Origin of the sequence: Vibrio sp. SCSIO 43133, from assembly GCF_023716845.1 — a bacterium.
GTDB lineage: Bacteria > Pseudomonadota > Gammaproteobacteria > Enterobacterales > Vibrionaceae > Vibrio > Vibrio mediterranei.
Genome location: NZ_CP068024.1, coordinates 3,229,607 through 3,344,949 on the forward strand (window position 1 = coordinate 3,229,607; position 115,343 = coordinate 3,344,949).

A 115,343-nucleotide genomic window follows, 5' to 3' on the forward strand; every position below is an offset into this window, starting at 1 on the left:
AGTCTAAGCATAGAAGTCCCTTTTCGATACTTTCACTTCTTGAATGATGCCCACTCGAATGACAAAGTCTCCAAAGGCTTCACCTGTTTCTCGTTGTTCGGCCCACTGACCAACTAACGAATCGATATCCTCTAGGATTTGCGCTTCGGTGATGTTCTCTTTATACATTTTAGGAACACGAGTACCTGCTTTGTTACCACCTAAATGCAAGTTGTAACGACCCGGCGCTTTACCCACCAGTCCAATTTCAGCCAACATTGCTCGTCCACAACCATTGGGACAACCTGTAACTCGCAAGATAATGCTCTCTTCTTTATTGATCTGATGTTTATCCAAGATAGATTCCACATCAGTAACAAAGCTAGGTAGAAAACGTTCGGCCTCTGCCATCGCAAGAGGACATGTAGGGAAAGCAACACACGCCATCGAGTTTTTACGCTGCTCTGATACTGTGTCATCCATCAAGCCGTGTTCACGAGCTATCTTTTCTATCTTGGCTTTGTTGGACTTAGATACTTTAGCCACAATAAGGTTTTGGTTGGCCGTCATTCGAAAATCGCCTTTATGAATTTCAGCGATCTTTGCGACACCGCTCTTTAAAGGTTTGTCCGGAGAATCTAGTAGACGTCCATTTTCAATAAAGAGCGTTAGATGGTGCTTACCATCAATACCTTCAACCCAACCAATCCTATCGCCACGCTCTGTGAACTCATATGGTTTACTTTGCTCAAACTTGATGCCAGCGCGCTTTTCTACTTCTGCTTTAAAGACATCAATACCTACACGATCCAACGTATATTTGGTTTTGGCATTTTTACGGTTAGAGCGGTTACCCCAATCTCTTTGTGTCGTCACTACTGCAGCAGCCACTTCAAGCGTTTTATCAAGCGGTACAAAACCGAAATCATCTGCTCTTCTTGGATAAGTACTGGTGTCACCATGTGTCATCGCTAATCCGCCACCCACCAGCACATTAAAGCCGACAAGCTTGCCCTCTTCTGCGATAGCAATAAAGTTCAAGTCATTAGCGTGAACATCTACATCATTTTGCGGTGGTATCACTACGGTGGTTTTAAACTTACGAGGTAAATAGTTCTTGCCTAGAATAGGTTCATCTTCTTGCGTTGTTTCTACTTTTTCACCGTTCAACCAGATCTCAGCATAGGCTTTGGTCTTGGGTAGTAAGTGTTCACTGATTTTAGTCGCCCACTCATATGCTTCTTGATGTAACTCAGACTCAACAGGGTTAGTCGTACACAAGACATTTCGGTTCACATCTCCAGCAGTGGCAATTGAATCAATACCGATGGAGTTCAGTGTTTGGTGCATCAACTTTATATTTGGCTTCAGTACACCATGGAATTGGAACGTTTGACGAGTAGTCAGACGGATGCTGCCATAAAGAGAATGCTCTGTTGCAAACTGATCAATGGCAAGCCACTGTTTCGGCGTTATTACTCCACCAGGCATTCTTGCTCGTAGCATGACATTATGTAGAGGTTCGAGCTTTTGCTTAGCTCGCTCATTCCGAATATCACGGTCATCTTGCTGATACATACCGTGGAATCGTATCAACTGGAAGTTGTCCGCTGTAAAGCCGCCCGTTATTTGATCTTGTAGATCTGTTTCGATCGTACCGCGAAGCAGATTACTTTCTCGTTTCAAGCGTTCGTTATCAGATAGTGGTCCTAACTCTTGACCTAATACTTCTTGAATAGTCACTGATTGCTTGCTCATTAGTACACATCCTTTTGATAACGTTTTGCTTTTCTTAATTCGCTGACAAATTCCTCAGCTTGTTCCGGTGATTTTCCACCATACACCTTAGTAATCTCTAACAGTGCATTGTGTACATCCTTAGCCATATGGTTCGCATCACCACACACATAGATATGTGCCCCCTCTTCAAGCCATTGCCACACTTGTTCACCTTGCTCTAGTAGGCGGTGTTGTACATAGACTTTCTCATGTTGATCTCGGCTAAATGCCACATCTAAACGGCTTAAGACACCCGACTTAAGGTATTTTTGCCATTCAACTTGATAAAGGAAATCTTGTGTGAAGGTACGGTCACCAAAAAACAGCCAGTTTTTACCACTATCACCTTGATTATCACGCTGTTGAATAAAGCTTCTGAATGGCGCAATACCAGTGCCTGGGCCGATCATAATAACTGGGGTATTTCCATTTTCTGGCAACTTAAAGTTGTTGTTGTGTTCTACAAATACTTTTACTTCAGCGCCTTCTTCTAGATCACGAGACAGGAAGTACGACGCACCACCGTAGCGACTCTCCTCACCAGTAGAATACTCCACCAGCCCAACTGTTAGATGTACTTCTTCATCCACTTCTTCTTGACTAGAAGCAATAGAGTAAAGGCGAGGAGTTAGACGGCGTAGCAATGACAGTAACTGTGATGCTTCAAGTTTGGTTTTCTTCTCTTTAAATACGTCTAATACCTGAGTACGTCCCGCGTACTCTCGCAGCTTATCTTTGTCTTCGGCTAACTTAAGCAGCTTTTTGCTGTTGGAGAGTTCAGCGTACTGGCTAACTAATTGAGGGTTCGCAGCGGTAATTTCATAGTGGCGAATCAGCGCAGAACGAAGGGATAGACTTTCACCGTCAACATCGACACTTTCGATGCCAGACAAACCAGCTTGAGCTAGAAGCGCGTCAACCAACTGGCTATTGTTTTCAAACCATACACCAAGAGCATCGCCTGGCTGGTAGGTGAGGCCTGAGCCTTCTAGATCTATTTCGATATGACGAACATCCTTGCCAGAATCACGTCCGGTGATTTTTTGACTAGTCAGTAACGTCGCAGTGTATGGGTTCTTTTTGGTATAGGTTACCGCAGCGGTATTATTAGCAACCGGCAGTGTTACAACCTCTGCAGCTTGAGATGCGAGGTCAGCTTTTATTTTTTCCAGAGCATTTGCACGCCACTCTTCAGCTGGCGCATCATAGTCGACATCACAGTCAATTCGGTCGATGAATGAGGTTGCCCCCAGCTTAGCTAAAAAAGAATCAAAGTCTTTACCTGTTTGGCAGAAGAACTCGTAACTTGAATCACCTAAACCAATCACACCATATTTTAAGTTTGGAAGTTTAGGGGCTTTTTTGGACTGCAGAAATTCATGCAGCTCAATAGCGTTGTCAGGCGCTTCACCTTCTCCATTAGTCGAAGCGACGATAATAACGTGCGTTTCTTTTGCTAGGTTTTTACCTTTGTAGTCACTCGCATCAAACAGCTCTGCATCGATACCTAAAGTACTTGCTTCTTCTTTCAACTCTTCCGCAACACCTTTCGCGTTACCAGTTTGTGAAGCAAAGATAATTGACAGTTTTCCAGCAGGTACAGAAGCCGTGGCTGTATTTACTGCACTGGCTACAGGGGTGAGTTGGGTAGGAGCTTGTGCTTGACTCAATCCCCAAAAGTATCCGCTCACCCAAGCAAGTTGGTTAGAAGATAAATTACTCGAAGCTTGTTGAAGTTGTGAGATCTGTTGGTCATTTAATGGTGCAGCTACATTAGGTAGCTCTTGTGGTTGTGTATTGCCATTTGATGACTGTTTTACATTTGAAGACATTGTCACGACATCCCTAATCATTGCGTGACGATAGATTAACCAACCACCTTAATAACAAGAAAGAATAGATATGAATGTTTTATAACTTTTTGGAAGAAGAGAGAGGATTACTTAGCTTCAATTCGAACCTCAGTAAAGCCAACGGCCAAGGCAGACTTAGACGCTTTATCAAGATCGTTATACTGACATTCAGCACCATGAATATCAGTTAACATAAGAAATCCGCCCTGCCTGTGGCGAAACTCAACAATCCAACCTTCATCAGAAGAAGACGGTTCTATGATCGCCTCAGCTAACAAGTTCTGATGGTATAGGTGCTTTAACTCAGTCATTGTCATGGTTCCCTCCAGAAATCTCGGCGTAGTTACTGTACCTAGTGCCATACACTAACTATAGCAATTACGCCTTAATCCGTAGGGATATTTGTTGCTATTTTGTTAACTTGATGGTGCTACTACTTTCTTATACAACCAAATCGCAATAAGGAAAGCGATAATATACGGGAGTAAATTGAAGACGATGCCGACCATTCCCAACATAAACATCACACCAAACGAAACAACCACAGCCAGCGTTACTGTCATCACTGTTACGCCTGTCATTACCAGTGTAGCCAAAAATACCAATACGAAAATCAGTTCAAACATAACACCTCCTACGTGCTTGTGACTTCATTAACGACTTAACTTTGGTATTGCAGGAACTGTTCCAACTATTATAAACATTAAAAATCATACACTTATAAAAGACAAAAACTCCTATTGGCACTGAGCACAATAGGAGTTGGTATTATTGACCAATAAGTTGGTATCTTACACGTCAAGTTCTGCAGGTATTTTCGCTAATGCAGTTTCGAGTACCTCAATGCCGGCACCCTTCTTATGAGCATTTTCACTAATGTAACGACGCCACTGCCTCGCACCAGGCATCGCCTGAAATAGACCAATCATATGACGAGAGATATGACCAAGATACGAACCGTTCGCTAACTGTCGTTCAATGTATGGATACATCTCTTCCACAACCTGCTTGCGCTTTTTCACTGGAGTATCAAGCCCAAAAATTAGTTGGTCAACTTGCGCAAGAATATAAGGGTTTTGATACGCTTCACGACCTATCATGACACCATCTAAATGCTTCAGGTGTTCGACAGACTCTTCAAGGGTCTTCACTCCACCATTCACTGCGATCTGTAAATGAGGGAAATCTTTCTTAATTTGATAAGCACGTGGGTAATCCAGTGGTGGAATCTCTCGGTTTTCTTTTGGACTCAAGCCGCTTAACCAAGCTTTACGCGCGTGAATAGTAAATTGTTCACATCCCGCCTTTTCTGAGACAAGAGAGACGAATCGAGTCAGGAACTCATAAGAATCCTGATCGTCAATGCCAATACGTGTTTTCACCGTTACTGGAACATCAACAACTTCTTTCATCGCCGCGACACACTCTGCCACCAGCTCTGGCTCCGCCATTAAACAAGCACCAAAACGACCGTTTTGAACACGATCCGAAGGACAGCCCACATTGAGGTTGATTTCATCATACCCACGTTCCGCGGCAAGCTTTGCGCACGTCGCTAAGTCCGCTGGATTAGACCCACCTAACTGTAACGCTACCGGATGTTCTTCTTCGTTATACGCAAGAAAATCACCTTTACCGTGGATAATCGCACCTGTCGTTACCATTTCGGTATACAACAGCGTTTGCGATGACAATAGACGATGGAAGTAACGGCAATGTCTATCTGTCCAATCGAGCATGGGCGCAACGGATAAGCGGTTCGCAGTGTATTTACTAGTTTCTTCAGGTTTCATAACGTGTTACTCGAAATCTTGATACTGTATATATATACAGGAACTTGCTAGAATTGCCCCCAATTGCACCTATCAGTACGCACATAGTACGCATGAAAGGAGTAGGACAAATGGCATCATTCAGCATTAAAAAACGCACACTAAAAAGCGGTGAAAATCGCTTCACTGTGGACGTGGTGGTCAAAAAGAATTCGGCGATTATACACAGAGAATCGAAAACATTCAGAAAAAAAGAATTCGCTCGCACATACGGCACGAAAAGGGTTCGTGAACTTGAGAATCCGGACTCAGAACAACAAAAATCCGTACCATTATACGTACTACTCGATAAGTTTATGGAAGAGCCTGATTTGTGGGATAAAACTGGCCGAACTAAGCAGTACGTAATCAAGATGCTTCGCGACTGTGATATTGCAAATGTAGAGAGTGATAAGTTGAGAACTAGCGATCTTATTACTCATTGCAAGAACCGAAAAGCAGCAGGTGCTGGCGGTGCGACTATTTATCACGATATAGCCTATCTTCGCTCTGCTATGAAAAAGGCTAAGCCCGTCTTTAATATTGCAGCTCATTTTCAGGTGTTTGAAGAAGCAGTGCCTGTGTTATCTGACATGGGGTTAATTTGTAAGAGTCAGAAGCGAACTCGTCGACCAACTGGGAAAGAGCTTGAGGCTTTAAAACAAGGATTGATTGAGCGCCAAAACGCCAGAGCTAATGGACAGGCTCGCATCCCGTTTGTCGATATCCTTGAGTTTAGTATTTTGACTTGCATGCGTATTGGTGAAGTGTGCAATCTGCGTTGGGAAGACTTGAATGAAGAGCATCGAACAATTTTGGTTAGAGATAGAAAAGATCCAAGAAAGAAGCAGGGAAATCATATGATAGTTCCTCTTCTATCAAACTCCTTTGAGATTGTAATCAAACAACCAAGAACTCAAAACCTTATCTTTCCATACAATTCGAGAAGTGTTACGGCAGGATTTCAGCGAGTTAGAAATAAGCTAGGAATTAGAGACCTGAGATATCACGATCTAAGAAGAGAAGGTGCCAGTAGGCTATTTGAGAAAGGGTACTCTATTGAGGAAGTCGCTCAAGTTACAGGTCACCGAAACCTAAACATTTTATGGCAAGTCTACACACAACTTTTCCCTCAAAATCTTCATCATAAAGACAAGCTACATTCGCAAAATGAATAGACATGATTTATATCAAACTAAGCTATAAGCAATTGAGGGAATATAAAGTTAACTGTATGATACATAACCAACACATTTTATGTGGAAAAGCTATAAGGAGTGATAGATGCGATTTAGTGAGTACTTTCAGTTAAGCAAGACTCAACCATATTTGGATTTTGTCGATATTCCTCTCGATACCGATGTTCCCGTATTTCTTGATCCTAGCTCTATTAGAGCGCTTGAGTCTACGTGGGGAAATGAGCTCTCATCACTACTTCAAACTTTTTTCCAATCTGTTTTAGATAACATCCGAAAAGGTGACCACGTTAAAGCAAAAGCACTGCTTGCATCGCTCAATGAGAGGAATGAGTTTCACCTTGGCTATTCGCATGGAAAATCACGAGGGCATGGCTTCGGTAAAGAATCAGCTAACTTGGTTTGGAATGCGCTAACGCAAAGCAAAGCCGCCAAAACAGGATTAATAAAAGACCTAGAAGATACTGCTTTAATGATCAATGGGATCGGTACTGACATGATATCAGATGCGGTCTGCAACATATTGAGAGGTCCACTGATCAAATACACTCAAGATGTCTGCAATTACTATGGCATCTCACTACAACATGACGTTCCATCGGGTCCAATATGGAACCCTGCAACTGAAATGTGGGAAGAAAGCTATGTCTCTCTACCCATGACTCCCGAAGGTAAAGTCATCTTGGTACCGAAAATTTTAGTTAGACACCGTTTAGGCTACGATGCAGGAGAGTACTACCGTCATTATATTTTGCCACAAATGCAATGGGAGCATATCCAAGCTAATTCTTCATTAGTACAAACTTTGAAGTCTGGTGAGAAAAAAGTAACTAAAAAGTCACTAATTGAAAAGTATGGTTCAGGAAAACTTGCTCTTGTAGAGCAGACTCTCCCTAGAAGACATGTCTTAGATGATTACCGAAGTGAAAAACAAAGACGACCTCCAGAGCCTCTATCTCATCGACACCTACTAGAACTAGAGGATATACCGTCTCCTGACTTTACAAAGTTAATATCCAAACTAGAGCAAGTCCCTACAGGCAGAGACGCCGCTTCAGAATATGAAAACGTTATTGAAGATATACTTTCCGTATTATTTTATCCATCTCTTTGCCACCCAACTAAACAAGACAAGATTCATGCTGGAAGAAAGAGAATTGACATTACATACACCAATGAAGCTCGTTCAGGGTTCTTTGCTTGGATAGCACAACATCATCCATGTGCTCACGTATTCGTAGAATGTAAAAATTATGGTAAAGAAGTAGGAAACCCAGAGGTAGATCAGATAGCCGGTCGATTTTCGCCATCTAGAGGAAAAGTAGGGATTCTAATTTGCCGGAAAATAGAAAACAAGGAGCTCTTGATGAAGCGCTGTCGAGATACGGCAGACGATCAAAGAGGCTTTATTTTACCTTTGGACGACGACGACTTAAAAGCTCTAATAAAGGAGCTAGTCCACTCAGATGAAGGCTTTCAAAACTTCAGTTTATTAAGAAAACTATGGGGACAGCTTGTCAAATAATAGCTATCCATTAGTGGTAAATCCTAGTAATAGCATAAAGTATGGAAGATTAAGGAGAAATATATGTCTTGGACATGTGATTCATGTGGAAGAGAAATTGAGTCTGTTGAAGATGGTTGGGTTGAATGGCGAAGCTATCTAAGCAAAGAGAGACAAGATGATGGTTTCCGTCTAGTTCATCATCGACGAATCGATAAGCAGTGTGCATATGATGAAGATAAGCTCTTTGCCGAAGGGGCAATTCTAGCGGATGGAGCCTTAGAGTGGTACCTAAGTACGAATGGTTTGATGATGCTATTGTCCTATATTCATGATGATTCGATAAAAAAAGATGAAGTTGTCGAGATGATTAAGAGACTACACATCGAAGGGTATGAACAGGCCAGACTCCACTTTAATGAAGCTATTCAAGAAGGAATCTTCGAACCAAATACTCCTCCTAACTTCTATTGGAAAGAGGATATTGACGCAACTTTGAGATACTTGGAGAAGAGAGTAAATGAATAATATCCCCCTCCAAGAGCTGGCTGACATAGTAAAAATTAAAGAGCTTCCATCCTACAAGACGGATGATATTAACAAATACCTAGACCATGGTTGGGTCATTTTAGGAAGGAACCAGAGCCAAACAGGCCCTAACGATATTAATTTATCATTTGTTCTAGGATGGTCTTCAATTAATGGTACTGACCATACTCCTCCCAAAAGTCAAACTGAATTAGACATAGATGCGTGGGCTCATAAGTCAGAACAATAGACTATTTTTATTACTAGCCCCCTCTTATGGCGGCTTATTCTTCGCACCAAACACATAATTAAGGGAACCCTCCCGCAGGATGCGGGTCCCTCCCTTATTTATGTATCTGGCGCTGTCGAGATACAAAATTTCTGTTAGTTGGCAGTGCTCTGCTCCTAAAACAAGGCTCATTAGCGCTGAGGGAGATTCCTACTACCAATTTACTCCGCACGGTCTCGGCCAGTTGAAAGCATCAAGACCTTAGACAAAAGAGATTGGCCTTATCGCTGCGCGAGAAAAGAAGTAACTTCTAGCGATATTCATAAAAAACTGTTTTTTATAATCACTGAAGGGTGTCAAAATTACACTTCGTGTAAAAACGTTATTTCTTTCAGTTGTCTCTAACAGCTTAGAATCGTGTGCTTTATTTCATATGAGTTTGGAGAAATCATGGCACTCACTCTTTCCCTCCTTGTTACGGTTGCTTTTGTGACTATTTTTCTAATACACAACAAACGTAACCAACAGGAAGAACAACAACACAAAACCGAGGCTCTATCGAGCAAACCTTCATTTGACTGTGAACGTATCGAAAATCTACTAACTAACGCAGAGCTGTCTTTTTATCACGCACTTAATCAAGCAGTGAGTGGGCACTACATAATAATGTCTAAAGTGAGGGTTGCTGATGCGCTTAAACCAGCTAGAGGGCTAAACAACTCTACTAGAATGAAGTGCTTTAACTTTCTCGCTAAGAAGCACTTCGACTTCGTATTGTGTCAACCAAACACTATGCAGATCGTAAAGGCCGTGGAGTTGAACGATAGAAGCCATCAAAGAGCCGATAGAAAAGCAAGAGACGAAAACCTAAAAGCAGCTTGTAATTCTGCGGGGTTACCTTTGTACTTCGTGGACTGTGCGCCATCCTATTCCATCATGGATATAAAAAGTCAGATTCTTTAGAAACCATACGCCCTCAGAACTAACAACTGAGGGCTCTCAAAATCATTGTCAAATACCTAATGCACTATCTACCGGATTGAAGCCTTCTAACGTTTTCTCCCCTTGAGACCTACAGGTAACCAATTGCTCAAAACCTTGAAACTGAATTCGAACGAAGCAATCGTTTATTGGCACTACTTGATAACCAAGTTCTCTAAGCTGACTGGTTGTCACGCTCATTTGATAGTCGCCCAGTACCAGTTGGAAGTAGTATTCGCGTAAAGACATTGATGGATCAATTTGTTTGTTCACATATACCAATGATTCAGCAAAGCCACTTATAGAAAAACTGAAGTCTCCTAAAGGGTGTTCATACAATTTTGGTTCTTCTTTCTCTATATACTCAGGCTGCTCACCAGTATCTATAGTTTGAACGACTTCAACAGGCGCAGCTGGTACACCCAGTAAATTATCTTTACTGAGTAAGTTAATTAACCCAATAATCGACAGGACAGTGAACGTGTATAACGCGTAGGCCATCTTGGAGCGCCAGATTGGACGCACATCTTTAGCTTGAGCCTCGGAAACAGCGGAGTTGGACGCAGTATGACTTTGATAGAGTTTGAAATATTGCTTCTCGTAGGTTCGCTGCTCCGTATTTACTACATCACCACGTAAGCCCATTTTCACCTTCTTGGTGTAAGTCTTATTCGAACCTAATGCAGTGTTTTTGATACATCGATATACAATCTCAATCATGTCGCGAATATCACGATGAAGCTTCCTATCAGATTGAGTTAGCAAAGTAATATCGATACCAAAATGCCGGTGCATCGAGTAGAACTCTAGAAGGTCTTTTTTGGCTTGATTACCAAGAATCATATGAGCTTCATCGATGATATACAGCGGCGCTTGTCCCCTAGCATTTCTCCATTCATCTTTGTAATCATCAGGACTAGAAAACGGTCTTTTGTCGTTACCATAGTCGTGTAAATCAAAAGATTTGACCTCTAGCAACTCGTTTACCGCCTCACCAAACACGGCAACAAGTGCCTCAATATTCAACGGTAAGTTAGTGATGACCTTGCGACCATCTTTAATGTTAGGCAGCACATGATAGACAACTGCTTCATAGCTTTTACCTCCACCCGGCCGCCCCATAATTAGATTAATCATGCTATGAACCTAACCTCACAAATGGAATAAGTTGAAGAAGGAAGCGCACCGATATGGCCGAAATGATCATTGTCATTGCTTGGGGAAAACCCACCAGCGACATAATATCGATAGCCTCAGTGGGTAGCATTTTGATATACGGTTTTAAATCGATTGGAGATAGCAACGAACCTAGACCATTAATCAACGAAACAACAAAAGTAAGGAGAACATCAACAGCCCCTAACCCTAAGTTCGTGAGCAAAACAACCAAGGAATTGACTAAGCGAGCGAGAAGCTCGATGAACGTATTAAAAAGAGATACAACCCAATCAAACATGACTTATCCTCCAAAGATAATTTTGCGACAGGCCATTACCGTGCCGAACAAAAGACACGCCCGCATGAAAGACCAAATGTAACTTGGTAAACTCACATCATGTTTCCCTAGCCCTTCACCTAAAAAGTCAACTTCTGATAAATCAATAATCCAAACTGGAGGCGTAACGTTTCCATTGCCATTAACTCGAAAATCATCAAGAAACTGAAGTAGCTTTGACGCTGAAATCTGAGTCTTAAAGTCATCGAGAAGCCCTTTCAAACCATCTTCATATTTGAGTTCTACAAAAGAAGGACACTTCAAGCCAACTAGACAACTCACTTCTCCAGCTTTATCTAAATCTGGGGCTTTAGCATTTGCCTTTAGTTGCTCTTTAATTGCTTTTAGTTCGTTAGCATTACTTGATTCAAGCGATTGAATTGCGTTAACAACAGGGGAAAGGTCAACATTATTATCAGGATTTGGATTAGTGCCTCCACTACTCCCATTAGCATTCTTATTCAAGACCGTTGAGTCATTTTGGGCAACAGTCTCAGCCAAGTAACGAGCGTCAGCCGCCTTGTCTTCTGGGACGGTTTTCCCTTGAGAATGATCAAGAGCAGATTGCCATAAAGGGTCACCAATTGGCGGAAGGGGGCGACCATCACTAAAGGTCGGTTCTGCTGTCGCCTCTGGTTGCCAATCCAAGTTAGCAAGCGAACCATCAGCATTCTGAAACAGAGCTTGTTTTTGCGTATTAGAAAGACTGGAGAACCTTGATGCCAGAGTGCCCGCAAATGCATCATCCGGAATAGTTTTATCAGCCTGACTAGGAACATAATCAGGAGCGCAGCTTTCTACCGTTGAAGTGGCGCTATCACATTTAAGATGAACCCAAGACCCAACATAACGCCAACCACTGTGTGTAGTAGCAACAAGAGTATTATCTTGAGCAACCTCGACTGTATCTATTGTTCCATAGTTCTGAGCATTTTCAGTAAACGTATTTTTAAGAGCCGTATGGATAGAAACACCATAACCAGTGTAACGCATCTGACTGAGTTGAACGGAGTATAGGCTTCCCTGTTTCGGCGCCCCACTAGAGTCTGAAGACCATTCCCAATTACCAGCCGACACCGCAAAACCAAGCGCGGCTAATACAGTTTTAACTGGCTCTTGAGTAGACATACTCTTAAGGAAACCTCCAAATGAAGACATTGACACGTTTGACGGTGTAACAAAGTACGGGCGAGATACAGGAGAGACAGCTTTCACAGCAGTTTCGACTTTTAACATTTGGGAGCCAAATTGAACCGCCCGCTCTCTGGCTAGCAAAGCCTCAGCAACTTGAAGCCTCGCTGATGCAACTGCATAGAACGAACTCAAAATGAGTCCGAGAATTAATAGTTTTCGCTTCATAAAATCCACCTATAAAAAAGGCGGCATCAGCCGCCCTTTAAGCCATGAATTGTGGCTAGAGCAATCATGCCACCTAGCAGAAACCAGATGGCAGTGACTAACTCGTGAAGCAAGAAGATCATGCTTTGTTAACTGCTTGCTTAGACTTACCGAACACTTTGAAGGCAATGGCAATACCAATACCAACAGGTGCTACAGCTAAGATTACCGTGGTAATGGCAGCGAGGCCGGAAAGCGCACCAACCACAGCATCTTTGATTTGATCAACTGGGCTAGTCGAAGCTTCTGCAAATGCCATTGGCGCGGCCAAAGAAACGGAAGCTAGTAGGACGGCTGTTTTAGCCTTAGACATTAGTTTTTTCATAAAATGTACCTTTTAAAGTTTGTTGATAAAGCGGACTACATAACCAGCTGGAGCAGCAAGTAAGTAACCCAAGATTACGAGCCCAAAGCCCGAGAATAGAAGCCCTGCAACATCACTCGATGACAACTCCAGAGCTCCTAAATAGGTGTGATATTCACTAGCGGATATCACGACAAGCGCGTCGCAATCAGAGAGTTTTTGACCACTAAGTTTTAAGACGTTTGTGCTTTTCTCAGCTACGACGCAATAAGGCATGTCACTTCACCAAACCTGCTTGAGGAAGACGGAACAAGTTGTTACTAGAACCTGTAACGGTCTGGCCATCAGGGCGAGTGAAACTAAATTCCTTCTGCTCAATCCAAAATTCACAGTCTTTGTCGACCAAGGCTTGAAAGCTCTTACCATTACTTGACTGCTTCCAATGTTCAGGACTTACCTTGATTTTGATTACCTGAGAGGGTTTCTTTACTGAGAGTAAGAACTCACCGCGAGCAATTAGCTCACCACTGTTTCTGTCCATAAATGAGGTTTGCTGAATATCGTCTAAATCTTGAATTCGACCTTTAATAATCATGTGTATGTTCCTTTTGTTTGTGCTTATTGGGTTGTTTTATGGTGTTTATTGGGTAACGACCTTTCCATGTTCCAAACGGATTTTGCAGTACTGGTCTATGGTGATAGTTGCCCCCTTGGATAGAGGTTTGATAAGACATTGAACTCCTTCCATGCTCCATCCGGTCGCGTCCATAAGAGCTTTAGAAAGAGTGGAGTTACAGTTATTTTCAGTGCTCCAAGGTGCGGCACTCCGTGCCTTTTGCACGCGATTCACATCTGTTTTTTTGACGATGGAGTAGCGTTCGCTTGCGGTTTCGATAAGTTGACCTAACCAAGAGAATCCAATGACCTTTTTATTGATTTCGCCATACTGGTTTTCTCGTTGCTCGTACTCCACCCTGGCACCATCGGCCAATTGACAAAACAGCGACCATTTAGCTGAGTCCGCCGCTTGTCTAAGCTCCTCAAGTTTGAGGTCAATTTGAGTTTGTTCTGGTTTGGTTCGACGAAGGTTGCGCCACAACGAAACTGGCTCTCCACCAAATTGTTGGAACTGTCGAATACGATGAGTTGAAGCCCATGCGCGAGCTCGATAAGCACACTCTTCCGCTTCGGTTTCTGGTAAATGGTTACCATTGATATTCTTGGAAACGTACTTAGCGATATAAGCAGTAGCGCCGCCTTTCTTTGGATCTGCTTCCTTGACATCAAAGCGAGGGGAAATGTCGTTCCCGAGCTCTGACCTATCTTCAGATATCGCACACCCTTTTAAGATGTTGATAATGGTTTGCTTGTCTTGAGGTGAACAAAAAAGGAAGTAGTGAGAATGGCTCGTCGCGTCCTTATGAGGTTCAGCAACACGAAAGCCAAAATACTCAATGTCTTCTTTTGCAATCAACGCTCGTGCAACGGCCCACTTCTGCATTAAAGCTTGATGGCCTTCTTTAACAGACGCACCATTCCACTTTCTAGATACTCGATGGTATTTACTTGGCAGCGTCCAAGTTACAAACAGCGCGGTATAGCCCAAGTCTTGAGCGAGTTCTTCAAACCCACGAGAGCGCACCATCATTTCAATGCGTCGATTCTCTGGGTTCGCCGTAGTCCTTTTGATCACATCTTCAAGCGCAAACGCTTCTCCTGTGTCATCATTCATTACGGCCATTGCTTCGACGAACTTCTTGGCTTCGCGTTGTTTTTGTTTCCAGTTGGAAAAGGAAATCGCGCTAATCATAGAAGCTTGATGCTTTCCTTCCCCTACTCGCTCCAATGCAATTTGTGAGTATTCGATGTACTGCTCTCGAAGATGGAGAAGCCGACCTTCAATCCATGATTCAGATTGCATCTTCAAAGCTGCAATTTCTAAATCACGCTCAAGTTCTTCTGGCTTCTTAGCTTCTTTCTTGAAGTTGATTCGAGGAGCATTGACATGGATTTCTTGTAAAGTCATCGCTTGAAGTTCATACACGTGCTTGAGCGCATCTAGGTAGCAACTGAAAACTTCAGGAAGTTGTTTATCTGTAAGCAGTTCAGCGCAATCTATCGCATAATCCTTAGCAAGCTGACGAATTGCATCATCACGCATAAGAATGTCGTGACTCAAAGGTTCTGCTTTGGCTCTTACACGACTATCTACAAACGAGAACTTATCCTCGATAAACCCTGCTCGCTTCAAACCAAACTTGACCGCATCCTCAGCAGCTTTGATTAGGTTTTCCCGAGTAGGGTTCTTACGCTCCATGCGTAGCTCAATCTTTCGCTTCACATCAGCCTTAACCAACTTAGGTAAGCGAGGAAAAAAGCGACGAGTGAAAGAGGAAAGGCGAAGCACCTCTCCCGAATGTGTGAAAGTCGTTATCTGACTCATGACTATGCCTCTACGCTTTCCATGAGTTCGATAGCTTCCACCAGCTGCATCTCAAAGTTAGCCATGAACTCGTCTTGTTCTCTACCGCAAGAACTTCCACGCTCTTTAACTAATGAGTGCAGTAATTTAGCTTCACTTGAGTGAGTGAAATCCAAGTTGATTCCGTGCATAGGGATATTCATAAAACCTTCCCATTGACTGATTGCCAGTCGGATTTAGCTGACTCATGACGCTTATCAATGTAAGTGGCCAAGTCTTCAACTTTGATTAAAGAAGGGCTGCGCTCTGAATCACGCAGTTTGAATGTAGGAACGGGGAAGTCACAGGCCTTCGCGCGCTGTTCCGCCGTCTTTGGAGTTATGCCAAAGAACTCTTGGCTAACTTGCTTGAGTTCCACTGTAGGGCTCTCAAAGCGTGCTAATAGAGCAAAGATTGTGTTCATAAATCACCTATGCAATCATGGTGAGTTAACTAAGAGCAATCAAAATTAACTCAAAAGTGTCTCAATCAATCCGAGAGACATTATTGAGCATCATTTTCTCTATTGCAACACCTTTGAGAAACATGGAGCCACAAATGAGCACTATAGACGAGCAAATTCTTAAGCTAAAGAAGTTAACAAAAACTTCAAAAAACACAGATTTATCAAAAGCTTTAGGCGTTTCACCTTCAACAATTCAAACGTGGAGAGCTAGAGGAAAGATTCCTGAAGATATTTTTATAAAAGCGAACGAGATCTCAAAAACAGGAGCGTTAGCACCAAGAGGGTATTTGGAACTCAAGTTCTTCGATATTGAAGTGAGTGCTGGTAATGGGACTCTCGTCGAGAAAGAAGAAGAATCGTGCGCTATGGTTTTCAGTGAGCGCTTTATCAGGCAGGAACTTGGTTTCAATCCTAACAATATTTTCCTCATGCCAGTTCGTGGAGATAGCATGACTCCAACGCTAAAAAACCAAAGCATAGTAATGGTAAATCGCTTAGATGGTTTCTCAAATGATGGGATTTATGTCTTTAGATATGATGGTCGTTTGATGGTAAAGAGACTTCAATTTTTGCCTAATGGAATCAAAGTAGTAAGCGATAATAATGCTTATGAACCATGGGAGCTTGGAAAAGAAGATATCAAGAGTGCCGACTTTGAAATCATCGGAGAGGTAGTATGGTCTGGACAAAGGATGTAGCCATATGATTGAAATACTCGCGAAGATGCAAAACTATGGATTGCTTACGCCTATTTCTACAGTACTTACAGCTGGGGCTGCGTTGCTCGTTGTCTTTATTAATAATAAATTTGTAAGAACTAACCTAACTAACCAGCTTAAAGCACACGCAAGTGAAAATGAAAAACAAAGAGTAGAAGAAGCTAGGATTAGAGCCAATAAGAATAAGCAAGCGAAAATTGAAGAGCTTTCCGAATACTTTGACCAGTATATGGATGAATTTGAGCAGTGCTGTTCTATCGTAGTCAGAATATCTACTGATTGGGAAACAACCTCAAGCAAAAGCATCAAAGAGATCCGTTCTTTAAGAGATCGCTACAGCCTTAGCCAAAAATACCTCCATAAGTCAGAGATTTTTGCGAACTCCTATACAGATAATATTTCTCTGGTTTTCGACACCATTCGTGGCTATGAGGTGACAATCCAAAAGCATCTAGAGTTTCTTCTGTTATTCGAATATCAATTAGGGGATAGAGACCACAGAACGGAGACAGAGCTAGAGCGGCTAGAAAGACGCCAACTAACGGAACAATGGCTTATTAGTCGAAGGAGCTATGACACTGCTTGTAAGGGTGTTAGACAGGAAGCAGTTAGTATTAGAAAGGCGATAATAAAAGAGTTAAGAAGTACTGTAATTTAACTTCAGTACGGACATGGTACGTATGATTCACATGTACACCAAGCTATAGCTTAAAAGTGAATCCAATCGAGCATGGGCGCAACGGATAAGCGGTTTGATTGGAATTTACTTGTGTTATCTGGCTTGGTCATTGTTTTACCTAATAATTTTACCCATCAAATCCGCTTTGAATATCGTGGAATTTTCCATGCTTCCCTGATAAAGCGGTTATCGTCATCAAGAAAAAGCAGCCAATCATACACAGAGAGCGGAAGAGTTTCAAAAAGAAAGCGAAGTAGCTAATCATCTAGCCAACACAGATATCGCCATGCCTAACGGCCAATAACGGCGCTTTAAAGACCACCAGCTACCTCGAGTTAGCTTGCGGGTTTTATTTCAAACCAACGACTGTTGTCCTTATCATTACAACGAAACGATTTTGTTATTGTGTTTCTATTTGATTGAGTGATTTGGATACAAATATGCAAATCACGATTGTCTCGTATCGGTGTACGTTCACTTTCTCCATGCTGATTCAGCACTCTAAAATGCTGCGTCTTACGATATTTGTCTAAGTTGTTTAGTGATATTTGAGTCTCGCAGTACACTGATATCGAATGTTTACTGAGTCTTTTGGCAACAGAGATACTCTCCGTTTTTTGCAAACACAGCTTAGATGATGTTTTATACGGGCTAAATTGAGACTGCATCCGAGTTTTGCGCTTACCAATGATTCGAAAACTTCCAGGTCGAATCAATTTATATCTTCGGTAGAAATTAAATTTGTTAAGCTGCTTGGTGATCTTTACTTTGAGAACTTCTTTGACAACATCACGCCCACCATAAAGCAAGCAGATCAATATAAGTAGACTCAAAGTCAAATGTCCATCCTGTTTCATCGAATGAACATTGAACATTAACACGACTGACATGGCGAGCATGCTGCTTAAAGCAATGGTTATCAGGTGGTTTACGGATGCACGGCGCTGAGTGCACAAGTGCTCATGCCGATAAGCTGGCCAACTAGAGGCAAACTCTTCGATTTCATCATGGTAGCCCGTTCCACGATATGCTTTCTTTCTCTGTTCGTATGGACGCCAGCCTGCAATATGGTTGCGTTCAAACAAAAGTCGAGAAAGACAGTTCAACACAGATTGCGATGACGACTCTGCGTGATTGTCTCTCAACCTTTCATAGAGTTTTAACAGCTCTTGGCATGCGATGACTAATAAACGTTGATGTGATGAGCGCGCCGATGGGCAACGCTCAAACAGAAGAGCAAACTTATAATTTACCCTCTCCACCTGCCAACACAAAGATGGCACGCCAGGGTATCCAGACTCACAACAAACCGAAAGACACTGTGCACGTATCGCAGTATGGAACGACGTTAGCCATTCCACTAGTCTACTTTCAGTTGCAGGACACCAGTGACCCATTTCCAGAGCGATGAACTCCAGTCGAGCTTCTTCAGTTAATAGACTATCGGTGTTGTGATAGAGGAATATCGAACGGTACAGATCATCCGTTGCTTCCTCACTGAACTCTGCAACTGAATAACGTTGGCCATCCATATAGATCTTGATATCTATGGTTCCAACCTCACCAACCCGTAGCATCTGGGACACCACTATAGCGTTGCTCGCTCTCCATTCTATATTCATGATGACAACTCCTACTCTGAGGTTAAGACAAACCTAGTAATCGAGTAGTACAGAAGAAATAGATTAGCAGCCCACCAATATCAACGATGGTGGTTATCGCTGGACTAGCGACAACGGCGGGATCAAGGTTGAGTCGTTTAGTCAACATAGGCAGCATAGCGCCAATAACGGTAGAAGAGACTATTTGGAAGAAGAGTGCTAAGCCAATTGCACAGCCCAACATGGTTAGTGTCAGATTCGCCGGCAACTCTACGCCATAAGACAGTAAGGTCACTTTCCCTAAGGAAATAACAGCCAGTGCACCACCAATAACAATGGCAATGCGTGTTTCCTTCCACAACACTGACAGCCAGTCACGCAGCTTGACGCTTCCTAACGCCAGAGAGCGCACCATCACAGTCGCAGACTGCGTACCAGCATTACCACCAGAGTCCGCTATCATAGGCATGTACAAGGCCAAAACCGTAAACGCTTCAATTGCATCTTCATAACTATGGATCACCATACCGGATAACAAACCCAATATGGCTAAGCCTATTACCCAGACAATACGCTTACTCACATGATCCATAACAGACAGGCTCATATAGTCGCCGACATGGCCATCTTGCTGAATGCCCATCAATCGTTCCATGTCTTCAGTTTGCTCTTCAGTAACGATATCTATCGCCGATTTGGCCGATAGCAAACCAACGGGTAGCCCCTGACTATTTAAGATTGGTACAACGTCAAAACGACTTTGTTTGAGTAGCGCCACCGCATGTTCTTGTGATGCGCTAAAATGACAGCTGATGGCATGCTGGACAATCTCAGACAGTTTTAAATTAGGTTGAGATTTAAACAAAATATCCAGCTTAATCAAGCCAACGAACCGTCCCAGATCGTCGACGATAGTAAGACAGGCAAACTCAACATACAGACTGTTCAATGCTTTTTTCGCCTGCTCTACGGACATATCATGATAGAGCACTGTCATTGCTGCGGAATTAACAGTATGGATAACGGGATGCCTTGCTTGAAGAAACCGCTCTATATCTTGCTGATAGTCGAACCCCTCTAGAGAATAAAGACGTTGAAGCGACTCTGCCGATAACTGCTGAGTAAAACAAAGCGTTTGCTGAATGTATTCAGCGTTAAAATGTTGGTTAAGCTTTTGTATCTCACGCATTTCAATCCAATGATTAAAAAGAGTGAAATCTACTTGAGTCGCGCCGGACTCGAAGCTAACGGTTTGGTGATGGTTGTATTCGTTTACGGTGTTAATAATGGTCATGATAACGCACCTTTTTATTAGATATGACGATCCCTTGCTCCATTCGAGCAATAGAAAAAACAATTCATTTTCAGGTGGTTACTAACAAGATAACGTTTGAGTTTCAGAGAAAGAAACCAACGTCATTTTAAGAGGGCGAGAAAAGTTGAAGGGGGGTAACAATGCTTAGTCCATATTACTCCAATAAGATCCGCGCTCTTGAGCTAGTAATCCACCTTCGACTGTCGTTTTCCATAATATTTCTCCTGTGAAAATATGGGCGCATGGTAGGTATCCGACTCCTCATAGTCAACAGTGCGAATATGCAACTTGGCAACTTTGATGTTGCAAAATATTTCATCCCTTTGTTCAGAGCCACTAGCAGAATAAAGTGACGAATCGGTCAATACGAAAATTCGAGTCAGCCTACTAACGATCTACGTGGGGAATTAGTATAAAATAGTCGGACTTCGCTAAGACAGGTGACCATGTGAATCAAAAGCTAATACAACAATTGGAAGATATCTGTTCCGCAAGAGGTGTGCGACTCACTCCTCAGCGCCGAACTGTTTATGAGCTTATTTGTGAAAATAAGAAGGCCTCTAGTGCTTATGAATTATTAGAACAGCTCAAAGTCAGTGAGCCAAAAGCTAAACCGCCTACCGTGTATCGCGCTCTAGACTTTCTTTTAGAACAAGGTTTTATTCACAGAGTTGAATCAACTAATAGCTTTATCTCATGCTGTTCATTTGGTGAGCATAAGCACTACTCTCATTTATTGATTTGTGATAAGTGCGGCAATGTCGTTGAACTACAAGATGATATTCTGATAGCCTTGTTGAATAGTAACGTTGAAAAACATGGCTTCCAGTTCTCCAATCACGTTATTGAATCTCATGGCATTTGTCAGACGTGTTCATCATTGGAAGTTGAAAATAAATAGAAGAAGTTATGCGCGCTGAATTTGTAAACCCGTTTTTAGCCTCCTTAATAAATGTGCTAAAAACCATGGCGACGATGGAAATCAAACCATTAAAACCAAGAATTAAGAAAGATGAGATTGCTCGCGGGGACGTATCTGGTCTTATCGGGATGGTAGGCAACCAAACTCGTGGTTCAATGTCGATCACATTTGAAGAGGGTCTTGCTCTCGAAATCATGCAGAACATGCTCGGCGAGAGACCACATGGTCTCAACGAAGAAGTAACCGATATGGTCGGTGAAATCACCAATATGGTCACTGGTGGTGCAAAACGAATTTTAGCTGAGAATGGCTTCGATTTTGATATGGCAACTCCAGTGGTTGTCTCGGGTAAAGGACATACCATCAGGCATAAATGCGATGGAGCGATCATCATCATGCCTTTTACCTCTGAATGGGGTGATGCATTTATCGAGATTTGCTTCGAGTAAACTCTCTTTCAGTTAGACAAAATAAAAAAGGCTCCGGTTGGAGCCTTTTTTATTATAGTTTTCTGCGCAGAAGCAACATGGCTATGGTTAAAAACACCAAACTAGGCCCTAAGGCACCAAACAACGGCGACATCCCATATACAAGGCTAACTGGCCCAAAGAATTCACTCGAAATGTAGAACGTAAAACCTGCGATGACACCAGAGAGAATACGCGCACCCATCGTTACACTTCTTAAAGGACCAAACACAAAAGACAGTGCCATTAACATCATTACCGCGACTGAAATTGGCTGTGTCGCTTTACGCCAAAATGCCAGTTCATAACGAGATGCATCCTGTTCAGAGTCTTTCAGGTATTGGGTATAATCCCACAATCCACTTAACGGCAACTCATTAAGATCCACAGTAACAATCGCTAGCTTGTCAGGCACCAGTGAAGTTTCCCAAACTTGCTTGTCGAGCGTCTCTTTTGATAATGCCTCATCGTTTTTCATGTCTGTAATTTGAATTCGGTGCATCTCCCAACGATTATCGCCTAGATAATCTGCTGATTCCGCAAACACCGTTTCTTTGAGCTGTTTATTCTCACCGAAGCGCCAAATATTCAATCCTTCAACAGACTCGCCATTGACCTTAGAGATAAAAATGAAGTCGTTCGCATCCCGAGCCCAGACACCGTTCCTAACTGATACAATGCTACCTCCGGATGTAGCTTGAAGGCGCAAATCGCGAGCCATTTGCTGAGTGGTTGGTGCCCCCCACTCCCCTAATGCCATCACTACCACCATCAAAGGCACTGCCGTCTTAAGTACTGAAAGACCAATACGTAGCTTCGAAATCCCGGCAGCTTGCATAACAACAAGCTCAGAGCTGCTCGCTAACATACCTAAGCCGACTAAGGAGCCAAGTAGCGCAGCCATAGAGAAGAACAGCTCAATATCACGCGGCATCCCTAATATCACAAAATACAATGCCGACAGCATGGTGTAGCTCCCCTCGCCAACTGAACGAAGCTGTTCGACAAATTTGATCACCGCAGATAAGCCAACGAAAACCGAGAGCACTAATATGATCGTGGTAATGATTGTCTTACCCACGTAGACGTCTAGTATTCTAAACACGATCTAAGCTACCTCTCGTCTTTGCATGCGCTTACGACGCAGTTTCTCTCTGAATTTCCTCACACCGACCGTATCCCAAGTATTGACACCGATAGCGGCAAGCAGCAATGCAAAGTTTACTGGCCATAATCCGATGTACGACGGAAAAGCCCCATCTTCTAGCGCCGATTTCATTGCACTGATCGCCATAAAATAAGCGAAGTAAGCCAAGATTGCTGGTCCCATTTTGGCAAACTTGCTTTGCCTTGGGTTTACCGCCGACAAAGGCACCACCAGCATGGTTAATAATGGAATACATACCACCAAGGAGATTCGCCAATGGAGCTCGGCTTGCGCTTTAGGATCAGGGTTACCCAATAACTCCATAGTGGGTATGGCCATCCAAGAGCGCCCACGCTGTTGGACTTCACGCTGCCCAATGACCCCTTCATAATCGGTAAACTCTGTAACCATATACTCAAGACGAGTCGGCACCCCTTCATAACGAACACCGTCATAGAGCGCAATCACTTGTCGACCATCACTTAACTCTTTTACATCACCAGATTTCGCCGATATCACACTAGGTAACACCGAATCTCTTGGATTTAACTGAGCAACGAAGACATTGGTTAGCTTTTTATCTTTTATGCTGTCAATAAAGACAACCGAAGAACCGTCAGGGGTTCGTTGGAAGCTACCCGTTTGCAAAAGCTCCACCGAGTTTTCCGATGCAAGCCGTTCACGAATCTGCACTTCTTGCTCTTGAGTCCAAGGGGCTAACCAGAATGCATTAAACGCAGCTAGAGAAGTGGTCAGTACCGCTAAATACATAGCCGCACGAATAAGAAACTTATTACCTATCCCGGTCGCATTCATTACCGTGATTTCACTTTCTGCGTATAAACGCCCGAAAGTAACTAGGATTCCGATATAAATACTCAATGGGAACATCAATAGTCCCATTGTCGGCATACTAATACCCGCTAAAGTCATAATCAGACCAGCAGGAATATCTCCATCGGAAGCATCAGCAAGCACTTGGATAAATTGACGACTGAAAAACACTAAAAAGAGCACTAAAAAGATGGCTAATTGGCTCTTAACTGTTTCTCTGATCAAATATCTAACAATAATCACAGTGAAAACACCTATACAAAACTTGTTTTTTTGATTGAATCGCTATAGTTTTCGGGTAAACCTTTTATTTTTTACTTTTTTGATCGATTCTTATCTTAAGATTATAGGCCGAAATGGCTCATAGGATTCAAGCATTAAGAATCGATTATCCAACATTTAGTTCTATTTGTCTTTAGGATGTAGGAGTACGCATGGAGTTTAGTGTTAAAAGTGGCAGTCCAGAGAAGCAGCGCAGTGCATGCATCGTCGTTGGCGTATTTGAGCCACGTCGTCTCTCTCCGGTTGCAGAGCAGCTTGATAAAATCAGCGATGGCTATATTAGCTCTTTGCTACGTCGTGGCGACCTAGAAGGTAAGCCAGGTCAAATGCTGCTACTGCATCAAGTACCTGGGGTGCTTTCAGAGCGCGTTCTGTTAGTTGGCTGTGGTAAAGAGCGAGAGCTTGGTGAACGCCAATATAAAGAAATCATTCAAAAAACCATCAGCACGTTGAACGAGACTGGTTCTATGGAAGCCGTATGTTTCCTAACAGAGCTGCACGTTAAAGGCCGCGATACATACTGGAAAGTACGTCAAGCTGTTGAAGCAACGAAAGATGGTCTTTATACCTTCGATCAATTCAAGAGTAGTAAACCAGAAACACGTCGTCCACTGCGTAAGCTAGTATTCAACGTACCTACACGTCGTGAGTTAAATCTTGGTGAAAAAGCGATTGCTCACGGTCTAGCGATTGCTTCAGGTGTTAAAGCGTCGAAAGATCTTGGCAACATGCCACCAAATATCGCAAACCCAGCTTATCTTGCTTCTCAAGCTCGTCGCTTGGCTGATGATTACGACACCATTTCAACCAAAATCATTGGTGAGCAAGAAATGGAAAAACTAGGTATGACGTCTTACCTAGCTGTCGGTCGTGGATCAAAGAATGAATCTATGATGTCTATCATGGAGTATAAGGGCAACCCGGATCCAGATGCGAAGCCAATTGTTTTAGTTGGTAAAGGCCTAACGTTCGATTCAGGCGGTATCTCACTAAAACCTGGCGAAGCCATGGATGAGATGAAATACGACATGTGTGGCGCAGCATCGGTATTCGGTACCATGAAAGCGCTGGCTAAGCTGAACCTACCAATCAACGTGGTTGCAGTACTAGCAGGCTGTGAAAACATGCCTGGCAGTAATGCCTATCGCCCAGGTGATATCCTCACAACTATGTCTGGCCTTACAGTTGAAGTATTAAATACGGACGCAGAAGGTCGCTTGGTTCTGTGTGACGCATTAACTTATGTCGAACGCTATGAGCCGGAATGTGTTGTTGATGTTGCCACTCTTACGGGGGCATGTGTGATTGCACTAGGTCATCATATCAGTGGTGTGATTTCAAACCACAACCCACTTTCACATGAACTTGTTAACGCCTCTGAGCAAGCTGGCGATCGCGCTTGGCGTCTACCAATGGCAGACGAATACCAAGAGCAACTAGCAAGCCCATTTGCTGATATGGCAAATATTGGTGGCCGCCCTGGCGGTACGATTACAGCTGGTTGTTTCTTATCTCGATTTGCTAAGAAATATCACTGGGCACACTTAGATATTGCTGGTACAGCATGGAAATCAGGCAAAGCGAAAGGCTCAACGGGTCGTCCTGTCTCGCTACTTGTCCAATTCTTGCTAAACCGCAGTGGCCAAGAGACTGAAGAGTAAACAGAAGGGCCGAAAGGCCCTTTTTTATTGCTTACCAATAACCAGAGCAAAGCGACATTTCACATGAATACGGCAACCTTCTACATCATTAATGAAGACTCTGAACAAGCCTCTCAACAGGGGTGGTTTGCCTATGTGCATTTTCTCTGTCGCCATTTTACAGCGCAAGGTGCCAAACTCTATATTAACTGCAGTGACAAAGCCGAAGCTGAGTTGTTGGCTGAGTATTTCTGGCAAGTGACTCCCGAACAATTTATTGCCCACAATCTCATTGGCGAAGGACCTAAAAATGGCACGCCGGTAGAGATTGGTCATGAGGGCCTTAAACCCAGTTGGAATAGGCAACTAGCAATAAATTTGGCGAATAGTCACGCAACCTTTGCGCAGTCCTTTGGTCAAGTGGTAGACTTCGTCCCTTGCGAAGAAAAAGCTAAGCAAACTGCGCGAGAAAGGTATAAAATTTACCGTCAAGCGGGCTATCAGCTTCAAACCATTGAGATTCAACATTCAGAATCCTAATCAAGGTCAATCCTTATAAGTAAGCGTTAATTTCCCTGCGTTTATTTATAAGGTTTGGCAAATTTCTTTCACAGATTAAAGTAAGTATCCAGAAAGCTATGGAAAAGACATATAACCCACAATCTATCGAACAAGCTCTGTATAAGACTTGGGAAGAGAAAGGCTACTTTAAGCCTCACGGTGACACGACTAAAGAATCATACAGCATCATGATCCCGCCACCGAACGTCACTGGTAGCCTACATATGGGTCATGCATTCCAAGACACCATCATGGATACGCTAATCCGTGCCGAGCGTATGAAGGGTAAAAACACCCTTTGGCAAGTAGGTACTGACCACGCTGGTATCGCAACTCAAATGGTCGTTGAGCGTAAGATTGCCGCTGAAGAAGGCAAGACTAAGCACGATTATGGCCGTGAAGCTTTCATCGACAAGATCTGGGAATGGAAAGGCGAGTCTGGCGGCACAATTACTAAACAGCTTCGCCGTCTAGGCGCATCTGTAGACTGGGATCGTGAGCGATTCACTATGGATGACGGCCTATCTAATGCCGTTCAAGAAGTCTTTGTTCGTCTATACGAAGATGATCTTATCTATCGTGGTAAGCGCCTAGTTAACTGGGATCCAAAGCTACACACAGCGATTTCTGATCTAGAAGTTGAAAACAAAGACAAGAAAGGCCACATGTGGCACTTCCGCTACCCTCTAGCTGATGGCGTAAAAACAGCAGAAGGTAAAGACTACATTGTTGTCGCAACTACTCGTCCAGAAACTATGCTGGGCGATACTGGTGTTGCGGTAAACCCTGAAGATCCTCGCTATAAAGATCTTATCGGCAAAGAAATCCTGCTTCCTATCGTAGACCGTCGTATTCCAATCGTAGGTGACGAGCATGCTGATATGGAAAAAGGCACGGGTTGTGTGAAGATCACACCTGCACACGACTTTAACGACTATGAAGTTGGTAAACGTCACCAGTTGCCAATGATCAACATCCTAACGTTCAATGCAGATATTCGTGACGCAGCAGAAGTATTCACCACAAATGGTGAAGCAAGCGATGCGTATTCAACAGAGCTTCCAGCTAAATATCATGGCATGGAGCGTTTCGCTGCTCGTAAAGCTATCGTTGCCGAGTTCGAAGAGCTTGGTCTTCTGGACGAAATCAAAGATCACGATCTGACCGTACCTTATGGCGACCGTGGTGGCGTGGTAATTGAGCCAATGCTAACTGACCAATGGTATGTTCGTACTGCACCTCTAGCAGAGACAGCAACCAAAGCAGTTGAAGATGGCGAAATCCAATTCGTGCCTAAGCAATATGAAAACATGTACTTCTCTTGGATGCGTGACATTCAAGACTGGTGTATCTCTCGCCAGCTATGGTGGGGTCACCGCATTCCAGCATGGTATGACAACGACGGTAACGTTTATGTAGGTCGTACCGAAGAGGAAGTGCGTGAGAACAATGGTCTAGCGCCAGTTGTTGTTCTGCGTCAAGACGACGACGTTCTTGATACTTGGTTCTCATCTGCACTGTGGACATTCGGTACTCAAGGCTGGCCAGAAAACACTGATGACCTGAAAACTTTCCACCCATCAGATGTACTAGTTACAGGTTTCGACATCATCTTCTTCTGGGTTGCTCGCATGATCATGATGACCATGCACTTCTGTAAAGATGAAAACGGCAAACCACAGGTACCATTCAAGACGGTATACGTTACGGGTCTAATCCGTGACGAAAACGGCGACAAGATGTCGAAGTCTAAAGGTAACGTTCTTGACCCAATCGATATGATTGATGGTATCGACCTTGAGTCTCTAGTAGAGAAGCGCACTGGCAACATGATGCAACCTCAACTAGCGAAGAAGATTGAAAAGAACACTCGTAAGACATTCGAAAATGGTATCGAACCTTATGGTACTGATGCACTTCGTTTCACTCTTGCAGCAATGGCATCTACTGGTCGTGATATCAACTGGGATATGAAGCGTCTAGAAGGTTACCGTAACTTCTGTAACAAGCTATGGAACGCAAGCCGTTACGTGCTTATGAACACAGAAGATCAAGATTGTGGTTTCAACGGTGGTGAGATTGAATATTCACTTGCAGACAAGTGGATCGAGTCTCAGTTTGAACTTGCTGCAAAAGAGTTCAACGGTCACATCGACAACTACCGTCTAGATATGGCTGCAAATACCATTTATGAGTTCATCTGGAACCAATTCTGTGACTGGTACTTAGAGCTGACTAAACCCGTTCTATGGAAAGGTAACGAAGCTCAGCAACGTGGTACGCGTCGCACGCTGATCACTGTATTAGAGAAGACACTGCGTCTAGCTCACCCAGTACTACCATACATCACTGAAACGATCTGGCAGAGCGTCAAACCTATTGTTGATGGTGTTGAAGGTGATACGATCATGCTTCAAGCGCTTCCTCAGTTTGAAGAAGCAAACTTCAACCAAGAAGCACTTGACGATATTGAGTGGGTGAAAGCATTCATCACTAGCATCCGTAACCTACGTGCTGAGTACGATATTGCTCCAAGTAAAGCGCTAGACGTCATGCTTAAAGTTGCTGACGATAAAGACGCCGCTCGCCTAGAAGCGAACAAAGCAGTTCTTGTCTCTCTTGCTAAGCTTGAAGACATCAAAGTACTGACAGCTGGCGAAGAGACTCCAGCATGTGCTACAGCACTGGTTGGTAAATCTGAGCTTATGATTCCTATGGCTGGTCTAATCGATAAAGATGCAGAACTGGATCGTCTAGCGAAAGAAATCGCTAAGACACAAGGTGAAGTAAAACGTATCGAAGGCAAGCTTGGTAACGAAGGTTTTGTCGCGAAAGCACCTGAAGCAGTTGTTGCGAAAGAACGTGAGAAACTTGAAGGTTACAAAGAGATGTTAGTTAAACTGGAAGAGCAAAAGCAAACTATTGCCGCGCTTTAAGCTTAGCTAAATCCATATAATAAAAAACCGGGAGCCTAGCTCTCGGTTTTTTATTGGCTAACAACTATTATTTCAAGAATTACTTCAAGACCGTTTCAAGTGCTTTAAGACATAAGGCAACGTTCTCTCTTCTGGCCCCATACCCCATCAAACCAATTCGCCATGCTTTACCAGCTAACGCACCTAAACCCGCACCAATTTCTAAGTTGTACTGTTCTAAAAGCTGAGAGCGCACTGCTGCATCGTCAACACCTTCCGGCAAGTAAACAGCATTAAGCTGAGGTAATCGGCTGCCTTCTTCAACAACGAAGCTCAACCCAAGCTGTTCTAGTCCTTCTTTGAGCAACAAGTGCATGTCTTTATGGCGCTGCCATGCATTCTCTAGTCCTTCATTTTTGAGTAAGACTAGCGACTCATGCAATGCGTACAAACTGTTTACTGGCGCGGTGTGGTGATAGCTGCGCTTCCCTTCTCCACTCCAATAGCCCAAAACCAAGCTCTGATCGAGGAACCAACTCTGAACGGTCGTTTTGCGAGATTTAATTACCTCGATGGCCGCTGGAGAAAGCGTGACTGGTGATAATCCCGGCACACAGGATAAGCACTTCTGACTTCCGGAATAAACTGCATCTAGTTGCCATTCATCCACCAATAAAGGCACCCCACCTAGAGATGTCACAGCATCAACAATAGTCAGCATATCGTTTTGCTTAGCAAGCGAACCTAGAGCCTGCGCATCGCTTACAGCTCCAGTGGATGTCTCAGCATGAACAAACGCTACTATTTTTGCATCTGGATGCTCGGCGATCGCTTGCTCTACTTTAGCCACAGAAACAGGCGCACCCCATTCATCTTCTACGACAATAGCTTCACCACCACAGCGAAGCACATTCTCTCGCATACGTTCGCCAAACACACCATTGCGACAGACAATAACTTTGTCGCCTGGCTCAACGAGGTTTACGAAGCATGTTTCCATACCAGCACTACCGGGCGCTGAAACGGCGATTGTGAAGTCATTTTGTGTCTGAAATGCATACTTGAGCAGCTCTTTAAGTTCATCCATCATACCGATGAAGAGCGGGTCTAGGTGACCTATCGTTGGACGACTCAAGGCTTGCAATACTTGTGGGTAAATATCTGATGGGCCAGGCCCCATTAACGTACGGTGAGGGGGCACAAAGCTAGAAATAGTCATGGGCAATCCTTTAATGATTTATTGTAGTAATAAGTAAAATATCCTAAGGAAATTCAGTCTGTTCCACAACGGAATAAAAATCAACATTTTTGCAACATCCAACCACTCAGTTTTTTATGGTTAAATTGTGAATCTTCATTGACTTTTTACGCTCAAAAACGTTGAATAAACACACTATCTGTAGCAACCACTAAAAAGCTACAGCGGAAGAGGAGCACTGCCCAGGCAGGTAATCATGTGAAGCCGCAACTTCTATACATGTTACTGATGGGGAGCAGTGCCGAGATGAACTCAATTTGCAGGATTAAGTTTGTCGGTTGAACGGGCTGAATCCCTTTAACTGTCACCAAGTGATTGGTGAAGAGCTTCTGAGGTCCATTCTTTATTCGGATTCCTCCGCTCTATTTTTCTCTTCAAACATCGGATGTTGGGTTACCAACCTTATTATTACTACTGGAAGTCCTGGAGAATTACTGTGAGCGCATTCAATGTAGCTAAATTTGGCGGAACAAGCGTCGCCAACTTCGAAGCCATGAGCCGTTGTGCTGAGATCATCGAAAATAACCCACAAACGAAGCTGGTTGTAAGCAGTGCATGCTCTGGAGTCACCAACATTTTGGTTGAGTTGGCAAATGGAGTAAAAGACGAAGCACACCGATCTGAGCTCATCAATAGACTTAGAGCTATCCATACTGACATTATGTCGCAGCTCAAAGACACCTCATCTATCGAGAAGCGTGTTGAAGCACTAATTGAAAAAGTTGCGACGTTATCCGAGGCTGCTTCTATTGCAACATCGGCAAAGCTCACTGATCACTTAGTAGCGTGTGGTGAGAGAATGTCGACTCATATTTTGACTCGATTAATGCAAGAGCGCGGGGTCGACGCTGTGCGTTTTGATATTCGCGATGTCCTGAAAACGGATAGTGACTACGGCAAAGCCGAACCAAATCTAGAAGCGACTAAGCAATTAGCCGATGAGAAGCTTATCCCACTTTGTCAGCAGCATGTAGTTGTCACTCAAGGCTTTATTGGTTCTGATGAGGAAGGTGAAACCACAACACTTGGCCGAGGTGGCAGTGATTATAGTGCTGCACTTATCGCAGAAGCGGTAGAAGCTGCGGGGTTAGAGATCTGGACTGATGTCCCAGGAATTTATACAACGGACCCTCGTATTGCTCCGAATGCACGCCCTATTCCAGAAATCAGCTTTAGTGAAGCCTCCGAAATGGCGAACTTTGGTGCGAAGATCCTACATCCTTCAACACTTTTACCAGCATTACGTCACCAAATCCCTGTGTTTGTCGGCTCATCAAAAGCACCACAGGAAGGTGGTACTTGGGTACGACAATCCGTAGAAAGCGCGCCGCTATTTAGGGCATTGGCGCTACGTAACAATCAAACTATGGTAACACTGCGTAACCCTAAAATGTTCCAAGCGTATGGTTTCTTAGCGGACGTCTTTACCGTATTGGCAAAACACAAAATCTCTGTTGATTTGGTCACTACCTCAGAAGTCAGTGTTTCACTTACACTTGATCAAACTGATACGTGTGGCGGTGCACCAGAACTTCCTGCTCAAGCTCAACAAGAACTAGAGCAGCTATGTACAGTCGAGGTCAAACAAGGATTAAGCCTCGTCGCGCTGATTGGTAACAACATGAGTGAGACAAAAGGCTCTGCCGCTGAAGTATTCGATACTCTGGATGAGTTTAATATTCGTATGATCTGCTACGGTGCAAGCCCACATAACTTATGCTTCCTATTAGATGAAAACGAAGCAAAACAAGCCGTTAAAGCACTTCATGAAGAGCTATTTGAAGGATAGCAATGGTCGAATGAAATGGCCTCGTCGTTAGACGGGGCTTTTTTATATCAGATAGAACAGTATAAAGAGTTAGATAGGATATCTTCAGGCAATAAAAAACCCGACGCTTTCGCATCGGGTTTTCTAATAAGTGGCGGAGTGGACGGGACTCGAACCCGCGACCCCCGGCGTGACAGGCCGGTATTCTAACCAACTGAACTACCACTCCGCAGTGGTCTATTTAAAGTCTTATCTTAATCGTGCTTTAAACAGATGTTGTTCAAAGCCTGGCGATGTCCTACTCTCACATGGGGAAGCCCCACACTACCATCGGCGCTATTGCGTTTCACTTCTGAGTTCGGCATGGAATCAGGTGGGTCCACAACGCTATGGTCGCCAAGCAAATTCTGCTTTTACTTTCAGCTTTTATCAAAAACTGAAGGCAAAAAATCTGGAAAACTGTTTAAAAGTCTAAATACACATTCAAAGTTCTTGCTTTGAGTCCATCAAAACCCTTTGGGTGTTGTATGGTTAAGCCTCACGGGCAATTAGTACAGGTTAGCTCAACGCCTCACAACGCTTACACACCCTGCCTATCAACGTTCTAGTCTCGAACAACCCTTTAGGACGCTTAAAGCGCCAGGGAAGACTCATCTCAGGGCTCGCTTCCCGCTTAGATGCTTTCAGCGGTTATCGATTCCGAACTTAGCTACCGGGCAATGCGTCTGGCGACACAACCCGAACACCAGAGGTTCGTCCACTCCGGTCCTCTCGTACTAGGAGCAGCCCCCTTCAATCTTCCAACGCCCACGGCAGATAGGGACCGAACTGTCTCACGACGTTCTAAACCCAGCTCGCGTACCACTTTAAATGGCGAACAGCCATACCCTTGGGACCGACTTCAGCCCCAGGATGTGATGAGCCGACATCGAGGTGCCAAACACCGCCGTCGATATGAACTCTTGGGCGGTATCAGCCTGTTATCCCCGGAGTACCTTTTATCCGTTGAGCGATGGCCCTTCCATTCAGAACCACCGGATCACTATGACCTGCTTTCGCACCTGCTCGAATTGTCATTCTCGCAGTCAAGCGGGCTTATGCCATTGCACTAACCTCACGATGTCCAACCGTGATTAGCCCACCTTCGTGCTCCTCCGTTACTCTTTGGGAGGAGACCGCCCCAGTCAAACTACCCACCAGGCACTGTCCTCATTCCCGATTAGGGAACCAAGTTAGAACATCAAACATACAAGGGTGGTATTTCAAGATTGCCTCCACGAATACTGGCGTACTCGCTTCAAAGGCTCCCACCTATCCTACACATGTAGGCTCAATGTTCAGTGCCAAGCTGTAGTAAAGGTTCACGGGGTCTTTCCGTCTAGCCGCGGGTACACTGCATCTTCACAGCGATTTCAATTTCACTGAGTCTCGGGTGGAGACAGCGTGGCCATCATTACGCCATTCGTGCAGGTCGGAACTTACCCGACAAGGAATTTCGCTACCTTAGGACCGTTATAGTTACGGCCGCCGTTTACCGGGGCTTCGATCAAGAGCTTCGTCCGAAAACTAACCCCATCAATTAACCTTCCGGCACCGGGCAGGCGTCACACCGTATACGTCATCTTGCGATTTTGCACAGTGCTGTGTTTTTAATAAACAGTTGCAGCCACCTGGTATCTGCGACTCTCGGTAGCTCCATCCGCGAGGGACTTCACCACTAAGAGCGTACCTTCTCCCGAAGTTACGGTACCATTTTGCCTAGTTCCTTCACCCGAGTTCTCTCAAGCGCCTTGGTATTCTCTACCCGACCACCTGTGTCGGTTTGGGGTACGATTCCTTACAATCTGAAGCTTAGAGGCTTTTCCTGGAAGCATGGCATCAATGACTTCACTACCGTAGTAGCTCGACATCGTGTCTCAGCCTTAAAAGGTCCGGATTTACCTAAACCTTAAGCCTACGCACTTGAACCTGGACAACCGTCGCCAGGCCCACCTAGCCTTCTCCGTCCCCCCATCGCAATTGTAAGAAGTACGGGAATATTAACCCGTTTCCCATCGACTACGCCTTTCGGCCTCGCCTTAGGGGTCGACTTACCCTGCCCCGATTAACGTTGGACAGGAACCCTTGGTCTTCCGGCGAGGAGGTTTTTCACCCCCTTTATCGTTACTCATGTCAGCATTCGCACTTCTGATACCTCCAGCAGACTTTACAGTCCACCTTCAACGGCTTACAGAACGCTCCCCTACCCAATGTGTAAACACATTGCCGCAGCTTCGGTGTATAGCTTAGCCCCGTTACATCTTCCGCGCAGGCCGACTCGACTAGTGAGCTATTACGCTTTCTTTAAATGATGGCTGCTTCTAAGCCAACATCCTAGCTGTCTAAGCCTTCCCACATCGTTTCCCACTTAGCTATACTTTGGGACCTTAGCTGGCGGTCTGGGTTGTTTCCCTCTCCACGACGGACGTTAGCACCCGCCGTGTGTCTCCCGGATAGTACTTACTGGTATTCGGAGTTTGCAAAGGGTTGGTAAGTCGGGATGACCCCCTAGCCTTAACAGTGCTCTACCCCCAGTAGTATTCGTCCGAGGCTCTACCTAAATAGATTTCGGGGAGAACCAGCTATCTCCAGGTTTGATTGGCCTTTCACCCCTAGCCACAAGTCATCCGCTAATTTTTCAACATTAGTCGGTTCGGTCCTCCAGTTGATGTTACTCAACCTTCAACCTGCCCATGGCTAGATCACCTGGTTTCGGGTCTATATCCAGAGACTGAACGCCCAGTTAAGACTCGGTTTCCCTACGGCTCCCCTAAACGGTTAACCTTGCCACTGAATATAAGTCGCTGACCCATTATACAAAAGGTACGCAGTCACACCACGAAGGTGCTCCTACTGCTTGTACGTACACGGTTTCAGGTTCTATTTCACTCCCCTCACAGGGGTTCTTTTCGCCTTTCCCTCACGGTACTGGTTCACTATCGGTCAGTCAGTAGTATTTAGCCTTGGAGGATGGTCCCCCCATATTCAGACAGGATATCACGTGTCCCGCCCTACTCGATTTCACTGATGATGAGATGTCGGTTACGGGGCTATCACCCTGTATCGCGGCACTTTCCAGAGCCTTCACCTGTCTCATTAAAAGCTTAAGGGCTAATCCAATTTCGCTCGCCGCTACTTTCGGAATCTCGGTTGATTTCTCTTCCTCGGGGTACTTAGATGTTTCAGTTCCCCCGGTTCGCCTCGCTGAGCTATGTATTCACTCAGCGATAACTGCTTATGCAGTTGGGTTTCCCCATTCAGGAATCTCAGACTCACAGGTTTTTACTACCTAATCTGAGCTTATCGCAAGTTAATACGCCTTTCATCGCCTCTGACTGCCAAGGCATCCACCGTGTACGCTTAGTCACTTAACCATACAACCCCAAAGGGTCTTTCTATTTGTCTTCACTTTTGAAAAGTGAAAGCAAACGGTCAAACAACCAAAGTTGTCTGCATTTTTATACATGTGCAGACTCGATTTTGCCGGACTCAAATATGAATTACTTTCGTAATTCCCAAGAACACTTGAATGTGTGTTGGTACCTAATCTTTCGATTAGGATTTGAGAACTTTTAAATGAATAACATTAATCAAATGTTATTCGTCAGCTTTCCAAATTGTTAAAGAGCTATGCTCTGGGCTTAAACCCAAACCATCAATCTGTGTGAACACTCATCGCAATAATCTTTCGTATAAGGAGGTGATCCAGCCCCAGGTTCCCCTAGGGCTACCTTGTTACGACTTCACCCCAGTCATGAACCACAAAGTGGTGAGCGTCCTCCCGAAGGTTAAACTACCCACTTCTTTTGCAGCCCACTCCCATGGTGTGACGGGCGGTGTGTACAAGGCCCGGGAACGTATTCACCGTAGCATTCTGATCTACGATTACTAGCGATTCCGACTTCATGGAGTCGAGTTGCAGACTCCAATCCGGACTACGACGCACTTTTTGGGATTCGCTCACTTTCGCAAGTTGGCTGCCCTCTGTATGCGCCATTGTAGCACGTGTGTAGCCCTACTCGTAAGGGCCATGATGACTTGACGTCGTCCCCACCTTCCTCCGGTTTATCACCGGCAGTCTCCCTGGAGTTCCCGACATTACTCGCTGGCAAACAAGGATAAGGGTTGCGCTCGTTGCGGGACTTAACCCAACATTTCACAACACGAGCTGACGACAGCCATGCAGCACCTGTCTCAGAGCTCCCGAAGGCACACCTGCGTCTCCGCTGGCTTCTCTGGATGTCAAGAGTAGGTAAGGTTCTTCGCGTTGCATCGAATTAAACCACATGCTCCACCGCTTGTGCGGGCCCCCGTCAATTCATTTGAGTTTTAATCTTGCGACCGTACTCCCCAGGCGGTCTACTTAACGCGTTAGCTCCGAAAGCCACGGCTCAAGGCCACAACCTCCAAGTAGACATCGTTTACGGCGTGGACTACCAGGGTATCTAATCCTGTTTGCTCCCCACGCTTTCGCATCTGAGTGTCAGTATCTGTCCAGGGGGCCGCCTTCGCCACCGGTATTCCTTCAGATCTCTACGCATTTCACCGCTACACCTGAAATTCTACCCCCCTCTACAGTACTCTAGTCCGCCAGTTTCAAATGCAGTTCCGAGGTTGAGCCCCGGGCTTTCACATCTGACTTAACGAACCACCTGCATGCGCTTTACGCCCAGTAATTCCGATTAACGCTCGCACCCTCCGTATTACCGCGGCTGCTGGCACGGAGTTAGCCGGTGCTTCTTCTGCAGCTAACGTCAAACGAGCACGCTATTAACGTACCCGCCTTCCTCACTGCTGAAAGTGCTTTACAACCCGAAGGCCTTCTTCACACACGCGGCATGGCTGCATCAGGCTTGCGCCCATTGTGCAATATTCCCCACTGCTGCCTCCCGTAGGAGTCTGGACCGTGTCTCAGTTCCAGTGTGGCTGATCATCCTCTCAGACCAGCTAGGGATCGTCGCCTTGGTGAGCCATTACCTCACCAACTAGCTAATCCCACCTGGGCATATCCTGACGCGAGAGGCCCGAAGGTCCCCCTCTTTGGCCCGAAGGCATTATGCGGTATTAGCCATCGTTTCCAATGGTTATCCCCCACATCAGGGCAATTTCCCAGGCATTACTCACCCGTCCGCCGCTCGACGCCGTTAACGTCACCCGAAGGGTCAGTTAACTCGTTTCCGCTCGACTTGCATGTGTTAGGCCTGCCGCCAGCGTTCAATCTGAGCCATGATCAAACTCTTCAATTTAAGATTTTGTCGGCTCAATGAATACTGAACATTACATAAAGTAATGTTTGAATTGACTGTGCTGAGTCTTTCGACTCAATGGTCACTTCGTTTCATTGAAACCTAATTTGATACAGAAGTATCTAATTTGATTATCATCAACGAGTGCCCACACAGATTGATAGGTTTATATTGTTAAAGAACATTCTCTTCAGAACTCTGCGTTTCGCTTTCCGTTTGAAGAGGCGGCTATTCTAGCGAGATGATTCTCAGTGTCAAACACTTTTTTCTAATTATTTTTGATTTTTTCAAATCTAACTAGAAGACCATCTTATTAGCTGAACGCCTTACTGACTCTTGCCTTGAACCCTTGTGGGCTCTGCCGTGCCAGTGAGGACGCATTATAGAGATCCGGATCACATTGGCAAGCGTTTTTTAAAGAAAATCTTTAAAAATAGGTCATTTGTAACTTTATTAACCAATAATGGCTAAAACAGAACGTTTTTCACTCATTAATCCTTTAACTTACCCCATATTGCATCTTGGTAAAGCCTCAGATGTCTGTTACACGTACGAATTCTATAGTAACTAATGAGCGTTATTGTCTTCAAAGTAGTAAGAAATTCGAGCTCGTGGGTTTAAGTATTCCCGAATCTCTTCTGGCAGCCTATCAGGGTGAATCACTGACTCCACTTTCAGCTCCTTCTCTTCAAGTGGAATGATGGGAGCTTGCAGTTTAGGTACGGTAGGATCGTAGATGAGTACATTCGGGCACAGTAAATTACCACTATTAATAGAAACGACGAGACCGACCATCTCATTAGAGAGTTTGACTACCGTACCAGGAGGATACACCCCCATATACTTAATAAGAATGTTTAGGTTTTCTTGGTTATACAACGCCTTTGTATGCTTATATAGATAAGACAAGGCGGTAAAAGGAATCTTTTTCTCACTCGGTATTTGGTGATGACATAGGTTATCAAACGCATTGGCAACAGAAATTATTTGTGCGAACGCATCAATTTCATTGCCTTTGAGACCTAACGGGTAGCCACTGCCATCCAACAACTCGTGATGTTGTTCGATGACGGTAATGACTTCTTGAGGCAGTGTATCCATCATGCCAGCGATGTTGCTACCATACTTAGTGTGAAGTTTTAGGTAGTTAGCTTCTGGCTCCGTGAGCGGCGTAGTTTTTCTCAAAATTGCCGGTGGAATCTTCACTTTACCAATATCATGAAATAGTGCAGAAAGCGCTACTAGTTTGATCTCCTCGGCCTCTAATCCCCTTGCTTTAGCAATCATCATAGACAGCACCGAAACATTTAAACTGTGAAAGTAGATGTCTTCAAATTCACTTTTACTGCCCATTAAATGCAAGGTCACTTCATCTTCAGATAAGAGAGTATCGACAATATCATCTACTAACAAACGTGCTTCTTTCGTCGCTTGTTCTGGCCGACTTCTGAGTTTGGCCATGACATTTCTAATTCGAGCCAAAGAGCGATCAAACTCTTTTTCGCAACGAGAAACTCTTCTTCGATAAGCGCTTAGTTGTTCTATACGCCTTTGCTTTTCTTCCCAGAGTAGATCCGAGCTTGCTTGAACATAAGCATTAGGTTCTTGAGAGGCTTGTTGAATAGGGAGCGGTAAAACATCACTTAAATCAGGGTTAACGTGGACGTACTTCACCCCTAACTGCTTAATAATGTGTACCTGCTCTTCTGATTTAATCTTAAAAACATTAAATAGAAACGGGTGGTCATTCCATTTGAGGGGAAGCCGGACATGAAGCCCAGGCTGAATTCGGTCCACTGAAATCTTGATACTTGCCACAATCCAACTGCAACTGACTGTAAAACACTCAGCGAGTTTAAAGAACTTCGTGCGCTAATTCATCTAATTATTATTAAAGTGTGACCAAATAATAAATTTGTAAACTAGCGCCTTTTCTATTGAGGGACGCTACTCTTGCTCTTTTTCGCGATTACTAAGAATAGCCGCAATTCTAGGATCTAGCGATTTACCATGTTGCTGCTCAAACTCTTCTCGCTTGAGATCAACGAGGTTTTTCACAGAGTGCTGAGCAAGGCCTTTTGGCACTTCTGTCACTAACTTGCCCTTCTCTTGCAAGCTCATCGCCTCACGATAAAACTCTTTAAAGCGACGGACAATCAGAGATTGTGGCAATCGACGAAGCTCATAGCCTTTGTTTTGCATAATCCACTTTTCCAGTTGATTATTGGGCTCTTTATTAACAACACGATTCAAAGCTTCCAAAGACTCTGATTCTGTAAGCTGAGTCTTGAGCAATGTCAATTCACCCATAATAGGTGGCCATTTTTCGCCAGCTTGAAGTCTCTCTCGGCAATGCTGCATGACACGCATTAACTCCGCTTCCGTTAAGCTATCTGCAAAATCGAGAAAACGTCCTGTTGGGCGTCGCCCGTAAGACTTAATCCACGTCGACTCATAAATACTCAGTAATGTACCGAATATATAGTTACACCAGTCACTAGGTTGACGTTCTTGTTCGACCTCGTTGATGCTTAAAGCCTGAGACGATGGCGAAGTTGTCGTTGAGACTTGAGTCGACTGCGGCTCACGGCGACCCTTATCAACTTTTGGAGTAACAGCATTAGAAGCCTTTAAATGCTCAAGGCTACCATTGACCCCCATTTCTCTGAGTTTCTTTTCCATTGTGCCAAAATCAACGTTTTTTGGCTTATTGCTGTTACTCATGTCTATTACCTATGTAAAGTGCGCACGTTGCGAGTCTTAAAAATTCGGATTCTTACCTTGTCCTCGTAAGTACTCACGAAACTCTTCTGAAGGACTCACATCACCAGACTTATTTGACGTTTGGTAAGATTGGCGACGTCTTTCTTCTGCTTGCTTACGTCGATCTTCCGCTTGTTTCTCGTTAACAATCCACAATCGAAGTTTATTAAGCATTTGAGTGACATTGGTGTACTCATTTGCTCGGGTTTTGTAGTAAACCACAAACTTTTCCCAGAACAAGTTAGGATCAATCTCAAGTCGAGAAAAAGCGATCGTCTGCGACGCCCAGTCTGGTATTTCAAACTCATTGAGATCATGAGTTGATAAATATTGGCTGTTGGTGGCAGGCTGCGACTCTTTCTTACTAGAAGAAAACCCACTACTTTTATCCTTACGATAATTGGGTTGCTGCTCGCCAATCACCGCTTGTAAACTTCCCGAGCGTTTCGAGTATTCTAGCCAATCTTCTAGCTGACGCGCCAAACGAGTGATGTTCGTGGTGTTCGTCCCATGTTCACGTACAAAGTTTTGCCATACGCTGTCTCTGCTATTCGGCGGTACTTTATAGAGATCAAAGGAGGGTACCGCCCAACCTGGAGCACTCGATTCTTGCATCGTCGTAACGCGAGATGGCTGACGGACAACTGGAGCGGCACTTGAGGTTTCAATCACTGGCAATCGATTTGGTTCAGAACTCGCCAAAGTAAAGTAGTGCCTTTGCCCTTGGGGGGTAGATTCAACCTGACCTTTGGTCAACAACCCTTTATTCGCAAGCGCAGTGAGCACATCTGCTAGTCCAAACTCTCCAAGTAAGCACTCTTTAGCAACATCTGACAGTGCAAAAGCCACATTCCCATCATTGCCAGAAATATCCGCTAACTTTAATAGTACTAACTTCTCACTAGCTGTGATGTCAGTTTGTTGCCAAGCAATATGGGTAAATTTTGCACTCACAGTAATTCTCCTATCTGTTACCTAGATTCTAGCGCTTCGACTGTTCATAAACAAACAGAGAAAAAGTGACCTTTGAGATTGGAACAGTATCAACGCTTATAAACGAGATCTATCGTCAATGGTTGGTAAGAGTTCGAAAAGAATGGTCTGCTGGATATGAGTCATCTTGCCGCAACGTGTTGGACGTATCTCAACGTTTACATCTCGCAAAACGACGAAAGGCCGCTTAAATAAGCGACCTTTCTAATATGGTACCGGTGGGCGGACTTGAACCGCCACGCCCGAAGGCAACGGATTTTGAATCCGTCGTGTATACCAATTTCACCACACCGGCATCTTGGACTGATGTCCTTTGATGTTTGGCATTATACGTAAGCTCTCGTTGCGTGCAACAACAAAACGCTGAATATTCTATTGTTTGCTGATATTTTCGCCACAATGTGATGCTATTCGGGCAAAGAGGCTTTCTTCACGTCGATAGAATCGCTATCCTGTGGCCAGTTTTGGTTATTAAATGATGTATTCAATGGAAACTCAATCTCTTCCACCAGCGGGCTTTTTCAGACGACTTGGGGCGCTGTTTTATGACAGCTTAATTATACTTGCGGTTGTGATGATGGCCGGTGGCGTTGTTGTGGCAATCATGGAAGCGTTGGTCGCGGCAGGGCTAATAAGCTATGCACCGTATGCCGACGCCAGTGATTTTCTTGGCAGCCATCCCTTTTGGAGCCCTGTTTACACCGCTTACCTAGCGTTCGCGTGGATTTACTTCCTTGTGTTCTTCTGGACTCGCGCCGGACAAACATTAGGAATGAGAGCTTGGAAGATTGAGCTTCAAAACTTAGATGGTGGACGTATTACCGTGACTCAGGCGCTAATCCGTATCGCTACATCCGCGTTTGGTTTAGCAAACTTGTCAGTCCCTATCGACCCTCAAAAGCGAGGCTTTCATGATATTTGGGCGAAGACCAAGGTAGTTGTTTTACCTAAAGCAAAATAAATAGCGACGAATATAAAAAAGGTGCCGAAAGGCACCTTTTTTATTACAAACGGCTAAGCAGACAAAAGTTAAGCTTTGTATGCTTTAAACGCGTTGATTAGACCGTTAGTCGAACTGTCGTGAGAAGTGACTTCACTGTCGTCAGCAAGTTCAGGTAGGATTTGGTTAGCCAGTTGCTTACCAAGCTCTACACCCCATTGGTCAAAGCTGAAGATGTTCCAGATAATACCTTGAGTGAAGATCTTGTGCTCGTACATCGCGATTAGGTTACCTAGAGTACGAGGTGTGATCTGCTTCACTAGGATTGAGTTCGTTGGACGGTTACCTTCAAAAATCTTAAATGGTACAAGATCTTTGACTTCTTCTGCTGTCTTACCTGCTTTTGCAAACTCAGCTTCAACCGTCTCTTTAGACTTACCGAATGCAAGTGCTTCAGTTTGAGCAAAGAAGTTAGACATTAGTTTCTGGTGATGATCACTCACTTGGTTGTGAGAGATAGCAGGCGCGATGAAATCACATGGGATCAGCTTAGTACCTTGGTGAATTAGCTGATAGAACGCGTGTTGGCCATTTGTGCCTGGCTCACCCCAAATAATAGGACCAGTTTGGTAATCAACGGCTTCACCATTGCGGTCAGTGAACTTACCGTTAGACTCCATGTTGCCTTGCTGGAAGTATGCAGCAAAACGGTGCATGTATTGGTCGTAAGGCAGAATCGCTTCAGATTCAGCACCGTGGAAGTTGTTGTACCAAATACCGATAAGTGCAAGTAGTACTGGAATGTTGCTTTCTAGATCAGTTTCAGCAAAGTGCTTATCCATCTCATGAGCACCAGCAAGAAGCTCAACGAAGTTGTCGAAGCCTACAGCTAGAACGATAGATAGACCGATTGCAGACCAAAGTGAGTAACGACCGCCGACCCAATCCCAGAATTCGAACATGTTGTCAGTATCGATACCAAACTCAGAAACTGCAGTTGCGTTAGTCGATAGCGCAGCAAAGTGCTTAGCCACGTGAGCGTCATCTTGAGCCGAAGCTAGGAACCAATCGCGAGCAGAGTGCGCGTTAGTCATCGTTTCTTGAGTAGTAAATGTCTTAGAAGCAACCAAGAATAGCGTTGTTTCTGGATTTACTTTCTTAAGAGTTTCAGCGATATGTGTACCATCTACGTTTGACACAAAGTGCATGTTCAGATGGTTCGTGTAAGGCGCTAGCGCTTCAGTCACCATGTAAGGACCAAGGTCAGAACCACCGATACCGATGTTTACTACGTCAGTGATCGCTTTACCTGTGTAACCTTTCCAATCACCAGAAATAATGCGCTCAGAGAAACCTTTCATCTTCTCTAATACCGCGTTTACCGCTGGCATAACGTCTTCGCCGTTAACCATGATTGGTGTGTTGCTACGGTTACGTAGTGCAACGTGAAGAACAGAACGACCTTCTGTTTGGTTGATTGTGTCACCAGCAAACATGGCTTTGATTGCGCCTTTAAGCTCAGTCTCGTTCGCTAGAGCAAATAGGTTCTTCATTGTTTCATCGTTGATTAGGTTCTTAGAGTAATCAACAAGAATGTCAGAGCCGAAGCGCGTAGAGAATTTGCCAAAGCGGTCAGCGTCTTGTGCAAATAACTCTGCTAAGTCCATATCTTGCGCAGATTCGAAATGCGCAGTCAGTGCTTTCCAAGCTTCAGTTTGCGTTGGATTGATGTTTTTCAACATGGTCTCTATCCCAATTTTTAGTCGGTTTTATTCCCAATCCCCCCAAGGAAAAGGAACCCCCAGTTTAGCGAATAATTAACAGTATATTCTAAATACAGCCCAGTGCCTTTTTAGGCTCACTAGACGTTACAAACTTGTCTGTGGTTTACAAAGTGTAGACTTTGTTTTCGTAATAATTTTTCAGGCGTAATTATGAACCAGAGCCATTGCACTCACCTTGAGTTAGGTCACGTAACGGTTCACAATATAAACAAAATAGGTAAACACCCTACCATTAAGCAGCACTATAATACATAGGAGTGATTATGTGGCAACAAAAGACATTGTACCTCAGCGCTAAGGCGCGCGGTTTTCATCTGATTACTGATGAAATTGAACAACAACTGCCACAGTTAAAAGACTACTCTGTAGGTTTACTACATCTCTTTATTCAACATACTTCGGCTAGTTTAACGTTGAATGAAAACGCGGATCCGACGGTACGTAGTGATATGGAAAGTCACTTCAATCGCTATGTCCCAGAGAATGCACCTTATTACAAACATACGTACGAAGGCAGCGACGACATGCCTGCTCATATTAAGAGCTCTCTTCTTGGAGCGAGCGTGACCATTCCAATTAGCCAAGGACAGTTAGCTTTGGGGACATGGCAGGGCATTTACTTAGGTGAACATCGAGACTTTGGTGGGGAGCGACGAATTATTGCAACGTTGCAAGGGCAGATTTGAGGTAAAAACCCTTGCGATGCCTTTGATGGTTTACACCTTGCCTGCCTGTTGTGACGAGGCAGACAAAGGTTGGTTTGAAGGGCGCTGTAAGTAGATCCCTGCCTGCGCAGGAATGACAATACTTAGGTTTGGTATTGAAGTTCGGTATCAAATAGAGACCGACGTCACTTCGTACTGCTATAACTCATTTCAACGCGAGAAGTGAGCTTAGTCACCAGCTCATAAGCAATAGTACCAATGTGCTCGGCGACTTCTTCAGATGGGAGCTCTTCCCCCCATAAGATGGCTTCATCGCCCACTTGATCTAGGGCATCAGGACCCAAGTCAACAGTAAGCATATCCATCGATACTCGACCGGCTATTGGGACTTTACGACCATTAACTAGTACTGGTGTACCATTGGGTGCTGTTCGAGGATAGCCATCACCATAACCAATCGCAATCACCCCTACTTTGGTGTCCCTTTGACTAGTCCAAGTCGCCCCATAACCCACACTTTCGCCTTTCTTTACATCGCGCACAGCAATCAAGTGAGACTTTAAAGTCATAACTGGCTTAAAGCCCATATCGGCTGCGGTCTTATCTCCAAAAGGAGACACTCCATACATAATGATACCTGGACGCACCCAATCTAAGCGACTTTGCTGCCACTCAAGTAGGCCAGCAGAGGCAGCCATAGAACGCTCCCCATTACAGCCTTCTGTTAGTGACAGAAATAGTTCGATTTGCTGTTGAGTCATGGTGTTATCAAGCTCATCGGCACAACCGAAATGGCTCATATAACGTAGCGGTTTAGCCACGTTATCACAGCGATGTAAACGCTCGACGAACTCTTGGTATTGTTCTTCACGAACGCCTAGACGGTGCATGCCGCTATCCACTTTAAGCCAAACAACGACCGGAGTTTCTAGCTCTGCCTGCTCTAGTGCATCGAGCTGTTCATAACAATGCACCACCGTTTGAATATTATTGGTCACCAACACCGGGAGATCATTGGGTGAGTAGAAACCTTCAAGCAATAATATGGGTTTCACCACACCGCTTGCTCTTAGCTGCAACGCCTCTTCGATGCGAGCCACACCAAATGCATCGGCACCCGTGGCATTTTTGGCGATGTGTCTCAAACCATGGCCATAGCCATTAGCCTTGACCACTGCCATGACTTTGCTATTCGGCGCTTTCCGTTTAATGCATGCTAGATTGTGCGCCAGCGCATCCAAATTAATGTGCGCTGTCGCTGCTTTCATATAACTCATACGTCTGCCCTACTACTCTTCGTCAAACGCAGGACCTGCGTAGTTATCAAAGCGAGAATATTGACCTTGGAAGGTTAAGCGAACCGAACCGATAGGACCGTTACGCTGCTTACCGATAATGATTTCTGCGATCCCTTTTAATGCACTGTCAGGGTGGTAAACCTCATCACGATAAATGAACATGATTAAGTCGGCATCCTGCTCAATAGAGCCCGATTCACGAAGGTCTGAGTTAACTGGACGTTTATCGGCACGCTGCTCCAAGGAACGGTTAAGCTGCGACAAAGCAACAACAGGAACATTCAATTCCTTCGCCAATGCTTTAAGTGAGCGTGAAATCTCAGCGATCTCAAGGGTACGGTTATCAGAGAGTGACGGTACGCGCATCAACTGAAGGTAGTCCACCATGATAAGGCTAAGGCCACCGTGTTCCCGAGCAATGCGTCGAGCACGAGAACGCACCTCGGTTGGGGTCAAACCAGAACTGTCATCAATGTACATGTTCTTTTTCTCCATGAGCATGCCCATGGTCGTTGAAATCTTCGCCCAATCCTCATCATCTAATTGACCAGTACGGATCTTAGTTTGGTCAACACGAGACAGCGACGCCAACATACGCATCATGATCTGTTCGGCAGGCATCTCCAAGGAGAAGATAAGTACTGGCTTATCATCCGACATCGCCGCATTTTCACATAAGTTCATCGCAAATGTCGTCTTACCCATCGATGGACGTGCTGCGACAATGATAAGATCCGAACCTTGAAGGCCAGCCGTTTTCTTATTTAAGTCATTAAAGCCCGTAGTCACCCCTGTTACACCATCTTGTGGCGTTTTATACAGGATTTCGATTCGTTCTAGTGTTTTTTCAAGTATGTTATCGACATTTTGAGGGCCTTCATTCTCGCTGGTTCTTTCTTCCGCGATTTTAAAGACCTTACTCTCAGCCATATCAAGCAGATCTTCTGAGGAGCGACCTTGTGGGTCGTAACCCGCATCAGCGATCTCGTTAGCCACACCAATTAGATTTCGTACCAGAGCACGCTCAGCAACAATGTCCGCATAAGCATTGATGTTTGCTGCACTTGGGGTGTTTTTCGCTAGATCGGCAAGGTAGGCAAATCCACCAACATCGTCCAACTGCTCTCGCAGTTCAAGGAATTCAGATAAGGTAATCAAGTCAAGCGGCTTGCTCTCTTCTAACAGAGCTTGAATGCCTTCAAAGATTAGACGGTGAGGACGACTATAGAAATCACTGCTGATCACCTTCTCGGCAACGGTATCCCATCGTTGATTGTCTAACAACAGACCACCCAGTACAGACTGCTCCGCTTCCAATGAATGAGGAGGGACCTTCACTGATTCCACTTGAGCATCTTTTACTTTTTGATTTCGGATATCCGCCATGACTCTACTCGATAACACATTATGACCAGACATTATATACTCAACTAAGTGTGGGCTAAAGCAAAGAAAACGCGACTAAAACGAGGATTACTCCTTCAAAATTTGACCTATTGCTGACGATGGTCGAATATGCCACACATATAATCCCGAACCCCGTATCCGCTCCGAGAGGTTTTTGTGTCAAAGAAGGTACTTTTTGGTCTAGTATTGCTTGCTTCGCCTGCGATCTATGCTGAAGAATTTCTCCCGCCAAGCGACACGGAAGACTCGCCGCCCTCACCACTTCAATCCGAAGTGGAATTTGGCTATCAAGCACACTCAGGCAATACCGACTCTCAATCACTTAATGCGCGTGTTGCTGCGGAATATACCGAGGGACGCCATCGTACCAGTGGGGAATGGAAATATTACCAACTCTATAAAGACGGTGATGAAGATAAAAATCAGCAGAACTATTTATTGCAAACTGACTACAAGTTAGGCCCTAAAGCGTATTTGTACGGAAACTATAACGGCTTCTCTTCACTTTATAGCTCATATTATGAAGATCATACCGTTTCAGGTGGTTTAGGTTATCAGCTCGCCAATCGAGACAATTTCCTGTTTGAAGTCGAAGTCGGTCCGGGTTTTCGTTATCAAGAACCTAATCTTGATGAGATAGACGATAAAGACATTATTTTTAAGAACGTGGTTAAAGAAGCTATTATTCGAGGCAACATCAATTTGATTTGGAAGCCTTTGGATACTCTCACCGTCGGTACCAAGCTAACCGCTACATCTGGTAAAAGTAACACCCGTTTTGATACAGAATTAAATGTCACCAACGCCATTACTGAAACCATCGCGTTAAAGCTATCTTATGACAGCCAATACCACAGTAAAGTCCCTAGCCCTACTCTAAGCAAGCGCGACTCTATTTTCACCGTCAACCTGCTGTTCAGCTTCTAACCTTATAAAAATTGTAAAAAAAAACACCAGCCGAAGCTGGTGTTTTTCATTGTTCTTCTGACTGAGATTACTCAGCAGCAACAACTTGTAGGTTGATAGCAGCGAAAACTTCAGAGTGAAGTTGGATGCTGATTTCGAACTCACCAGTTGTGCGTAGAGCACCTTCAGGTAGGCGAACTTCGCTCTTAACTACTTCAACGCCAGCTGCAGTGATTGCATCAGCGATGTCGCGAGTACCGATAGAACCGAATAGTTTGCCTTCGTCACCAGCTTTAGAAGCGATAACAACAGCTTCTAGAGCGTTAACTTTCTCAGCACGAGCTTCAGCAGCAGTTAGTTGCTCAGCAACTTTAGCTTCTAGTTCAGCGCGACGAGCTTCGAACATTTCAACGTTACCTTTAGTAGCCATTACTGCCTTACCTTGTGGGATAAGGAAGTTACGTGCGTAACCAGATTTAACGTTAACTGTATCGCCAAGACCACCTAGGTTACCGATTTTATCAAGTAGAATAACTTGCATTGTTTAATCCTCTATCTAAATAAACGGTGCCGATTACTGATGCTTATCAGTGTATGGCAGTAGAGCTAGGTAGCGTGAACGCTTGATAGCGCGCGCTAGCTGACGCTGATATTTAGCGCTTGTACCAGTGATACGGCTAGGTACGATTTTACCAGCTTCAGTGATGTAGTTTTTAAGAGTTGCTACGTCTTTGTAATCAATCTCTTGTACGCCTTCTGCAGTGAAACGGCAGAATTTACGACGACGGAAGAAACGAGCCATGGGCTATCTCCTGATCTAAATTAAAGTCTTGTTGTCGGCAATTGAATCAATTACCAAGTACTAAATGAGTAACGAATTACTCTGCAGCTGCTTCTGGCTTAGCTTCAGTACGCTCTTCGCGACGTGGAGCACGCTCTTCTTTCTGCTTAAGCATGATAGAAGGCTCAGTGATTGCTGCTTTAGTACGCATAATCATGTTACGTAGAACTGCATCGTTGAAACGGAAAGCAGTCTCTAGCTCATCAATAGCTTCTTGTGGAGCTTCAACGTTCATTAGAACGTAGTGAGCTTTGTGAAGCTTGTTGATTGGGTAAGCCAGTTGACGACGACCCCAATCTTCTAGACGGTGAACAGTACCGTTAGCTTCAGTGATAGAACCAGTGTAACGCTCGATCATGCCAGCAACTTGCTCGCTTTGATCAGGGTGCACCATGAATACGATTTCGTAATGACGCATTGGTTGCTCCTTACGGATTATTAGCTTCCACGTTTGGCTCGGTCGTCCAGAGGAAGCAAGGAACGAATAAAAAAGACCGAGAATTAAGGACCGCGAATGTTACAGAAAGGACGGAAAATAAGCAAGCAATTTTAGAGGTTTAAGAGGCTAAGCAATACCCCTCAATGCTTAGCCATCCAAAAAGCCTTGTTATTCATCAGCATAGATCTTTACAGTTAACTCACCATGGCAATCTACCGAGGCGCGGTACATACCTGAGCTATTCATACCAAAATGAACATCACCTTGAGCATCCACTGCAATTAAGCCACCCTCGCCACCCATGGTTTTCAGTTCACCTTGAATTACCGCTTCACACGCCGTATGAACGTCTTCTTTTAGATAGCGCATTCGCGCCGCGACATCACCGGCAACGGTTTTACGGATAAAGTACTCACCCATTCCGGTGGTTGATACCGCAACATTGCCGTTTTCAGCGAAGGTACCTGCGCCGATAATCGCAGTATCACCAACGCGGCCGTACTTTTTATTGGTTACACCACCAGTACTTGTCGCGGCAGCCAAGTTGCCATGGCTGTCCAGTGCCACCGCCCCTACCGTGCCGTATTTTTTGTCATCTGGATATTTCGATTCAGACAGGGCAAACAATCCTTTCTCTTTCATCGAAAGTAATTGTTCGTAGCGACGCTCAGTAAAGAAGTAATCTTGCTCGGTATATTCGTGTTGATGTTCAAATGCAAACTTCTCCGCGCCTTCACCGATTAATAACACATGATCGCTATCGCGCATCACATCTCGCGCCAGCTCAATGGGGTTACGAATATGACGAACGCCAGCGACTGCGCCTGCATCCATAGCCGCGCCATGCATCACAGAAGCATCCATCTCAACCATTTCATCATGAGTTAATACCGAGCCTTTTCCCGCATTAAAATGTGGCGAGTCTTCCATCACTTTAACCGCTGCTACTGTTGCATCTAGAGCGTCACCACCCGCTTCCAATATCGCAGCGCCCGCCTGAACTGATTGAGTCAGTGCTGCCAATATCTCTTGCTTCAATGTCTCGGTCATCTGTTCACGCAATATGGTTCCAGCGCCACCATGAATCGCAATTGCAAAAGGCTTAGTCATACCGTTCGTTCCTACTTCCCTACTGTTTAAAACCAAAAAGACCTCCCATAGGGAGGCCTTTCAAAACTCAACGATTAGTGAGAACCACAACCACCGCCACCGCAGCAACCGTCTTCTTTTTTCTCACCGTGGTCGTCACCACCGCAACAGCCACCTTCTTCACCGTGACCTTCGCCGCCACAACAGCCGCCACCTTGGTGAATATGACCATGTTCAATTTCTTCTGCCTTAGCTTCGCGAATCGCAACCACTTCAACATCAAACGTTAGTGTTTGGCCTGCAAGCATGTGGTTACCGTCAACCACAACTTCGTCACCGTCTACTTCGGTTACTTCAACAGGGATTGGACCTTGGTCTGTATCCGCTAGAAAACGCATGCCGACTTCGATAGTGTCAACGCCTTGGAATACATTCGCTGGTACACGTTGTACTAATGCATCATTGTGTTCACCGTAAGCATCCTCTGGAGAAACAGTAGCTGTGAATTTATCACCCGCTTCTTTGCCTTCAAGTTCCTTTTCTAGACCAACGATTAGGTTGTTGTGACCGTGTAGGTAATCTAGAGGTGCTTCTACTGTTGATTGATCAACGACAACACCGTCTTCTGTTTTTACTTGGTACGCTAGGCTAACTACTGCGTTCTGAGTAACTTTCATGTGAGCTCCAAAGGATTGGCCTTGAGAGATCATTAAAGCAAAGCCTTTTTGCGAACAGCAAACCGACTCAAATGATCATCTCATCAAAAATTAATCCGCCTTTAAGCGGCGTGTTCGCATATTATGGGGTCAGAAATAAGAAACTCAATCATTCAGGCTTAAAAATTCCGATTAATTCCTCATCACTGCGTTCAGTTTTCTCTACAGCTTTTGGCGTGCGTTGTTCCTTGAACTCACACTCTACACACTCCACCCACTCAACATTGTTGTCTATCCACCAGCGCAAACTGTCTTGCTGGCTACACTTAGGGCAGCTTGCCCCCGCAATAAAACGTTTCTTGGTACTGCTCATGTTACTTCCTAATTCCGACCTTCAACCGCAATAGCTTTAACTTCAACGTTAATCCCAGAAATTACGCGATTGGCGATCATTTTCCATTTCACGGCCAAAGATTTCTTCGAGTTCTTTACGAGCTTCTTTCGATCTTTGTGCCAATTCTTTATCTTCACTGTGTTGAGGCAACAACTCTTTAAGCATGGCATTATCCAGCTTTCTAAAGTGCGCTTCTGCGCGCTTTGCCTCATAAGGATGAAATCCTAGCTCCACTAATGCCTGTCGACCTAAATCTAGGGCGCCCAAAAATGTCTCTCGCGAATAACATTGCACGCCATGATTCATAAGCTGATAGGCCTCTACTCGACTTCGAGCCCTCGCTAAGACTCTAAGCTTAGGAAAATGGTTATGACAAAGGTCCACCACTTCCATGATCTCCTCAGGAGAATCGGTACAGATAATGATAGCCTCGGCTTTATCGGCGCCCGCCGCTCTTAACAAATCCACCTGAGTCGCATCACCATAAAACACCTTATAACCGTATTTTCTTAACAGGTGAATTTGGCTCGCATCACTTTCTAATACGGTAACTTTGACCTTATTGGCGTACATCAAACGACCGACAATTTGTCCAAATCGTCCGAAGCCAGCAATGATCACTCTAGGCTGTCGATCCTCAACATCGGTTTTAATGGTGGTTTCTTCTACATGATTGAGTGATTTCTCAAACCATTTTTTCTGTCCCATAAGCAGCAATGGTGTGGTTACCATGGACAAACTCACCACAACTAGCAGAAAGGCAGACTCTTCGGCAGGCAATAGCCCTTGCGCACTCGCCGCCGTAAAGATGACAAAGGCAAACTCACCGCCTTGGCTTAAAATCGCCGCCATTTTACTGCGCGATTTCGGTCCGATACCAAACAAACGGGCCAGTACGTACAAGATAAGCCCTTTGATAATGACCAAAGACACCACAGCAAACAGCACAGCGAGTGGTTCAGAAATCAGTAATCCAAGGTTTACCGCCATACCCACCGCGATAAAGAATAACCCTAGCAGCAGACCTTTGAAAGGCTCAATGGCGATTTCCAACTCATGCCGGTACTCACTTTCGGCCAGTAACACCCCTGCTAAAAACGTACCTAAAGCCATGGATAACCCAAGCTTTTGCATAAAGGCAGCAATACCAATCACTAGCAGCAATGCGGCCACGGTAAACAACTCACGCACACCGCTCATGACGACATAACGAAACAGAGGACGAATCAGAAAGTGGCCGCCCACCAGCAAGCCTAAAACGCCCGCTAACATCCAAATAATGTCTGCCCAGTTGCCCGCTGTGTTGCCTGCTAATAATGGCAGTAATGCCAACATTGGAATAACCGCAATATCTTGAAACAGCAGAACGGCAAAGCCGGACTGTCCGGTCTCGCCGCCTCCTAGCCCTTGTTCTTCAATAACTCGAAGGGCTATCGCGGTAGATGAAAGCGCGAGGCCCATTCCTATCGCTAAACTGGTTTGCCAAGAGAGATTAAATAAAGAAGCAATCGCAGAAAGAATCAAAGTAGTGACGACAACCTGTGCACCACCTAAACCAAGGATGGGAACTCGCATCTGCCACAGCTTCTTAGGATTCAGTTCCAAGCCAATTAAAAACAGCAGCAGTACGACACCAAATTCGGAGAAATGAAGTATTTCATCCACATCGCTAATAAGCCCTAGCCCCCATGGGCCAATGGCAACACCAGCCAACAGATAGCCGAGAACACTGCCCAATCCAAGGCGCTGGGCAATGGGAACCGCAACCACAGCAGCAGAGAGGAAAATAACACCGCTTTGCAAGAAATCGTTAGTCATCGCCATGTTCCACCTCCGCAACTTGCAGCGTGGACATCATCAAAGATTCATCAAACGGATGCATTAACCATTGGCGGTACAATTCCGCATGTTGATATCGCTCCATATCACCGACACGTCGTGACCAATAGAGCACCAGCGGCTCCATCCACTGCATTTTACACAAGGCAGCCGTCAGCTCGAATGGCTGCAAAATCTGCTCTAACGGGTACTTATTGTAGCCCGATTGACTAAAGGCAGACTCTTTACCACCAGTGGTAATGACACTGCGCCAGTACTTACCTTCCAATGCGCAATCATCACCGAAGGCAAAGCCTTTACCCAGCACACGGTCAATCCACTCCTTTAATAAAGAGGGGCAGGAATACATATAAAGTGGATGCTGAAGCACAATTACATCATGCTCGAGCAAAAGCTGGTGCTCAGCTTTAACGTCAATAAAGAAGTCAGGATACAGAGCGTACAGATCTCTTAGGGTGACATTATCAAGAGATTGAATCTTCTTGAGCATAACCTGATTGGCAATCGAGTTTTGCGGCTCTGGATGGGCATAGATGACCAGAACCTTGGGGGATGTGTTGGTGCTTTCGAGTATGGAAGTCATTCCTAGACGTCTATCCTTAAACCTAGCGATACCCTTAAAGCTTAAGGGTAGATAGATATGATTGTTATTTAAATCATTCTATTTTTGTTATCAGTTTGTTCCATCATAACCCAAACTTACGCCAAGGTGCAGGTTAGTTTGCGATGAGTAGGATCGGATAATGATCGACATTTAAACACTTTGCCCCTAGTATTCGTTGGTCAAAAACTCAATAACAAGCTAGCTGTATTCATATGATCACCTTCTCTGATATTCAATTGCTTCGAGGTGGTAAACCACTCCTCGATCAAGCCTCTGCAACCATTCACCCAGGTGATAAAGTAGGTTTAGTAGGTAAAAATGGTTGTGGTAAATCCACACTATTTGCTCTACTAAAAGATGAGCTTTCCATCGATGCTGGCTCGTTTAGCCAACCTGCGCATTGGGAGTTAGCTTGGGTAGCACAGGAAACCCCTGCGTTAGACCGCAGTGCTATCGAATATGTCATTGATGGTGATAGAGAATATCGTGCACTAGAACAAGATCTGGTTGAAGCCGAGAAACAAGACAACGGCACACTAGTGGCAGAGCTTCACGGTAAGATTGAAGTGATTGGTGGCTACAGCATCCGTGCACGTGCCGCTGAACTGCTTGACGGCCTTGGCTTTAGTCAAGCACAAATGAGTTGGAGCCTAACGCAGTTCTCAGGTGGTTGGCGCATGCGTTTAAACCTCGCACAAGCTCTACTATGCCGATCTGATCTACTGCTACTCGACGAACCAACCAACCACTTAGATCTAGACGCCGTCATGTGGCTAGAGCGTTGGCTGCAAAACTATCCGGGTACCTTGGTTCTGATCTCGCACGACCGAGACTTTTTGGATCCGATCGTTGGTCGCATTATTCATATCGAAAACCAACTGCTAAATGAGTACACGGGGAACTATTCTTCGTTCGAAGATCAGCGTGCGCAAAAACTGATCTTGCAACAAGCGCAGTATCAGAAGCAACAAAAGCAGATGGCTCACATGCAAAGCTATATTGACCGCTTCCGTTATAAGGCGTCTAAAGCTCGCCAAGCACAAAGCCGTATTAAAGCGTTAGAACGCATGGAGAAGGTACTTCCCGCTCAGTTTGATAATCCATTCAGTTTCGAATTTAGAGAGCCAGCCGCGCTTCCTAACCCTATCATTATGATGGATGATGTCTCGGCCGGTTACGACGATAACGTCATATTAGAGAAGATTCGTCTAAATCTCGTTCCCGGTAGCCGCATTGGTCTGCTAGGTCGTAATGGCGCAGGTAAATCGACACTGATTAAGCTGCTTTCTGGAGAGCTCAACGCAAAGGGTGGCGATCTCAACTACTCGCAAGGCGTGAAAATCGGTTACTTTGCTCAGCATCAATTAGAGACACTTCATCCGGAAGAAACACCTTTACAGCACATGATGCAAATTGCGCCTCAACATACCGAGCAGCAGCTTCGTGACTACTTAGGTAGTTTTGGTTTCCAAGGCGAAAAAGCGCTGGAGAAAGTCGCACCTTTTTCTGGCGGTGAAAAAGCACGTCTGGTGTTGGCTCTGATCGTGTGGCAAAAACCAAACTTACTACTACTAGATGAACCGACCAACCACTTAGATCTTGATATGCGCCAAGCGCTAACTTTGGCACTGCAAACCTTTGAAGGTGCGATGGTTATCGTCAGTCACGACCGCTATTTATTGCGCGCGACCACCGATGATCTTTATCTTGTGCACGATCGCCAAGTGGCACCATTTAATGGTGATTTGGTGGATTACTATAAGTGGCTCACCGACCAGCAGCGACTAGAGCGCAAAGAAGCCCAAGAGAACGAGCCAGAGAAAAGCTCTAACAATAGCGCAGCAGCGAAGAAAGAGCAGAAACGTAAAGAAGCAGAGTTTAGAAAGCAAACTGCACCAATTCGCAAAACACTGACAAAACTTGAAGAAAAAATGGATAAGTTATCCGCCCTTGTCGCTGAGGCAGAAGAGCAATTGTCCGATACTTCTCTGTATGATGCGGAAAATAAAGCTAAACTCAATGAAGTACTTGCCAAACAGGCTTCTAGCAAATCCGAGCTCGAAGACGTAGAAATGGAGTGGATGGCCCAGCAAGAAGTTCTTGAGCAAATGGAACAGGAATTTAATCAGTAATGACAACAGAGCACGTATCTTCCACACTCACCCTAGAACACCTTTGGCAGTTTAGCCTGCAATATTACGGTGTGCGTGAAGTGAAAGAAGCGTGCTTAAATTTGCAAAATCAATTTCATGGTAATGTGAATCTGCTGCTGTTGCTGAAATGGCTCGATGAACAATCGGTTCGCTTTCAATCTGAAGACTGGCATCTAGTCCAGTCTTGCTTAGGGCGAACCGAACAGCTCCTGCACCAATATCGCGATATCCGTCGCCAACTCAAACACAACGTAGTTGATAGCCTTTATCGTGAAGCCCTAGAATTTGAACTCAGTCTGGAAAAACAACAGCAGTCCGATCTTGTTGACTGTATCAATAGCCTCGCACTGATCCCCCACGATCACGAGCCACTAGTACTGATCTACTGTCGACAACTTGGCGCCGAACATCTGGGATTGATCTTTGCTAAGCCTATCAGCGAACTCCCTACCAGATAAACACTACACAAGAAGCTGTCAGCGCCGCCATGCTAGAGTTAAAGCGTCGCCACGCAGTGGGAGTCGACAGCCAACGACGAATAAAGGTGCCAAAACCAACCCACACAGACGAAGTTTGTAGCTGAACCACTAGAAAAATCACCGAAATGCCAATCAAGGACCACCAATAATACTCACCAGCAATGGCAAATGAACTGACCGCCGTAACTGACATAACCCACGCCTTAGGATTCAGATATTGAAACAACATTGCTTCCAAGCATGTCATGGGCTTTGCCTGCTGAGCACCATCTCCTTTGTTAATACCAGCGGTTAGAATGCGCCAAGCCAAATACAACAAGTATGCACTACCAAGCCATTTCAAAATTTCTTGCACCACTGGGTAAGTCTTAAACACCACACCTAAACCCACACCATTGAGCAAAATGAGGCTAATCAAGCCAAATCCAATACCGAAAAAATGAGGTATCGAGCGCATGTAGCCAAAGTTCGCGCCTGAAGCTGTCAACATGACATTATTTGGGCCAGGGGTCCCAGTCATGACAACGGCAAAAAGTGCCACAGACAAGAAAAATGACCAATCCATATGATTCCTCCAAAAAATTGTACCGATACAATTACAAAAATTACGTTGCTTTATTGTTAATTAGCGACCAAAATAACCCTAACAAACGATCAAAACAGACGCAAAAGGTTTATTGTCACCATGACAATCGAAACAATTACGGTATACAAGCAGGATCCAACACCGATCTACAAACAGATCGCCGATCAGATCGCACATCAAATTGAGTCAGGAGAATTGGCAAGCAACAGCAAGCTGCCGACCCATCGTTGGCTTGCTGATCAGCTGCATGTCACGGTTGGCACCATTACTCGCGCCTATTCTGAAATCGAGCGTCGTGGCTTAGTTGAAGCTCGAGTAGGTGCCGGCACTTATGTGGCTGATACCAATAAACCCAGCTGGGCGTTTGAAGAAAGCAGTGTCGATCCGAATGAATACAATTTTGGTTATAACATTCCACCGCAGCTGGATCGTAGTGACATGCTGAAGCAAGCGATGCAGAGGATCTCCACCTCTCCGGCTCATTTGAACCAACTAATGATCTATCAGCCTCCTTCTGGTCTGGATGCGCATCGTTCGATTGTCACTAAGTGGTTAAACAGTAAAGGCATTAAACTGCACGCCCACAAGCTACTATTTAGCTCGGGGGCTCAACATGCCATTCAAATGGTTTTAGATACTTTCACCAGAGCAGGTGATACGGTGTTGGTTGAAAAGTACACTTATCCAGGCGTCATTAGCCTAGCGCGCCAGAACCAATTGACCCTAAAAGGGGTTGAGATGGATGAGTTTGGTGTCACTCCAGAATCGCTTGAAGTCTGTTGTCAGCGCTATTCACCACGATTTATTTATCTCACGCCGACACTACAAAACCCGACCACGGCCATCATGCCTGAAGAGCGTCGACTCGATATTATTCGTGTGTGTGAGCAGTACAATGTTTACATCATTGAAGATGAAATCAACGGATTGCTACTCGAATCTCCACCAGCCCCTATGGTGAATTACGCCCCAGAACGAGTGGTTCATATTGGCGCTTTCTCAAAATGCCTCGCTCCCGGGTTGAGGGTGGGCTATGTCCATGCACCAGAAAAACTGTATCAAAAGCTATTGGTAACGCTACAAACTCATAGCTGGATGATTAGCCCTCTACTCACCGCACTAACCTGTGAAATGCTAACCTCTGGTGACGCAGAACGTAACTTAATGCTCATACACAGAGAGATGAAAGCGCGTATTGATATTGCGACACGTGCCCTCGATGGTTTTGAGCTAGGCTATCAAACAGGTGGGTTTCATATTTGGTTAACCCTCCCAGAAAACTGGCGCCTTAGTGAGTTCGTAAGCAAAGCCCAAGACATGGGTATTATCGTTAAATCCGGTGAACTGTTTGCCCCACCCGGAGGCTCGGTAGCGCCGGCTGTGCGTTTGTCGTTAAGCTCGCCACAAACGATCGAACAACTTCAAATCGGCGTAGACAAATTAAGAGCCCTGTTATTATCCAACACAGTCGATGAATTCACCTTATGAGTACTGCTAAATTTATTGCCGCCAAAGGACTTGGTAACCCGCACATACAAACCTTGATTCCTCGCTTCGTAAGAAGAAAGCCTTTGTTTGAACCAATTTGGGAAACGTTGGACACGCCAGATGGCGACTTTGTTGAGCTTGCATGGAGTGAAGAGCCTCATTCATCAAGCGCGAAAAGCAAACCTGTTTTTGTTCTGTTTCATGGGCTAGAAGGCTGTTTCAATAGCCCTTATGCCAATGGCTTAATGCACGCTTTTGCTCAGCAAGGCTGGCTGTCTGTTATGATGCACTTTCGCGGCTGCGGTCCCAACCCGAACCGGCTAGCTCGTGCCTATCACTCTGGTGAAATTGGTGACGCTAGGCAGTTCATCGAGCTTTTGGATCATCGTTACCCAAATGCCAAAAAGGCTGCTGTGGGCATTTCGTTAGGGGGCAACATGCTGACGAATTATCTTGCTCACTACCAGAATGACAGCAAGCTGGATGGTGCGACGATTGTCTCTGCACCGTTGGATCTCGGTGCGTGTGCTCGACGAATTGAGCAGGGTTTTTCCAAGCTATATCGCTCATACCTACTCAGCTCAATGAAAAAGAACGCGCTAAACAAACTGCACCTTCTCAGTGATGTATTAGGTCTTACGGCGGAAAAAATCCAAAACATGCGCAAACTGTACGAGTTTGATGACCTAATCACCGCACCACTGCATGGTTTTCGGGATGCTGAAGACTATTACAATCAATGCTCTGGATTACAAAGAATGTGTGATATTACTGTTCCCACTCAATTTATCCACGCAAAGGATGACCCATTTATGAGCCATGAAGTCATTCCAAACTTCGCCCTCCCTGCTCATATTGACTATCGCTTACACGAACGTGGCGGCCATGTGGGTTTTATGTCTGGCAGTCTGCGTCAACCTAAGTTTTGGCTAGAAGAAACCTTACCAAACTACTATCGCCACCTACTCCACTCGTCCACATGACGGTATACTCTCCCGTATCATAGAGTGATGAGGTATTTATGATTATTCCATGGCAACAAATCGCAGCAGAAACGCTGGATAATTTGATCAAAGAATTCGTATTGCGTGAAGGTACTGACTACGGCGACACTGAGTGGTCGTTGGACGATAAGGTATCGCACGTCAAAGCTCAACTAGAGAGCGGAGAAGCTGTAATTGTCTTCTCCGAATTACATGAAACCGTCGATATTCAGCTACGTCGTTCGATGTAAATGACGTGAGCATGACAATCTAGTGCTATAGTAAAACGCTATTGAACCTAAATGAGCAAACAACGTCTAAATGGTTCATAGGGTTAGCAAAACAAAATTATAACTATCATTACACAGGAAGTGTTATGTCTGCAAAACACCCCATTATTGCGGTGACCGGCTCTTCTGGAGCAGGTACAACAACAACGTCAGAAGCGTTTCGCAAAATGTTCAACATGATGAGCGTGAAGCCCGCTTTTATTGAAGGTGACAGCTTTCACCGCTTTACTCGTCCAGAAATGGATATCGAGATCCGCAAAGCCAAAGAGCAAGGAAAACACATCAGTTACTTTGGCCCGCAAGCAAATGACTTCCCTGCGTTAGAAGAATTCTTCCGCAACTACGGACAAAATGGCACAGGTCAGTTCCGTCGTTACCTGCATACGTTTGATGAAGCTGTACCATACAATCAAATGCCTGGCACATTCACGCCTTGGCAAGATCTGCCTGAAAATTCCGATGTACTGTTTTATGAAGGCTTACACGGTGGTGTTGTCGACGGAGAGGTAAACGCAGCTCAACATGTCGACTTACTTATCGGCATGGTGCCGATAGTCAACTTGGAGTGGATTCAGAAATTTGTTCGTGATACTCGCGATAGAGGGCATTCCAGAGAAGCGGTTACCGACTCTATTGTCCGTTCAATGGATGATTACCTTAGTTATATTACCCCGCAATTCTCACGCACTCATATTAACTTTCAACGCGTCCCTACGGTGGATACCTCCAACCCACTCAACGCCAAAGGCATTCCAAGCTTAGATGAAAGCTTCGTGGTGATTCGTCTACGTGGTATCAAAAATGTCGATTTCCCTTATCTATTGGCAATGATAGATGGCTCGTTCATGTCGCGACATGACACCATAGTGGTACCGGGCGGTAAGATGAGTTTTGCGATGGAATTAATCGTCAGACCAATACTTCAACAGCTCATAGAAACTGGAAAAATAGGTTAGCTTTCACGCTTTAACCGTAGATGATTTTTTATACCGTGATCATGTGCACAGTTTTGTATAGAAAAATGGTCTGATGACACGATTAAAATCAAGAAAAATGGCGCAAAAAAGGATACTATTTCTAGGAAACAGAAGATCGCTTGCGCCATCTTCAAAGTGCTTTTATGCTAGTAAGTCTTAACCAACGGGCTTGCTAACAAATATGGAAAGCAGCAAGCATACCCTGCAGAGGAAGTAAGATATATGGTTCTAGGTAAACCTCAAACCGACCCAACGTTAGAGTGGTTCCTTTCACACTGCCACATTCACAAGTATCCTTCTAAGAGCACGCTAATCCATGCGGGCGAGAAAGCGGAAACTCTTTACTACATCGTAAAAGGTTCTGTAGCGGTACTGATCAAAGATGAAGAAGGCAAAGAGATGATCTTGTCTTACCTTAACCAAGGTGACTTCATTGGTGAACTTGGCTTGTTCGAAGAAGACCAAGAACGTACGGCATGGGTACGTGCAAAATCTCCTTGTGAAGTTGCGGAAATCTCATTCAAGAAATTCCGTCAGCTGATTCAAGTTAACCCTGATATTCTAATGCGCTTATCTGCTCAAATGGCAAGCCGTCTACAAGTGACTAGCCAAAAAGTAGGTGACTTAGCGTTCCTAGACGTAACAGGCCGCATTGCTCAAACGCTACTAAACCTAGCGAAGCAACCAGACGCAATGACTCACCCAGATGGCATGCAAATCAAGATCACTCGTCAAGAGATCGGCCAAATTGTTGGCTGTTCACGTGAGACAGTGGGACGCATTCTTAAGATGCTAGAAGAGCAGAACCTAATCTCTGCTCACGGTAAGACTATTGTTGTTTACGGTACTCGTTAATTTCTAGCGACGTTACTTTTACAAAAGCTAATAGCTAAAAAGCCACCGCGAGGTGGCTTTTTTATTATTTATTGGTGCGTACTCTCAAAAATCTTATCCGCAGATGCCGCAACGAAACCTTGATAGTAACTGCCGTCCGCCATTTGATATCGCTTAGCAAACTCATAGAAGCCGCCAGGGATAGCCTGTTCACCATCGGTGAACATCACCGGCACTTTATCCGCCATCGTTGAAGACTGCTCAAGTAACACCTCAGGAGAACCTTTAACTTCACCGCCAGATTCATTGATAGCAAAACCGGCCTCACGAAGATGTTGGTTTACTTCTACGACTTCCTGAAAACGATCCAGCTGATTTACGCTCACCGTAAAGTGGTTAGCACCATAACCGTGGGCAGCCAACCACGATGCATACTCGCTCTCTTCGGCTAGCGTCTGAAAATCAGCGTAACTCAAGTCCCATAGACGCCCACCATAAAGGAAGTCTGCGCTATCCAACTTCGCCGCTTCAACTTGAGCCACCAGCTTAGCGACAATATCTTGCAGCTGCTGCGAACACAGTTCGACTCTAAGCTCACTAATAAACACTTTTGGTAATACAGCATTACTATGCTCTAAATGAATCGCAGAGAGCTTCTTGGCCTCAAACACATAATCACCAGAGACTTTGTAGCCAAGAGCGATAAAGTGCTTTGCCAACGAATCGATGCCCAGAGGGCCGACATTAAAAGTACGTAGCGCAATGTGGTCGTTAATCAGCGCTTCATCCTCTTTGAGCAGAGCATGGACTTTATCAGCAGAAGGGCAAAGACGGCGAATATAGTCTTGCCATAAATGGTTAAATAGAGCGTCTACAGTCATAACAGAAGTTCCTTAGAGTTCAATACCAGGGCTTAGCGTTGCAGGAAGCACGGTATTGTCTCCTTCCATGGACGCCATAGGGTATGCACAGTAATCGGCCGCATAGAAAGCACTTGGTCTTAGGTTACCTGATGCACCAGGTCCTCCGAATGGCGCATCACCACTCGCTCCAGTAAGCTGACGGTTACGGTTTACAATGCCTGCACGAATATGGTCAACGAAGTACTGCCACTCTTCATCGCTTTGCGAAATCAAACCTGCCGACAAACCAAAGCGAGTATCGTTTGCGAGTTCTACTGCTTGTGGTAGCGTTTCATAGCGTACTAGCTGTAACAAGGGACCAAAGTACTCTTCATCTGGTAGCTGCTCGATATTCGTTGCATCAATCAACGCAGGCGTAACGAAAGCAGCTTGTAGGCGTTTCGCTTCCACTAAGCTCTTGCCACCTAGTTTCAGAAGCTCGGCTTGCGCCGCAATAATATGGTCAGCCGCCTGTTCAGAGATTTGTGGCCCCATAAATGGTGCTGGTTTGGCGAAAGGCTCATCGATACGAATCTTACCAATTGCAGAAACTAAGCGTTCAACCAGTTGATCACCTCTTTGCCCAAATGGCACATAAAGGCGTCTTGCACAGGTACAGCGTTGTCCAGCACTAATGTATGCCGATTGTAAAATGGTATAAACCGCAGCATCAATATCCCCAAAGTCTTCACTGATCACCAGCGGGTTATTGCCGCCCATTTCTAGCGCTAACATCTTGCCCGGTTGCCCCGCGAATTGCCTATGCAGAATGTGTCCCGTATTGGCGCTACCTGTGAACAGTACGCCATCAATGCCTTTAGAATCAGCAAGCGCAATGCCCGTCTCCTTGCCGCCTTGAACAAGGTTAATGACACCAGATGGAAGACCAACCTCTTCCCAAAGTTTCATTGCTAACTCACCAACTAGCGGCGTCTGCTCAGACGGTTTAAAGACCACTGTGTTCCCTGCTAGTAACGCAGGCACAATGTGACCGTTAGGTAGGTGACCAGGGAAATTATAAGGCCCAAAGACAGCCATGACACCAAGAGGCCTGTGACGGAGGACGATTTGGTTGCCAGCGGCTTCGCGTTGGGTCTCGCCGGTACGCTGATGATAAGCACGAATAGAAATCGCAATTTTTCCAGCCATCGCTCCCGCTTCAGTGCGCGTTTCCCATAACGGTTTACCCGTTTCTTTGGCGATGGCTATGGCAATATCTTCACTACGTTCTTTCACTTTCTCTGCGAAAGACAAAACGATGGCTTCACGCTCTTCAAATGGACGCTTCTTCCACTCGATAAATGCCTGACGAGCAGCAGAGACGGCGCTTTCAACCTGTTGAGCAGTGGCTGACTGACCTTCCCAAATAGTTTGATTGTTGTATGGGGATAGTGACTGAAAAGTGTCACCTTGGCCTGCAACCCAGTTACCTGCGATCCATTGAGTCATAGTGAAGTTCCTTAAATTGAATGAGCTAAGAGCAAGCAGAACTTCCGCTTCTCTTAAACCGTGGTGGTAATCGACCACCATCTTATTATTTGACTGTTATTGAGCCAGCATACGCACCATATCGCCCTCGGAGACATTCAGTGCTTGTGCTGCTTCTGCTGTGAGCAATACCTTGCCACTTTCTGGGTCGTATGCCGCTTTGGCCGCGACCGCTCGGAAGTTCTCAAACGAGGTATTTGCCACCAAATAATCTTGAGAGCTCGAATGCTCTGCAATCGCTACTTGAGCTCGGAAAGAGTCACGAACCGCTTGAATATTGCGAAGGTCACATTCAACCGTTGGGCCTGCATCGAAAATGTCGACATAGTTACGGCAAGTAAAGCCTTCGTTTTCAAGCAGCTTCAAAGCCGGACGCGTATTCTCATGCACCTGCCCAATCACCTCTTGCGCTTCTTTGCTGAGCAAGTTGATATAGATAGGAAGCTTTGGCATTAGATCTGCGATAAAGCCTTTTTTACCAATTCCGGTCAGATAATCTGCCAATGTAAAATCGATAGAAAAGAAATGCTCTTGTAACCACTTCCAAAATGGAGAATTGCCTTCCGCATCGGACACACCACGCATTTCAGCAAAAATCGTTTTAGAAAAACGTTCTGGGTGCTCTGCCATCATCAAAAAGCGGCATTTAGACATCAATCGACCATTCAATCCGCCACGGAATTCAGGGCGTAAGAACAAGGTACAAATCTCACTGCATCCAGTGTAATTATTCCCAAAGGTCAGAAGCTTAACGACATTGTTGACGTTGAGTTTTGGTGACGAGTGCACCACCGTACTAATGTGATAAGAATAGAAAGGGACATCCCAGCCAATCGCACCTTCTATACCTGTGGTACCCGCCACTTCACCAGTTTCTGTATCAACACCCACCATCAAATAACCTTCATCGGTCGGCGTCGTCACGTCTTGCTTGGCAAAACTGTATTCAGAATGGGTAATTCGGTTAGTAAGAAGCTCTTCATTCACAGGAAGAGAAGTAAAACCGTGTCCTGATTCTACCGCGCAAGTATGCAGCGCGTCGTAATCAGACATAGAGATAGGACGAACAACAAGCATCAATAATCCCTCCTGACGCAAACTCTCCCGGCACATCCAAACATCCGAGAGAGTATTTAATTGCTAACTAAGTTTACGACGCCACTAAGGTGCTGATCGCTTTATCTAGTTTAGCTAATCCTTCTTCAACTTCTTGTTTGGTAATCACCAATGATGGGGTAAAACGAACCACATTTGCACCCGCAACCAAGACCATTAGGCCTTGTTGGCCTGCAGCTACTAGAACATCACGAGCACGACCTTGCCACTCTTCATTCAGCGCAGCACCAAGAAGTAGGCCTTTTCCACGAATTTCGCTGAAAATACCGTATTTTGCGTTTATTTTTTGTAGACCATCGCGGAACCACGCTTCGCGCTCAGCGACACCAGCCAGAACATCTGGGCTCGACACCACATCTACAACCGCTTCTGCTACCGCACACGCTAACGGGTTACCGCCATAAGTAGAACCGTGCGTCCCCACTTTCATGTGTGCAGCAAGTTTCTCAGTCGTTAGCATAGCGCCAATCGGGAAACCACCACCAAGAGATTTCGCAGTGCTCAAAATATCGGGCGTTACACCTAGACCTTGATAGGCATAAAAGTGACCAGTACGGCCATTACCCGTTTGCACTTCATCAAAAATAAGCAGTGCATTATATTTATCACATAACTCACGAACTGCTTGAACAAACTCAGGCTGAGGAGAAACAATACCACCCTCACCTTGTAGCGGCTCCATCATCACTGCACAGGTTTTCTCTGACATCTGAGCTTCAAGCGCAGCGATATCATTATAAGGAATGTGTGATACGTCGCCCGGCTTAGGACCAAAACCGTCAGAATAAGCGGCTTGACCACCAACAGTGACCGTAAAGAAAGTACGACCGTGGAAACCTTGGTTAAAAGCAATGATTTCTGACTTTTCAGTACCATGAACATCTGCCGCCCAGCGGCGTGCTAGTTTCAGCGCCGCTTCATTGGCTTCCGCACCTGAGTTAGCGAAGAAAACTCGTTCAGCAAAGCTAACTTCCGTCAGTTTTTTCGCCAAGCGCAGTGCTGGCTCGTTGGTCATGACATTACTCAGATGCCAAATCTTGTTAGCTTGTTCAGTAACTGCATTTACCATCGCCGGATGGCAGTGGCCTAAACAACTCACGGCAATACCACCCGCGAAGTCGATATATTCATTCCCCTGCTGGTCCCAAACGCGAGCACCCTCGCCTTTTACTGGAATCATTTCCATTGGGTTGTAGCAAGGTACCATTACCTCATCAAACCACTCGCGAGTTACCGCTTTTTCCGTTGTCATAACACATTCCTTCTCATTACAGCATGTGGGAGAAAGGCGCTTCACTCTTCCATTTTAAGTTACGGACCAAGAGCGATCCCTCGAACTCATAAAGAAAGAAAAGATTTTCTATCGCTTTTCCACAGATGCAGCATTGTATTTACAATTATTTAACCATAGCAATAGTGAAAAATACTTTTTAAGTAGCTAAAGAACAAAATTCACCGCTGCCTCATGAGTATTTATGCATCAAAATTGAATGGGAATGAAGCGTTTTTTCCTGCATCAACCAAGAAAGTCAGCAAATAAGGTTTTGCTCACTTTGATATCAGTAAAGACGAATAATCTTTCAATTTAATAAGTAAAACTTATGATGGATAAGAAAACAGAAAAGAGTGATCAAGATCGACTATTTTTGAGACAGGAAATTGTTAAGAAGCTCGTGACCTTGTTCAGTTTTGATAGATTCTGGGTGAAATTGAACCGCATGTAGACAAAGCGACTTGTGCTGGTAACCCATAATTTCGTCGAAATCGCCACTCTCTAACTCAGTCCAAGCCGTTACTTCAAAGCAATCAGGAAGCGACTCTTTTTCGACGATTAATGAGTGATAACGGGTAACAATTAATGGGTTATTGAGGCCAGCAAACACACTTTTGTTGTTATGACGAATTGGTGAGGTTTTGCCATGCATCACTTCACGAGCACGAATCACCTTACCACCAAAGACCTGAGCGATCGCCTGATGACCTAAACAAACACCGAGTAGTGGCAATTTACCAGCAAAGTGCTTGATCACCTCTAAGGAGATCCCTGCCTCATTAGGTGTACAAGGTCCTGGAGAGATAACTATATGAGAAGGGTTTAACGCTTCAATACCAGCAATATCAATTTCATCATTGCGCACCACTTTTACTTCGGCACCCAGTTCAGAAAAATACTGAAACAGGTTAAAAGTAAAGGAGTCGTAATTATCAATGATGAGTAGCATAGCGCTCGCTGTGGTATTGAGTTTGCGAAAAATAAGGCGGTATTTTGCAACAAGATGGCAGAAAGGCAAGTAAAAATGGGGAGAAAAAAAGCAGCAAGGCTGTAAACACCTTGCTGCAGAGGATAATTATCCTTGTTTACGTCGACGTAGACCTAACAGCAGCATCGCTGATAAACCCACTAAGCCAACCGAACCACCACGCATATTCAGATCAATTACCGCAGGATCATGGTCAGAAGAACGGTAATGGTCTTGATACTTAGGCAAATCACCTTTGTACTCATCGTTATAGTCAAACAGCGTCGACTCCGCCGCATTGATGTGCCACTCAGTGGCATCAACGACACGCTTCGACAAGCTTGGACTAATGAGGATATGGTCGAGCGCGCCGACTTCATCATTGTATGAGTAACTCCAACCTTGTGGATGCATCTCTCCGAGTACGTTGACGTAACCATAGCTGTGGTCAATGACCGCACCGTCATCACCAAATTGCTCTTGCTCACCAATAAAGGTATTGCGAGCAGCACGAATGGTTTTGCCATACTTCTCTTGACTGTAGTCAGTCAGAATTAGCAGTGGATCTTCTTTTCCATACGCATTGAAGTCACCCAAGACAATTTTATGTCCTTTAATCGCTTCCAACGCATCACCTAACGCAACAGCCGCTGCGACACGGAAGTTTTCACATGACCCTTGCTGATCAGTATCTTTGCCTGCTTGACCACCTTCAGCAACAGGAGCTGCATCTTCCCAACATTTAGAGCCTTTTGATTTGAAGTGATTGACCGCTACCGTCAGCTTCTCCTTCGCCCCTTTCACCTTAAAGGTTGGTGCCAGAGTATTACGTTGATAGTTCTTACCGTCTTCAATTACTTTGCCATCGTCATCCAGCACTTCAGGCGCAACCTGACGAGGCATTTCCAGTACATTAACTTGTTTTAGTTTCACTTGCTTAGGACGATAAATAACGCCAGTTGTAATGGCATCGGTACCCACTGCATCAAGCTTATCAATGACACCATCTTGATTGCTGTCTACCGAAACGAAGTCATAGTGCAATTTCTTGTTATCTATACGAGCGTTAAGCTCTCTGACTAACTGAGCAATGGCTCCATTGTCACCAAAGCCGTTGTTCTCTATTTCCATCAAACCAACAATGTCGGCATCAAGCTTGATAAGCGCATTGAGTATTTTCTCTTGCTGGACTTCAAACTCAGCAAAGTTGCTAGCACCTCGATTGCTGCCGAAGCGGTTTTCATCACCACCGAATGGCGAGGTAAAGTAGTTAAGAACGTTAAAGGTCGCAACACGTAGGTCTTTCTTGTTCCATGGCTGCTCTGCAAGCTCAGGAACTTCAGTGCGCGGTGTATTACGAACGAAGTTATCAACAGAAATAGTATTCGTCACAAACAGACGGTAATCACCGTAGCTGTACCCAATGACCCCTTCAATATCGAACAAGGTATCGTTGATACGAATGTAATCTTCAGTGCTGCCATCTTGGTCCACGTCGGTACGACCAAATTCTGGGTAGTACGGCACTTTGCCATTTGGTGCTGCCGTTGGTGACTCAACAAATAGTCGACGTAAGCCGTTATCTTCGCTTTGCGCTTTAGCTTCATCAGAACCTGCGGCAAACTGCTGATTTGGATGTAGATTCACGCGTTCATGCGCCAACACCATATTGTTGCGACGTGCGCCATAGTCATAGCCAAAGGTGCGACTAATACGCATATCAAGCGCTTTTGGTAGGCGTACTAGCATGCCTTCGTAACGCTCTAATGTCTGCTCAAAGTTCTCATCGGACTCAAGCACTTCGATTGCTGTCGCTTGTGGGGCAGCTTGTTCTCCTTGCTTAAACCAATCTTGTTCATTGAGCTTAAGCTGAGTCTGTCCATAGAACTCTTGGATTTGACCACGAACACAAACCACATCGCCAGCAGCTAGGCTTGGATTTGCTTGAGTGTAAACATACAAACCATTAGACGTTAACGGGTTATGATCATCCTGCAATGCCTCTAAATAGAAGCCTTGATTAATGCCCGTGCTTACCGCCGAGACCACGCCTTGAACAAAATACTGTTCACTAGTGATGTATGGGTAGCCATTGATATAAGGAGAACTGCTACCTTCACCCTGAATCGCTTGAATGTCAGTAAAGGTTGGTGCAGAACCGTTGTCGAGACATTGGAAAGGTGCTGGTGGTGTTAGGTCCTCCAACTGACCTAAACCGGTAACATCGTTCTTACTCAGTGTTGCCCATTGTTCTGGTTGGTAAGTCACCGATGGTTGATGATAAGGCGTGTAACGCACTAAGGTTTTATCTGCACCAAAGTTGTCGCCCATCGTGCCAATCATATCGATGATTTGGCCATTGCTATCCATCAGTGCAATCGGGTCGTCACCATTAAAATTCAATACTTGATCAGAGGTTGAAAGCGTTGCGACACCCAGAATGGCATCGTCTGCGCGAGAGTTTGCGAACACAAGTACTGACTTAGCTGGAATGACATAACTAGAGAGATCTAGTGTGCTCCAACTGCCGTTCCCATTTGGCGATTTAGCCAGTTGGTAACCCACCAACTGAACTTCTGAGTCACCAGAGTTGGCTATCTCAACTGCCTTGTTATAACCACTTCCCTCCACATATTGCGAAAGAAAGATCTCTGCGTTGGCACCTCCGGCTAATGCGGACGCTATCGCTAACGCTAACCACTGCTTTTTATTTGTGCGTGTCATCATTCACCTCGAATTAACTGGCAATGTTATCCCTTGCCTTTATTGCACTTTGTTGAATATAAAAATGATTATTTTCGAGACGAGTGTTGTCATTTAGAGTGCAAATGAACAATGAATATTCAGTTAACTGAGATACAGCTCTCATTCAAAGTTTGAACAATTTAGCCTGTGCCAAAAATTCAACAGGAAACGTTAGTAAGAGAATGCAGTGCGATAACACAAAAAAAAGCCCTTTGGCGAACCAAAGGGCTTTTCAATATCTGGAGTATAACTTGTGCTATGGGCGAGTCACAAAACCTACCGCTTTGTAGGCTTCAGCTAGTGTCACTGCTGCACGAGCAGAGGCCTTTTCAGCGCCCTGACGCATGACTTCATCCATATAAGCACGGTCGGCACGAATACGGTGGTATTCCGCTTGAATTGGCTCAAGCATAGCAACCAGCGCTTCACCTACATCTTTCTTAAACGGACCGTACATCTCCACACCAGCATATTGCGCTTCAATTTCTTCAAACGTTTTGCCCGTTGCTGCAGAGTAAAGGCCCATTAGGTTAGAGATGCCCGCTTTGTTTTCCCAATCGTTGGCAATGCGTGGCGGTGTCTCGGCATCGGTTTGCGCTTTATTGATCTTCTTGATGATCGACTTAGGCTCCTCGAGCAAAGTAATCACGTTCTTACGGTTATCATCCGACTTAGACATCTTCTTAGTCGCATCTTGTAAGCTCATAACACGAGCGTTCACCGTTGGGATATAAGGCTCAGGAATAGTGAAAATCGGTGCTTCAGGACTGTAGATATTGTTGAAACGAGTCGCGATATCACGCGCTAACTCTAAGTGCTGCTTCTGGTCACTACCCACTGGTACTTGGTGTGCACCGTAAAGCAGAATATCTGCAGCCATTAGCACTGGATAATCATAAAGACCAACGTTAACGTCATTAGCGTAACGCTGTGATTTGTCTTTAAACTGAGTCATGCGATTCAGTTCACCCATCTGGGTATAACAGTTAAGAAGCCAACCAAGTTGAGCATGCTCAGGTACGTGTGACTGTACAAATAACGTGCTCTTCTTCGGATCAACACCAACTGCAAGGCAGATTGCGAGAGCGTCTAGTGTCGCTTCATGCAGTGCTTTCGGATCTTGACGAACCGTAATCGCATGAAGGTCAACAACGCAGTACTGGCAATCGTAATCATCTTGCATCTGTTGCCATTGACGTAGAGCACCCAAGTAGTTTCCGATACTTAGTTCACCTGACGGCTGAACACCACTCAATACGATGGGTTTGCTCATGATAATGATTCCTTCGACTTCTTAACGAGATAATTAGGATAATGAAAAACCGCGTAATTCCTTACGCGGTTCTAGCAGTGTACTCATTGGCGAGTATATTTCTAGTACTTTACTTGGCTTTTCACTCAGCAACGCACTTTTTGTCGCGATTTAGCTGTCAATTCCCACGGCTTCAAGCACGTTCGACACGATATCAGCAACAAAGTCAGGGTTCGCATTGGCAATAGGTTCACCGTGGTTGTAACCATAAGTGAGTCCGAACGCTTGGCAACCTGCGTTACGCGCCGCCAAGATATCGTTTTTAGAATCCCCGACCATCAACACTTGTTCGGAAGATAACTGCTCTTGCTCCATCAACCAATGTAATGCAATTGGATCCGGTTTGCGTTTCGGGAACGCATCGCCACCCAGTACATGCTTAAAGTACTTATCAAGCTTGTGTTGCTCTAGCAATTCTGGAACAAACTTCGATGGTTTGTTGGTGAGTAGAGCTAAAGTAAAGCCATTCGCCACCAAGGTATCCAAGGTTTGATGTACAGCTGGATACAAGTGACTTAGCTTATGCCCACTGGCTTTATAAAAGTCATCAAACAAAGTACGAGCCTTCGCGAGCAACTCCGGCGACAGTTCAGGGTCAACAGTGATACTTTGGCTTAATGAACGACCAATTAAAATATCGGCACCGTTACCTACATAGTCACGAACTTGTTCTTCGGTGACACTCGGATAACCTAACTCTTGAACCGCCTGATCAGCCGCTAATGCCAAATCTGGTACGCTATCGAGTAACGTCCCATCTAAATCAAAAACAACGAGTTTAATTACGCTCATGTCTACTAATTCCAAATCTATTTGCTGTTTACTTTTGCCAGTTCAGCACGCATCTCGTCGATAACTTCTTTGTAATCTGGACGATTAAAGATAGCGCTACCGGCAACAAACATGTCTGCGCCCGCTTCGGCAATTTCTCGAATATTATCGACTTTCACGCCACCATCAATTTCTAAGCGAATGTTACGACCAGAAGCATCAATGCGTTTACGAACTTCACGTAACTTGTCTAGCGTCGACGGAATGAAAGATTGACCACCAAAGCCTGGGTTCACTGACATCAGTAGAATCAAGTCCACTTTGTCCATGATGTAATCAAGGCAAGAAAGAGGGGTTGCTGGGTTGAGTACTACACCAGCCTGACAGCCGTGTTCTTTGATAAGTTGCAGTGTACGATCTACGTGCTCAGACGCTTCAACGTGGAAAGTAATCATACTCGCACCTGCTTTAGCAAAGTCAGGAACAATGCTATCGACAGGTTTAACCATTAGGTGAACATCGATTGGAGCGGTAATGCCGTAGTCGCGTAGTGCTTTACAGATTGGCGCACCAAACGTCAGGTTAGGAACATAGTGATTGTCCATCACATCAAAGTGAACCACGTCAGCACCCGCAGCGAGTACTTTTTCAACGTCCTCACCTAGGCGAGCAAAATTTGCAGAGAGAATGGATGGAGCAATTAAAAAGTCTTTCATACCTAACCTCAGTTGAATTCAAAGCAAGCGAGTATCGCCAAGTTCGCGCAATTCTACCGAAGCGGTTGATTAAATCCTAGCCCTTACCAAGCAGTTATTGATCTTGTGGCTCAAATAACGCCAATAATTCGTCAACCTTATTACGACCTGCACCATTACGGCTGATGGTTCGCTTAACCTTGACCACATTCAGTTGCGCACCGTGATACAGGCGGCGTGTCAAAGTGGTGTCGTGGTTAGAAATCAGCACCGGAATACCACGATCAAACGCGGCGTGCTCAGCCACGTCAGCAAGCGCTGCTTGGTCATCAAGACTAAACCCATTACCTGCATAAGAGGTAAAGTTGGCTGTGTTCGATAGTGGTGCGTATGGCGGATCGCAATATATTACGCTGCCTTTGCGCGCTCGTTTAAAGGTGTCGTGATATCCTTCGCAAACAAACGTGGCTTTCTTCGCTTTCTCAGCAAAGAAAATCAGCTCATTTTCTGGGAAATACGGTTTTTTATAAGAGCCGAAGGGCACGTTAAAGCCACCTTTTTTGTTGTAACGGCACAAGCCGTTAAAACCAAAACGGTTCATATAAAGAAAGGCGACGGAGCGAAACAAGACGTCGTCAGTCTGATTAAACTGGGCGCGAATATCCAAATACACTTCTTTGCGATTGTGTTCAGCAGTGAATAGGCGCTTTGCTTCAGCGACGTAGGTCTCGGGATCTGTTTTTAACAGATTATAGAGGTTAATTAAATCGGGATTGATATCGGCAAGTAAATACTGATCGTAGTCCGTATTTAGGAAGATAGACCCAGCACCAACGAAAGGCTCTACCAGCTTTCTTGCGTCTGGCAAATGCTTTTGAATGTCTTCAACCAAGCCATATTTTCCACCAGCCCACTTAAGAAAGGCGCGTTGCTTTTTCATTACTTGCTCTATCTACTGCCACCCCAAAAATTAAGGCTGGGGAATATATCATAATTCAATTTGTTATGTTGACCTTTCTAGCAGAAAGGTCAGCGAAAATCACCCACAGTGTTCACTGGAAGGTTACTCTTTCCAACGAGTAATTTCTCGCTGTACTTGGCTAAGAGATTTTGGCCAAGGTCCAAGAGACTGGATTTCTTCCGGTAACGCTTCCGCTGCATCACGTGCCGTTTGAATACTTGGATACACATCGTAAGTCACGATGTACCACTTCTCATCTCCACGCAACGTTGGATAAACACGGACTGGTTTGTCAAACGTGTGTTGGTTCAAAAACAACTGAACGTCTTTTAGCTCAGTCATCGCGGCGATTTGCAACGTGTAGTTATTTGCAGGCAAGGCATTGAGTTCTTCACGCGCGAAGGAAAACGTAATTGGAGTCTGCAGTTTCTGCGCACTATCCACATCAACTACTTCCACTTTTGGTGTGACCACATTTTGAACCTCAGCCGCTTTTGCCACTGCGACAGCAGTATTGTCATCTAATAAGGCATCTACAACGTCCGAGGTAATTACTACGCGCTCACCAGATTCTGCTACACCGACACTCGCGGTTTCTGATGTTACCGAAGGCGGTAGCGAAGCGGTATCATCCGTGGGCTCTAACTGGGACGGCATTTCTTTGTTAGCCCCTTCCGCTTGTTCTTCAGTAGCGGCATCGACTGGCCCATCTAAGGTAGGAATCACCGTTTGCTCAATCGGTACTTCGCTAGGCTTTGTGCTCTGCGGCGTTGGCGATTTTAGTAGCCAGCTGTAACCTAAAAATAGCAGCAAAACGATAACTGCCACTGTTGCTGCAATCTTGGCAGGTGAACCAACCAATGAACGAATAATCACCTTCTTTTCCATTTTTTGCTCTCCTAACGCCAAAATTTCACCCGGAAGCGGTTTAATGCTAGTAAACGCGCTTTTGACTCTTTTTTCAACGCTTTCATCAATATAGCGCAACACAAGAGTATCAAAAAAACGCTCAGCCTCCGCGTCGGTCAGTTCATCAACATCCAACTCTACCGGTTTACTATCAAGGCCATGACTCAATCGCGCTAGTCGGGAACTGAGCGAATCGCTAGCACTGAATAATACAATACTGATGTTCTGTTTAGTGACATGCAAAGAGGCGGTATACAGCAGCCATAGCTCGGCAAGTAAGGCTTGTGAGATGTGCTGAGCATCATCGACAACAATAACAATATTGCTCGCCTCACCCTCCAGAATACGCTCAACGCTGTCATGCAGTGAGTCGGTAGCGCTGTACATTGAATGAGGAAAGAGTTGACGAAGAATATTACTGCGGTTCACTTCATCATCTTGATTCGCGAAACAGGTAATCAGTGATTGGTTTTTGCCATGTGCCCAGGCTTCGAGATAGCGGTGTGCAAGCCAAGTTTTTCCGGCGCCAGACTCACCTTTGATAACGACAAAACTCGACGCAAATTGAGTCAGTAGCTGCACACGCTCTAGTAGTTGGGTCTGCGAATCTAATTCCAATACTCGCAGCTCATACGACAAACTCATTCTGATCCTATCTACCTAGTCATTAAACCTAAAAAAGGCCCCATTACGGAGCCTCACATCTAACTTACCTTCAATAGCATCGACAATATCGAACTACTGTCGGCACAAGTCGATAGCTTGTTTGATGATGTCACTCGGAACGTCAGAAACCACCTGAGCAGTACCAACAGACGTTGGTAGCACAAGACGTAACTTACCCGATAAGACTTTTTTATCACGCATCATATGCTTGATAAAGTCTTCAAAACTCATTGATTCCGGAGTGTGTACAGGCAATTTAGCGCGCTCTAGCAAAGTGATAATACGTGTCACTTGCTCTGCGGTTATATCACCAAGCAAATGCGCGGTATGGGCGGCCATAGCTGTACCGGAAGAGACTGCCTCTCCATGTAACCATTTACCATACCCTAGTTCTGCTTCAATCGCATGACCAAATGTATGACCTAGATTCAATAACGCGCGAATACCCGACTCTTTCTCATCTTGAGCCACAACCTCAGCTTTAATCTGACAGCAGCGAGCAATAGCATAAGTCAGGGCTTGTTGATCCAATGCATAAAGCTTATCGAGGTTTTGCTCTAGCCATTCAAAGAAGGCTTCATCATAGATGATGCCATACTTGATCACCTCAGCAACACCCGCGGCGAATTCACGCGCTGGTAAGGTCTTAAGACAGTTGGTATCAATGATGACAGATTGAGGCTGATAGAAAGCACCAATCATGTTTTTGCCAAGCTCGTGGTTAACGGCGGTTTTGCCGCCCACAGATGAGTCGACTTGGGATAATAGCGTGGTTGGGATTTGAACAAAATCCACGCCACGTTGATAGCAAGCGGCAGAAAAACCGACAAGATCGCCAATCACACCACCACCAAGGGCAACAACTACTACATCACGACCATAGTTACCTGACAGTAAATGTGTCATAACCGTATTGAAGGTGTCTAGTGTCTTGTATTGCTCACCATCAGGCAGTTCGAGTAATGAGGTTTTGCAACCTTTGTTATCAAGCTGCTTCAGAATAGCATCAGCGTAGAGGGGGGAAACGGTGGTGTTAGTGATAACAACCACTGATTTTCCATCTGGAATTTGGGAAAATTGAGCCGAGTCATTAAATAACCCGGCACCAATTGAAATTGGGTAGCTACGCTCACCAAGTTCGACCGTAATCCGTTCCATGGTTTGCTCTCCTATTGAAGAAAGAAAGTTAGACTTGACCTTCTTCTAGCATTTTTACGATCTGGTTGGCTACCACTTTTGCACTTTGATCATCAGTACGAACCACATAGTCCGCCACATCTTTGTAAAGATCATTGCGCTCGTCCGCTAAAGACTCAAGTACTTCGCGCGGGTTGTCCGTTTGAAGCAGCGGGCGTTTTTTGTCGCGATTTGTGCGAGCAAGCTGTTTTTCGATGGTTGTTTCCAGATAGACAACAATACCACGCGCAGAAAGGCGATTACGGTTGTCTTTACTTTTAACTGAACCACCACCTGTAGCAAGTACAATACCTTGCTGTTCGGTTAGATCGTTAATAACGGTTTCTTCGCGTTTGCGGAAACCTTCTTCACCTTCAACGTCAAACACCCATGCGATGTCTGCGCCTGTACGCTCTTCAATTACTGTATCAGAGTCAACAAACTCCATGTGTAGTTGTTGAGCTAGGTGTCTACCGATTGTACTTTTGCCGGCACCCATAGGGCCAACAAGAAAAATATTACGTTTCTCAGCCATGTTTAGCATTAATTTACAACGTTAATTCAATGACATCGCCACAAGAAAAGACCGAAAAGGAGCCTCGGAAAAAGGGCTTGTGGCACCAATTCCTCACAGATAAGTCGTGATAAGACCCGAAATTATCAAGGTAAGGTGCCTTGAATGCAACTTTATTTTTAGTCCTTTTGAATTATTTGATACTTTACAGATAGTTACTGAGTAATAATCTTAGGAGTTACGAAGATCAGTAACTCATTCTTACCGATGTTTTCATAGGTTCGTCTAAATAATGCCCCTAACCCCGGAATATCACCAAGAACTGGCACTTTATCTACCTTGCTGGTCATGGCATGTTGAAAAATACCGCCTAGCACCACAGTTTCGCCATCGTTAACCAGAACTTGAGTCCCTATCCTTTGAGTATCAATCGCCACAGTTTCACCCTCTAGGGTTTTCAGCACTTCACCAACCCTGTCTTGAGTCACATCTAAGTCGAGAATAAGTCGATTGTCGGGCGTGATCTGCGGAGTCACCGTCAAGGAAAGCACCGCTTTTTTGAACTCAACTGCTGTCGCTCCACTCGATGTCGATTTCAAATAAGGAATTTCTGTTCCCTGCTCTATATAAGCAGACTTTTTATTGGTAGTGATAAGACGTGGACTGGATATGATTTCGGCTTTCGATTCACTTTGTAATGCGGACAACTCTAGATCAAGTAACGTATTTGAGCCGAGGCTTGCTACTTGAAATGCGATACTGGCGGCATTGTCAGACAGCGCCCCCAAGTTAACATTAAGGAAGTCATCAATGTCCACTTCTCCCCCACCGATGCCAGAGGAAGCAAGGTTGCCTTCTATCGTACTGCCGATCGTGGTGTCACCATTTATCGATGTATAACCCCACCGTATCCCCAACTCTTCAATATTACCCTCTTTGATAGTGACCACTCGCGCTTCAATTTGTACCTGTTTCACGGGTATATCGAGTGAGGCAATAATCTCTTTAATCACGCGAAGATTTTCAGGCAGTTCTCGCACCAATAAGGCGTTGGTGCGCTCATCGATAGCAACTGAACCTCGTTCAGATAACATACTGACATCACTATCTCCACCAATCATGGCCGCTACATCCGCCGCTTTAGCATAGTTAATATTAATGATTTCTGATTTTAGTTGACCGATTTGCTCGGCCAAGCGACTCTTTTCTAACGCCTGCTTCTCTTGTAAATCTAACTCTGTTTTAGGGGCCACCATGATGATGTTGCCCTTGACCCGTTTATCTAACCCTTTTACTCGCAGGATAATGTCGAGGACTTCCGTCCATGGCACGCCATCTAAACGCAAGGTTAAGTTGCCTTGGACACTATCGGATGCCACTAAATTAAAGTGGTTATAGTCAGCCAGAAGCTGTAATACACTGCGCACAGGAATGTCTTGGAAATTGATTGAAGTGAGCTTGCCACTATGACTACCAAACAATTTTTGTTCATCACTTTGTTGCTGAGACAGAGGTAAAATTGTCACTTTCAGTTGTTTACCATGCATCGTATATTGATATTGAACTGCCATAGCGGTCTCGACAAAGATCCGAACATCGGGACTATCATCAAATAGTTCTATCTGATTCACTGCGGTAGAAAAATCCGTGACATCCAAAATCGCCAGCTTGTCTGACGCTATTTGGGTTTGCTTTACCACAATCTTTATTCCTTGCGACTCTGCGCTAATATCTACGACACTGCCAACATGAGAAAGCTCAACAACGACTACTGCGCGCTTCTGTTTATCCAGTTCAAATGAGACATCAACAAGTTGATTAGTTTGGGGCGTGGCGATCAAATCAGTACTGATGATTAACACCCACAAATAGACAGTCCCCCTCCAAGTGGACAACATTTTTCTCGTCACTGTTTGTATCTCCATTACTTCAGTGCCAATGTAATTTGCCTTTGACGCCAACACCCTAATCCATCGGGAAGCGTCTCATGAATAATTAGCTTATCTGCTGTTATCTGTTTAATTAGGCCGCTGTTTTCACCTATGTATTGTCCCGCGCTCACTGTCACTATTCGATTTATAGGTAAAGCCACTAGTCCTCTGCGCTGCTCCCCTTTCCCCATCACTCCTTTCAATTGCATGTCATTAAGCGAGTAACGCTCTAAAGGCACTTTGCTACGGATCTTAGGCTGCCAGCAAGATAAGTTGGCCACAGATTGAGAGTGATTCTGAATCGTTGCAGGCAAGTCAAAAGGCGAGCTCCGATTTATAGGCGTAAACTTAATAACCTCGATAGTAGGGAAAAAAGGCGTATCGGCTTGTGTTGTTTTCGCCTCTCGCAACACCTGAGTAACGAACTCATTCAATGGGTCCTGTTTTGCTCGACAACCCATTAACACTGCAATGCTGATAAGCATTAAACTAATTCTTACCAGCATCGCCTTTCTCCCCAAAATCCTCATGCAGTTGATAGGTTGCAGCTTGAACTCGGAAATGTAATACACTGCTTTCCTGACTCACTCGCTGCCACTCAGCATCTTCGATAAGCACCATTCGAGATAACTGTGCAATGGCCTGACTAAAGTGACCAATGTCGTTGTAATTTCCAGTGAGTTCTATATTTATTGGCAGCTTATAGAGAAAGTGCTCCGAAGCGCGCTTGCCCCAGTCAATTCGAGTGAAAGTGAGTTGGTTGTGCAGCCCTTCTTGGTTGACACCGGCAAGTAGTGTCGCGAGTTCTTGTTGAACTGGTAATAAATGAAGTAACCGTTGATAGCGACTTCTCACCAGCTCAAGTTGCTGCTTTTTATTAGGCAGGTTCGCCGTTTGCGCAACTACTGTTTTTAGCTCTAGTTTTAACTGTTGTTCCAACTGCACAGCTCGTTCTAACTCATCAGAATTAGACTTTGTTGAAAACCAAAACCATGCATAACTCGATGACATGAAAACCAATAGGCCGATAACAAGCTGGTAGTTAAATGGCCAATCTTTTATGTCATCCAGTTCAAAGTCCAACACTTGTCGTTACCCCACTTCTTTCGACTGAAATATCTTTAGTGCTGGCGGCAACAAAGTACTCAGAGATACTTGAAACGAGAGTTCAAATGCTTGGTAGCTTTTATCAAACCGCTGACGCCCATGAACAATAGAGTGAATTTCGACATAACTAACGGTGGGTTCCTGTTCAAATCGTTCCAACATTTCGGCCAGCAGCGCTGTATTTTCACTGATACCAAACAATTTAAAGCGCTGTCCTCGCATACGAATCTTATCGATGTACACACCTTGAGGAATCAGGGCTGGAATCAGATTCATTACTGCTGTTGTTTTTCCCCGCTCCGCTTGCAGTGTTTGCACCAACTCTAGACGCTGCAGAAGATTTTCGTATTGAGTGGTTACATCCGATAGCTGATTCATCCGCAGCCTTTGCTCAGTGATAGCCTTTTGAAGATAGACAACACGCTGATTCTGAATCGCCACCTCCGACTCGAAATGGTGCAGCGCCAATGTAGAAATAAAGTAGCCACCTAATACAGCAGTGATGATCAATATTACAAAGCGCTGTCGGTGATGACGACGCTGCTGCTCACGCCAAGGCAGTAAATTAATCACTGACATTTAGTGCTCCTGAGTCCAGTGAATCGCGTTAAGCGCGATGCCCAACGCAGTAGCATAAGTACTGCCTAATTTATATTGGTTATCACTCAGCGAGGTGAGATAGTCACTGATGCACTCAACGCTCATATTGGTGCGGGTGGTAATCAAGTCCACCACATCGCTGTCTTGAACATGACCACCGGTAAGGAACAGCCCTCCAACTTGATGTCCTTCAAGCATGGAACGGAATAATTGTAATTGCGCACTCACTTTATGCAGCACGGTCCCAAACTGCGTTGAAATAGCGGAGTTATAAGGCGCTTGAATAGCGAGATGAGCGTCTTGATCGCACGTTATGCTCCAAGCTTTGTGCAGCTCTAAAGGCAGTTGAAGCGGCGGCAGTAATGACACATTTTTCTGTCCTACATCTAGTAACACCCAATTACTGAACTGTGGGTAGGTCGTCAACACTAACTTCTGAACACTGCGCAACGCATGAATATTAGTGCTAATCAGTTGTGGTTTAAAACCAAGTGCTTTCACTACTTGAATCCGATTATCAATGATATTGTGACGCGCTACATGAACTTGATAGGCTGCAGTCTCTTGATTGGGATGTGGCTCGTTTTGGGGTGGCACAGCGACATAGTCAATCGCTAAAGCCTCTGAATCATACGGCGTTTGATAGCTCATTGCTTGGTGAACGGCGTACTCAAGTTCATCATTAACAAGTCTAGCGTCCAGGTTAATCACTTTGCTCACCACGGTACTTTCTGGAATCGCTATGGCTGCCTGTTTACGGAAAATGGGCACGATCTTTCGGAGAATTTTAAGTTTCTTAACAGTTTCTTGATGTTTGAGCGTATAGGGATCAGCGAAAATGGCGGCGCAACCATTAAGCTCTAGTTGGTTTACAATTTTGATGTCAAAACCTTCATACGCCAGCACGACTGCTTTCGTACTGTGATGACCGATATCGATACCTGTAATCCATTTTCTTGCCATTTAAATAACCTCAACGAATGCATTAACAACGTGAAAAGGTTGAGATCGACGCTCAAATAAGCGTTAATTAACCCTAATAGGTAAATTTTTGGTCTAGAGTACAAGTAATTGCCTACCCATAACCTTAATTAATCAGGGAATCTCCGGTGAAGTTCATAAAGAGACTGTTGGTTTTTGCATTGATTTGCATGCTGCTTGGAGTCGGTACCATCTTCGGGTTTTACTACTACGTAAAACCTGAGTTACCCGACGTTGCAACGTTAAAAGATGTACAGCTACAAACTCCAATGCAGGTGTTTAGCCAAGATGGGAAGTTGATCGCACAGTTTGGCGAAAAGCGTCGTATTCCAATATCTTACGATGAGATCCCTCAAGAGCTTATCGATGCGCTGATTGCGACGGAAGACAGTCGCTACTACGACCACTATGGTTTTGACCCAATTGGTATTACACGTGCTGCAGTAGCCGTCATTGCTTCTGGTAGCGCGTCTCAAGGTGCGAGTACCATTACCCAACAGTTAGCTCGTAACTTCTTCTTATCTAACGAGAAGAAGGTCATGCGTAAAATTAAAGAGATCTTTATTGCGGTACACATTGAGCAATTGCTAAGCAAGCAAGAGATCATGGAGTTGTACGTCAATAAAATCTTCCTAGGTTATCGCTCATACGGCTTTGGTGCAGCAGCACAAGCTTATTTTGGACGCGACCTTAAAGATCTAACGCTAAGTGAAATTGCTGTGCTGGCTGGTTTGCCTAAAGCGCCATCAACAATGAACCCGATCTATTCGGTCGAACGTGCAACGCAGCGCCGCAACGTGGTGCTGTCTCGTATGTTGTCAGAGAAGTACATCACTCAAGCGCAATTTGATGAAGCTCGTGCCGAACCTATTATTTCTCAATATCATGGTGCAGAGATCGAACTCAGCGCACCTTATGTAGCAGAAATTGCCCGAGCTTGGATGGTAAGTCGCTATGGTGAAGCAGCATATGAATCTGGTATGCGCATCACCACAACAATTGACTCTAAGCTGCAAAAAGCGGCTCATATTGCAGCCATCAAAAACTTGCTTAGCTACGATGAACGTCACGGTTATCGTGGTGCTGAAAAAGTACTTTGGAAACCAGACCAAACAGCAATGAGTCAAGAAGAGATCGCCAAACATCTTCGCAGCCAACCAACGTATGGAGAGCTACGCCCAGCCGTTGTTGAGAAGGTCGAAGGTAAAACAGCTACGGTATACGTTAAGAGCTACGGCGAGCAGACCATTGATTGGGACAACATGAAATGGGCACGTAAGTTTAGAACCGATGACCGTCAGGGCGATGCACCAAAAACAGCGTCAGATATCGTAGCGGTTGGTCAGCAAATTTGGGTACGCGCTGCCGATTTAGACGGTACGCCAGATGTGGCTCCTGAAGATAAAGAAGTACAAACCGAAGAAGGTGAGACACCAGAACCCGTAGCGATTACATGGCGCTTAAGCCAAGTTCCGAATGCAAATACCGCTTTCGTTGCTATCAACCCTGAAAATGGTGCTGTGCTTTCTTTAGTTGGTGGCTTTAACTTTGTTCACAGCAAGTTTAACCGTGCTACTCAGTCGGTGAGGCAAGTAGGTTCTAGTATAAAACCATTTATCTATGCCGCTGCATTGGATAAAGGGATGACACTGGCAAGCCTAGTCAATGATGCCCCAATCAACAAATGGGACAAGAGTGCAGGTACCGCATGGCGCCCGAAAAACTCACCACCGACCTATACTGGCCCTACTCGTCTAAGAATTGGTCTAGCACAATCTAAAAACGTCATGGCTGTACGCGTCCTACGTGAAGTTGGTTTAGATGAAACTCGTGATTACCTGACTCGTTTTGGCTTTGATAAATCGAAGCTACCACGTTCAGAAACGATTGCTTTAGGTGCAGGTAGTTTGACACCTATCCAGATGGCACAAGGTTTCTCAGTGTTTGCCAATGGTGGCTACTATGTAGAGCCTTATTACATCAGTAAGGTTGAAGACCCATTTGGTAAGGTCGAGTTCGAAGCGAATCCAAAAGTAGTGTGTCACCAAGACTGTCCAGAAATGCAAGCACCAGAAATGAACAGTGCAAGCAATGATGACAACAGTGCAGCACCAAGCATTGAAGAAGCGACAAATGCGACAGAGCTAACACCAGTCGACATCGCTCAGTTCAATGAGGAGGACATGAACTCGGACGAACCACGCTATGCGCCAAAAGTTCTATCGGAACAAACTGCGTTCTTAACTCGAGAAATGCTCTACAGCAACGTCTGGGGTGGCGGTAACTGGCGAGAAGGCACTGGCTGGAACGGCACTGGTTGGCGAGCTCAGAAGCTCAAGCGTCGTGATATCGGCGGTAAAACCGGTACGACTAATGACTCGAAAGATGCATGGTACAACGGTTATGGTCCAGGTATTGTTGCCACTGCGTGGGTTGGCTTTGATGACCACCAGCGCAAGCTAGGTCGTACCACAGCAAACCCGAACCTAGGTAAAGACCAAATTACTGGCGCAGAAGCTGGTGCTAAGACTGCGCAACCAGCTTGGGTTGACTTTATGCATGTTGCTTTAGAAGGTCACCCTCAACAAGCGAAGCAAATCCCGAATGACATTACTCGTGTTCGTATTGATCGTGATTCAGGAATGCTAACCAATAAGACCGATGGTTCTACCATGTTTGAATACTTCAAAATTGGTACCGAACCAAAAGAGTATGTCCAAGACAGCCTTACTGACACCTTATATTCAAGCGATGAATCGGGTGGCGATAGTCTGTTCTAAGTTTGAACGATAAATAAGAAAAAAGGGGCGTTTACGCCCCTTTATGATATCTGAGAGTTGCTATTTAGAGCAGTCTCAAAGCTAGCCTGATCGTTAGCTTAAATACTCGGTAATCGCCTTAGCCAACTTTTCAAACCTTGCGCGAAGCGGCGAACCTGGTCGATAAGCAAGGACAATACTTCGAGAAGGCGTTGGATTAATCGCAGTCACATAACAAACACCATCTTTCACTTTTTCAGTCGGTAAGGAGAGCTCTGGCAATAAAGTAATACCTGCGCCAGCTGCCACCATATTTCGTAGCGTCTCAAGGCTCGTCGCTTTAAAACGCTCATCATCCCGAGCGCCAGCAGCAAAACAGAAACCTAACGCTTGGTCGCGTAAACAGTGTCCATCGCCTAATGAGAGTACGGTCTGGCCATTCAACTCTGCCATTTCGATCTGGTCCTTGTTAGCCCATTCATGATCACAAGGTACAGCCACACTCATTGGCTCGTTATATACTTCAATTTCTTTAAAAGGTGCCGTTTCGGGTACCGAAGCCAGAACTAAACAATCCAATTTACCTTCTTCCAACTGTCTTACTAGCTGATGAGTTTGCGCTTCATGCAAATAAAGCTCTAGCTCCGGAAACGCATCTTTCAGTTTAGGGATGATTTTAGGAAGTAAATAAGGTCCAACGGTGGGAATGAAACCAATGTGCATAGGTCCAGTCATTTCACCACTCTGCCCTGCCGCCATCTCACGAAAGGTTTTTACTTCTTTTAACACACGCTTAGCCTGCTCCACCAACTGCAAACCCGCATCGGTGAATAACACTCTTCGACTGCTGCGTTCGAGCAGTGACGTGCCAATTTCATCTTCGAGTTTACGAATTTGACCACTTAAGGTCGGTTGACTGACAAAACATGCCTCAGCAGCCTTACGAAAGTGCTTATGTTCCGCTAGAGCGACGAGGTACTCAAAATCGCGAATGTTCATTGCTGACTCCGATAGAATATAGCTATCGATACCATAACAATAAACGATTAGAACTATCAATCCATTTTTTTGATAATGGTCTCAACGAAGCACAGCAGTAAGCGCTAAGCTCACAGAGATTTTCAAGTTAATCGAATTTAAGATTCCATAAGGACAAGATTATGTTTGCATCTAAAGAAGGCCAAGCCGTTCCTCAAGTGACATTTCCAACTCGTCAAGGTGACGCATGGGTTAATGTAACCACTGATGAACTTTTTAAAGGTAAAACGGTTATCGTATTCAGCTTGCCGGGTGCTTTCACACCAACCTGTTCTTCTAGCCACTTGCCACGTTACAATGAACTGTTCCCAGTCTTCAAAGAACATGGCGTAGATGAAATTCTTTGTGTGTCTGTAAATGATACATTTGTAATGAACGCTTGGAAGAACGACCAAGAAGCAGAGAACATTACCTTCATCCCAGATGGCAATGGTGACTTCACTGAAGGCATGGGTATGCTGGTTGAGAAAAACGATCTTGGCTTTGGTAAGCGCTCATGGCGCTACAGCATGTTGGTGAAAGATGGCATCGTAGAAAAAATGTTCATCGAACCAAACGAGCCGGGCGACCCGTTCAAAGTCTCTGACGCAGATACTATGTTGGGCTACATTGCACCTGATTACCGAACTCAAGAATCAATTACAGTATTCAGTAAGCCTGGTTGTCCGTTCTGTATGAAAGCAAAACAGAACCTGATTGACCACGGCTTGCAATATGAAGAGGTCATTCTGGGTAAGGATGCAACAACGGTAACACTGCGCGCTATCTCTGGCCGTACAACAGTTCCGCAAGTCTTTATCGGCGGTAAACACATTGGTGGTAGCGAAGAACTAGAAGCTTATCTAGGCTAAAGCTTCTTACACTCAAATAGACACTAAAAAAGCGAGTCCCATATGGGCTCGCTTTTTGGCTTCATCTTAGGGTAGCTTTTGGCTTACTTTGTCTCAATTTCAGCAGCAATAACAGAAATCTCTACCAACAGCGCTTCACGCGCCATATCACCAGTCACACACGCACGAGCTGGAGCAAAACCAGCGGGAACCCAAGCATCCCATACTGCGTTCATTGCTTGGAAATCTTGCATGTCTTTTAGGTAGATAGTTGCCGACAGCATGTGCTCTTTGTCACTACCCGCTTCCAAGAGCAACGCTTCAACCTTATCGAGCATGGTTTGTGTCTGCTCTGTAATATCTTTCGTCGCGTCTGCACAAACCTGACCACATAGGTAAATAGTACCGTTGTGCTTAACAATGCGGCTCATGCGCTCTTTCGTATGGATGCGTTCAATCATTCTTCTCTTCTTAGTCTCAGAGGACGGCTTATAGTGAAACAGGAAAGCGTATTCTAACGGATTCAATAGAAGTTCAACACGGCTACACTGTGACATGCTTGGCGATAACAGAATTCAATCAAGGATTTGCCGAACGGCAGAAAGAAAAAAGCCCCGTAGTCAACCTTGACTCGGGGCCTTCTTAGATTCTTCTAAGAAAAAGCAGTGGTACTTTAATAGACCGCGCCTTTTCTTATTTGTTCCCAGAAAAATGATCTTTTTTTAAAATTTTTTCGATCTTTTTCTTACTCAGTTATTTTTCAATGAGTTAGGCAACATTCATCTTAGTAATTATTTGCTCTACTAAGTTAACTTCCAACGCTACCTCATCACAAGCATGCTGTCTTGGACACTGATCACAGTCTTTCAGAACTTTCTCAGGCAATAGCGTCTTCGACGTTGGAATGAAATCATGCTTCATAAAGAACTCTGGCGTACGAGTTAGTACAAAGACCTTCTTAATCGCCATCTTACGCGCTTTCTCAACCAGGTGTTGCACAATAGCAGTACCTTGCCCTTGACCTTGCCAACCTGCTTCGACACCTAGTGAGCGAATTTCAGCCAGTCCTGAGTCATACACATACAAGGATGCACAGCCTGTTACTTCCCCATGATGTTCTGCTACCGCAAATGAGCCAATGTCACGCACCAATTCATTACGACTGCGCGGTAAGTTCTCTCCAAGGTTGGCCCAATAAGCCACCATGCTTTCCAACGCATCGATATCAGTGAGTCTTGCAGAACGGACTTTCACTGCCGAGTTATCACGAGCACTTAGACGCTTTTCTGCCTGATCAACTGCATAAGCCACTTGCTGAGGCGCAACACCACCTAAGGCACTACGTTTCTCAAGACAGCTTTCAATAGTAAGAATGTCATACACGTCTTGTTCAATGACTGGAGAGAACTCTTGCAGCTCAGCAATAGATAATTCTTCTAGAGCACAGCCCTTAGCAATTGCACTCACCACCGCAACGCCAACAATATGGTGCGCCTCACGGAACGGAATACCTTTAGCAACCAGATAATCAGCAAGCTCGGTCGAGTTTGCGTAACCTTGCTTCGCCGCTTCAAGAGTACGTTCACCATTTACCTTAATACCATCAAAACACAGTGCTGCCATTTCCATGCAGTCGTTCCAGGTATCCAGTGCATCGAATAGACCTTCTTTGTCTTCCTGCATATCTTTGTTGTAAGCAAGTGGCAACGCCTTTACTGTCATCATCATGCCAGCCAATGAACCGTAGACACGGCCCGTTTTACCACGAATTAACTCAAGCGCATCCGGGTTCTTTTTCTGTGGCATTAGAGAAGAGCCAGACGTCACTGTATCTGCGAGCTCAATGAAATTAGATTCACCAGAGTTGTAGAAGATCATGTCTTCAGCGAGACGAGATAGGTGCAACATCGAGATAGATGCGATAGACATCAGCTCCATAACATGGTCACGGTCTGATACGGAATCCAGACTATTACGTGTTGCTCTTCTGAAACCAAGGTTATGAGCTAGCTGCTCACGATCCATCGGATAAGCCGTCCCAGCAAGTGCTCCTGAGCCTAATGGGCATGTATCCAGACGCTTGATAGCATCTTCCAAACGCGAATAATCACGCTCAAACATCTCTACGTAAGCTAAACACCAATGTGCAAATGTCACCGGTTGAGCACGCTGCAAGTGAGTGTAGCCAGGAAGCACAGTATCTTGATGGACTCTCGCCACCTCAACCATTTGCGATTGCAGTCTATCTAAACCGAGTAATAGCTGTTGACCTTGCTGACGACACCATAACTTTAGATCGGTCGCTACTTGGTCATTACGAGAACGTCCAGTATGCAGTTTTTTGCCGAGGTCGCCGACTTTGCCAATAAGCTGTTGTTCAACCCAGCTATGAATATCTTCCGCATCAGAGCGTAAGATTTGCTTAGGGTTTTCCATGACCTCAAGCTTAAGTTCGTTTAATGCTAACTCAAGCTTTTGCTGTTCTTCCTCAGTTAATACATCCACCGATACCAGCGCTTTTGACCAAGCAATTGAACCAACAATGTCTTGCTCAGCAAGTCGGTAATCAAAGCGCAATGAATCATTAAAGTCTTTGAATCTCGTATCTGCTGCTTGGGTAAATCTTCCGCCCCATAATGCCATCGTGTCTCTCCTAACTGCTCAATCTTCACTGCTTTGTTCGGCTTGAATCTGATGCAACTCAGTTTCTTTATTGTTAGGGTTCAACTTACGGCAAATTGAATTAAAAATAAAGTAAAAATTCATTTATTTCACATAAATATTCAAAATAAATCAATTTAGTGACTGACGTTGCGGCAAAAAACAAGAAACCCATTTGATATCAAATGGGTTTCGTTATTTCAATCAGTATAGCGAAGCATGCGATCTCATGCAGGGTGATATGAGATTACTTTCTCTTCACTTCGTTAAGAGCACGGATACGGCTTGAAAGTGAGTACAGGCGGATAAAGCCTTCTGCATGACTTTGGTCATACACTTCATCTTCACCAAACGTAGCAAACTCTTCGCAGTACAGGCTGTTCACACTGCGTTTTTGCGTCACAATCGCTTGACCTTTGTATAGTTTGATAACAACTTCGCCGTTAACGTCTTGAGCAAGCTCTTCTGACGCCGCGAGAATTGACTTACATAGCGGTGTAAACCAACGACCATCATAGACAAGGTGCGACGCTTTAATGCCTAGCTCTTCACGGAACTCAAACGACGTTTTATCCAAAACAAGTTGCTCAACCGCACGCAGCGCTTCCATCATAATAGTGCCCCCCGGAGTTTCATAACAACCACGAGACTTCATACCAACCAAACGGTTTTCAACGATATCAATACGACCAACACCGTGCTTCGCGCCTTTCTCATTTAGGTACACTAGCGCATTGTATGGCGTCATTTGCTCGCCATCGACAGCAACGACTTCACCTTGTTTCACTTCTAAAGTCACATACTCCGCCTCGTTTGGCGCTTGCTCTGGGTCAACAGTCCATACCCAGCAATCTTCATTTGGCGCATTCCAAGTATCTTCTAGAACACCACCTTCTGTAGAGATATGCCATGCGTTCGCATCACGTGAGTAAATCTTGGTCAGAGAAGCAGTACACGGAATGTTACGCTCTGCCAGATAATCTAAGCACTCCTCACGGCTAACGAGATCCCATTCACGCCAAGGTGCTATCACTTTTAGGTCAGGGGCAAGCGCTGCAAATGCACCTTCAAAACGAACTTGGTCATTACCCTTACCTGTACAGCCATGACACAGTGCGTCCGCGCCTACTTTACGTGCCACTTCAACCTGAGCCTTCGCAATGATAGGACGTGCCATTGACGTGCCTAGTAGATATTTGCCTTCGTAATACGCACCCGTTTTTAACGTAGGGAAGATATAATCTGCGACCATTTCTTCTTTAAGGTCAGCGATGTAACACTCTGATGCACCCGATGCTTTGGCTTTTTCTTCAATGCCGATAAGCTCTTCTTCGCCCTGACCAACATCCGCCACAAATGCTACAACTTCACAGTCATAGTTTTCTTTTAGCCATGGAATGATCACAGACGTATCCAGACCGCCGGAATAGGCTACAACAACTTTTTTTACAGATGGTTTGCTCATGTTTCTCTCCTTGTCCGAGCCTGATTTTGGCGGTCAGTGCCTCGGGTTACTCAACTATTCAGATAACTGTTTTAACAAAAATTAATTGGGTACGAACTGGGTGCCGATGCTTTTACCAGCAAACAATTCGACTAACTTATTCGGATAGCGCCACGTGGCGACTTCAATTGGACGGCCAAGATCGTTCGCCGCTTCCAGAGCAGCTTGAACTTTAACGATCATGCCGTCGGTAATCACTTTGCCTTCAATCAAGGCATCCGCCTCTTGCTGAGTTAAGCTCGGCAACAAATGACCTTTGCCATCTAATACTCCACTCACGTCAGAGAGCAGGACTAATTCCGCATCTAATGCACCCGCTACAGCAACAGCCGCTTGGTCCGCATTAATATTCATTAGCTGACCTTGGTTATCAAGACCGATGGAGCTAATGATAGGCAGAGCGCCGGTTTTGAGGACAGCTTGTAATACCGCAGGGTTACCTGGTTTCGCACTACCAACAGCACCTAGTTCAGGATCTAACTCGCTCACTTCACACAAGCCGCCATCAGCAAGGCTCAAACCTACCGCATTAATACCCGCTTTGATGGCATCACCTTGAAGCAACTTGTTGGCCGTACCAGCCAGTGCGCCAGCAATTAATGGAATTTGGTCGTAAGGAGTAACACGTAGCCCTTGCTTTTTTACTGTTGGAAGATTCAATTGCTTCATTAAATCATCCACCAGGTAGCCACCACCATGAACAATCACAATCTCTCGTTGTGCTTGTTTCTGATAGTCGGAGATTGCTGCAAACAGTTGCCCCAGTGTCTTTGAACAAGACAGCGCAGCACCACCTAATTTGATAACTAATGGTGTATTTTGATTACTCATTCCGCATTCCTCGCTCTAGATAAGTGCCGTTAACTGGGCAAACTGGTTTTTAATGTTCAGGCACTGCATTGCTTGGCTCGATGCCCCTTTTAGCAAGTTATCAATGGCTGAAACAACGATGATATGTTGACCCTGTAGCTTCCAACCTAAGTCGCAGAAAGGGGTGTTCTCAACATCTTGAATTCTTGGAATCACATTACCTTTAACGCGTACACCAGGCTGTCCTTGATACGCTGACGCGAATGCAGCTTCAACTTGTTCCTCAGTCACACCCTCATTGAGCTTCATGGTAATCGTTGCAAGGATGCCACGTTTAAAGTTGCCTAAATGAGGCGTAAAGATCACATCACAACCTAAGTGTGTGGCAATCTCTGGCTGATGTCTGTGATTGAACAACCCGTATGGTTGCAGGCTCACTTCACAAAAACTATTGGTCATGGTCGCTTTGCGGCCCGCACCTGTCACTCCACTAGTGGCGTTAATCACTGGCCACATTTGGGTATCGATAATGCCAGCTTCCAGCAAAGGCTTAATCGCCAGTTGCGAAGCGGTTGGATAACATCCCGGAACAGCAACTAATTGAGCCTGCTCGATATCTTGCGCATTCCATTCAGCTAAGCCATACGCCGCCTTGTCCAACCAGCTTTCATTTTGATGCTCAAAGCCGTAGAACGTGGTATAAAAATCGTCGGCTTTAACCCTATAAGCACCTGATAAGTCAAACACTTGGCAACCTTGTTCTAAAAATTCTGGTGCCAAGTCATGACTGACTTCATGCGCTGTGGCAAGAAAAACAATATCGCATTCACTTGCCGCCTTTTTGACGTCGTTTAATGGTTGAACCGACATATCGACTAAGCCTGCAAGTTTGCCATGCAGTTGTGAAATCGGCTTACCTGCATCCACACTATTGGCGGACACGTATAAACCTGATAGCGTGAGTTCAGGGTGTTTTGTGACCATAAGAGCGAGCTCCGCTCCTGTGTATCCTGTTGCGCCAATAATGGTGGTTTTCAGCATTTCTCTACATCCGTTAATGAGTCTGTTGAACTAGGCTTGTTATATCGGTTTATGAATACGGCAATTAATGACTATAAATATAAAAAAAAGCTCTTTAATTGATTTTTTATTCATTAATTTTGATTTAATATGTGTTTTACCGTCTTAAGATTAATCTGTCAACAGTAGAAGCGAAGATAATATGCAATTACCCAGTTTTTTAGAGGTCTACAAAGGCCTAATTAGCACTCCTTCGATCAGCTCCACCGATCCGAGTTGGGACCATGGCAATGCAAAAGTCATCGAAAAGCTGGCGACTTGGATGAAGGATCTTGGCTTTGACGTTGAAGTTATCGAGGTAGAGCCAAACAAATTCAATATGATTGCGAAGAAGGGCCAAGGTGAAGGTGGCTTACTCTTAGCTGGCCATAGCGATACCGTACCTTTTGATGAAGGCCGTTGGAGCTTTAACCCTCATGAGCTAACCGAAGCCAACGGTCGTTTCTATGGTCTAGGAACGGCAGATATGAAGGGCTTCTTCGCCTTCGTTTACGAGGCAGTGAAGAAAATTGATTGGAGCAAACAGACCAAACCTCTTTATGTCTTAGCGACGTGCGATGAAGAAACCACAATGCTTGGCGCACGACACTTTACGGATAATGCACCTTTCAAACCTGATTATTGCATTATTGGCGAACCAACCAGTTTAGTGCCTATCCGCGGTCATAAAGGGCATGTGGCTAACGCCATTCGTGTAACAGGAAAGTCCGGTCACTCGTCAGATCCTGCTCTTGGTGTTAATGCGATTGAGATTATGCACGAAGTGTTGTTTGCCATGATGAAGCTGCGTGATCGCTTAATCAAAGAATACCATCACCCTGGATTTGCGATACCTAGCCCAACCTTGAACCTTGGACATATTCACGGTGGCGACAGTGCCAACCGCATTTGTGGCTGCTGTGAGCTGCATTATGACGTCAGACCGCTACCGGGAATTAGCTTAGATGGACTGGATAATTTGTTACGAGATGCATTAAAAGAAGTCGAAGCTAAATGGCCAGGCAGGTTATCCATCACTGCGTTGCATGAACCTATTCCCGGATACGAGTGCGATCACCATCATCCGTTTGTTGATGGCATGGAGGCACTGTGCGAAATCCCGTCAGAAACGGTTAACTACTGTACTGAAGCACCGTTCTTACAGCAATTGTGCCCTACTTTGGTGCTTGGACCTGGCTCTATTGACCAAGCACACCAACCTGATGAGTTCTTGAGTTTCGATTTTATCGATCCAACCATCAATATTTTAGCTAAATCTATACGCCAATATTGTTTCGAGTAACTTACAAGCTGTAATAAAATTTCAACAATTCAATGAATAAAGTTCACTAAGTGTGCGGATTTCGTGCCAACACGATAAACGCAAACTTGGTTTACTTTATTTGACTCGCACTAGCATTTTTAGCTAGATTGTGAGGCTGAGAAGGAATAATGGATGTAGTTAAATTACAAGGCAGGACGACTATGAACGAAAAATATGCCCCATTGAAGAGCAATGTTAGGATGCTAGGGCACTTGTTGGGTAACACCATCAAGGAAGCGCATGGAGACGAGATTCTCGAGAAAGTAGAGAAAATTCGTAAGCTTTCCAAATCCGTTGTGCGTGCAGGCAATGAAGCCGATCGTGAATTACTAATTGAAGAGATTACCAACCTGCCGAATGAGCAACTCACACCTGTCGCTCGTGCATTCAACCAATTTCTAAATTTGACCAACATTGCCGATCAATACCACACCATTTCACGTAGCTGTGAAGCAGATGTGTGTGAACCGGATCCAATTTCGTCATTATTTTCAAAACTAAGCCAAGAAAACATCAGCAAGCTCGATAGCGCTCAAGCGGTTCGTGATCTTAATATCGAACTTGTGCTAACGGCTCACCCAACCGAAATCACTCGTCGCACCATGATTAACAAGCTGGTGAAAATCAATGAGTGCTTATCTAAATTAGAGCTAAACGAACTTTCGGTTAAAGAACGTAAAAGAACCGAGCGTCGTCTGGAACAATTGATTGCCCAAAGCTGGCACTCAGATGTAATTCGTCAGCAACGCCCAACGCCACTTGATGAAGCAAAATGGGGCTTTGCGGTTGTTGAAAACTCGCTTTGGGAAGCAGTACCAGAATTCTTACGTGAATTTGATGAGAAGCTGAAAGGCTTCCTTGGTGAAGGTCTGCCTATTGATGCGCGTCCAGTGCATTTCTCATCTTGGATGGGGGGCGATCGCGACGGTAACCCATTTGTGACTCACAAGATCACGCGTGAAGTCATGCTTCTCTCTCGCTGGAAAGCAGCAGAACTTTACCTGAAAGATTTCCAAGAGCTGATCACTGAGCTCTCGATGGTCAAATGTAACGACCAAGTTCGTGAGCTTGCTGGCGAACAGCACGAACCATACCGTGCAATTCTAAAACCAGTACGTACGTTGTTAATGAATACCCTTGAAGTGATTGAAGCACAAATCAATCGTCAAGAGGTGCCAAACAAACCGATTCTCGAAGATGCCGACCAACTTTGGCAACCGCTAATGGCGTGTTACAAGTCACTGCGTGAAAGCGGTATGGCTATCGTTGCCGACGGTTCACTGCTGGATACCCTACGCCGTGTTAAAGCGTTTGGTGTACACCTAGTACGTCTCGATATTCGTCAAGAAAGCACTCGTCACTCAGACGTTATCTCTGAGCTTACTCGCTACCTAGGTCTAGGCGACTACGACCAGTGGAGCGAGCAAGACAAAGTATCCTTCCTTATCAATGAGTTGAGCTCTAAGCGTCCATTGCTTCCTCGCGATTGGGAGCCATCGGAAGACGTTCAAGAAGTATTGGATACTTGCCGTGTTATCGCTTCACAATCTCGCGAAGCCTTCGGAGCCTATGTCATTTCTATGGCACGTACTGCCTCCGATGTACTGGCTGTACACCTAATTCTTCAAGAGTGTGGTTGTAAGTTCCGTATGGACGTGTGTCCGCTCTTTGAAACGCTAGACGACCTTAATAATTCTGAAGCTGTTATGAAGCAGCTGTTCGATATCGACTGGTATCGCGGCTATATTCAAAACCATCAAATGGTAATGATTGGTTACTCAGACTCCGCTAAAGATGCCGGTGTTATGTCAGCGGGCTGGGCACAGTACAGCGCTATGGAATCCTTGGTCGAAGTGGGCGAACAGGCCGGTATCGATATTACACTCTTCCATGGTCGTGGCGGTACCATCGGTCGTGGTGGTGCGCCTGCACACGCAGCACTGTTGTCTCAGCCACCTAAGAGTCTGAAAGGCGGCTTACGCGTAACTGAGCAAGGCGAGATGATCCGCTTTAAGCTTGGTTTACCAGAGATTGCAGTAAACAGCTTTAACTTATACGCCAGTGCGATTCTAGAGGCTAACCTTCTGCCACCACCAGAGCCAAAACAGGCATGGCGTGACCTAATGGAAGTGCTCTCTGAAGTGTCTTGCGAAGCTTATCGTAAAGTAGTTCGTGGTGAACCTGACTTTGTTCCGTACTTCCGTCAAGCTACCCCTGAACTTGAGCTGGGCAAGCTACCACTAGGTTCTCGACCTGCGAAACGTAACCCTAATGGCGGCGTAGAAAGCTTACGTGCGATTCCTTGGATTTTCTCATGGAGTCAAAACCGCTTAGTTCTGCCTGCTTGGTTAGGGGCTGGAGAAGCGATTCAATACTCCATTGATAAAGGTCACCAAGCTCTGCTGGAAGAAATGTGTCGTGAATGGCCATTCTTCTCAACTCGTCTTGGTATGTTAGAGATGGTGTACACCAAGTGTAATATGGAAATCTCACGCTATTATGACCAACGCTTGGCCGCACCAGAGCTATTACCATTGGGTGATAAGCTGCGAGCTCAACTCCAGCAAGACATTAAAGCGGTACTTAATGTAGAGAACCATAACCACCTAATGCAGAGTGATCCTTGGGGTCAAGAATCGATTCGCTTGCGTAACACCTATGTCGAACCACTCAATATGCTTCAAGCTGAGCTGTTGTATCGCACTCGTCAAAGCGAAGACACTGAAGCTGAACTAGAAGAAGCACTCATGGTAACTATCGCTGGCATCGCAGCAGGCATGCGAAACACCGGTTAGACGATATATTATTTTACAAAAAAGACAAAAGGTCGCACATTGCGGCCTTTTATTTTTAGTGGCATACTTATTGAGAGTTTTGTTAGTTTTTTGAAGTGGTATCACGTTCTATTCCACTTCTTGCTTATAGAATTCGATATACTTACTTACCACTGTTCGATAAAACAAAAATACTATTATATCGACAGTGCGGGTCACGTGATCACGTGGCTTCCTAGGTGACAAAGGCTTAAAACAAGGTTACACGTGCCAACATGATTGGCATTGCTCTTTTGCGCGAGTTTCCTGGAATCATTTTTGAATTCCAAGGCGCTTTCGCAGTCGTACATCTGCGACGTGGAGCAACATAATTATTATTACGTTATTGACCATTTGGACTTAAGACATGTCACTACCACACGTAATCCTTACTGTTCTTAGCACTCGCGATGCGACTGGCTATGACATTACTAAGGAATTTTCTGCGAGCATCGGTTACTTCTGGAAAGCAAGCCACCAGCAAGTTTATCGTGAGCTAAACAAAATGGCGGACAAAGAACTGGTTACTTGCAAACTTGAACCCCAAGAAGGCAAACCAGATCGTAAAGTTTATTCAATCACTGACTCAGGCCGTAGCGCGTTAGGCGAATGGTTTGAACAACCAACTGTACACCCTACAGTACGTGATGAATTCTCAGCGAAACTAGCGGCCTGTGCGGTACAACCATCAGCTGCTTTCCGCATTCAACTTGAAGAGTTAATCGAAGAATCGAAAAAGCTTGTTGCGCACTACCGTGAAATTGAAGCGGCCTACTACGCTACACCAAACACATTAGACAAACACGCTCGCCTTGAGCGTCTAACACTGCGCCGTAACCTACTTGCTCGTCAAGCATGGTTAGAATGGGCAGAAGAAGCACTGTCTGAATTAGAAGCGTTAGCGTAAAACAAGTAGACAAGCTAGGGTCGCTATCGACCTAGTTTGGTTCTTGAGTTCAAAAAAGCGTCAGGAGTATTGTAATACACCTGACGCTTTTTTGTTTTAATTGAGGAAGTCTTAAGAAATCACTAAACCTGAGGACGTACACCTAATGTATGGCATAGTGCGTAAGTCATTTCAGCACGGTTTAGCGTGTAGAAATGGAAGTCCTTTACCCCTTCACGACTCAATACACGAACCATATCAATCGCCTGACTCGCACCGACTAACTGGCGAGTCACTGGGTCGTCATCTAAACCTTCAAACTGCTTTTGCATCCAACCTGGTACTTTTACCTTGTTCATGCCAGCAAAGCGTGACGCCTGCTTAAAGTTTGAAACTGGTAGGATACCTGGAACAATTTCCACATCGATACCAGCGGCCACACAACGGTCGCGGAAACGCAGGTAACTTTCTACATCAAAGAAGAACTGAGTAATCGCTCGGTTTGCACCTGCATCCACTTTGCGCTTTAGGTTCAGTAGATCTGCTTGAGCACTCTTCGCTTCTGGATGTACTTCTGGGAAAGCCGCTACCGAAATATCGAAATCATGACGCGACTTTAGCAGTTCGACCAGATCAGAGGCATACATATCCGGTTGGCCACCACCTGCTGGGATATCACCACGTAGGGCAACGATGTTCTTGATACCATTGCTCCAATAATCCTCAGCAATATCAATAAGCTCATCACGAGACGCATCAATACAAGTCAGGTGCGGCGCCGCGACAAGTCCGGTCTCTGATTTAATTTCTTTGATAATTGAGTGAGTACGGTCGCGCTCGCCAGAGTTCGCTCCATAGGTCACAGAAACAAACTTAGGTTGCAGCGTTTTAAGACGGTGAACAGACTTCCAAAGGGTTTCTTCCATTGTTGGCGTGCTCGGTGGAAAGAACTCAAATGAAACGTTGATATTGTCAGAAAGCTCAGCAATATTCTGGTTCAAAGCATCGATGTGTCCAGCGTGTGTGTATCCCATGGTTCTCTCCCTAAATACCAAGGTTGGTTATCCCATCCAACCTTAGATAAAACCTGTCTGTCTATATCTGAATTTTATGTTTTGACGTTTAGACGTCTATATGTCTACAGAATGAAATGAATGGCATTTAAAGTCAATAGAGTCATTATGAATTTTTTTCATGTGCTTAGTTAAGGAAACTAAAGCAGAGTCACGCGTTTCAGGAGATCTTCACTTTCGAGAAAGTAACGAGTGATGGGGTAAGAAGGGACATAAGGCAAAAGCAACAAATAAAAAGGCTAGCGGTTATCGCTAGCCTAGAGATAGAACTAATTTAAAACCAACAACTTGTTGTGCGCTAGAAGAAACTCGACATTAGATTTAAATCCGACTGAATCGCACCGGCAGTTACTTCACGTCCCGCTCCCGGACCACGAATTACTAATGGGTTATCTTTATACCACTTACTTTCGATAGCAAAGATATTGTCACACGGCAGCAGATTGGCAAGTGCATGCTCTTTAGACAAAGCTTCAATACCGACACGAGCTTTACCTTGGCGATCAAGACGCGCCACATAACGCAGCACTTTGTCTTCACGCTGCGCCTTCTCTAGACGTTCTTGTAGGATTTCACTCAGTAGCTCTGCCTTTTCAAAAAAGCCATCTAGAGACAACTCCTCAAGCTCCTCCGGAACCAGTGACTCCACCGCTACTGCATCAGGCTCAATATCTAAACCAGATTCACGAGCAAGAATAACCAACTTACGCATCACATCTGAGCCATCCAGATCAGCGCGAGGGTCCGGTTCGGTCAAACCTTGTTGCCAAGCCAAATCTACCAGCTCACTGAAAGGCACGCTGCCATCAAATTGCTGGAACAACCAAGATAACGTCCCAGAAAAAATACCGGACAACGCCACAATATCGTCACCGCTTTCACGCAAATCGCGCACTGTATGGTTAATTGGTAACCCTGCGCCTACCGTCGCGTTATACAGCCAGTGACGCCCCGTCTTCGAGAATGCATCTTGCACTGCGTGATAACTAACACTTGGTGCAGAACCCGCTACTTTGTTGGCCGAAATTAAATGCATGCCATTTTCCGCAATGCTCTGATACCGCTCGGCTAATGCAGGACTCGCCGTCACATCAAGAACAACAACTTCATCGTAACCTTGAAGATTAGCAAGCTGCTGTAACCAAACATCGCCTTGGTACGCCACAGCTTCATCCTCGTAACGCTCCAGCACGGTTTGTTCATTAATGCCTTGGTCATCAAGCCAATACGTTTGGCTATCCACCACGGCAACTAAGTTAAAACTCATTCCACGGCGCTTTTCTAGCTCGCTTTTCTGCTCTTTAAACAGCGCCAGCCAACTAGAGCCAATGTTACCCTTGCCACATAAGGCGACAGCAACGCGTTTTTGAGCTTGGAACAGCTGGGTGTGCACGGACTTAAGCAGAGGTTGAATGTCAGACTTTCTCAACACAGCAGCAAGACTTAACTTAGATTCTGCTTCCGAGAAAAACTCTACCGGCGCATGTTTAAGCTGCTGATAAAAACCAAAACAGTGGTTGGCATTCTTAGTCACACCAGCCCCTACAGCGGCCAGCATAGAATACCCTTCTCTTAGCTTAATCTCCGCTTCAATGGCTAGGTCTTGTAACTCATTGAGTGCACCTGACGCAATTTCTGCAGTATAAGCAAGGCGCAAACGTGCTTGGTCAGACTGCGCTTCAAACGCTAGCGGCTCAAGCTGTGCTCGCTTCAAACCATTCAGCACTTCGTTTTGCGCGCGAGCAAAATCATGACCACTGGCGAATGCGAGGTCAATCAACAGTACTTCATCTAGCGAGGTAATGATCTTAGCACCGCGCCCAGACGCCAGCACTCGTTCTATACGCGTAGAGCCTGACTCAGGTTGATAACTGCAACGTAAGTTCAAATCCATAACACTTTGCGCCACAGGTTGAAGCGTACGGCTATGTAGCACAGGGGCGGCCAAGCGAGCCAATTCACTGGCTTCATCCAGCCTTAATAATGGGAGAAGACAGGCATCGCTCACCACACGAGGGTCAGCACTATAGACCCCTGCAACATCACTCCAAATTGTCACGCAAGAGACTTCGGCAAGTGCTCCAATCACAGTCGCCGAATAGTCAGAACCATTTCGCCCTAACAAAACCGTCTCACCTTCATCGCTTTGCGCCATGAAACCGGTAATCACAATACGATGATGAGCATGCTGAGCTAAGACATCTTTAATCAAGGCATAAGACTTCGCACGATCGACTTCCGGCTGCGTGCCAAATTCTGCTCGTAAGAAAGCGCGAGCGTCTTGCGCCACCGCAGGCAAATCAGATTGACGTAAAAGCGCAGCCAGTAATCTAGAAGACCATACTTCACCGTGACCAAGCACGGCCGCACGCTGCGCCTCACTCAAGGGATAGCCCAGTTCACCTAAAGTACTAAACTCATCACTGAGCAGCGATTTAAGCTGCTCTGCTTCATCACCTTGCAACAACTCATCAATGAGCTCGTTTTGGAACTGTCTTAAAGACTGAAGGTGTTCATGAGCAATACGACCATCTTTATTAAGCGCATCGAGAAACTCAATTAAACGGTTTGTGGTTTTGCCTGCAGCAGACACCACAATTAAATCTTCATTGTGTGAGTAATCTTTAAGAATGGAAACGACACGACGATAACACTCAGGATCCGCCAAGCTACTGCCGCCAAATTTATGTAGTTGCTTCTTCGCCGGAGCGGGTGTGGTACTCATAACTCAACTTATCCTTGGAACGTTTTCGCTTTATCAAATGCTTGCTGTAAATCGTCAATCAGATCGGAGGCATCTTCCAGCCCCACAGACAGGCGCAGTAATTGCTGAGAAACGCCCGCTTCTTCTAAGGCTGCTTCTCCCATTGCTCGGTGTGTCATAGAAGCGGGGTGACAAATCAAACTTTCAACACCACCAAGTGATTCAGCCAGTGAGAACAACTTGAGTTCACCCACAAAGTACTTCAGCTGTTCAAAGCTTCCTGCAAACTCAAAACTCAACATAGAGCCAAAACCTGACTGCTGTTTCTTGGCAATCTCATGTCCAGGATGTTCAGGCAAGCTTGGGTGATAAATCACTTTAACCAGTGACTGCTGCTTTAAGAACTCGAGAATATGTTGAGAGCTCTCTTCATGCACACGCATGCGAGCACCTAACGTACGAATACCACGTAGCGTCATATAACTATCAAACGGTGTCCCCGTTGCCCCAATACAATTGCCCCACCATGCAAGCTCTTCCGCGTGCTCTTCTGTTTTGGTGATCACAACGCCACCAATCACATCAGAGTGACCATTGATGTATTTGGTGGTTGAATGGATAACAAAGTCAGCGCCAAGCTCTAAAGGCTTTTGGTACACAGGTGTCAGAAAGGTATTATCAACCGCCACTAGCGCGCCGACTTGTTTGGCTTTTTCGCAAACAGCAGCGATATCGACGACTCGAACCAACGGGTTGGACGGCGTCTCAAGTAAAATGAGCTTTGGTTTCGCTTCAAGTGCAGCATCTAACGCCGCCTCGTCGCTTTGGTCGACAAACTGAACTTTAAAATCACCCTTTTGCGCACGAGTATTGAATAGTCGGTAACTACCGCCATAGCAGTCATGCGGAGCCACGATAGTGTCTTCAGGCCCTAAAAAAGCCGACGCCCACAAGTTTAGCGCAGACGTACCACAGTTAGTGACAACGGCTCCTTTACCAGATTCGAGCTCATACAATGCTTGCTCCAGCAAACCACGGTTTGGGTTTCCAGAGCGGGTATAGTCGTAAGTAGGCACTTCTCCAAACGCAGGGAAACCATAGTTAGTAGAAAGGTAAATTGGCGGTACCACAGCATGGTGCTGGGTATCTGATTCGATACCAGTACGTACGGCTATTGTCGCTGGCTTCCGATTGCTCATAGAAACTTCCTTTATCAAATCGCATTGGGCTGATGGGCTGTTATTCAGTGTCTACTTTTGTCAGTGAATATGGAACCAACAAAAGTGGCAAACATTAAAAAATTAACATTGCGTTAAAATGAATGTCCACTTTACTTTCCATTTTGTGAGACGTCAACACTTCTAGACGTCTATATGTCTTTGCTTATGGCAGTAAATCCCGCTAAAATTGCAGCATTCTTATTACTACTACTTATGATTAATAGAGCGAAGGTGTGCAATGGCAGATTGGAACGGCGAATACATTAGCCCATACGCGGAGCACGGAAAAAAAAGCGAACAAGTAAAAAAGATCACGGTGTCTATTCCGTTGAAGGTGCTAAAGGTGTTGACTGATGAACGTACTCGTCGCCAAATCAATAACTTACGCCACGCAACCAATAGTGAACTATTGTGCGAAGCCTTCCTACACGCCTACACTGGTCAACCGCTTCCAACCGACGAAGACTTGAGAAAAGACCGTCCAGACGACATCCCAACAGAAGCTAAAGAGCTGATGACAGCAATGGGAATTGAGTTTGAAGCGTTCGATGAAGAGTAAATTCTGACGTAGAATGAAAAAAGACGGCATTTATGCCGTCTTTTTTATTTGCTCGAGTATGAGAAATTAAGCCATATAATTTTCTGGCATCTCAATTCGCGCAACACCGGAATCGACTGCAGCTTGAGCAACCGCTTTGGCTACACGTGGCAGCAAACGTGGATCCATTGGTTTTGGAATGATGTACTCCTTGCCAAAAGTAAGTGACTCTACACCAGCCGCTTTAAGCACCTCTTGTGGTACTTCTTCTTTGGCAAGTTCACGAATCGCCTCAACCGCAGCTAGCTTCATTTCGTCATTAATTTCACTTGCACGTACATCAAGCGCACCGCGGAAGATAAATGGGAAACACAGGACATTGTTTACTTGGTTAGGGTAGTCAGAGCGCCCAGTGCCCATAATCAGGTCATCACGTACGTCATGAGCAAGCTCAGGTTTGATTTCTGGATCTGGGTTTGAGCAGGCAAACACAATTGGCTTATCCGCCATCAGTTTCAAAGCTTCTGGTTCAAGTAAGTCAGGGCCCGATACACCTAGGAACAGATCCGCACCTTCAATGACGTCTTCCAAGGTACGCATGTCGGTGTTGTTAGCAAACAGCTCTTTATACTCGTTCAAATCGTCGCGGCGAGTATGAATCACACCTTTACGGTCAAGCATGTAGATCTTCTCACGCATCGCGCCACATTTAATCAATAACTCCATACACGCGATAGCTGCGGCACCAGCACCAAGACATACAATGCGCGCTTCTTTCAGATCTTTACCTTGCAGTTCAATCGCGTTCAGCATACCTGCTGCCGTTACAATCGCAGTGCCGTGCTGGTCATCGTGAAACACCGGCACATCACAGCGTTCAATCAGACGACGTTCAATCTCAAAACAGTCTGGGGCTTTAATATCTTCTAGGTTGATACCACCGAAGGTATCAGAGATGTTAGCTACCGTATCAACAAACTCATCAATCGTGCGATGTTTCACTTCGATATCAATAGAGTCTAGACCAGCAAAACGCTTGAACAGTAGCGCTTTACCTTCCATAACAGGTTTCGACGCCAGTGGGCCTAAGTTACCTAGCCCCAAAATCGCAGTACCGTTAGAGATGACCGCAACCATGTTGCCTTTGGCTGTGTACTTATAAACATTTTCAGAGTTTTGTGCGATTTCACGCACTGGCTCAGCCACACCAGGGCTGTATGCAAGGGCGAGGTCAGCTGCTGAGTCAGCAGACTTAGTCAGAGCAATTTCAATTTTTCCAGGGACGGGGTTGGCATGATAATCAAGCGCTTGTTGGCGAAATTCGTCGATTTGTTGGTCATCGGACATGGTGGCAATCCTGCTTATTCTACGAGTATTAAAGACTGAATGTGTGAGTATAAACCGCTTTGTAATTATTAGCTTTGCTTCTAAAGGGTTACAGACTCAACAGAGTGGACAACACGAACGGGGATACTGACGCATGGTCTGTGTGACAGCGGTTCGTCACTCTGATTTATTAATACTACGCTAGATAGTTAGAATTTTGAATGGATTGTATACAGAATTGTTTTATTTTTGCCTCAAAACAAAAAGGACGCCGAAGCGTCCTTTTCTAGAATCTGCAAAAGTAAGATTACTTCTTGCTAGATAGAGCACCGAAACGCTTGTTGAAGCGATCAACACGGCCGCCTGTATCAACGATACGTTGCTTACCAGTGTAGAATGGGTGGCACTTGTCACATACGTCTAGGTGGATAGAATCTTTACCTAGAGTAGAGTTGAATTCGAATGTGTTGCCGCAAGAGCAAGTTGCTGTTACTGCTTTGTATTCTGGGTGGATACCAGCTTTCATGGGGAAACCTCAAAGTTTAGGCCGTGTCGCCATCCGATTCTAAGCCGGACACCACACGTAGTTTAATAAAAGACTTATGATATCGCTGTTACTGCAATAAATGTAGAACAAGCCATACCATCAAGGCGCAGTATAGTAATGAATAGTGCCTTTAGGATCAACTAAAATTGCCACTTTTTTCGCCACCTTTAGGTGGATTGACTCAGTTTATTCAATTAACGGTTTCTCCTAACGGACATAGCTAGGTAGAATGGCGCTCTCTTTGAACAATACCGATTCCACTATGCGCCCAAACGTAGCTCGTGTTGCACTGCCAGTGCCACTGGATAAACAGTTCGATTATCTAGTCCCAACGCACCTTTTCCCTGTGGTGGGCGGCCGAGTATCAGTGCCTTTTGGACGCCAGACCTTAGTTGGTATTGTCACTCAATTCAGCCACCAATCAGACTTCCCTATTGATCAGCTTAAGCCCATCAAAGCGGCACTTGATACCAGTCCAGTCTGGCCAAAGCCACTGTTCGAGCTAATCTCTTGGTGTAGCCAATACTATCAACACCCATTGGGCGACACGTTAAACAACGCTCTACCCTCGTCATTGCGCAAAGGAAAGCCTGCAGAGTTTGCTGCTACCGTTGAGTGGCGTATTACAGAAGCAGGCAAGAATCAGCTCATGGCTGGGTTTGGACGAGCTGTGCAACAAGCAAAAGTCATGCATATGCTGGAGTCTGGCCCTTGTGCTCATCAGGCGTTCATTGATAATGAAGTCAGCTCTAGTGTCTTAAAAACACTGACTGAGAAAGGCTGGATTGAATCGCATGAGAAGCTAGCCCCTACTCCACGTTGGCCAGAAACGATGACCAACCCACCGACAGAGCTGAGGCTGAATGCTGAACAAGCTGTAGCGATCGCGTCAGTAAATAGCCAAACCGAATTCGGCTGCTACCTGCTAGAGGGGGTGACAGGTTCGGGGAAAACCGAAGTTTATCTGCAAATGATCGCACCAGTACTTGAGCGCGGCCAGCAAGCGCTTGTCTTAGTGCCAGAGATTGGTTTAACACCACAAACCATTAACCGCTTTAAAAAGCGTTTCAACGTGCCTATTGAAGTAATTCACTCTGGGCTTAACGATACCGAACGGTTGAATGCATGGTTGAGTGCTCGTGATAGAGTCGCGGGTATTGTTATTGGCACACGCTCGGCGTTACTCACACCATTTGCTGATCTCGGCATTATTATTGTCGATGAAGAACACGACACATCATATAAGCAGCAAGACAGCCTGCGTTACCACGCGCGTGACGTCGCCGTCATGCGTGCCAATAAAGAACAGATTCCAATTGTACTTGGTTCTGCAACACCATCGATAGAGACTCTGCAAAACGCGCTGATTGGTAAGTATCACCATTTGATTTTGAGCCAACGCGCAGGTCTTGCAGTGCCAACGACCAACAAGGTTATCGATGTCAAAGGGCAATACTTAGAAGCGGGCTTGTCCGCTCCCCTTATTGCTGAGATACGTCGCCACTTAGAACTGGGCAATCAGGTAATGCTGTTTCTTAACCGTCGAGGTTTCAGCCCAGCATTGATGTGTCATGAATGCGGATGGACCGCTGAATGCCGTCGCTGCGACGCCTACTACACCTACCATCAATCTAGTAATGAGATTCGCTGCCACCACTGTGGTTCACAGCGACCCACTATTCACCAGTGTGAAAGCTGTGGCTCCAATCAGCTTGTTACAGTTGGCGTGGGTACCGAGCAGCTTGAAGCACAGCTTGAAAGTCTGTTCCCTGATTTTAATACCATTCGAATTGATAGAGACAGCACTCGTCGTAAAGGCAGCCTTGAGAGTGCGCTTGAGGCAATTAAAAAGAATGAATACCAAATACTGATTGGCACGCAAATGCTCGCGAAAGGTCACCACTTCCCGAACGTGACCTTAGTAGCATTATTAGATGTGGACGGCTCGCTATACAGCAGCGATTTCAGAGCGTCGGAAAGACTGGCACAGCTCTTCATCCAAGTGGCCGGCCGCGCAGGCCGAGCGAGTAAGCCCGGTGAAGTGCTGCTGCAAACGCACCACCCTGACCATCCTCTGCTGCAATCACTACTGCATAAAGACTATCGTCATTTTGCAGAAACCGTGATTGAAGAGCGTAAATTGGCCATGCTGCCACCGTTTAGCTTCCTAACTTTGATTCGTGCCGAAGCTAACAACAGCAATGACGTTGAGGCGTTTTTGCGTCAAGTGAGACATTCACTTGAGGCGCATCCGTTATTTGATCATCATTCGATGGTGTTAGGTCCTACACCAGCACCTATTGCTAAGCGAGCAGGGAAAGCAAGATGGCAGCTAATGCTTCAAGTACCCACGCGTCCATTGATGCAGAAAATCGTCACCAGCGCGAAGCCCGTCATCGCGCAACTGCCACTCGCAAAGAAAGTTCGCTGGTCGATGGATATCGAGCCACAAGATCTCAGCTAAACGGTAAGAATTGATTAATTTCAAAACTATAACTAGCTCTAGTTGTGATAAGCTTCACAATTGCAATGCAAAATATGTTAATCAGCCCGTAACTTTCCGTAGATAAATGAATAATATTTATTAATAGTTCATCATTAAAGCAAACGTTTCATTCGCGCTATTTATTAGATAAATGAAACATTTAACCAAGTTATAACCCGTTAGATTGCATAATAAAACATAATAAGTCGCAGTCTAATTAGTCACACTGAAAATAAGAGGACTCACGTTTATGGCGACAATGAAGGATGTTGCCCAGCTTGCAGGCGTCTCAACGGCTACGGTATCAAGAGCATTGATGAATCCCGAGAAGGTCTCATCATCTACTCGAAAGCGAGTCGAAGATGCCGTTCTCGAAGCTGGCTATTCTCCTAATTCTCTGGCGCGTAACTTACGTAGGAATGAATCCAAGACGATCGTTACCATAGTGCCAGACATCTGTGACCCGTACTTTTCGGAAATCATTCGTGGTATCGAAGATGCGGCAATGGAACATGGGTATTTGGTTCTACTAGGAGATAGCGGACAATCGAAAAAGCGTGAAACCTCGTTTGTGAACTTGGTCTTCACTAAGCAAGCGGATGGCATGCTTTTACTCGGCACCGACTTGCCTTTTGATATCAGTAAGCCAGAACAGAAAAACTTACCTCCCATCGTTATGGCCTGTGAGTTTGCCCCTGAACTTGAGCTCCCTACCGTTCATATCGACAACCTGACCTCAGCCTTTGAAGCAGTAAACTATTTGTCGCAATTGGGACATAAGCGTATCGCACAGATTTCAGGACCTGACACCGCATTTTTATGCCGTTTTAGACAGCAAGGTTACCAGCAAGCGTTGCGAAGAGCCGGACTGCAAATGAACCCTGCGTACACGGTGAAAGGTGACTTTACCTTTGAAGCGGGTGCACGTTTGATTCGCAGCCTACTTGCCCTGCCGGAGCCTCCAACAGCCATTTTCTGTCATAACGACATCATGGCCATTGGCGCGATGCAAGAAGCGAAGAAACTGGGACTGCGAGTTCCTCAAGATCTTTCCGTAGTTGGTTTCGATGACATTCAGTTCGCTCAGTATTGCGATCCTCCGCTTACCACAGTCTCACAACCTCGTTATGAGATTGGCCGCCAAGCCATGTACATGATGTTAGAAGTACTGAAAGGCGCCGATGTTCGAGCGGGATCGAGGTTACTTGATACTGAACTTGTGATCCGCGACAGTGCTGCTCCTCCAAGAATCCTATAGTTAGCACGATACTGACTTGCAACTTGACCTTGTGGTATTTACCATGAGGTCAGTTATTTAATTCAATTTAGAACCTATCTTCGTGGCAAACCGAGACTATGTAAGGCGTGGCAAAGGCACCAGTCGCCGACCAGCAAAAAAGAAACCTTCAGGCAAAAAACCATGGCGCAGTGGGTTATTGGCGATCGTGCTCGCGGGCGTTTTTGGCTATGGTCTTTACACATTAAGTAATGACCCAGAACCACCAAAACCAACACCAGCAGCGACAAAGCCAGTCACCAAGCCAAAACTTAAACCGGCTAAGCCAATTCCACCTCCGCCAGAAGAGAAGTGGGACTATGTCGATACCCTGCCGCAACGCGAAGTTGAAGTAAAAGCCAAAGAGCAAGTGGTTTCAAAGATTCCGTACATCATGCAGTGTGGCGCCTATAAAACCATGGCTCAAGCCGAAGCACGTAAGCTTGATATTGCCTTCCAAGGGCTCTCAAGTACCATTCGCAAGAAAGAAGGCAGCAGTTGGTTCCGAGTGGTTCTAGGCCCTTACCCACTCAAACGTGACGCTGAGCGAGATAAACACAAACTGCAACGCGCCAAAATAGAACCGTGTGCGATTTGGAAGGATTCGCAGTAGCTTACTCCTAAACGCGACATTTCCTGCCCCCTGTAAAAGCAGGGGGCTATTTCCGCAACGCAGCAAGCCTCTAGAAGATTCCTGTATGCGCAGGCGAACAACCAGCGGAATAACAAAACCTATAAAAACAATTCTCCCTCAGGATAACCCCACTTCCCCTTGAAATCCCTTTTCCTCGTCCACATATCCCTTTCATAACCGAATTGAAACCAATATGAGGCAAACGTCGTGACTACTATTGTATCTGTACGCCGAAATAACAAAGTCGTGATCGCTGGTGATGGACAAGTATCCCTAGGCAACACTGTAATGAAAGGGAACGCTCGCAAGGTTCGTAGACTTTATAATAACCAAGTATTGGCAGGCTTCGCTGGCGGTACGGCTGACGCGTTTACTCTTTTTGAGCGCTTTGAAAGCAAGCTGCAAATGCACCAAGGCCACCTAACTAAGGCCGCAGTTGAGCTGGCGAAAGATTGGCGTAGTGATCGTGCGCTGCGTAAACTGGAGGCGTTATTGGCCGTGGCTGATGAAACTGCATCACTGATCATCACTGGTAACGGCGATGTTGTTCAGCCAGAAAACGACCTTATCGCTATTGGCTCAGGCGGCAACTTTGCTCAAGCAGCAGCAACAGCATTACTTGAAAATACCGATTTAGATGCACGTGAAATCGCAGAGAAATCCCTGAAAATCGCTGGCGATATCTGTGTCTTCACCAACCATTATCACACTGTTGAAGAACTAGAAAGCGACGTGAAATAACGTCCAAAAAACAAAATAGTGTCTGAATTTTTGTAAGGAATTAATTATGTCTGAGATGACTCCACGCGAGATTGTTCACGAACTAAACCGCCATATTATCGGTCAAGATAAAGCAAAACGTTCAGTGGCGATTGCACTACGTAACCGCTGGCGTCGTATGCAGCTTGAAGAGAGCTTGCGTGCGGAAGTATCACCGAAAAACATTCTAATGATCGGCCCGACGGGCGTCGGTAAAACCGAAATCGCTCGCCGTCTAGCTAAGCTTGCTAACGCACCGTTCATCAAAGTAGAAGCAACTAAGTTCACCGAAGTGGGCTATGTGGGCAAAGAGGTTGAAACCATCATTCGCGACCTTACTGACGTCGCGATTAAGATGACACATCAACAAGCGATGGAAAAAGTCACCTTCCGCGCTGAAGAGCAAGCCGAAGAGCGCATTCTTGATGCCCTACTTCCACCAGCTCGTGACGCTTGGGGTCAAAACGAACAGCAAGATGAGAGCTCTTCTAACACTCGTCAGATTTTCCGCAAGAAACTGCGCGAAGGTAAACTAGACGACAAAGAGATCGACATCGAAACAGCAGCTCCACAAATGGGCGTTGAAATCATGGCGCCTCCTGGTATGGAAGAAATGACCAACCAGCTGCAAAGCATGTTCCAAAACCTAGGTGGCGATACGAAGAAAAAGCGCAAGCTGAAAATTAAAGATGCCTTCAAAGCACTCACTGAAGAAGAAGCCGCTAAACTGGTAAATCAAGAAGAGCTTAAAGAGCAAGCGATCTATAACGTTGAGAACAACGGTATCGTATTTATCGATGAGATCGACAAAATCTGTAAGCGTGGCGAAGCCTCAGGCCCTGATGTGTCTCGTGAAGGTGTACAGCGTGATCTACTGCCTCTGATAGAAGGCAGCACAGTATCAACTAAACACGGCATGGTTAAGACTGACCATATCCTGTTTATCACATCTGGTGCATTCCAAGTAGCCAAGCCATCGGACTTGATCCCTGAGCTGCAAGGTCGTCTCCCTATCCGAGTAGAACTGGAAGCGCTGAGCAGCGATGACTTCAAACGAATCCTAACCGAGCCAAAAGCATCACTAACCGAACAATACATTGCTTTAATGAAGACTGAAGAAGTTGATGTCGAGTTCACTGAAGACGGCATTCAGCAAATCGCCGATGCAGCATGGACAGTCAACGAAACTACCGAAAATATCGGTGCTCGTCGTCTACATACTGTTATGGAGCGTTTGATGGATGAGATCTCATTTGATGCAACAGATAAACCTGGTTCAAAGCTGACAATTGATTCAGGCTACGTAAAATCGAAGCTTGGTGAATTTGTAGAAGACGAAGATTTAAGTCGCTTTATTCTGTAGATTTAAGCAATCTTAAGTTTGATGAGGTGTCATCTCCAAAAAGGCGGTGACACCTTTTTTTGTGCTACATTTCCCGTATACTAAAACGAACTGAAATTAGAATGCTTGGCTATGAATCAATCTGTTCGTATTTGGCTCGATGCAGCCAGACCTAAAACACTACCACTCGCTTTAGTCTCCATTGTCACAGGCAGTGCACTCGCTTTCTCTACTGGCAACATGTCTTGGAGTGTCGCTTTACTTGCTCTGCTTACCGCGACCCTGCTGCAGATTCTCTCTAACCTAGCCAATGATTACGGTGATGCCGTCAAAGGCACCGACAACGACAACCGTTTAGGTCCAATGCGTGCAATACAGTCAGGCGAAGTGTCACAGCAAGAGATGAAGAAAGCCATCGTGCTGAATATCATTCTGACTGTGATTGCAGGAGTAGGTTTAGTCTTTCACGCGCTGGATTCAATGCAAAACATTTTGGCGTTTATCGGGCTCGGTGTCTTAGCTATCATTGCTGCCATTGCCTATACCGTCGGTAATAAGCCCTACGGCTACGTAGGACTAGGCGACATTTCAGTATTCATCTTCTTTGGCCTGCTTGGTGTCTCAGGTACCTACTTTTTACACACTGGTCATATCGACTCTCTACTCTTCTTACCGGCTGTCGGCTGTGGATTACTCGCGGTTGCCGTACTTAACGTCAACAACATGCGTGACATTGAAAATGATAGCGCCTGCGGTAAGCGTACTGTCGCGGTGAGACTGGGTGAGCACAACGCTAAGGTTTACCACTTCACACTGTTATTATGCGCAGTCATCGCCTTTGCGGCTTATCTCGTTCTACAACAATCACCGTTGTGGATCAGCCTGCCTTTTGTCATCAGTCTTATTGTTGTCATCAAACACGGTAGAGCGGTTTGGCACGCAACACAGCCTGCGCAAATTGCCCCTATGATGCCGATTGTGGTGAAGTGTTCATTAGTCACTAATATCCTGTTTTCAGGAGTGGTTATAGCTCAAACTCTGATGACTTAATTGAGCCTTGTCATTGCATTGACCTATTCACCCGATATACTCGATTTATACCTTTTGTAAACTGCAAAGAAGAGTCGCCATGGAATACAGTACTTCAGCCCTATGTGATATCTACCTAGACCAAGTAGACGTTGTTGAACCAATGTTTAGTAACTTTGGTGGCCGAGCCTCATTTGCAGGTCAAATCACTTCGGTAAAGTGTTTTGAAGACAACGGCGTTATCCGTGAAATTTTAGAGCAAGATGGTGTGGGTCGAATTCTACTTATCGATGGTGGAGGTTCACTGCGTAAAGCTCTTATCGATGCAGAGATCGCTCAGCTGGCAGAAGATAACGAATGGGAAGGCATCATCGTTTACGGCTGCGTACGCGAAGTTGATGAACTGGAAGACATGAACCTCGGCATCCAAGCCCTTGCTTCTATTCCTGTGGGTGCAGCTCAATCCAATGTTGGCGAAGTAGATGTGCCAGTTAACTTTGGCGGAGTGACCTTCTTACCGGAAGATTATGTGTATGCCGATAATACTGGGGTGATTCTTTCTCAAGAGCCGCTTGATGTGAGTTTTGAGGATGAAGAGGCGGTTGAATAACTGTCATAGTACTTATCAGAATTGTGCTCGCTGAGGCAAGGTCCCTGCCTGCGCAGGGATGACGACAGGGTTTCTTTACGCTCAACAGTGGTAAATAACAGACATAAAAAAACGAGAACTCTAGGTTCTCGTTTTTTATTCAAATCAGTAACAGTTAGTCATTACCAAATAAGTCGCGCGTATACACTTTGTCTGCGACATCAGCCAACTCTGGCAACATGCGATTCGAGATAATCAAATCAGCTTCTTGCTTAAACGCATCGACATCTTTAATCACGCGAGAGTGGAAGAAGTGCTCTTCTTTCAGCACAGGCTCATAAACAATGACTTCAATACCTTTCGCCTTCAGACGCTTCATAATGCCTTGAATACTTGACGCTCGGAAGTTATCTGAACCTGACTTCATGATAAGGCGATACACGCCAACAACCTTAGGCTCACGTTTCAAGATAGATTCAGCAATAAAGTCTTTACGAGTACGGTTAGCATCAACGATTGCACCAATGATGTTATTTGGTACTTCTTGGTAATTAGCAAGCAGCTGCTTAGTATCTTTTGGTAAACAGTAACCACCATAGCCAAAAGATGGGTTGCAGTAGTGGCCACCTATACGTGGATCCAGCGCAACACCTTCGATGATTTGGCGAGTATCCAATCCAAGTGCCTCAGCATAAGAATCTAACTCATTGAAGTATGCAACACGCATCGCAAGGTAGGTGTTTGAGAACAGTTTCACCGCTTCAGCTTCGGTTGAATCAGTAAATAAGACATCAATGTTCTCTTTTTGAGCCCCTTCCACCAATAGATTAGCGAACACTTTTGCCCGTTCACTGCGCTCACCGATGATAATGCGAGATGGATTCAGGTTGTCATAAAGGGCGCTACCTTCACGTAAAAACTCTGGAGAGAAGAACACGTTCTCAGTACCCAACTCTTCACGAACACGCGCACTGTAACCAACAGGTACGGTCGACTTGATAACAACGACCGCATCAGGGTTAATAGCCATCACATCTTTGATCACCGCTTCAACAGAGCTGGTATTAAAGTAGTTGGTTTGAGGGTCATAATCTGTCGGTGTAGAAACAATCACATAGTCCGCACCAGAATACGCTAACTCTTTGTCCAGAGTAGCCGTAAAGTTTAAGTCATCACGCTTCAAAAACGCTTCAATTTCACTATCTACAATCGGCGATTGCCCATTGCACAGCATGTCCACTTTTTCAGCGTTAATATCAACCGCTACTACCTCATGATTCTGAGCTAGCAACATCGCATTTGAGAGGCCGACGTAGCCTGTTCCTGCAACCGCTATTTTCATAGTTTCATCTTACAAATTGATTATCATTTTAGCTGGTTATCTAAGGCGTCATAATTTATGTGGACACACTTAGTCAAATCACCAGTTTCTCTAGCCTTGTATTATTGACAGCGAGCGCTAAGCAATCAAGTAACACTTTGTCTCACTTGTTATTTAGGCGCGCTTGGCTAACGTATACGATCTCCAGCGCCCTTACCAATGGCTGTCGCGATAATTAGCCTAAAGTACTGAGATAGTGAGTGGTTGCTTATCATTCTCGCATCTACTAGCGCTAACTTTTTCGGCTCAGACATATCGATGCCATTTACCTGAGCCAACCCAGTAATGCCTGGCAGTACTTTATCCACACCTAACTCGCGTCTCTCTTCAATGAGTTCCTCTTGATTAAACAAACAAGGCCTAGGGCCTACAAAACTCATTTCACCTTTAAGCACATTAACCAGTTGAGGCAACTCATCAAGCTTAGTTTTTCGAAGAATAGACCCCAACTTAGTGACCGATTGAGCATCTACCATATGCGTCGCTACCGATTGTGTTGATACCACCATCGTTCGGAATTTGTACAAGGTAAAAGCTTTTCCTTCTTTACCAACTCGCGTCTGGCTGAATATCGGAGAATCACTATCCATTCGGCCAACAAGATAGACAACAAGCATCACTGGCCATAAGAGACATAGCCCTGTTATTGCAAATACAAAATCTAAAAGTCGTGTTAAAGGGGTGTTCATTGCGCTTCGCTATCCTTTACTAATTTTAATATACCTTGCTTAAAAGAGTATGGAGGGGTCCAGTTCAAAGTCTGCTTTGCATGGCTGATGTCAAACTGAAGGTTACCAAACATTCGTTCAGCAATATTCTTCTTCCCTAGTACTTTAAGCAAACCACCTAGAATAGAG

General features: G+C 45.2%; 103 protein-coding genes, 2 tRNA genes, 3 rRNA genes and 1 riboswitch (2 of these 109 running past the window's edge). Of the genes, 36 read left to right on the plus strand and 72 right to left on the minus strand.

All coding sequences use genetic code 11. The features are described from left to right. From JKJ11_RS15100 to dusA, 6 genes are all read right to left on the minus strand, one after another. On the minus strand, positions 1-11 hold the 5' end (the start) of the coding sequence (locus JKJ11_RS15100) for a phosphoadenylyl-sulfate reductase (RefSeq protein ID WP_124940299.1). The gene continues 763 nt to the left of window position 1, outside the view; only the first 11 of its 774 coding nucleotides appear in the window; the start codon lies at positions 9-11; the stop codon falls past the left edge of the window. Then, positions 4-1,737 (minus strand): assimilatory sulfite reductase (NADPH) hemoprotein subunit, encoded by a 1,734-nt coding sequence (gene cysI, locus JKJ11_RS15105; protein ID WP_252038406.1) that lies wholly within the window; start codon positions 1,735-1,737, stop codon positions 4-6. The genes JKJ11_RS15100 and cysI overlap by 8 nt, the downstream gene beginning before the upstream one ends. Further along, positions 1,737-3,611, minus strand: a complete 1,875-nt coding sequence (locus JKJ11_RS15110; protein WP_252038408.1) for an assimilatory sulfite reductase (NADPH) flavoprotein subunit — start codon at positions 3,609-3,611, stop codon at positions 1,737-1,739. The genes cysI and JKJ11_RS15110 overlap by 1 nt, the downstream gene beginning before the upstream one ends. An 86-nt stretch (positions 3,612-3,697) precedes the next feature. Further along, complete coding sequence (locus JKJ11_RS15115) at positions 3,698-3,928, minus strand: thymidylate kinase (protein WP_252038410.1); 231 nt, start codon at positions 3,926-3,928, stop codon at positions 3,698-3,700. 99 nt (positions 3,929-4,027) lie between these two features. Then, entirely contained in the window at positions 4,028-4,237 is a 210-nt protein-coding gene (locus JKJ11_RS15120; RefSeq protein ID WP_006073098.1) for an envelope stress response protein PspG, read from the minus strand. Between the two features lie 165 nt (positions 4,238-4,402). After that, complete coding sequence (dusA, locus tag JKJ11_RS15125) at positions 4,403-5,404, minus strand: tRNA dihydrouridine(20/20a) synthase DusA (protein ID WP_252038411.1); 1,002 nt, start codon at positions 5,402-5,404, stop codon at positions 4,403-4,405. 110 nt (positions 5,405-5,514) lie between these two features. Between dusA and JKJ11_RS15130 the strand changes: the two genes are divergently transcribed. From JKJ11_RS15130 to JKJ11_RS15150, 5 genes are all read left to right on the plus strand, one after another. Beyond that, a complete protein-coding gene (locus tag JKJ11_RS15130) occupies positions 5,515-6,600 on the plus strand; it encodes a site-specific integrase (RefSeq protein ID WP_252038413.1) in 1,086 nt (361 codons plus the stop codon). 106 nt (positions 6,601-6,706) lie between these two features. After that, positions 6,707-8,143, plus strand: coding sequence for a DUF8370 family protein (locus JKJ11_RS15135; RefSeq protein WP_252038415.1), 1,437 nt, complete (start codon positions 6,707-6,709; stop codon positions 8,141-8,143). A gap of 63 nt (positions 8,144-8,206) precedes the next feature. Next, a complete protein-coding gene (locus tag JKJ11_RS15140; RefSeq protein WP_252038416.1) occupies positions 8,207-8,650 on the plus strand; it encodes a hypothetical protein in 444 nt (147 codons plus the stop codon). Further along, the gene (locus JKJ11_RS15145) at positions 8,643-8,900 is read left to right on the plus strand and encodes a hypothetical protein (RefSeq protein WP_252038417.1); all 258 of its coding nucleotides are present in this window, start codon (positions 8,643-8,645) and stop codon (positions 8,898-8,900) included. Before JKJ11_RS15140 ends, JKJ11_RS15145 begins: the two co-directional genes overlap by 8 nt. A 429-nt stretch (positions 8,901-9,329) precedes the next feature. Then, on the plus strand, positions 9,330-9,842 hold the full coding sequence (locus JKJ11_RS15150) for a DUF2726 domain-containing protein (RefSeq protein WP_252038418.1): 513 nt from the start codon (positions 9,330-9,332) through the stop codon (positions 9,840-9,842). 48 nt (positions 9,843-9,890) lie between these two features. Here JKJ11_RS15150 and JKJ11_RS15155 read toward each other — a convergent pair whose 3' ends face one another. From JKJ11_RS15155 to JKJ11_RS15195, 9 genes are all read right to left on the minus strand, one after another. Next, positions 9,891-10,997 carry a zonular occludens toxin domain-containing protein gene (locus tag JKJ11_RS15155; RefSeq protein ID WP_252038419.1) on the minus strand — a complete coding sequence of 369 codons (1,107 nt, stop codon included), beginning with the start codon at positions 10,995-10,997 and terminating at the stop codon, positions 9,891-9,893. Between the two features lies 1 nt (position 10,998). Beyond that, on the minus strand, positions 10,999-11,316 hold the full coding sequence (locus JKJ11_RS15160; protein WP_062463527.1) for a DUF2523 family protein: 318 nt from the start codon (positions 11,314-11,316) through the stop codon (positions 10,999-11,001). A gap of 3 nt (positions 11,317-11,319) precedes the next feature. Continuing rightward, the gene (locus JKJ11_RS15165) at positions 11,320-12,714 is read right to left on the minus strand and encodes a hypothetical protein (RefSeq protein ID WP_252038420.1); all 1,395 of its coding nucleotides are present in this window, start codon (positions 12,712-12,714) and stop codon (positions 11,320-11,322) included. A 118-nt stretch (positions 12,715-12,832) separates the two neighbouring features. Beyond that, positions 12,833-13,078 (minus strand): hypothetical protein, encoded by a 246-nt coding sequence (locus JKJ11_RS15170; RefSeq protein ID WP_062463521.1) that lies wholly within the window; start codon positions 13,076-13,078, stop codon positions 12,833-12,835. Positions 13,079-13,090: 12 nt separating this feature from the next. After that, complete coding sequence (locus tag JKJ11_RS15175) at positions 13,091-13,333, minus strand: hypothetical protein (RefSeq protein ID WP_062463518.1); 243 nt, start codon at positions 13,331-13,333, stop codon at positions 13,091-13,093. Between the two features lies 1 nt (position 13,334). Beyond that, positions 13,335-13,652: a hypothetical protein gene (locus JKJ11_RS15180; protein WP_062463516.1), complete on the minus strand. Its 318-nt coding sequence runs from the start codon at positions 13,650-13,652 to the stop codon at positions 13,335-13,337. 45 nt (positions 13,653-13,697) lie between these two features. Continuing rightward, a complete protein-coding gene (locus JKJ11_RS15185; protein ID WP_252038421.1) occupies positions 13,698-15,500 on the minus strand; it encodes a replication endonuclease in 1,803 nt (600 codons plus the stop codon). A gap of 2 nt (positions 15,501-15,502) precedes the next feature. Further along, positions 15,503-15,682, minus strand: a complete 180-nt coding sequence (locus tag JKJ11_RS15190; RefSeq protein WP_252038422.1) for a hypothetical protein — start codon at positions 15,680-15,682, stop codon at positions 15,503-15,505. Then, a complete protein-coding gene (locus JKJ11_RS15195; protein WP_252038423.1) occupies positions 15,679-15,942 on the minus strand; it encodes a pyocin activator PrtN family protein in 264 nt (87 codons plus the stop codon). The genes JKJ11_RS15190 and JKJ11_RS15195 overlap by 4 nt, the downstream gene beginning before the upstream one ends. A 134-nt stretch (positions 15,943-16,076) precedes the next feature. Between JKJ11_RS15195 and JKJ11_RS15200 the strand changes: the two genes are divergently transcribed. Both JKJ11_RS15200 and JKJ11_RS15205 read left to right on the plus strand, forming a co-directional pair. Beyond that, positions 16,077-16,682, plus strand: coding sequence for a helix-turn-helix domain-containing protein (locus JKJ11_RS15200; protein ID WP_252038424.1), 606 nt, complete (start codon positions 16,077-16,079; stop codon positions 16,680-16,682). Between the two features lie 4 nt (positions 16,683-16,686). Further along, a complete protein-coding gene (locus tag JKJ11_RS15205; RefSeq protein WP_252038425.1) occupies positions 16,687-17,361 on the plus strand; it encodes a hypothetical protein in 675 nt (224 codons plus the stop codon). Between the two features lie 356 nt (positions 17,362-17,717). On the opposite strand, the gene JKJ11_RS15210 is transcribed toward JKJ11_RS15205, so the two are convergent. Together JKJ11_RS15210 and JKJ11_RS15215 are read right to left on the minus strand one after the other, a co-directional pair. Further along, positions 17,718-19,004 (minus strand): hypothetical protein, encoded by a 1,287-nt coding sequence (locus JKJ11_RS15210; RefSeq protein WP_252038427.1) that lies wholly within the window; start codon positions 19,002-19,004, stop codon positions 17,718-17,720. A gap of 22 nt (positions 19,005-19,026) precedes the next feature. After that, a complete protein-coding gene (locus JKJ11_RS15215) occupies positions 19,027-20,277 on the minus strand; it encodes a magnesium transporter (RefSeq protein WP_252038429.1) in 1,251 nt (416 codons plus the stop codon). 469 nt (positions 20,278-20,746) lie between these two features. Between JKJ11_RS15215 and zur the strand changes: the two genes are divergently transcribed. After that, positions 20,747-21,199: a zinc uptake transcriptional repressor Zur gene (zur, locus tag JKJ11_RS15220; protein WP_006073191.1), complete on the plus strand. Its 453-nt coding sequence runs from the start codon at positions 20,747-20,749 to the stop codon at positions 21,197-21,199. An 8-nt stretch (positions 21,200-21,207) separates the two neighbouring features. Beyond that, complete coding sequence (locus JKJ11_RS15225) at positions 21,208-21,669, plus strand: chemotaxis protein CheX (RefSeq protein WP_062463488.1); 462 nt, start codon at positions 21,208-21,210, stop codon at positions 21,667-21,669. A gap of 52 nt (positions 21,670-21,721) precedes the next feature. Here JKJ11_RS15225 and lptG read toward each other — a convergent pair whose 3' ends face one another. Together lptG and lptF are read right to left on the minus strand one after the other, a co-directional pair. Next, positions 21,722-22,792 carry an LPS export ABC transporter permease LptG gene (gene lptG, locus JKJ11_RS15230; RefSeq protein WP_006073195.1) on the minus strand — a complete coding sequence of 357 codons (1,071 nt, stop codon included), beginning with the start codon at positions 22,790-22,792 and terminating at the stop codon, positions 21,722-21,724. Between the two features lie 3 nt (positions 22,793-22,795). Then, positions 22,796-23,911, minus strand: coding sequence for an LPS export ABC transporter permease LptF (gene lptF, locus JKJ11_RS15235; protein WP_006073198.1), 1,116 nt, complete (start codon positions 23,909-23,911; stop codon positions 22,796-22,798). Positions 23,912-24,102: 191 nt separating this feature from the next. Here lptF and pepA point away from each other — a divergent pair, with 191 nt between their 5' ends. The 3 genes from pepA to JKJ11_RS15250 all read left to right on the plus strand — a co-directional run bounded on the left by pepA (position 24,103) and on the right by JKJ11_RS15250 (position 29,087). Next, the gene (gene pepA, locus JKJ11_RS15240) at positions 24,103-25,611 is read left to right on the plus strand and encodes a leucyl aminopeptidase (protein WP_006073199.1); all 1,509 of its coding nucleotides are present in this window, start codon (positions 24,103-24,105) and stop codon (positions 25,609-25,611) included. Between the two features lie 63 nt (positions 25,612-25,674). After that, positions 25,675-26,130 carry a DNA polymerase III subunit chi gene (locus JKJ11_RS15245; protein ID WP_006073201.1) on the plus strand — a complete coding sequence of 152 codons (456 nt, stop codon included), beginning with the start codon at positions 25,675-25,677 and terminating at the stop codon, positions 26,128-26,130. Between the two features lie 98 nt (positions 26,131-26,228). Continuing rightward, positions 26,229-29,087: a valine--tRNA ligase gene (locus JKJ11_RS15250; protein ID WP_006073202.1), complete on the plus strand. Its 2,859-nt coding sequence runs from the start codon at positions 26,229-26,231 to the stop codon at positions 29,085-29,087. Between the two features lie 79 nt (positions 29,088-29,166). Here JKJ11_RS15250 and JKJ11_RS15255 read toward each other — a convergent pair whose 3' ends face one another. Then, positions 29,167-30,285 (minus strand): pyridoxal-phosphate-dependent aminotransferase family protein, encoded by a 1,119-nt coding sequence (locus tag JKJ11_RS15255; RefSeq protein ID WP_171392572.1) that lies wholly within the window; start codon positions 30,283-30,285, stop codon positions 29,167-29,169. Between the two features lie 199 nt (positions 30,286-30,484). Then, a riboswitch (Lysine riboswitch) is annotated at positions 30,485-30,661 on the plus strand. 48 nt (positions 30,662-30,709) lie between these two features. Between JKJ11_RS15255 and lysC the strand changes: the two genes are divergently transcribed. Continuing rightward, positions 30,710-32,113 (plus strand): lysine-sensitive aspartokinase 3, encoded by a 1,404-nt coding sequence (gene lysC, locus JKJ11_RS15260; RefSeq protein ID WP_503059477.1) that lies wholly within the window; start codon positions 30,710-30,712, stop codon positions 32,111-32,113. Between the two features lie 131 nt (positions 32,114-32,244). Here lysC and JKJ11_RS15265 read toward each other — a convergent pair. The 8 genes from JKJ11_RS15265 to JKJ11_RS15300 form a co-directional block, all read right to left on the minus strand. Then, positions 32,245-32,321 (minus strand) — tRNA-Asp (locus JKJ11_RS15265). Between the two features lie 56 nt (positions 32,322-32,377). Next, positions 32,378-32,493, minus strand: a 5S ribosomal RNA gene (gene rrf / locus JKJ11_RS15270). A 126-nt stretch (positions 32,494-32,619) separates the two neighbouring features. Beyond that, a 23S ribosomal RNA gene (locus JKJ11_RS15275) occupies positions 32,620-35,505 on the minus strand. 319 nt (positions 35,506-35,824) lie between these two features. Beyond that, positions 35,825-37,377: ribosomal RNA gene (locus JKJ11_RS15280) — 16S ribosomal RNA — on the minus strand. The 16S, 23S and 5S rRNA genes sit together here with 1 tRNA gene alongside, the layout of an rRNA operon. Before the next feature lie 567 nt (positions 37,378-37,944). Continuing rightward, entirely contained in the window at positions 37,945-39,195 is a 1,251-nt protein-coding gene (locus JKJ11_RS15285; RefSeq protein ID WP_252038433.1) for a cyclic di-GMP phosphodiesterase, read from the minus strand. A 129-nt stretch (positions 39,196-39,324) separates the two neighbouring features. Further along, a complete protein-coding gene (locus JKJ11_RS15290) occupies positions 39,325-40,101 on the minus strand; it encodes a hypothetical protein (protein ID WP_062463000.1) in 777 nt (258 codons plus the stop codon). 36 nt (positions 40,102-40,137) lie between these two features. Beyond that, positions 40,138-41,094 (minus strand): hypothetical protein, encoded by a 957-nt coding sequence (locus JKJ11_RS15295; RefSeq protein ID WP_252038435.1) that lies wholly within the window; start codon positions 41,092-41,094, stop codon positions 40,138-40,140. A 249-nt stretch (positions 41,095-41,343) separates the two neighbouring features. After that, positions 41,344-41,428: transfer RNA gene (locus tag JKJ11_RS15300), tRNA-Leu, on the minus strand. 192 nt (positions 41,429-41,620) lie between these two features. On the opposite strand from JKJ11_RS15300, the gene JKJ11_RS15305 reads away from it, so the two are divergent. Next, on the plus strand, positions 41,621-42,094 hold the full coding sequence (locus JKJ11_RS15305) for an RDD family protein (RefSeq protein WP_252038437.1): 474 nt from the start codon (positions 41,621-41,623) through the stop codon (positions 42,092-42,094). 68 nt (positions 42,095-42,162) lie between these two features. On the opposite strand, the gene pgi is transcribed toward JKJ11_RS15305, so the two are convergent. Continuing rightward, the gene (pgi, locus tag JKJ11_RS15310) at positions 42,163-43,815 is read right to left on the minus strand and encodes a glucose-6-phosphate isomerase (RefSeq protein WP_062463009.1); all 1,653 of its coding nucleotides are present in this window, start codon (positions 43,813-43,815) and stop codon (positions 42,163-42,165) included. A gap of 305 nt (positions 43,816-44,120) precedes the next feature. On the opposite strand from pgi, the gene JKJ11_RS15315 reads away from it, so the two are divergent. Then, a complete protein-coding gene (locus JKJ11_RS15315; protein WP_031493579.1) occupies positions 44,121-44,543 on the plus strand; it encodes a secondary thiamine-phosphate synthase enzyme YjbQ in 423 nt (140 codons plus the stop codon). A 164-nt stretch (positions 44,544-44,707) separates the two neighbouring features. Here JKJ11_RS15315 and alr read toward each other — a convergent pair whose 3' ends face one another. Next, positions 44,708-45,790: an alanine racemase gene (alr, locus tag JKJ11_RS15320; protein ID WP_252039129.1), complete on the minus strand. Its 1,083-nt coding sequence runs from the start codon at positions 45,788-45,790 to the stop codon at positions 44,708-44,710. A 21-nt stretch (positions 45,791-45,811) separates the two neighbouring features. After that, positions 45,812-47,206 carry a replicative DNA helicase gene (locus JKJ11_RS15325; protein WP_006075652.1) on the minus strand — a complete coding sequence of 465 codons (1,395 nt, stop codon included), beginning with the start codon at positions 47,204-47,206 and terminating at the stop codon, positions 45,812-45,814. 177 nt (positions 47,207-47,383) lie between these two features. On the opposite strand from JKJ11_RS15325, the gene JKJ11_RS15330 reads away from it, so the two are divergent. Continuing rightward, positions 47,384-48,154, plus strand: a complete 771-nt coding sequence (locus tag JKJ11_RS15330; protein WP_062463012.1) for a DUF481 domain-containing protein — start codon at positions 47,384-47,386, stop codon at positions 48,152-48,154. A gap of 67 nt (positions 48,155-48,221) precedes the next feature. Here the strand turns inward: JKJ11_RS15330 and rplI are convergent, their stop codons facing one another. From rplI to kefG, 8 genes are all read right to left on the minus strand, one after another. After that, entirely contained in the window at positions 48,222-48,674 is a 453-nt protein-coding gene (gene rplI, locus JKJ11_RS15335) for a 50S ribosomal protein L9 (protein ID WP_031493946.1), read from the minus strand. 33 nt (positions 48,675-48,707) lie between these two features. Continuing rightward, positions 48,708-48,935 (minus strand): 30S ribosomal protein S18, encoded by a 228-nt coding sequence (gene rpsR / locus JKJ11_RS15340; protein WP_000090472.1) that lies wholly within the window; start codon positions 48,933-48,935, stop codon positions 48,708-48,710. A gap of 76 nt (positions 48,936-49,011) precedes the next feature. Then, positions 49,012-49,392 carry a 30S ribosomal protein S6 gene (rpsF, locus tag JKJ11_RS15345; RefSeq protein WP_006074804.1) on the minus strand — a complete coding sequence of 127 codons (381 nt, stop codon included), beginning with the start codon at positions 49,390-49,392 and terminating at the stop codon, positions 49,012-49,014. Between the two features lie 189 nt (positions 49,393-49,581). Next, positions 49,582-50,523, minus strand: coding sequence for an isoaspartyl peptidase/L-asparaginase family protein (locus JKJ11_RS15350; RefSeq protein WP_198558373.1), 942 nt, complete (start codon positions 50,521-50,523; stop codon positions 49,582-49,584). A 74-nt stretch (positions 50,524-50,597) separates the two neighbouring features. Beyond that, the gene (gene slyD / locus JKJ11_RS15355) at positions 50,598-51,179 is read right to left on the minus strand and encodes a peptidylprolyl isomerase (protein ID WP_038223079.1); all 582 of its coding nucleotides are present in this window, start codon (positions 51,177-51,179) and stop codon (positions 50,598-50,600) included. Positions 51,180-51,327: 148 nt separating this feature from the next. Next, on the minus strand, positions 51,328-51,531 hold the full coding sequence (locus tag JKJ11_RS15360; protein WP_006074807.1) for a YheV family putative zinc ribbon protein: 204 nt from the start codon (positions 51,529-51,531) through the stop codon (positions 51,328-51,330). Between the two features lie 48 nt (positions 51,532-51,579). After that, positions 51,580-53,376, minus strand: a complete 1,797-nt coding sequence (kefB, locus tag JKJ11_RS15365; RefSeq protein WP_006074808.1) for a glutathione-regulated potassium-efflux system protein KefB — start codon at positions 53,374-53,376, stop codon at positions 51,580-51,582. After that, entirely contained in the window at positions 53,363-53,974 is a 612-nt protein-coding gene (gene kefG, locus JKJ11_RS15370) for a glutathione-regulated potassium-efflux system ancillary protein KefG (RefSeq protein ID WP_252038439.1), read from the minus strand. Before kefG ends, kefB begins: the two co-directional genes overlap by 14 nt. 233 nt (positions 53,975-54,207) lie before the next feature. Between kefG and JKJ11_RS15375 the strand changes: the two genes are divergently transcribed. Both JKJ11_RS15375 and JKJ11_RS15380 read left to right on the plus strand, forming a co-directional pair. After that, a complete protein-coding gene (locus JKJ11_RS15375; protein ID WP_006074810.1) occupies positions 54,208-56,127 on the plus strand; it encodes an ABC transporter ATP-binding protein in 1,920 nt (639 codons plus the stop codon). Beyond that, on the plus strand, positions 56,127-56,606 hold the full coding sequence (locus tag JKJ11_RS15380; protein ID WP_038230928.1) for a TIGR02444 family protein: 480 nt from the start codon (positions 56,127-56,129) through the stop codon (positions 56,604-56,606). Before JKJ11_RS15375 ends, JKJ11_RS15380 begins: the two co-directional genes overlap by 1 nt. Here JKJ11_RS15380 and JKJ11_RS15385 read toward each other — a convergent pair. Continuing rightward, entirely contained in the window at positions 56,596-57,192 is a 597-nt protein-coding gene (locus JKJ11_RS15385; RefSeq protein WP_006074812.1) for a LysE family translocator, read from the minus strand. The two genes, JKJ11_RS15380 and JKJ11_RS15385, sit on opposite strands and share 11 nt — an antisense overlap. A gap of 120 nt (positions 57,193-57,312) precedes the next feature. On the opposite strand from JKJ11_RS15385, the gene JKJ11_RS15390 reads away from it, so the two are divergent. The 5 genes from JKJ11_RS15390 to crp all read left to right on the plus strand — a co-directional run bounded on the left by JKJ11_RS15390 (position 57,313) and on the right by crp (position 61,806). After that, positions 57,313-58,701: an aminotransferase-like domain-containing protein gene (locus tag JKJ11_RS15390; protein ID WP_252038441.1), complete on the plus strand. Its 1,389-nt coding sequence runs from the start codon at positions 57,313-57,315 to the stop codon at positions 58,699-58,701. Next, a complete protein-coding gene (locus tag JKJ11_RS15395) occupies positions 58,698-59,684 on the plus strand; it encodes a hydrolase (RefSeq protein ID WP_006074814.1) in 987 nt (328 codons plus the stop codon). Before JKJ11_RS15390 ends, JKJ11_RS15395 begins: the two co-directional genes overlap by 4 nt. A gap of 38 nt (positions 59,685-59,722) precedes the next feature. Continuing rightward, positions 59,723-59,935, plus strand: a complete 213-nt coding sequence (locus tag JKJ11_RS15400; RefSeq protein WP_031493588.1) for a YheU family protein — start codon at positions 59,723-59,725, stop codon at positions 59,933-59,935. Positions 59,936-60,060: 125 nt separating this feature from the next. Continuing rightward, a complete protein-coding gene (locus JKJ11_RS15405) occupies positions 60,061-60,930 on the plus strand; it encodes a phosphoribulokinase (RefSeq protein ID WP_006074816.1) in 870 nt (289 codons plus the stop codon). 243 nt (positions 60,931-61,173) lie between these two features. Next, a complete protein-coding gene (crp, locus tag JKJ11_RS15410) occupies positions 61,174-61,806 on the plus strand; it encodes a cAMP-activated global transcriptional regulator CRP (RefSeq protein ID WP_004410522.1) in 633 nt (210 codons plus the stop codon). Between the two features lie 68 nt (positions 61,807-61,874). Here the strand turns inward: crp and JKJ11_RS15415 are convergent, their stop codons facing one another. The 18 genes from JKJ11_RS15415 to pilM form a co-directional block, all read right to left on the minus strand. Next, entirely contained in the window at positions 61,875-62,666 is a 792-nt protein-coding gene (locus JKJ11_RS15415; protein WP_252038443.1) for a DUF1338 domain-containing protein, read from the minus strand. A 12-nt stretch (positions 62,667-62,678) separates the two neighbouring features. Next, the gene (astD, locus tag JKJ11_RS15420) at positions 62,679-64,136 is read right to left on the minus strand and encodes a succinylglutamate-semialdehyde dehydrogenase (protein WP_252038445.1); all 1,458 of its coding nucleotides are present in this window, start codon (positions 64,134-64,136) and stop codon (positions 62,679-62,681) included. Positions 64,137-64,232: 96 nt separating this feature from the next. Next, a complete protein-coding gene (gene astA / locus JKJ11_RS15425; protein ID WP_252038447.1) occupies positions 64,233-65,252 on the minus strand; it encodes an arginine N-succinyltransferase in 1,020 nt (339 codons plus the stop codon). Between the two features lie 73 nt (positions 65,253-65,325). Then, entirely contained in the window at positions 65,326-66,543 is a 1,218-nt protein-coding gene (locus tag JKJ11_RS15430; protein WP_006074821.1) for an aspartate aminotransferase family protein, read from the minus strand. Positions 66,544-66,931: 388 nt separating this feature from the next. Then, positions 66,932-67,513 (minus strand): aminodeoxychorismate/anthranilate synthase component II, encoded by a 582-nt coding sequence (locus tag JKJ11_RS15435; RefSeq protein WP_252038449.1) that lies wholly within the window; start codon positions 67,511-67,513, stop codon positions 66,932-66,934. Between the two features lie 126 nt (positions 67,514-67,639). After that, a complete protein-coding gene (locus JKJ11_RS15440) occupies positions 67,640-70,255 on the minus strand; it encodes an ExeM/NucH family extracellular endonuclease (protein WP_503060943.1) in 2,616 nt (871 codons plus the stop codon). A gap of 277 nt (positions 70,256-70,532) precedes the next feature. Next, positions 70,533-71,549, minus strand: a complete 1,017-nt coding sequence (gene trpS / locus JKJ11_RS15445) for a tryptophan--tRNA ligase (RefSeq protein WP_038230950.1) — start codon at positions 71,547-71,549, stop codon at positions 70,533-70,535. A 150-nt stretch (positions 71,550-71,699) separates the two neighbouring features. Next, entirely contained in the window at positions 71,700-72,380 is a 681-nt protein-coding gene (locus JKJ11_RS15450; protein WP_252038452.1) for a phosphoglycolate phosphatase, read from the minus strand. A gap of 17 nt (positions 72,381-72,397) precedes the next feature. After that, positions 72,398-73,075: a ribulose-phosphate 3-epimerase gene (gene rpe / locus JKJ11_RS15455; protein ID WP_252038454.1), complete on the minus strand. Its 678-nt coding sequence runs from the start codon at positions 73,073-73,075 to the stop codon at positions 72,398-72,400. Positions 73,076-73,169: 94 nt separating this feature from the next. Continuing rightward, complete coding sequence (locus tag JKJ11_RS15460) at positions 73,170-73,994, minus strand: Dam family site-specific DNA-(adenine-N6)-methyltransferase (protein ID WP_006074827.1); 825 nt, start codon at positions 73,992-73,994, stop codon at positions 73,170-73,172. Between the two features lie 123 nt (positions 73,995-74,117). Next, on the minus strand, positions 74,118-75,569 hold the full coding sequence (locus tag JKJ11_RS15465; protein WP_252038456.1) for an SPOR domain-containing protein: 1,452 nt from the start codon (positions 75,567-75,569) through the stop codon (positions 74,118-74,120). Between the two features lie 93 nt (positions 75,570-75,662). After that, positions 75,663-76,748, minus strand: a complete 1,086-nt coding sequence (gene aroB, locus JKJ11_RS15470; RefSeq protein WP_252038458.1) for a 3-dehydroquinate synthase — start codon at positions 76,746-76,748, stop codon at positions 75,663-75,665. A 28-nt stretch (positions 76,749-76,776) separates the two neighbouring features. Then, a complete protein-coding gene (aroK, locus tag JKJ11_RS15475) occupies positions 76,777-77,301 on the minus strand; it encodes a shikimate kinase AroK (RefSeq protein WP_038231065.1) in 525 nt (174 codons plus the stop codon). Between the two features lie 194 nt (positions 77,302-77,495). Continuing rightward, the gene (locus JKJ11_RS15480; RefSeq protein WP_503059515.1) at positions 77,496-79,205 is read right to left on the minus strand and encodes a type IV pilus secretin PilQ; all 1,710 of its coding nucleotides are present in this window, start codon (positions 79,203-79,205) and stop codon (positions 77,496-77,498) included. After that, positions 79,205-79,717, minus strand: a complete 513-nt coding sequence (locus JKJ11_RS15485) for a pilus assembly protein PilP (RefSeq protein ID WP_252038465.1) — start codon at positions 79,715-79,717, stop codon at positions 79,205-79,207. Before JKJ11_RS15485 ends, JKJ11_RS15480 begins: the two co-directional genes overlap by 1 nt. After that, entirely contained in the window at positions 79,701-80,297 is a 597-nt protein-coding gene (locus JKJ11_RS15490) for a type IV pilus inner membrane component PilO (RefSeq protein WP_252038467.1), read from the minus strand. Before JKJ11_RS15490 ends, JKJ11_RS15485 begins: the two co-directional genes overlap by 17 nt. Positions 80,298-80,303: 6 nt before the next feature. After that, positions 80,304-80,897 carry a PilN domain-containing protein gene (locus JKJ11_RS15495; RefSeq protein WP_006071134.1) on the minus strand — a complete coding sequence of 198 codons (594 nt, stop codon included), beginning with the start codon at positions 80,895-80,897 and terminating at the stop codon, positions 80,304-80,306. Continuing rightward, positions 80,898-81,881, minus strand: a complete 984-nt coding sequence (gene pilM / locus JKJ11_RS15500) for a pilus assembly protein PilM (protein WP_252038469.1) — start codon at positions 81,879-81,881, stop codon at positions 80,898-80,900. A 146-nt stretch (positions 81,882-82,027) separates the two neighbouring features. Here pilM and JKJ11_RS15505 point away from each other — a divergent pair, with 146 nt between their 5' ends. Then, positions 82,028-84,679: a penicillin-binding protein 1A gene (locus JKJ11_RS15505; protein ID WP_252038471.1), complete on the plus strand. Its 2,652-nt coding sequence runs from the start codon at positions 82,028-82,030 to the stop codon at positions 84,677-84,679. Between the two features lie 93 nt (positions 84,680-84,772). On the opposite strand, the gene oxyR is transcribed toward JKJ11_RS15505, so the two are convergent. After that, positions 84,773-85,657, minus strand: a complete 885-nt coding sequence (oxyR, locus tag JKJ11_RS15510) for a DNA-binding transcriptional regulator OxyR (protein ID WP_006071140.1) — start codon at positions 85,655-85,657, stop codon at positions 84,773-84,775. 161 nt (positions 85,658-85,818) lie between these two features. Between oxyR and JKJ11_RS15515 the strand changes: the two genes are divergently transcribed. Further along, positions 85,819-86,547: a redoxin family protein gene (locus JKJ11_RS15515; RefSeq protein WP_006071142.1), complete on the plus strand. Its 729-nt coding sequence runs from the start codon at positions 85,819-85,821 to the stop codon at positions 86,545-86,547. An 83-nt stretch (positions 86,548-86,630) separates the two neighbouring features. Here the strand turns inward: JKJ11_RS15515 and JKJ11_RS15520 are convergent, their stop codons facing one another. The 5 genes from JKJ11_RS15520 to argC all read right to left on the minus strand — a co-directional run bounded on the left by JKJ11_RS15520 (position 86,631) and on the right by argC (position 92,542). Further along, the gene (locus JKJ11_RS15520) at positions 86,631-86,987 is read right to left on the minus strand and encodes a RidA family protein (protein ID WP_006071144.1); all 357 of its coding nucleotides are present in this window, start codon (positions 86,985-86,987) and stop codon (positions 86,631-86,633) included. Positions 86,988-87,294: 307 nt separating this feature from the next. Further along, positions 87,295-89,169 (minus strand): argininosuccinate lyase, encoded by a 1,875-nt coding sequence (gene argH / locus JKJ11_RS15525; RefSeq protein WP_006071145.1) that lies wholly within the window; start codon positions 89,167-89,169, stop codon positions 87,295-87,297. Between the two features lie 265 nt (positions 89,170-89,434). Continuing rightward, positions 89,435-90,652, minus strand: coding sequence for an argininosuccinate synthase (locus tag JKJ11_RS15530; RefSeq protein ID WP_006071150.1), 1,218 nt, complete (start codon positions 90,650-90,652; stop codon positions 89,435-89,437). Between the two features lie 81 nt (positions 90,653-90,733). Beyond that, the gene (argB, locus tag JKJ11_RS15535; protein ID WP_006071152.1) at positions 90,734-91,522 is read right to left on the minus strand and encodes an acetylglutamate kinase; all 789 of its coding nucleotides are present in this window, start codon (positions 91,520-91,522) and stop codon (positions 90,734-90,736) included. Positions 91,523-91,537: 15 nt separating this feature from the next. After that, complete coding sequence (argC, locus tag JKJ11_RS15540; protein WP_038230967.1) at positions 91,538-92,542, minus strand: N-acetyl-gamma-glutamyl-phosphate reductase; 1,005 nt, start codon at positions 92,540-92,542, stop codon at positions 91,538-91,540. A 181-nt stretch (positions 92,543-92,723) separates the two neighbouring features. Here argC and argE point away from each other — a divergent pair, with 181 nt between their 5' ends. The 3 genes from argE to JKJ11_RS15555 all read left to right on the plus strand — a co-directional run bounded on the left by argE (position 92,724) and on the right by JKJ11_RS15555 (position 97,604). Further along, positions 92,724-93,863 (plus strand): acetylornithine deacetylase, encoded by a 1,140-nt coding sequence (argE, locus tag JKJ11_RS15545; RefSeq protein WP_252038473.1) that lies wholly within the window; start codon positions 92,724-92,726, stop codon positions 93,861-93,863. A gap of 182 nt (positions 93,864-94,045) precedes the next feature. Beyond that, complete coding sequence (gene ppc, locus JKJ11_RS15550) at positions 94,046-96,679, plus strand: phosphoenolpyruvate carboxylase (RefSeq protein WP_038222284.1); 2,634 nt, start codon at positions 94,046-94,048, stop codon at positions 96,677-96,679. Between the two features lie 385 nt (positions 96,680-97,064). Then, on the plus strand, positions 97,065-97,604 hold the full coding sequence (locus JKJ11_RS15555) for a PadR family transcriptional regulator (RefSeq protein ID WP_006071159.1): 540 nt from the start codon (positions 97,065-97,067) through the stop codon (positions 97,602-97,604). Positions 97,605-97,726: 122 nt separating this feature from the next. Here JKJ11_RS15555 and metF read toward each other — a convergent pair whose 3' ends face one another. From metF to JKJ11_RS15570, 3 genes are all read right to left on the minus strand, one after another. Next, the gene (gene metF, locus JKJ11_RS15560) at positions 97,727-98,617 is read right to left on the minus strand and encodes a methylenetetrahydrofolate reductase (protein WP_006071160.1); all 891 of its coding nucleotides are present in this window, start codon (positions 98,615-98,617) and stop codon (positions 97,727-97,729) included. A gap of 337 nt (positions 98,618-98,954) precedes the next feature. After that, positions 98,955-101,381: a bifunctional aspartate kinase/homoserine dehydrogenase II gene (locus JKJ11_RS15565; protein WP_252038475.1), complete on the minus strand. Its 2,427-nt coding sequence runs from the start codon at positions 101,379-101,381 to the stop codon at positions 98,955-98,957. Between the two features lie 8 nt (positions 101,382-101,389). Then, a complete protein-coding gene (locus JKJ11_RS15570; protein WP_038230975.1) occupies positions 101,390-102,559 on the minus strand; it encodes an O-succinylhomoserine (thiol)-lyase in 1,170 nt (389 codons plus the stop codon). Between the two features lie 259 nt (positions 102,560-102,818). Here JKJ11_RS15570 and metJ point away from each other — a divergent pair, with 259 nt between their 5' ends. After that, on the plus strand, positions 102,819-103,139 hold the full coding sequence (metJ, locus tag JKJ11_RS15575) for a met regulon transcriptional regulator MetJ (RefSeq protein ID WP_006071165.1): 321 nt from the start codon (positions 102,819-102,821) through the stop codon (positions 103,137-103,139). Positions 103,140-103,205: 66 nt separating this feature from the next. Here the strand turns inward: metJ and JKJ11_RS15580 are convergent, their stop codons facing one another. Together JKJ11_RS15580 and rpmE are read right to left on the minus strand one after the other, a co-directional pair. Beyond that, positions 103,206-104,465: a malic enzyme-like NAD(P)-binding protein gene (locus JKJ11_RS15580; protein WP_006071167.1), complete on the minus strand. Its 1,260-nt coding sequence runs from the start codon at positions 104,463-104,465 to the stop codon at positions 103,206-103,208. 286 nt (positions 104,466-104,751) lie between these two features. Further along, positions 104,752-104,970: a 50S ribosomal protein L31 gene (gene rpmE, locus JKJ11_RS15585; protein WP_006071169.1), complete on the minus strand. Its 219-nt coding sequence runs from the start codon at positions 104,968-104,970 to the stop codon at positions 104,752-104,754. Between the two features lie 283 nt (positions 104,971-105,253). Here rpmE and priA point away from each other — a divergent pair, with 283 nt between their 5' ends. The 7 genes from priA (at position 105,254) to rraA (ending at position 113,126) form a co-directional block, all read left to right on the plus strand. Continuing rightward, positions 105,254-107,455: a primosomal protein N' gene (gene priA, locus JKJ11_RS15590; protein ID WP_252039131.1), complete on the plus strand. Its 2,202-nt coding sequence runs from the start codon at positions 105,254-105,256 to the stop codon at positions 107,453-107,455. 271 nt (positions 107,456-107,726) lie between these two features. After that, on the plus strand, positions 107,727-108,734 hold the full coding sequence (gene cytR / locus JKJ11_RS15595; protein WP_006071173.1) for a DNA-binding transcriptional regulator CytR: 1,008 nt from the start codon (positions 107,727-107,729) through the stop codon (positions 108,732-108,734). Between the two features lie 82 nt (positions 108,735-108,816). Then, positions 108,817-109,365 carry an SPOR domain-containing protein gene (locus tag JKJ11_RS15600; RefSeq protein WP_252038477.1) on the plus strand — a complete coding sequence of 183 codons (549 nt, stop codon included), beginning with the start codon at positions 108,817-108,819 and terminating at the stop codon, positions 109,363-109,365. Positions 109,366-109,593: 228 nt separating this feature from the next. Beyond that, positions 109,594-110,127 carry an ATP-dependent protease subunit HslV gene (hslV, locus tag JKJ11_RS15605; protein ID WP_252038478.1) on the plus strand — a complete coding sequence of 178 codons (534 nt, stop codon included), beginning with the start codon at positions 109,594-109,596 and terminating at the stop codon, positions 110,125-110,127. Positions 110,128-110,173: 46 nt separating this feature from the next. Beyond that, positions 110,174-111,508 (plus strand): ATP-dependent protease ATPase subunit HslU, encoded by a 1,335-nt coding sequence (gene hslU / locus JKJ11_RS15610; RefSeq protein WP_124940370.1) that lies wholly within the window; start codon positions 110,174-110,176, stop codon positions 111,506-111,508. Positions 111,509-111,619: 111 nt separating this feature from the next. Continuing rightward, a complete protein-coding gene (locus JKJ11_RS15615; protein WP_252038479.1) occupies positions 111,620-112,537 on the plus strand; it encodes a 1,4-dihydroxy-2-naphthoate polyprenyltransferase in 918 nt (305 codons plus the stop codon). 79 nt (positions 112,538-112,616) lie between these two features. Beyond that, positions 112,617-113,126: a ribonuclease E activity regulator RraA gene (gene rraA / locus JKJ11_RS15620; protein WP_062462553.1), complete on the plus strand. Its 510-nt coding sequence runs from the start codon at positions 112,617-112,619 to the stop codon at positions 113,124-113,126. Between the two features lie 154 nt (positions 113,127-113,280). On the opposite strand, the gene JKJ11_RS15625 is transcribed toward rraA, so the two are convergent. The 3 genes from JKJ11_RS15625 to JKJ11_RS15635 all read right to left on the minus strand — a co-directional run. Continuing rightward, positions 113,281-114,447 (minus strand): nucleotide sugar dehydrogenase, encoded by a 1,167-nt coding sequence (locus tag JKJ11_RS15625; protein ID WP_252038481.1) that lies wholly within the window; start codon positions 114,445-114,447, stop codon positions 113,281-113,283. Positions 114,448-114,614: 167 nt separating this feature from the next. Next, a complete protein-coding gene (locus JKJ11_RS15630; RefSeq protein WP_031495045.1) occupies positions 114,615-115,175 on the minus strand; it encodes a sugar transferase in 561 nt (186 codons plus the stop codon). Beyond that, positions 115,172-115,343, minus strand: partial view of an NAD-dependent epimerase/dehydratase family protein gene (locus JKJ11_RS15635; RefSeq protein WP_124940373.1) — the 3' end only. It continues 788 nt past the right edge of the window; the window shows 172 of its 960 coding nt (coding positions 789-960); the start codon falls outside the window, past its right edge; the stop codon is at positions 115,172-115,174. The genes JKJ11_RS15630 and JKJ11_RS15635 overlap by 4 nt, the downstream gene beginning before the upstream one ends.

Coding starts and splice junctions, on each gene's coding strand:
- cysI (WP_252038406.1), bottom strand. CDS start 1,737: ATGAGCAAGCAATCAGTGACTATTCAAGAAGTATTAGGTCAAGAGTTA.
- JKJ11_RS15110 (WP_252038408.1), bottom strand. CDS start 3,611: ATGATTAGGGATGTCGTGACAATGTCTTCAAATGTAAAACAGTCATCA.
- JKJ11_RS15115 (WP_252038410.1), bottom strand. CDS start 3,928: ATGACAATGACTGAGTTAAAGCACCTATACCATCAGAACTTGTTAGCT.
- JKJ11_RS15120 (WP_006073098.1), bottom strand. CDS start 4,237: ATGTTTGAACTGATTTTCGTATTGGTATTTTTGGCTACACTGGTAATG.
- dusA (WP_252038411.1), bottom strand. CDS start 5,404: ATGAAACCTGAAGAAACTAGTAAATACACTGCGAACCGCTTATCCGTT.
- JKJ11_RS15130 (WP_252038413.1), top strand. CDS start 5,515: ATGGCATCATTCAGCATTAAAAAACGCACACTAAAAAGCGGTGAAAAT.
- JKJ11_RS15135 (WP_252038415.1), top strand. CDS start 6,707: ATGCGATTTAGTGAGTACTTTCAGTTAAGCAAGACTCAACCATATTTG.
- JKJ11_RS15140 (WP_252038416.1), top strand. CDS start 8,207: ATGTCTTGGACATGTGATTCATGTGGAAGAGAAATTGAGTCTGTTGAA.
- JKJ11_RS15145 (WP_252038417.1), top strand. CDS start 8,643: ATGAATAATATCCCCCTCCAAGAGCTGGCTGACATAGTAAAAATTAAA.
- JKJ11_RS15150 (WP_252038418.1), top strand. CDS start 9,330: ATGGCACTCACTCTTTCCCTCCTTGTTACGGTTGCTTTTGTGACTATT.
- JKJ11_RS15155 (WP_252038419.1), bottom strand. CDS start 10,997: ATGATTAATCTAATTATGGGGCGGCCGGGTGGAGGTAAAAGCTATGAA.
- JKJ11_RS15160 (WP_062463527.1), bottom strand. CDS start 11,316: ATGTTTGATTGGGTTGTATCTCTTTTTAATACGTTCATCGAGCTTCTC.
- JKJ11_RS15165 (WP_252038420.1), bottom strand. CDS start 12,714: ATGAAGCGAAAACTATTAATTCTCGGACTCATTTTGAGTTCGTTCTAT.
- JKJ11_RS15170 (WP_062463521.1), bottom strand. CDS start 13,078: ATGAAAAAACTAATGTCTAAGGCTAAAACAGCCGTCCTACTAGCTTCC.
- JKJ11_RS15175 (WP_062463518.1), bottom strand. CDS start 13,333: ATGCCTTATTGCGTCGTAGCTGAGAAAAGCACAAACGTCTTAAAACTT.
- JKJ11_RS15180 (WP_062463516.1), bottom strand. CDS start 13,652: ATGATTATTAAAGGTCGAATTCAAGATTTAGACGATATTCAGCAAACC.
- JKJ11_RS15185 (WP_252038421.1), bottom strand. CDS start 15,500: ATGAGTCAGATAACGACTTTCACACATTCGGGAGAGGTGCTTCGCCTT.
- JKJ11_RS15190 (WP_252038422.1), bottom strand. CDS start 15,682: ATGAATATCCCTATGCACGGAATCAACTTGGATTTCACTCACTCAAGT.
- JKJ11_RS15195 (WP_252038423.1), bottom strand. CDS start 15,942: ATGAACACAATCTTTGCTCTATTAGCACGCTTTGAGAGCCCTACAGTG.
- JKJ11_RS15200 (WP_252038424.1), top strand. CDS start 16,077: ATGAGCACTATAGACGAGCAAATTCTTAAGCTAAAGAAGTTAACAAAA.
- JKJ11_RS15205 (WP_252038425.1), top strand. CDS start 16,687: ATGATTGAAATACTCGCGAAGATGCAAAACTATGGATTGCTTACGCCT.
- JKJ11_RS15210 (WP_252038427.1), bottom strand. CDS start 19,004: ATGAATATAGAATGGAGAGCGAGCAACGCTATAGTGGTGTCCCAGATG.
- JKJ11_RS15215 (WP_252038429.1), bottom strand. CDS start 20,277: ATGACCATTATTAACACCGTAAACGAATACAACCATCACCAAACCGTT.
- JKJ11_RS15225 (WP_062463488.1), top strand. CDS start 21,208: ATGCGCGCTGAATTTGTAAACCCGTTTTTAGCCTCCTTAATAAATGTG.
- pepA (WP_006073199.1), top strand. CDS start 24,103: ATGGAGTTTAGTGTTAAAAGTGGCAGTCCAGAGAAGCAGCGCAGTGCA.
- JKJ11_RS15245 (WP_006073201.1), top strand. CDS start 25,675: ATGAATACGGCAACCTTCTACATCATTAATGAAGACTCTGAACAAGCC.
- JKJ11_RS15250 (WP_006073202.1), top strand. CDS start 26,229: ATGGAAAAGACATATAACCCACAATCTATCGAACAAGCTCTGTATAAG.
- JKJ11_RS15255 (WP_171392572.1), bottom strand. CDS start 30,285: ATGACTATTTCTAGCTTTGTGCCCCCTCACCGTACGTTAATGGGGCCT.
- lysC (WP_503059477.1), top strand. CDS start 30,710: ATGTTGGGTTACCAACCTTATTATTACTACTGGAAGTCCTGGAGAATT.
- JKJ11_RS15290 (WP_062463000.1), bottom strand. CDS start 40,101: ATGAGTAACAGCAATAAGCCAAAAAACGTTGATTTTGGCACAATGGAA.
- JKJ11_RS15305 (WP_252038437.1), top strand. CDS start 41,621: ATGGAAACTCAATCTCTTCCACCAGCGGGCTTTTTCAGACGACTTGGG.
- pgi (WP_062463009.1), bottom strand. CDS start 43,815: ATGTTGAAAAACATCAATCCAACGCAAACTGAAGCTTGGAAAGCACTG.
- JKJ11_RS15315 (WP_031493579.1), top strand. CDS start 44,121: ATGTGGCAACAAAAGACATTGTACCTCAGCGCTAAGGCGCGCGGTTTT.
- alr (WP_252039129.1), bottom strand. CDS start 45,790: ATGAAAGCAGCGACAGCGCACATTAATTTGGATGCGCTGGCGCACAAT.
- JKJ11_RS15325 (WP_006075652.1), bottom strand. CDS start 47,206: ATGGCGGATATCCGAAATCAAAAAGTAAAAGATGCTCAAGTGGAATCA.
- rplI (WP_031493946.1), bottom strand. CDS start 48,674: ATGCAAGTTATTCTACTTGATAAAATCGGTAACCTAGGTGGTCTTGGC.
- rpsR (WP_000090472.1), bottom strand. CDS start 48,935: ATGGCTCGTTTCTTCCGTCGTCGTAAATTCTGCCGTTTCACTGCAGAA.
- rpsF (WP_006074804.1), bottom strand. CDS start 49,392: ATGCGTCATTACGAAATCGTATTCATGGTGCACCCTGATCAAAGCGAG.
- JKJ11_RS15350 (WP_198558373.1), bottom strand. CDS start 50,523: ATGACTAAGCCTTTTGCAATTGCGATTCATGGTGGCGCTGGAACCATA.
- slyD (WP_038223079.1), bottom strand. CDS start 51,179: ATGAAAGTTACTCAGAACGCAGTAGTTAGCCTAGCGTACCAAGTAAAA.
- JKJ11_RS15360 (WP_006074807.1), bottom strand. CDS start 51,531: ATGAGCAGTACCAAGAAACGTTTTATTGCGGGGGCAAGCTGCCCTAAG.
- kefB (WP_006074808.1), bottom strand. CDS start 53,376: ATGGCGATGACTAACGATTTCTTGCAAAGCGGTGTTATTTTCCTCTCT.
- kefG (WP_252038439.1), bottom strand. CDS start 53,974: ATGACTTCCATACTCGAAAGCACCAACACATCCCCCAAGGTTCTGGTC.
- JKJ11_RS15375 (WP_006074810.1), top strand. CDS start 54,208: ATGATCACCTTCTCTGATATTCAATTGCTTCGAGGTGGTAAACCACTC.
- JKJ11_RS15380 (WP_038230928.1), top strand. CDS start 56,127: ATGACAACAGAGCACGTATCTTCCACACTCACCCTAGAACACCTTTGG.
- JKJ11_RS15385 (WP_006074812.1), bottom strand. CDS start 57,192: ATGGATTGGTCATTTTTCTTGTCTGTGGCACTTTTTGCCGTTGTCATG.
- JKJ11_RS15390 (WP_252038441.1), top strand. CDS start 57,313: ATGACAATCGAAACAATTACGGTATACAAGCAGGATCCAACACCGATC.
- JKJ11_RS15395 (WP_006074814.1), top strand. CDS start 58,698: ATGAGTACTGCTAAATTTATTGCCGCCAAAGGACTTGGTAACCCGCAC.
- JKJ11_RS15400 (WP_031493588.1), top strand. CDS start 59,723: ATGATTATTCCATGGCAACAAATCGCAGCAGAAACGCTGGATAATTTG.
- JKJ11_RS15405 (WP_006074816.1), top strand. CDS start 60,061: ATGTCTGCAAAACACCCCATTATTGCGGTGACCGGCTCTTCTGGAGCA.
- crp (WP_004410522.1), top strand. CDS start 61,174: ATGGTTCTAGGTAAACCTCAAACCGACCCAACGTTAGAGTGGTTCCTT.
- JKJ11_RS15415 (WP_252038443.1), bottom strand. CDS start 62,666: ATGACTGTAGACGCTCTATTTAACCATTTATGGCAAGACTATATTCGC.
- astD (WP_252038445.1), bottom strand. CDS start 64,136: ATGACTCAATGGATCGCAGGTAACTGGGTTGCAGGCCAAGGTGACACT.
- astA (WP_252038447.1), bottom strand. CDS start 65,252: ATGCTTGTTGTTCGTCCTATCTCTATGTCTGATTACGACGCGCTGCAT.
- JKJ11_RS15430 (WP_006074821.1), bottom strand. CDS start 66,543: ATGACAACGGAAAAAGCGGTAACTCGCGAGTGGTTTGATGAGGTAATG.
- JKJ11_RS15435 (WP_252038449.1), bottom strand. CDS start 67,513: ATGCTACTCATCATTGATAATTACGACTCCTTTACTTTTAACCTGTTT.
- JKJ11_RS15440 (WP_503060943.1), bottom strand. CDS start 70,255: ATGACACGCACAAATAAAAAGCAGTGGTTAGCGTTAGCGATAGCGTCC.
- trpS (WP_038230950.1), bottom strand. CDS start 71,549: ATGAGCAAACCCATCGTATTGAGTGGTGTTCAGCCGTCAGGTGAACTA.
- JKJ11_RS15450 (WP_252038452.1), bottom strand. CDS start 72,380: ATGAGCGTAATTAAACTCGTTGTTTTTGATTTAGATGGGACGTTACTC.
- rpe (WP_252038454.1), bottom strand. CDS start 73,075: ATGAAAGACTTTTTAATTGCTCCATCCATTCTCTCTGCAAATTTTGCT.
- JKJ11_RS15460 (WP_006074827.1), bottom strand. CDS start 73,994: ATGAAAAAGCAACGCGCCTTTCTTAAGTGGGCTGGTGGAAAATATGGC.
- JKJ11_RS15465 (WP_252038456.1), bottom strand. CDS start 75,569: ATGAGTTTGTCGTATGAGCTGCGAGTATTGGAATTAGATTCGCAGACC.
- aroB (WP_252038458.1), bottom strand. CDS start 76,748: ATGGAACGGATTACGGTCGAACTTGGTGAGCGTAGCTACCCAATTTCA.
- aroK (WP_038231065.1), bottom strand. CDS start 77,301: ATGGCTGAGAAACGTAATATTTTTCTTGTTGGCCCTATGGGTGCCGGC.
- JKJ11_RS15480 (WP_503059515.1), bottom strand. CDS start 79,205: ATGGAGATACAAACAGTGACGAGAAAAATGTTGTCCACTTGGAGGGGG.
- JKJ11_RS15485 (WP_252038465.1), bottom strand. CDS start 79,717: ATGCTGGTAAGAATTAGTTTAATGCTTATCAGCATTGCAGTGTTAATG.
- JKJ11_RS15495 (WP_006071134.1), bottom strand. CDS start 80,897: ATGTCAGTGATTAATTTACTGCCTTGGCGTGAGCAGCAGCGTCGTCAT.
- pilM (WP_252038469.1), bottom strand. CDS start 81,881: ATGGCAAGAAAATGGATTACAGGTATCGATATCGGTCATCACAGTACG.
- oxyR (WP_006071140.1), bottom strand. CDS start 85,657: ATGAACATTCGCGATTTTGAGTACCTCGTCGCTCTAGCGGAACATAAG.
- JKJ11_RS15515 (WP_006071142.1), top strand. CDS start 85,819: ATGTTTGCATCTAAAGAAGGCCAAGCCGTTCCTCAAGTGACATTTCCA.
- JKJ11_RS15520 (WP_006071144.1), bottom strand. CDS start 86,987: ATGATTGAACGCATCCATACGAAAGAGCGCATGAGCCGCATTGTTAAG.
- argH (WP_006071145.1), bottom strand. CDS start 89,169: ATGGCATTATGGGGCGGAAGATTTACCCAAGCAGCAGATACGAGATTC.
- JKJ11_RS15530 (WP_006071150.1), bottom strand. CDS start 90,652: ATGAGCAAACCATCTGTAAAAAAAGTTGTTGTAGCCTATTCCGGCGGT.
- argB (WP_006071152.1), bottom strand. CDS start 91,522: ATGAGTAATCAAAATACACCATTAGTTATCAAATTAGGTGGTGCTGCG.
- argC (WP_038230967.1), bottom strand. CDS start 92,542: ATGCTGAAAACCACCATTATTGGCGCAACAGGATACACAGGAGCGGAG.
- argE (WP_252038473.1), top strand. CDS start 92,724: ATGCAATTACCCAGTTTTTTAGAGGTCTACAAAGGCCTAATTAGCACT.
- ppc (WP_038222284.1), top strand. CDS start 94,046: ATGAACGAAAAATATGCCCCATTGAAGAGCAATGTTAGGATGCTAGGG.
- JKJ11_RS15555 (WP_006071159.1), top strand. CDS start 97,065: ATGTCACTACCACACGTAATCCTTACTGTTCTTAGCACTCGCGATGCG.
- metF (WP_006071160.1), bottom strand. CDS start 98,617: ATGGGATACACACACGCTGGACACATCGATGCTTTGAACCAGAATATT.
- JKJ11_RS15565 (WP_252038475.1), bottom strand. CDS start 101,381: ATGAGTACCACACCCGCTCCGGCGAAGAAGCAACTACATAAATTTGGC.
- JKJ11_RS15570 (WP_038230975.1), bottom strand. CDS start 102,559: ATGAGCAATCGGAAGCCAGCGACAATAGCCGTACGTACTGGTATCGAA.
- metJ (WP_006071165.1), top strand. CDS start 102,819: ATGGCAGATTGGAACGGCGAATACATTAGCCCATACGCGGAGCACGGA.
- JKJ11_RS15580 (WP_006071167.1), bottom strand. CDS start 104,465: ATGTCCGATGACCAACAAATCGACGAATTTCGCCAACAAGCGCTTGAT.
- rpmE (WP_006071169.1), bottom strand. CDS start 104,970: ATGAAAGCTGGTATCCACCCAGAATACAAAGCAGTAACAGCAACTTGC.
- priA (WP_252039131.1), top strand. CDS start 105,254: ATGCGCCCAAACGTAGCTCGTGTTGCACTGCCAGTGCCACTGGATAAA.
- cytR (WP_006071173.1), top strand. CDS start 107,727: ATGGCGACAATGAAGGATGTTGCCCAGCTTGCAGGCGTCTCAACGGCT.
- hslU (WP_124940370.1), top strand. CDS start 110,174: ATGTCTGAGATGACTCCACGCGAGATTGTTCACGAACTAAACCGCCAT.
- JKJ11_RS15615 (WP_252038479.1), top strand. CDS start 111,620: ATGAATCAATCTGTTCGTATTTGGCTCGATGCAGCCAGACCTAAAACA.
- rraA (WP_062462553.1), top strand. CDS start 112,617: ATGGAATACAGTACTTCAGCCCTATGTGATATCTACCTAGACCAAGTA.
- JKJ11_RS15625 (WP_252038481.1), bottom strand. CDS start 114,447: ATGAAAATAGCGGTTGCAGGAACAGGCTACGTCGGCCTCTCAAATGCG.
- JKJ11_RS15630 (WP_031495045.1), bottom strand. CDS start 115,175: ATGAACACCCCTTTAACACGACTTTTAGATTTTGTATTTGCAATAACA.